The organism is Sedimentibacter saalensis (assembly GCF_007830175.1).
GTDB lineage: Bacteria > Bacillota > Clostridia > Tissierellales > Sedimentibacteraceae > Sedimentibacter > Sedimentibacter saalensis.
Genome location: NZ_VLKH01000007.1, coordinates 1 through 115,343 on the forward strand (window position 1 = coordinate 1; position 115,343 = coordinate 115,343).

The 115,343-nt window shown below is 37.2% G+C and carries 100 protein-coding genes, 1 tRNA gene, 1 pseudogene, 1 riboswitch and 2 other annotated features (1 of these 105 running past the window's edge); of the genes and pseudogenes, 85 read left to right on the forward strand and 17 right to left on the reverse strand.

Going from position 1 to position 115,343, the window contains the following annotated elements:
* Positions 1-89: 89 nt before the first annotated feature.
* A complete protein-coding gene (locus LY60_RS11930) occupies positions 90-983 on the reverse strand; it encodes a DUF2156 domain-containing protein (protein ID WP_145084023.1) in 894 nt (297 codons plus the stop codon).
* 217 nt (positions 984-1,200) lie between these two features.
* Here LY60_RS11930 and LY60_RS11935 point away from each other — a divergent pair, with 217 nt between their 5' ends.
* The 6 genes from LY60_RS11935 (at position 1,201) to LY60_RS11960 (ending at position 5,042) form a co-directional block, all read left to right on the forward strand.
* Positions 1,201-1,614: an arsenate reductase/protein-tyrosine-phosphatase family protein gene (locus LY60_RS11935; RefSeq protein WP_145084026.1), complete on the forward strand. Its 414-nt coding sequence runs from the start codon at positions 1,201-1,203 to the stop codon at positions 1,612-1,614.
* A gap of 122 nt (positions 1,615-1,736) precedes the next feature.
* Positions 1,737-2,093 carry an arsenite efflux transporter metallochaperone ArsD gene (arsD, locus tag LY60_RS11940; RefSeq protein ID WP_145084029.1) on the forward strand — a complete coding sequence of 119 codons (357 nt, stop codon included), beginning with the start codon at positions 1,737-1,739 and terminating at the stop codon, positions 2,091-2,093.
* A 31-nt stretch (positions 2,094-2,124) separates the two neighbouring features.
* On the forward strand, positions 2,125-2,472 hold the full coding sequence (locus tag LY60_RS11945) for an ArsR/SmtB family transcription factor (protein ID WP_145084032.1): 348 nt from the start codon (positions 2,125-2,127) through the stop codon (positions 2,470-2,472).
* Positions 2,473-2,487: 15 nt separating this feature from the next.
* Positions 2,488-3,543: an ACR3 family arsenite efflux transporter gene (gene arsB / locus LY60_RS11950; RefSeq protein WP_145084035.1), complete on the forward strand. Its 1,056-nt coding sequence runs from the start codon at positions 2,488-2,490 to the stop codon at positions 3,541-3,543.
* 139 nt (positions 3,544-3,682) lie between these two features.
* A complete protein-coding gene (locus LY60_RS11955) occupies positions 3,683-4,396 on the forward strand; it encodes a hypothetical protein (RefSeq protein WP_246145437.1) in 714 nt (237 codons plus the stop codon).
* Between the two features lie 85 nt (positions 4,397-4,481).
* Positions 4,482-5,042 (forward strand): DNA-3-methyladenine glycosylase I, encoded by a 561-nt coding sequence (locus LY60_RS11960; protein WP_145084040.1) that lies wholly within the window; start codon positions 4,482-4,484, stop codon positions 5,040-5,042.
* 58 nt (positions 5,043-5,100) lie between these two features.
* On the opposite strand, the gene LY60_RS11965 is transcribed toward LY60_RS11960, so the two are convergent.
* The 3 genes from LY60_RS11965 to LY60_RS18060 are packed head-to-tail and all read right to left on the reverse strand — an operon-like array spanning position 5,101 to position 5,882.
* Positions 5,101-5,388, reverse strand: coding sequence for a spore coat protein (locus tag LY60_RS11965; RefSeq protein WP_246145439.1), 288 nt, complete (start codon positions 5,386-5,388; stop codon positions 5,101-5,103).
* On the reverse strand, positions 5,385-5,615 hold the full coding sequence (locus LY60_RS11970) for a hypothetical protein (protein WP_212633483.1): 231 nt from the start codon (positions 5,613-5,615) through the stop codon (positions 5,385-5,387). Before LY60_RS11970 ends, LY60_RS11965 begins: the two co-directional genes overlap by 4 nt.
* Before the next feature lie 18 nt (positions 5,616-5,633).
* On the reverse strand, positions 5,634-5,882 hold the full coding sequence (locus LY60_RS18060) for a hypothetical protein (protein ID WP_170226204.1): 249 nt from the start codon (positions 5,880-5,882) through the stop codon (positions 5,634-5,636).
* 139 nt (positions 5,883-6,021) lie between these two features.
* Here LY60_RS18060 and LY60_RS11980 point away from each other — a divergent pair, with 139 nt between their 5' ends.
* The gene (locus LY60_RS11980) at positions 6,022-7,206 is read left to right on the forward strand and encodes an amidohydrolase (RefSeq protein ID WP_145084049.1); all 1,185 of its coding nucleotides are present in this window, start codon (positions 6,022-6,024) and stop codon (positions 7,204-7,206) included.
* Between the two features lie 12 nt (positions 7,207-7,218).
* Here the strand turns inward: LY60_RS11980 and LY60_RS11985 are convergent, their stop codons facing one another.
* The 4 genes from LY60_RS11985 to gdhA form a co-directional block, all read right to left on the reverse strand.
* Positions 7,219-7,446 (reverse strand): MoaD/ThiS family protein, encoded by a 228-nt coding sequence (locus LY60_RS11985; protein ID WP_145084053.1) that lies wholly within the window; start codon positions 7,444-7,446, stop codon positions 7,219-7,221.
* A 4-nt stretch (positions 7,447-7,450) separates the two neighbouring features.
* Complete coding sequence (locus tag LY60_RS11990; protein WP_145084056.1) at positions 7,451-9,265, reverse strand: aldehyde ferredoxin oxidoreductase family protein; 1,815 nt, start codon at positions 9,263-9,265, stop codon at positions 7,451-7,453.
* Positions 9,266-9,453: 188 nt separating this feature from the next.
* Positions 9,454-11,364, reverse strand: a complete 1,911-nt coding sequence (locus tag LY60_RS11995; protein ID WP_145084059.1) for a sigma-54-dependent Fis family transcriptional regulator — start codon at positions 11,362-11,364, stop codon at positions 9,454-9,456.
* 109 nt (positions 11,365-11,473) lie between these two features.
* Positions 11,474-12,808 (reverse strand): NADP-specific glutamate dehydrogenase, encoded by a 1,335-nt coding sequence (gene gdhA, locus LY60_RS12000; protein WP_145084062.1) that lies wholly within the window; start codon positions 12,806-12,808, stop codon positions 11,474-11,476.
* Positions 12,809-13,189: 381 nt separating this feature from the next.
* On the opposite strand from gdhA, the gene LY60_RS12005 reads away from it, so the two are divergent.
* The 8 genes from LY60_RS12005 (at position 13,190) to gatB (ending at position 23,216) form a co-directional block, all read left to right on the forward strand.
* The gene (locus LY60_RS12005; protein WP_145084065.1) at positions 13,190-13,660 is read left to right on the forward strand and encodes a CtsR family transcriptional regulator; all 471 of its coding nucleotides are present in this window, start codon (positions 13,190-13,192) and stop codon (positions 13,658-13,660) included.
* 13 nt (positions 13,661-13,673) lie between these two features.
* Positions 13,674-14,177, forward strand: coding sequence for a UvrB/UvrC motif-containing protein (locus tag LY60_RS12010; protein ID WP_145084068.1), 504 nt, complete (start codon positions 13,674-13,676; stop codon positions 14,175-14,177).
* Positions 14,170-15,174: a protein arginine kinase gene (locus LY60_RS12015; protein WP_145084071.1), complete on the forward strand. Its 1,005-nt coding sequence runs from the start codon at positions 14,170-14,172 to the stop codon at positions 15,172-15,174. The genes LY60_RS12010 and LY60_RS12015 overlap by 8 nt, the downstream gene beginning before the upstream one ends.
* A gap of 38 nt (positions 15,175-15,212) precedes the next feature.
* The gene (locus tag LY60_RS12020; RefSeq protein WP_145084074.1) at positions 15,213-17,657 is read left to right on the forward strand and encodes an ATP-dependent Clp protease ATP-binding subunit; all 2,445 of its coding nucleotides are present in this window, start codon (positions 15,213-15,215) and stop codon (positions 17,655-17,657) included.
* A 174-nt stretch (positions 17,658-17,831) separates the two neighbouring features.
* Positions 17,832-18,072: a binding site (T-box leader), on the forward strand.
* A gap of 227 nt (positions 18,073-18,299) precedes the next feature.
* Positions 18,300-20,045, forward strand: a complete 1,746-nt coding sequence (gene aspS / locus LY60_RS12025; RefSeq protein ID WP_170226205.1) for an aspartate--tRNA ligase — start codon at positions 18,300-18,302, stop codon at positions 20,043-20,045.
* 8 nt (positions 20,046-20,053) lie between these two features.
* Positions 20,054-20,344 (forward strand): Asp-tRNA(Asn)/Glu-tRNA(Gln) amidotransferase subunit GatC, encoded by a 291-nt coding sequence (locus LY60_RS12030; RefSeq protein WP_145084080.1) that lies wholly within the window; start codon positions 20,054-20,056, stop codon positions 20,342-20,344.
* On the forward strand, positions 20,341-21,801 hold the full coding sequence (gene gatA, locus LY60_RS12035) for an Asp-tRNA(Asn)/Glu-tRNA(Gln) amidotransferase subunit GatA (protein WP_145084083.1): 1,461 nt from the start codon (positions 20,341-20,343) through the stop codon (positions 21,799-21,801). The genes LY60_RS12030 and gatA overlap by 4 nt, the downstream gene beginning before the upstream one ends.
* Positions 21,798-23,216, forward strand: coding sequence for an Asp-tRNA(Asn)/Glu-tRNA(Gln) amidotransferase subunit GatB (gene gatB / locus LY60_RS12040; protein WP_145084086.1), 1,419 nt, complete (start codon positions 21,798-21,800; stop codon positions 23,214-23,216). The genes gatA and gatB overlap by 4 nt, the downstream gene beginning before the upstream one ends.
* Before the next feature lie 44 nt (positions 23,217-23,260).
* Here gatB and LY60_RS12045 read toward each other — a convergent pair whose 3' ends face one another.
* The 4 genes from LY60_RS12045 to LY60_RS12060 all read right to left on the reverse strand — a co-directional run bounded on the left by LY60_RS12045 (position 23,261) and on the right by LY60_RS12060 (position 26,942).
* Positions 23,261-24,169: an HD domain-containing phosphohydrolase gene (locus LY60_RS12045; protein WP_145084089.1), complete on the reverse strand. Its 909-nt coding sequence runs from the start codon at positions 24,167-24,169 to the stop codon at positions 23,261-23,263.
* Between the two features lie 144 nt (positions 24,170-24,313).
* The gene (locus tag LY60_RS12050) at positions 24,314-24,697 is read right to left on the reverse strand and encodes a hypothetical protein (RefSeq protein ID WP_145084092.1); all 384 of its coding nucleotides are present in this window, start codon (positions 24,695-24,697) and stop codon (positions 24,314-24,316) included.
* 57 nt (positions 24,698-24,754) lie between these two features.
* A riboswitch (cyclic di-GMP riboswitch) is annotated at positions 24,755-24,830 on the reverse strand.
* Between the two features lie 187 nt (positions 24,831-25,017).
* Positions 25,018-25,587 carry an ANTAR domain-containing response regulator gene (locus LY60_RS12055; protein WP_019227736.1) on the reverse strand — a complete coding sequence of 190 codons (570 nt, stop codon included), beginning with the start codon at positions 25,585-25,587 and terminating at the stop codon, positions 25,018-25,020.
* A 35-nt stretch (positions 25,588-25,622) separates the two neighbouring features.
* A complete protein-coding gene (locus LY60_RS12060) occupies positions 25,623-26,942 on the reverse strand; it encodes a glutamine synthetase family protein (protein WP_145084095.1) in 1,320 nt (439 codons plus the stop codon).
* A 295-nt stretch (positions 26,943-27,237) separates the two neighbouring features.
* Between LY60_RS12060 and LY60_RS12065 the strand changes: the two genes are divergently transcribed.
* The 21 genes from LY60_RS12065 to LY60_RS12165 all read left to right on the forward strand — a co-directional run bounded on the left by LY60_RS12065 (position 27,238) and on the right by LY60_RS12165 (position 51,311).
* Positions 27,238-29,328: a glutamine synthetase III family protein gene (locus LY60_RS12065; RefSeq protein ID WP_145084098.1), complete on the forward strand. Its 2,091-nt coding sequence runs from the start codon at positions 27,238-27,240 to the stop codon at positions 29,326-29,328.
* A 150-nt stretch (positions 29,329-29,478) separates the two neighbouring features.
* Positions 29,479-30,762 (forward strand): glycosyl hydrolase family 18 protein, encoded by a 1,284-nt coding sequence (locus tag LY60_RS12070; RefSeq protein WP_145084101.1) that lies wholly within the window; start codon positions 29,479-29,481, stop codon positions 30,760-30,762.
* 66 nt (positions 30,763-30,828) lie between these two features.
* Positions 30,829-31,941, forward strand: a complete 1,113-nt coding sequence (locus LY60_RS12075; RefSeq protein ID WP_145084102.1) for a hypothetical protein — start codon at positions 30,829-30,831, stop codon at positions 31,939-31,941.
* A 68-nt stretch (positions 31,942-32,009) separates the two neighbouring features.
* Positions 32,010-32,603, forward strand: coding sequence for a hypothetical protein (locus LY60_RS12080; protein ID WP_145084105.1), 594 nt, complete (start codon positions 32,010-32,012; stop codon positions 32,601-32,603).
* A 115-nt stretch (positions 32,604-32,718) separates the two neighbouring features.
* On the forward strand, positions 32,719-33,351 hold the full coding sequence (locus tag LY60_RS12085) for an HAD-IA family hydrolase (RefSeq protein ID WP_170226207.1): 633 nt from the start codon (positions 32,719-32,721) through the stop codon (positions 33,349-33,351).
* A gap of 136 nt (positions 33,352-33,487) precedes the next feature.
* Positions 33,488-35,386, forward strand: a complete 1,899-nt coding sequence (locus LY60_RS12090; RefSeq protein WP_145084110.1) for a type I glutamate--ammonia ligase — start codon at positions 33,488-33,490, stop codon at positions 35,384-35,386.
* Positions 35,387-35,721: 335 nt separating this feature from the next.
* Positions 35,722-37,212: a Na+/H+ antiporter NhaC gene (nhaC, locus tag LY60_RS12095; RefSeq protein WP_145084113.1), complete on the forward strand. Its 1,491-nt coding sequence runs from the start codon at positions 35,722-35,724 to the stop codon at positions 37,210-37,212.
* Between the two features lie 140 nt (positions 37,213-37,352).
* The gene (locus LY60_RS12100; protein WP_145084116.1) at positions 37,353-39,437 is read left to right on the forward strand and encodes a sensor domain-containing diguanylate cyclase; all 2,085 of its coding nucleotides are present in this window, start codon (positions 37,353-37,355) and stop codon (positions 39,435-39,437) included.
* A 151-nt stretch (positions 39,438-39,588) separates the two neighbouring features.
* Entirely contained in the window at positions 39,589-40,467 is an 879-nt protein-coding gene (locus tag LY60_RS12105; protein ID WP_145084118.1) for a substrate-binding domain-containing protein, read from the forward strand.
* The gene (gene pstC, locus LY60_RS12110; RefSeq protein WP_145084121.1) at positions 40,467-41,348 is read left to right on the forward strand and encodes a phosphate ABC transporter permease subunit PstC; all 882 of its coding nucleotides are present in this window, start codon (positions 40,467-40,469) and stop codon (positions 41,346-41,348) included. The genes LY60_RS12105 and pstC overlap by 1 nt, the downstream gene beginning before the upstream one ends.
* Before the next feature lie 9 nt (positions 41,349-41,357).
* Entirely contained in the window at positions 41,358-42,236 is an 879-nt protein-coding gene (pstA, locus tag LY60_RS12115) for a phosphate ABC transporter permease PstA (protein WP_019227748.1), read from the forward strand.
* Complete coding sequence (gene pstB, locus LY60_RS12120; RefSeq protein ID WP_145084124.1) at positions 42,226-42,984, forward strand: phosphate ABC transporter ATP-binding protein PstB; 759 nt, start codon at positions 42,226-42,228, stop codon at positions 42,982-42,984. The genes pstA and pstB overlap by 11 nt, the downstream gene beginning before the upstream one ends.
* Before the next feature lie 13 nt (positions 42,985-42,997).
* Positions 42,998-43,645, forward strand: a complete 648-nt coding sequence (gene phoU, locus LY60_RS12125) for a phosphate signaling complex protein PhoU (protein WP_019227750.1) — start codon at positions 42,998-43,000, stop codon at positions 43,643-43,645.
* A gap of 7 nt (positions 43,646-43,652) precedes the next feature.
* A complete protein-coding gene (locus tag LY60_RS12130; protein WP_145084127.1) occupies positions 43,653-44,348 on the forward strand; it encodes a response regulator transcription factor in 696 nt (231 codons plus the stop codon).
* On the forward strand, positions 44,348-46,075 hold the full coding sequence (locus LY60_RS12135; protein ID WP_145084130.1) for a sensor histidine kinase: 1,728 nt from the start codon (positions 44,348-44,350) through the stop codon (positions 46,073-46,075). Before LY60_RS12130 ends, LY60_RS12135 begins: the two co-directional genes overlap by 1 nt.
* 18 nt (positions 46,076-46,093) lie before the next feature.
* Positions 46,094-47,767, forward strand: coding sequence for an aldehyde ferredoxin oxidoreductase family protein (locus tag LY60_RS12140; RefSeq protein WP_145084133.1), 1,674 nt, complete (start codon positions 46,094-46,096; stop codon positions 47,765-47,767).
* Positions 47,764-47,973 (forward strand): hypothetical protein, encoded by a 210-nt coding sequence (locus LY60_RS12145; protein WP_145084136.1) that lies wholly within the window; start codon positions 47,764-47,766, stop codon positions 47,971-47,973. Before LY60_RS12140 ends, LY60_RS12145 begins: the two co-directional genes overlap by 4 nt.
* Before the next feature lie 173 nt (positions 47,974-48,146).
* The gene (locus tag LY60_RS12150; RefSeq protein ID WP_145084140.1) at positions 48,147-49,340 is read left to right on the forward strand and encodes a M20 metallopeptidase family protein; all 1,194 of its coding nucleotides are present in this window, start codon (positions 48,147-48,149) and stop codon (positions 49,338-49,340) included.
* A gap of 56 nt (positions 49,341-49,396) precedes the next feature.
* The gene (locus LY60_RS12155; RefSeq protein ID WP_145084143.1) at positions 49,397-50,218 is read left to right on the forward strand and encodes a DUF5685 family protein; all 822 of its coding nucleotides are present in this window, start codon (positions 49,397-49,399) and stop codon (positions 50,216-50,218) included.
* The gene (locus tag LY60_RS18350; RefSeq protein WP_145084146.1) at positions 50,215-50,817 is read left to right on the forward strand and encodes a DnaJ domain-containing protein; all 603 of its coding nucleotides are present in this window, start codon (positions 50,215-50,217) and stop codon (positions 50,815-50,817) included. Before LY60_RS12155 ends, LY60_RS18350 begins: the two co-directional genes overlap by 4 nt.
* A complete protein-coding gene (locus LY60_RS12165; RefSeq protein WP_145084149.1) occupies positions 50,808-51,311 on the forward strand; it encodes a hypothetical protein in 504 nt (167 codons plus the stop codon). Before LY60_RS18350 ends, LY60_RS12165 begins: the two co-directional genes overlap by 10 nt.
* A gap of 181 nt (positions 51,312-51,492) precedes the next feature.
* Here the strand turns inward: LY60_RS12165 and LY60_RS12170 are convergent, their stop codons facing one another.
* Positions 51,493-52,770: an adenylosuccinate synthase gene (locus LY60_RS12170; protein ID WP_145084152.1), complete on the reverse strand. Its 1,278-nt coding sequence runs from the start codon at positions 52,768-52,770 to the stop codon at positions 51,493-51,495.
* A gap of 231 nt (positions 52,771-53,001) precedes the next feature.
* Between LY60_RS12170 and LY60_RS12175 the strand changes: the two genes are divergently transcribed.
* The 5 genes from LY60_RS12175 (at position 53,002) to LY60_RS12195 (ending at position 58,364) form a co-directional block, all read left to right on the forward strand.
* Positions 53,002-54,780, forward strand: coding sequence for a putative glycoside hydrolase (locus LY60_RS12175; RefSeq protein ID WP_170226208.1), 1,779 nt, complete (start codon positions 53,002-53,004; stop codon positions 54,778-54,780).
* Between the two features lie 192 nt (positions 54,781-54,972).
* Entirely contained in the window at positions 54,973-55,986 is a 1,014-nt protein-coding gene (locus LY60_RS12180) for an aspartate-semialdehyde dehydrogenase (protein WP_145084158.1), read from the forward strand.
* A gap of 95 nt (positions 55,987-56,081) precedes the next feature.
* Positions 56,082-57,311 carry a DNA recombination protein RmuC gene (locus tag LY60_RS12185; protein ID WP_246145442.1) on the forward strand — a complete coding sequence of 410 codons (1,230 nt, stop codon included), beginning with the start codon at positions 56,082-56,084 and terminating at the stop codon, positions 57,309-57,311.
* A 1-nt stretch (position 57,312) separates the two neighbouring features.
* On the forward strand, positions 57,313-58,194 hold the full coding sequence (locus LY60_RS12190; RefSeq protein WP_170226209.1) for a GGDEF domain-containing protein: 882 nt from the start codon (positions 57,313-57,315) through the stop codon (positions 58,192-58,194).
* Between the two features lie 84 nt (positions 58,195-58,278).
* A tRNA-Leu gene (locus LY60_RS12195) sits at positions 58,279-58,364 on the forward strand.
* 479 nt (positions 58,365-58,843) lie between these two features.
* Here LY60_RS12195 and LY60_RS12200 read toward each other — a convergent pair.
* On the reverse strand, positions 58,844-60,208 hold the full coding sequence (locus tag LY60_RS12200; RefSeq protein ID WP_212633484.1) for an MATE family efflux transporter: 1,365 nt from the start codon (positions 60,206-60,208) through the stop codon (positions 58,844-58,846).
* A gap of 118 nt (positions 60,209-60,326) precedes the next feature.
* Here LY60_RS12200 and recQ point away from each other — a divergent pair, with 118 nt between their 5' ends.
* The 10 genes from recQ (at position 60,327) to truA (ending at position 72,902) form a co-directional block, all read left to right on the forward strand.
* Positions 60,327-62,510, forward strand: a complete 2,184-nt coding sequence (recQ, locus tag LY60_RS12205) for a DNA helicase RecQ (protein WP_145084167.1) — start codon at positions 60,327-60,329, stop codon at positions 62,508-62,510.
* Entirely contained in the window at positions 62,507-63,376 is an 870-nt protein-coding gene (gene rsmI, locus LY60_RS12210) for a 16S rRNA (cytidine(1402)-2'-O)-methyltransferase (protein ID WP_145084170.1), read from the forward strand. Before recQ ends, rsmI begins: the two co-directional genes overlap by 4 nt.
* An 8-nt stretch (positions 63,377-63,384) precedes the next feature.
* Complete coding sequence (locus LY60_RS12215; RefSeq protein ID WP_145084173.1) at positions 63,385-64,059, forward strand: DUF554 domain-containing protein; 675 nt, start codon at positions 63,385-63,387, stop codon at positions 64,057-64,059.
* Between the two features lie 18 nt (positions 64,060-64,077).
* Positions 64,078-65,463 carry a Na+/H+ antiporter NhaC family protein gene (locus tag LY60_RS12220; protein WP_145084175.1) on the forward strand — a complete coding sequence of 462 codons (1,386 nt, stop codon included), beginning with the start codon at positions 64,078-64,080 and terminating at the stop codon, positions 65,461-65,463.
* Between the two features lie 19 nt (positions 65,464-65,482).
* Complete coding sequence (locus tag LY60_RS12225) at positions 65,483-66,394, forward strand: malate dehydrogenase (RefSeq protein ID WP_170226210.1); 912 nt, start codon at positions 65,483-65,485, stop codon at positions 66,392-66,394.
* A gap of 242 nt (positions 66,395-66,636) precedes the next feature.
* Positions 66,637-68,430, forward strand: coding sequence for a phosphoenolpyruvate carboxykinase (GTP) (locus LY60_RS12230; protein WP_145084181.1), 1,794 nt, complete (start codon positions 66,637-66,639; stop codon positions 68,428-68,430).
* A 131-nt stretch (positions 68,431-68,561) separates the two neighbouring features.
* Positions 68,562-68,791 (forward strand) — a binding site (T-box leader).
* 493 nt (positions 68,792-69,284) lie between these two features.
* Positions 69,285-70,319 carry an ABC transporter substrate-binding protein gene (locus LY60_RS12235; RefSeq protein WP_170226211.1) on the forward strand — a complete coding sequence of 345 codons (1,035 nt, stop codon included), beginning with the start codon at positions 69,285-69,287 and terminating at the stop codon, positions 70,317-70,319.
* Between the two features lie 125 nt (positions 70,320-70,444).
* Complete coding sequence (locus LY60_RS12240; protein ID WP_145084187.1) at positions 70,445-71,311, forward strand: ABC transporter permease; 867 nt, start codon at positions 70,445-70,447, stop codon at positions 71,309-71,311.
* Positions 71,305-72,081, forward strand: a complete 777-nt coding sequence (locus tag LY60_RS12245; protein ID WP_145084189.1) for an ABC transporter ATP-binding protein — start codon at positions 71,305-71,307, stop codon at positions 72,079-72,081. The genes LY60_RS12240 and LY60_RS12245 overlap by 7 nt, the downstream gene beginning before the upstream one ends.
* A gap of 83 nt (positions 72,082-72,164) precedes the next feature.
* Positions 72,165-72,902 carry a tRNA pseudouridine(38-40) synthase TruA gene (truA, locus tag LY60_RS12250; RefSeq protein ID WP_212633485.1) on the forward strand — a complete coding sequence of 246 codons (738 nt, stop codon included), beginning with the start codon at positions 72,165-72,167 and terminating at the stop codon, positions 72,900-72,902.
* Between the two features lie 135 nt (positions 72,903-73,037).
* On the opposite strand, the gene LY60_RS12255 is transcribed toward truA, so the two are convergent.
* The gene (locus LY60_RS12255; RefSeq protein ID WP_145084192.1) at positions 73,038-73,760 is read right to left on the reverse strand and encodes an ATP-binding protein; all 723 of its coding nucleotides are present in this window, start codon (positions 73,758-73,760) and stop codon (positions 73,038-73,040) included.
* Positions 73,761-73,856: 96 nt separating this feature from the next.
* Between LY60_RS12255 and LY60_RS12260 the strand changes: the two genes are divergently transcribed.
* From LY60_RS12260 to LY60_RS12295, 8 genes are all read left to right on the forward strand, one after another.
* Positions 73,857-74,546 (forward strand): Crp/Fnr family transcriptional regulator, encoded by a 690-nt coding sequence (locus tag LY60_RS12260; protein ID WP_145084195.1) that lies wholly within the window; start codon positions 73,857-73,859, stop codon positions 74,544-74,546.
* 74 nt (positions 74,547-74,620) lie between these two features.
* Entirely contained in the window at positions 74,621-75,415 is a 795-nt protein-coding gene (locus LY60_RS12265; RefSeq protein WP_145084198.1) for a GNAT family N-acetyltransferase, read from the forward strand.
* A 26-nt stretch (positions 75,416-75,441) separates the two neighbouring features.
* Complete coding sequence (locus LY60_RS12270) at positions 75,442-76,530, forward strand: metallophosphoesterase family protein (RefSeq protein ID WP_145084201.1); 1,089 nt, start codon at positions 75,442-75,444, stop codon at positions 76,528-76,530.
* 1 nt (position 76,531) lies between these two features.
* Complete coding sequence (locus LY60_RS12275) at positions 76,532-79,225, forward strand: ATP-binding protein (protein WP_145084203.1); 2,694 nt, start codon at positions 76,532-76,534, stop codon at positions 79,223-79,225.
* Positions 79,226-79,233: 8 nt separating this feature from the next.
* On the forward strand, positions 79,234-79,923 hold the full coding sequence (locus LY60_RS12280) for a metallophosphoesterase (protein ID WP_145084206.1): 690 nt from the start codon (positions 79,234-79,236) through the stop codon (positions 79,921-79,923).
* Between the two features lie 235 nt (positions 79,924-80,158).
* The gene (gene tdh, locus LY60_RS12285) at positions 80,159-81,193 is read left to right on the forward strand and encodes an L-threonine 3-dehydrogenase (RefSeq protein WP_040584105.1); all 1,035 of its coding nucleotides are present in this window, start codon (positions 80,159-80,161) and stop codon (positions 81,191-81,193) included.
* Between the two features lie 31 nt (positions 81,194-81,224).
* Positions 81,225-82,415: a glycine C-acetyltransferase gene (locus LY60_RS12290; RefSeq protein WP_145084209.1), complete on the forward strand. Its 1,191-nt coding sequence runs from the start codon at positions 81,225-81,227 to the stop codon at positions 82,413-82,415.
* A gap of 275 nt (positions 82,416-82,690) precedes the next feature.
* On the forward strand, positions 82,691-83,713 hold the full coding sequence (locus tag LY60_RS12295) for a branched-chain amino acid aminotransferase (RefSeq protein ID WP_145084212.1): 1,023 nt from the start codon (positions 82,691-82,693) through the stop codon (positions 83,711-83,713).
* Positions 83,714-83,823: 110 nt separating this feature from the next.
* On the opposite strand, the gene LY60_RS12300 is transcribed toward LY60_RS12295, so the two are convergent.
* Complete coding sequence (locus tag LY60_RS12300; protein WP_145084454.1) at positions 83,824-86,520, reverse strand: calcium-translocating P-type ATPase, PMCA-type; 2,697 nt, start codon at positions 86,518-86,520, stop codon at positions 83,824-83,826.
* A 181-nt stretch (positions 86,521-86,701) separates the two neighbouring features.
* Here LY60_RS12300 and greA point away from each other — a divergent pair, with 181 nt between their 5' ends.
* The 13 genes from greA to LY60_RS12365 all read left to right on the forward strand — a co-directional run bounded on the left by greA (position 86,702) and on the right by LY60_RS12365 (position 99,609).
* On the forward strand, positions 86,702-87,178 hold the full coding sequence (gene greA, locus LY60_RS12305; protein ID WP_145084215.1) for a transcription elongation factor GreA: 477 nt from the start codon (positions 86,702-86,704) through the stop codon (positions 87,176-87,178).
* A gap of 116 nt (positions 87,179-87,294) precedes the next feature.
* Complete coding sequence (locus LY60_RS12310; protein ID WP_145084218.1) at positions 87,295-88,239, forward strand: DUF1385 domain-containing protein; 945 nt, start codon at positions 87,295-87,297, stop codon at positions 88,237-88,239.
* Positions 88,233-89,093, forward strand: a complete 861-nt coding sequence (prmC, locus tag LY60_RS12315; protein WP_145084221.1) for a peptide chain release factor N(5)-glutamine methyltransferase — start codon at positions 88,233-88,235, stop codon at positions 89,091-89,093. Before LY60_RS12310 ends, prmC begins: the two co-directional genes overlap by 7 nt.
* Before the next feature lie 141 nt (positions 89,094-89,234).
* Positions 89,235-90,305, forward strand: a complete 1,071-nt coding sequence (gene prfA / locus LY60_RS12320) for a peptide chain release factor 1 (RefSeq protein WP_145084224.1) — start codon at positions 89,235-89,237, stop codon at positions 90,303-90,305.
* A 29-nt stretch (positions 90,306-90,334) separates the two neighbouring features.
* Positions 90,335-90,580 carry an RNA-binding S4 domain-containing protein gene (locus tag LY60_RS12325; RefSeq protein WP_145084227.1) on the forward strand — a complete coding sequence of 82 codons (246 nt, stop codon included), beginning with the start codon at positions 90,335-90,337 and terminating at the stop codon, positions 90,578-90,580.
* Positions 90,581-90,725: 145 nt separating this feature from the next.
* Positions 90,726-91,262 carry a rubrerythrin gene (gene rbr, locus LY60_RS12330; RefSeq protein ID WP_145084230.1) on the forward strand — a complete coding sequence of 179 codons (537 nt, stop codon included), beginning with the start codon at positions 90,726-90,728 and terminating at the stop codon, positions 91,260-91,262.
* A 348-nt stretch (positions 91,263-91,610) separates the two neighbouring features.
* A complete protein-coding gene (gene argH / locus LY60_RS12335) occupies positions 91,611-93,002 on the forward strand; it encodes an argininosuccinate lyase (RefSeq protein ID WP_145084233.1) in 1,392 nt (463 codons plus the stop codon).
* Positions 92,992-94,158, forward strand: a complete 1,167-nt coding sequence (locus tag LY60_RS12340) for an NAD(P)-dependent malic enzyme (protein WP_145084236.1) — start codon at positions 92,992-92,994, stop codon at positions 94,156-94,158. The genes argH and LY60_RS12340 overlap by 11 nt, the downstream gene beginning before the upstream one ends.
* A gap of 43 nt (positions 94,159-94,201) precedes the next feature.
* On the forward strand, positions 94,202-95,569 hold the full coding sequence (locus LY60_RS12345; protein ID WP_145084238.1) for an N-acyl-D-amino-acid deacylase family protein: 1,368 nt from the start codon (positions 94,202-94,204) through the stop codon (positions 95,567-95,569).
* 192 nt (positions 95,570-95,761) lie between these two features.
* Positions 95,762-97,162 (forward strand): YfcC family protein, encoded by a 1,401-nt coding sequence (locus LY60_RS12350; RefSeq protein WP_145084241.1) that lies wholly within the window; start codon positions 95,762-95,764, stop codon positions 97,160-97,162.
* Between the two features lie 171 nt (positions 97,163-97,333).
* Positions 97,334-98,095: a MerR family transcriptional regulator gene (locus LY60_RS12355; RefSeq protein ID WP_145084244.1), complete on the forward strand. Its 762-nt coding sequence runs from the start codon at positions 97,334-97,336 to the stop codon at positions 98,093-98,095.
* A gap of 55 nt (positions 98,096-98,150) precedes the next feature.
* Entirely contained in the window at positions 98,151-98,879 is a 729-nt protein-coding gene (locus LY60_RS12360; protein ID WP_145084247.1) for an ABC transporter ATP-binding protein, read from the forward strand.
* Entirely contained in the window at positions 98,866-99,609 is a 744-nt protein-coding gene (locus LY60_RS12365; protein ID WP_145084249.1) for an ABC transporter permease, read from the forward strand. The genes LY60_RS12360 and LY60_RS12365 overlap by 14 nt, the downstream gene beginning before the upstream one ends.
* 92 nt (positions 99,610-99,701) lie before the next feature.
* On the opposite strand, the gene LY60_RS12370 is transcribed toward LY60_RS12365, so the two are convergent.
* Positions 99,702-100,868 (reverse strand): M20 family metallopeptidase, encoded by a 1,167-nt coding sequence (locus LY60_RS12370; protein ID WP_145084252.1) that lies wholly within the window; start codon positions 100,866-100,868, stop codon positions 99,702-99,704.
* A 219-nt stretch (positions 100,869-101,087) separates the two neighbouring features.
* Between LY60_RS12370 and murB the strand changes: the two genes are divergently transcribed.
* From murB to LY60_RS12435, 13 genes and pseudogenes are all read left to right on the forward strand, one after another.
* Entirely contained in the window at positions 101,088-102,020 is a 933-nt protein-coding gene (murB, locus tag LY60_RS12375) for a UDP-N-acetylmuramate dehydrogenase (RefSeq protein WP_145084255.1), read from the forward strand.
* A 112-nt stretch (positions 102,021-102,132) separates the two neighbouring features.
* Positions 102,133-102,870 (forward strand): PHP domain-containing protein, encoded by a 738-nt coding sequence (locus LY60_RS12380; RefSeq protein ID WP_145084258.1) that lies wholly within the window; start codon positions 102,133-102,135, stop codon positions 102,868-102,870.
* 14 nt (positions 102,871-102,884) lie between these two features.
* Positions 102,885-103,739, forward strand: coding sequence for an RNase adapter RapZ (gene rapZ / locus LY60_RS12385; protein WP_019230459.1), 855 nt, complete (start codon positions 102,885-102,887; stop codon positions 103,737-103,739).
* A gap of 11 nt (positions 103,740-103,750) precedes the next feature.
* Positions 103,751-104,719 (forward strand): gluconeogenesis factor YvcK family protein, encoded by a 969-nt coding sequence (locus tag LY60_RS12390; protein ID WP_145084261.1) that lies wholly within the window; start codon positions 103,751-103,753, stop codon positions 104,717-104,719.
* A gap of 16 nt (positions 104,720-104,735) precedes the next feature.
* A complete protein-coding gene (locus LY60_RS12395) occupies positions 104,736-105,824 on the forward strand; it encodes a PP2C family protein-serine/threonine phosphatase (RefSeq protein WP_145084264.1) in 1,089 nt (362 codons plus the stop codon).
* A 123-nt stretch (positions 105,825-105,947) separates the two neighbouring features.
* Positions 105,948-107,231, forward strand: coding sequence for a glucose-6-phosphate isomerase (locus tag LY60_RS12400; protein WP_145084267.1), 1,284 nt, complete (start codon positions 105,948-105,950; stop codon positions 107,229-107,231).
* A gap of 53 nt (positions 107,232-107,284) precedes the next feature.
* Positions 107,285-108,118 (forward strand): annotated as a pseudogene (locus LY60_RS12405) (CvfB family protein); the annotation flags it as partial.
* A 369-nt stretch (positions 108,119-108,487) separates the two neighbouring features.
* Positions 108,488-109,189, forward strand: coding sequence for a purine-nucleoside phosphorylase (gene deoD / locus LY60_RS12410; RefSeq protein ID WP_145084273.1), 702 nt, complete (start codon positions 108,488-108,490; stop codon positions 109,187-109,189).
* Positions 109,190-109,213: 24 nt separating this feature from the next.
* Positions 109,214-110,614, forward strand: a complete 1,401-nt coding sequence (locus tag LY60_RS12415; protein ID WP_145084276.1) for an ADP-ribosylglycohydrolase family protein — start codon at positions 109,214-109,216, stop codon at positions 110,612-110,614.
* 1 nt (position 110,615) lies between these two features.
* Positions 110,616-111,761, forward strand: a complete 1,146-nt coding sequence (locus tag LY60_RS12420; RefSeq protein ID WP_145084279.1) for a BMP family ABC transporter substrate-binding protein — start codon at positions 110,616-110,618, stop codon at positions 111,759-111,761.
* Between the two features lie 199 nt (positions 111,762-111,960).
* Positions 111,961-113,514, forward strand: a complete 1,554-nt coding sequence (locus LY60_RS12425) for an ABC transporter ATP-binding protein (RefSeq protein ID WP_145084282.1) — start codon at positions 111,961-111,963, stop codon at positions 113,512-113,514.
* Positions 113,504-114,574 (forward strand): ABC transporter permease, encoded by a 1,071-nt coding sequence (locus LY60_RS12430; RefSeq protein ID WP_145084285.1) that lies wholly within the window; start codon positions 113,504-113,506, stop codon positions 114,572-114,574. Before LY60_RS12425 ends, LY60_RS12430 begins: the two co-directional genes overlap by 11 nt.
* A 1-nt stretch (position 114,575) precedes the next feature.
* Positions 114,576-115,343: the 5' portion of an ABC transporter permease gene (locus tag LY60_RS12435; RefSeq protein WP_246145443.1), read on the forward strand. Its footprint extends 153 nt past the window's final position; the window shows 768 of its 921 coding nt (coding positions 1-768); it begins with the start codon at positions 114,576-114,578; its stop codon lies off the right edge, out of view.

Sequence of the window (115,343 nt, forward strand, 5' to 3'; positions counted from 1 at the left end):
GAGAACCTTGTGTTCTCCCGCAGATAATAAAATAATTGAATCAATAACAACGGGCGGACACGAGGTCCGCCCCTACGCACCGGTGAAGATTATTTTCTTACAACAATTCCTTTTTCAGCCATGAAAGCAGGGTAGTAGGATTCCTTTGCTTTCCTTAATCCTTCAACTCCCATGTCTTCTTCGCGGTTTACGTAAGTAAAGTTTCCTGCAAGTTCGTTTATGATGAACTGCTGATTTATCATCTGATATGCACCATCTATATGAGAAAATGCCTTTTCAAAATGTATTATAAACATGTCATCTCCGGATTGTTCGCCCAATGTTAAAGCTATAATTTTTCCTTCTAATCTGATTATGCCGCCAATCATGTTCAGTTCTTTTCTTAATTTAAGGCCTTTTATGAGCACACATATTTCATCTGCCTTGGATTTATCTTCGCAGCAGCCGTTCTGTGTACACCATTCTTTTACCATTTCAATGCATTCAGGGGTGTTTTCGTCAGTTATTTTTTCATAGGACCAGTCTATGTGCGTTTTCTTGAACTTGTTCACATGATTTTTCTTGCCGTGGTACTTCTTGCCTGAAAGATTTTTTAAATCTTCAACATTGTACACATAGTCTGCATTGTCCCTTTGATAAGAAATTTCAAACATTCCGGGATAAAGATTTTCTATTTCTTCAAACATGGAAGGGTCTACAACATTCAATTTGAACTCCTTGTCATGTTTTTTGCAGTAATCAAACAACCATTCAAATGATTGCTTTAAATCACCTTTTCCTGTAGGAAATGTGAAATATTCATTGTTGCCTTCGACAAACTTTATAAAAAGATTATCTCCTGCAACTGCAAACTGAGTGTTATATACATCTGACCATAATATGAGATTGCCTATGCTTAAGTCGCATGCTCTATACTTTCTTAAGCTCAGATGTTCAGTCAGTATATTTTTATCTTCTATAGTAATTTTCTTAAATTGTTCCATAAATACCTCTTTTGTTTTTTATTGCTCAAGCTATGTATATTATACCATCTTTTAAGAATAGCATTAAACATAGATTGTTGTCAATGTGATAAATAAAAATTTAATGATGATAAGTAGTATTTACAAAAAATTTACACTTTACTTACAAATTTCATATCGACATATGAGCATATGCTGATATAATATAATAAAAGAAGATAAAAATCAAGGAGGATATATGAACAATAAACCGAAAGTAGCATTTATCTGTGTGCACAACTCATGTAGAAGCCAAATGGCTGAAGCACTTGGAAAGCATTTTGCAGGAGATGTCTTTGAAAGCTATTCAGCAGGAACTGAAACTAAACCTCAAATAAATCAGGATGCAGTAAGACTGATTAAAAAGATTTACAATATAGATATGGAACAAACTCAATATTCTAAATTGATAACTGAGCTTCCTGAAATTGATATAACAATAAAAATGGGATGTAATGTAATATGTCCATTTGTTGACAGCAAGTACGAGGAAGACTGGGGCCTAGATGATCCAACCGGAAAAAGCGATGAGGAATTTGAAAAAATAATAGAAGAAATTGAAAAGAAGATTAAAGACCTTGCTCATAAAATTTCAAATGAAAAACTGTATTAATTGATGTTGGTTTTCATATTTATTATAGGATAATAATGTTGCCAGCATTACTAATGTTTTTTTAAAACCAGAGCGTATGAATATATACTCATATGCTAATTGATTAACATATAGGAGGAAAAATGAAGAAGATTCAGATATTTGAGCCAGCAATGTGCTGTCCTACTGGACTTTGCGGGGTGGGAATAGACCCGGAGCTCTTGAGAATGTCAACCATGCTGAACAATTTAAAAAAGAATGGTGTGGAAATAGAAAGATTTAATCTGACAAGTTCGCCCATGGAATTTATAAACAACAAGACTGTAAACAAATACATCAATGAAAATGGAGTCGATGTCCTGCCTGTTACAGTTGTGGACGGTGAAATTTCTGTTTCTGGAAGATATCCTACAAATGAGGAAATTGTAAGATATCTTGGGATTTCTGTAAGCACAATAGACTCACAGCCAAAAGTTGCAAAGGTAAGACGCGGCAGGTAAGGTGGAAACTAACAATGAAGGGGGCAATAAGTTGATAGAAATATTAAAAGCATTAGCAGATGAAACAAGGCTGCGAATTTTAGCTCAGATTATAAAAAACGAAATGTGTGTGTGTGAAATTGAAGAGTGCCTTCAGCTTACTCAGTCCAATGCTTCAAGGCATCTCACTGTTCTCAGGAGAGCAGGGATCCTGGAAAGCTACAAAAATGCACAGTGGACATATTACAAAATAAGCAAGGAATTTATAAGTGAAAACAAGGAATTATATGATTATATTATTAAAAAAATCAAACAACTTCCTTGTTATGAAACTGACTGCGCAAATTTTGACAGTTGCAGAAACCAGGACTTATGCATTCAAAATATAAATTTAAAATAAAATTGGAGGAGTATTATGGGTAGTGAAAATTCATCAGGAATAGGATTTTTCCAAAAATATTTATCGCTTTGGGTAGCGCTGTGCATGGTTGTTGGAGTTCTAATTGGCAGGTTTATGCCGGCTTTGCCTGCATTTTTAAACAAGTTTGAATATGCAAAAATATCAATACCAATGGCTGTGCTCATTTGGGTAATGATTTATCCAATGATGATGAAGGTTGATTTCCAGAGCCTGAAAAACATCAGAAACAATCCCAAGGGTTTGTATATAACATGGGCAACTAACTGGCTTATTAAACCATTCACCATGTATGCAATTGCATCATTTTTCTTTTATGTGGTTTTTAAAAATTTCATTGCTCCGGATTTAGCAAAGGAATATCTTGCAGGTGCAATACTTCTGGGTGCTGCTCCTTGTACAGCTATGGTATTTGTATGGAGTACACTGACAAAGGGTAACCCTGCATACACAGTGGTACAGGTTGCAACGAATGATCTTATTATTCTTGCAGCGTTTGTGCCCATTGTAAAGTTTTTGCTTGGAGTAAGCAATGTAAGAGTACCTCTTGAAACTTTGATATTGTCTGTTGTGTTGTTTGTTGTAATACCTCTTGCCGGAGGAATACTTACAAGAATTAATGTAATAAAGAAAAATGGCATTGAATACTTTGAAAATCAGTTCCTGTCCAAATTTGACAATGCAACAACTGTAGGACTGCTTCTTACATTAGTTCTGATATTCTCGTTCCAGAGTGAAGTAATACTTAACAATCCTCTGCACATTGCTTTAATAGCAGTGCCTTTGACGCTGCAGACATTTTTGATTTTCTTCATTGCATATCTGGCATGCAAATCATTTAAGCTCCCTTATGACATTGCTGCTCCTGCAGGAATGATAGGTGCATCGAACTTCTTCGAACTTGCAGTAGCTGTTGCAATTGCGCTCTTTGGTCCTACATCTCCGGCAGCTCTTGCAACAACCGTAGGAGTTTTAACAGAAGTTCCAACAATGTTGTTGCTTGTTAAGATAGCAAACAATACAAAAAGCTGGTTTCCGGCAAGTAAACTATAAACAAAGCCTTCCTGGAGACAGGAAGGTTTTATATTAGCTCCATAAAAGTTATGAAATAATTAATATATACGTATTTCTCCATTAAATCTACACATAAATAATATATATTGTGTTTAACTTAGTTTTAAAGGAGATAATGATGAAAATTAAAAAGATAATAATAATAGCTTCATTGGCAGCAATGGTTTTGGCAGCATCAGGATGCCAAAGATCAAAGACGGGAGATGAAACTTCTGACAATGCTTTGAAATCATTCAGTGCCATACTTAAAGCATATCCAAGCCAAAAGGGATATCATGAAGCATTAAATCACTGGGGATTTGCTCTTCCGACAGGTGAAAAGTTTGAATGGTCCAGCGACATGTCAGCAAACAAGGCGGATTTTGCAGTTGTAATGCTTGCGGATCCATTGGTTGAGGCAGGACTTGACATTGAAAAGCTTGACAAAAATGAGTGGCTGTATGAACCGGCAGGAAAAGATGATATGGGAGAAAATCTTCCAAATCGTTTAATAAAGCCGTACAATGTAAGCGACACCAAGGTTAAGACAGATGGTTCAGAAGATTCAATGATGAAAATTTTAAAAGAAGACACAAGTCTTATAAAATATCATGAAGACCAAAAACATTACAGACTTCTGTTGGGAGACGGCAATGAGGTTCAATGGACTGAAGAGCTTGGTATCAACGATGCAGACATGATATTTGTAATTAAAGCACAGCCTTTAATAGATGCAGGACTTGACATTAACAAACTTGAAGGAAGCGGATGGACATTCAGGGAAGCAAACAGCGACTCTGGCATGGGAGAAAATCCGGACCAGTTGGTTAAAATATTTGACATACAGGAATAAAAAGACGGAATATTTCCGCCTTTTTTGTTGCAAGTATGGAGACTTTGGTGTATTTTTTAATTACAAAGATAAAAGGGGTGTTAAGATGAACAGATGCGATTGGTGCGGCGACAATGAGCTGTATGTAAAATATCACGATGAAGAATGGGGAGTTCCTGTACATGATGACAGGAAACATTTTGAGTTTCTTGTGCTTGAATCGGCACAGGCAGGCCTTAACTGGCTCACCATATTGAAAAAAAGAGAAAATTACCGCAAGGCATATGACGGATTTGATTATATGAAAGTAGCACAATATGACGAAAACAAAATCGAAGAACTCATGCAGGACAAGGGAATAATAAGGAACAGGCTGAAAATTAATGCTTCTATTAACAATGCCAAATGTTTTATAGAAATTCAAAAGGAATTCGGAAGTTTTGACAATTACATATGGGGCTTTACAGGCAATAAGCCTTTGGTGAACCACTGGCAGGATATTTCTCAGGTTCCTGCATCCTCCAGCCTTTCGGATAAGGTAAGCCTGGATTTGAAAAAAAGGGGATTTAAGTTTCTCGGAACAATAATTGTGTATTCCCATTTACAGGCAACAGGTGTTATCAATGACCATATAACAACATGCTTCAGACATGGTAGCGTTCTTTGATAAATGCTCGAGAAAAGTAACAAAAGGGCATTCGCTGCTATAGCGAATGCCCTTAATGTTACATTATTGCAGTTCTTGCATCCTGCATATCAGTCTGCATTTGCTGCATTGGAGATGCATATGCCTGATACCAGCCTTTATTTAAAGCAATATCAGATAGTCTGTGATGGCTTACAACACAGTTGTTCAGCTGTGCCCCGAGCATTTGCCTAAGCTGAGGATTTGTGGTTTCGGCAAGAGCCATTGTGAGTCCTGTCAATCCGAACTTGGAATCCTTCAGCATGTCAAATGCTATGTCCTTGTCACTTAAGCTCATATTGTTTCCCATTAAATCCATTAAACTCATCTCATACCTCCGTTGTTCATAGCTGAGCCTGAAGCAATAAATTGCTGCAACTGCTCAATGCTTCTTTGTTTAGAATTCATTGCTTCATTCATAAACTGTTTTAGTTCATTGTCCTGAACAATGGACATATTGGCCTGTAGTTTTTTTAAACAAGTGAGTTCTGATCTTAATAGTTCATGAACTTCAAGAGTTTCATGAGGGGCTAGCGTATTGTTTTGTAAATTCATCATATCTCTCCTGCTTGATTATCTTCTGTTGTCATTGTTGTTGTTGTTGTTATTGTTATTGCTGTTGTTTCTTAAATCATTGTTTCTGTTGTTATCATTGTTTTTGTTGTTTCTCAAATCATTGTTATTGTTGATGTTTCTTAAATCATTGTTGTTGTTTTTGTTTCTTAAATCGTTGTTGTTCTTGTTTCTTAAGTCATTGTTATTGTTGTTTCTTTCGTTGTTTCTGTTGTTATTATTGTTGTTGTTGTTTCTGTTATTATCCATTCTGTTTCACCTCCTGAGAAAAGTATTTACAAAAATTTTTTAACTATGCAATATAAATAACAATATTGTTTCTAAAATTAAGGAATAAAATCATGTCTTTTCAAAATAATAAAAGCACGACAAAAATTTTGAGGTAAACATGCTGCTCATAAAAAACGGTACAGTTTTAACCATGGCCGGAGTGACTTATAAATCCGGCTGTGTATTGGTTAATGAACATAAAATATTAATTGTTGCAGAAAAAATTGATGAAAGTAAGTACAACATCACAAAGACTATAGATGCAGAAGGATTTTGGGTAATGCCTGGAATTATAGATGCCCACTGCCACATAGGAATAACAGAAGAAAAGAAAGGTTTTGAAGGAGATGACTGCAATGAAATGACAGAACCAATCACTCCATACATAAGAGCCATCGATGGCATAAATCCCATGGACTCAGCTTTTCACAATGCAGTGTGTTCCGGAATTACATCAGTGATGGTTGGACCGGGGAGTTCGAATGTTGTGGGCGGGCAGTTTGCATTCATAAAAACAAACGGAAGGTCAATTGATCAGATGATTGTGCTTGCACCGGCTGCAATGAAAATTGCCTTTGGTGAAAATCCAAAAACAAACTATAATGATATGGAAAAAATGCCGACAACAAGAATGTCCATAGCTGGAATGCTCAGGGAAGAAATATTTAAGGCTGTACAGTATAAAAAAGAAAAAGACAAAAAAGGTGAAGATTTTGAGCCTGATTTTAAAAAAGAGTGTTGGCTGCCTGTTCTAAAGGGAGAAATACCTCTTAAGGCACATGTTCACAGAACTGACGACATACTCACAGCCATAAGAATAGCGAAGGAGTTTAAATTGAAGCTTACACTGGACCACTGCACAGAAGGACATCTTATTGCAGATGAAATTAAACAATCAGGTTTTCCTGCAATAGTGGGACCTTCACTTGCATCAAGGAATAAAATTGAAGTACAGAACATGGATTTTAAAACGGCAGGAATTCTTAGCAAAAAAGGAATAAAGGTTGCTGTAACAACGGACCATCCTGTAACAAGGATTCAGTATCTTCCCGTGTGTGCAGGATTTGCAGCAAAGGAAGGACTCGGAATAGAAGAAGGGTTAAAGGCTATAACAATCAATGCAGCTGAAATATGCAACGTTTCTGACAGAGTGGGGAGCCTGAAGGAAGGAAAGGATGCTGACATAGCCATTTTTGACGGAAATCCCATGGAAACATTCACAAATACCATGTATACGCTCATAAATGGCGAAATTATATATGACCGCAAAAAAGATATGGAACAACAAAAAACGGAAGAATAATCTTCCGTTTTTTTAACCGCCTCCAACAGGGGGGAATATTGACAGATAATCCCCACATGAAGGCACTACATCCATTTTAGAACTTATGCCGTTTTTTAAAAGTATGGCGACTTCTTTTTCTTCAATTTTAAGGTCATGGAGAATTTCCCTTATTTTTTTTCCTTCCTTGCATTCCATTTCAATAATCTTGCCTCTTCCTTCACGAAGTGTTGCAAAAAGCTTTACTGTGATTTTTTTCATAAAGTTATTTAAATGCTTCCAACCCAAGAAGCGTTAATTTTTCTTCTGTTGGAATTCCTTTTTCAGTCCATCCTCTTGCTTTGTAATATTCAGGAAGAGTTACGCTTAATTTGTTTACATGGCCTGTGGATGGTCCTGATGAAATTGGCTCTTCCAGCAATCTCTTTGGAAGAGTGTCTTCGGAAGGATCGATGCCTGCCTTTAAGTTGTACAATCTTTCAAGGTTCCAGATTCTGTCTCCTATTTCAACAAAATCATTTCCGGTAAGTTTTGTTCCGCATATTGAATTGTACAAATCTGCATAGTCGTCTGCTCCCATGGCAAATGAAGTGAAGAGGCAAAGTCCCACAGCATCGATGCTTGCTGTAAAGTCCTGGAATATTTTGGTCCATTCAGCCTTTCCGTCAGTTGCAAATCTATCCAGTTCCTGAGGAAGATTCAAAATTTCTGGTGATATCATGTAGCCTCTTACGTGGCAGCCACCTCTGTTTGATGTAGCATAGTTAAGTCCTATTCCCTGGATACCTCTTGGGTCGTATGCAGGCATTTCCTGTTTCTTTACGCTCATGGATAATTCGGGAACACCATAGCTTTCACACAATCTGTAAGAACCTTCTGCCATTTTTGCACCAAGTCCTTTTGCCTGGCCCATAAGCTTTGTCCATTCCACAACAGCCTCGGCATTTCCCCATACTAACTCAGGAGCACCTTCAAGGTCTTCTTTCTTTATATATCCCTTTTGATATAGTTCCATTGCTGCAGCAATGGTTGTGGAAGCTGAAATTGTATCCAGCCCGTATTCATTGCACCAGTAATTTGCCTTTATTATTGCGCTAAGGTCTGATACTCCGCAGTTTGATCCAAAACCCCAGATAGTTTCATACTCAGGGCCTGAACCTTCAATTCCGTCTGTTTCGCAATATCTTCCGCAGCCAATAGGACATCTGAAACAAGGATCTTTTTTCTTCAGGAATTTTTCTGCAAGAGTTTCTCCGCTTATATCATCTGCCTTGTCAAAATAAGACTCCTGGAAATTATTTGTTGGCAAAACTCCGTTTTCATTTATGATGTTAACAAGAACTGCCGAACCGTATGTGGGAAGACCCTGGCCTGTTACACCGTTTTCCCTGATTTTAGCCATTGATTTTGAAAATGCTTCTTTCAGCATTGCAGCATCATTTACATTAACTTTGCCTGTTCCTCTCACTACAATGGCTTTGAGGTTTTTAGAACCCATTACAGCTCCTACACCTGATCTTCCGGCTGCACGGCCTCTGTCGTTTATTATGCCGGATATTTTTGAAAGATTTTCTCCTGCAGGACCTATTGTTGCAACACGTACTTTTTCGCCGTGAGCTTCTTCAAATGCTGCTGTTGTTTCTCCTGCGGTCTTGCCCCACACAAATGAAGCATCGTTTATTTCAACTGAATCGTCTGAAATGTTTAAGTATACCGGTTTTTCGGATTTTCCCTCTATGATGACAACATCATAGCCGGCAAATTTAAGTTCTGCTCCCCAATATCCGCCAGAGTTGGAACATGCTACTGTGCCTGTAAGGGGAGATTTTGTTATAACCATGTATCTTCCGCCTGTAGGAGTGCTTGTACCAGTCAATGGTCCTGTTGCAAATATCAATTTATTTTCTGAACTCAGTGCGTCTGTTTTCGGATCAACTTCATCCATTAAAATTTTAGTTCCTAAACCTCTTCCGCCTATAAACTTCAAAGCATCGTCAAGATTTAATTCTTCTTTTTTAATTGTCTTTTCTGTTAAATTTACTCTTAGGATTGTTCCTTGATAGCCAAAATAATTTTGCATATGGTACCTCCATAAATGTATTTCTTCTATATATGCAATTCTTGTTCCAATTATTAAGGCTTGGAAATCCATGGTTTTCCAACGTTTAAAAAGATAGATAATTTAATGTACTAATATGGCGCAAATTATGGCAAATTCTGTTGTTCCATAATGGAGCTGTGTTCCTAAGTGGAACACAGCTCCAAAAATTAACATTCAATTTCGAATTCTTTTAACTTCCTGTAGAGTGTATTTCTTCCTATTCCCAAGACTGAAGCTGCCTGGGTGATATTATGTCCGGTTGATTCCAGCACATTAACAATGTGTTCCTTTTCCATCTCTTTGAGGCTTAAGACACTTGAGACATTTGCTGCTGATTTAATTTTAATTGATTTATTTGAACTTTCTTCAAAATTCAGCACGTGTATGTCCGGTACCATCTCTGTGTTTACTGCAAGCTCAACATAGTTTTCCAGTTCTCTTACGTTTCCCGGCCAATTGTATTCCACAAGTTTTTCGATGTACTCAAGTGGTATATGAACTTTTTTCTTGTTGAGTTTTTTGCTTATTCTATCCATGAAGTAATCTAATAGAAGCTTTATGTCTCCCTTTCTTTCACAAAGGCTTGGGAGGCGCAGGGGAAGAACATTAAGCCTGTAGAACAGGTCTTTTCTGAATGTTCCGTTTTCAACTTCTTGTTTTAAATTTTTGTTTGTAGCTGCAATTACTCTTACGTCCACAACCCTTTCATGAGAGCTTCCGATTCTGGAGACAGTTCCTTCTTCTATTACTCTTAATAGTCTTGTCTGCAAATCCAGAGGCATTTCACCGATTTCATCAAGAAATATTGTTCCGCCATCTGCTATTTCAAATTTTCCGGGATTTCCGCCAGCCTTGGCGCCCGTAAATGATCCTTGTTCATATCCAAAGAGCTCGGATTCTATGAGGTTTCTTGGAATGGCACCGCAGTTTAAGGCCACAAAGCTTCCGTTTGACCTTTCAGAATAGTTGTGTATGGACTGTGCAAAAAGTTCCTTGCCGGTTCCGCTTTCTCCCATTATTAGTATGTTTGACCTGCTGTCTGAAATTTTCTTTGCAAAGTTTATTACCTGAAGGAAATTTGCATCCTTGCCTACTATTTTGTCAAATGTGTAAATAGCATGTCTTCCCATTATGCTGTCTATTGATTTTCTTTGCTTTTTAACTTCATCAAACACCAATATGACGTTTGTTGCTTCATTGTTTTGATTCTTAACCGGATATACAGTTAAGTTAAGCTGCAGGATATTTCTTTTGGAAATTACATCCACATCTTTTTTGAAAGGGGAGGAATCTTCTTTTATTGATTTATATACTGAGTTCCAGTCCTTAAGTATGTTACTTGTTTTCATATGAAGGAGTTCATCATTGCTGCAGCCGAAAAGCTCGCTGGCAAATGAATTGGCAGATAGTATGAAGCCCTGCATATCTGCAGTAATAAATCCCTTCAATATGGAATCCAGAATAAGTTTCTGCTGTTTTTTTTCTGTTAAAAGCTTACTTCTCAGTTTGTTGTTCATGAGCTGATTTTCAATTGCCCTAGCCCCGGCAACTACCATGCCGAGGGTGTGTGAATGCACCTGCTCGCTATAGCCAGTCAGGTCAAGCGTTCCGATTATTTTTCCTGACTCATCCTTTATAGGACATCCTGAGCATGTCCAGCGATGATATGCGCTTATGAAATGCTCCTCTGCTGATACCTGAATGGGATTGTTTTCTGTAATACAAGTTCCCATGGCATTTGTTCCGATATTTTCTTCATCCATGTATGCACCTGGTATCATTTTAAAGCGAAAGGCTTCTGACAATATTTCCTCATCACCAATTACATTGAGGATGCAGCCTTCTTTGTCTGTAAGAATTGAGAAGAAATTCGAACCCTTTACGAAATCATATATTTTATTCATTATAGGAGCTGCTGCAAGCACAAGTTCCCGGTTTTCTTCCATCTTTTCAAACAATTCTTTTTCATCAAGTATTTTGTTCGAATATATCTGATTGTAATTAATGTTGTACATTTTACATCTTTCATGAGATATTCTGATAAATTCCTTGTGTCGTACAGAACCTTTTTCGACCATAGTGCCTCCTTGAATAAAGTTATTATAATAAAAAACATTATACTATAAATTGCTTAACATTACATAAAAAAATAAAAAAACTGCCAAAAAGGCAGTTCCTTCTATATTATTATACAGCTCCAAATGCAATCATTGCATTTGCTACTTTTGTGAAGCCTGCAATATTTGCACCCATCACATAGTTTCCTGGCTGGCCGTATTCATTGGCAGCTTTGCTGCTTTCATCATATATATTTTTCATAATGTCTTTAAGAATGTTGTCGACTTTTTCAAATGTCCATGACATTCTTGAGCTGTTTTGAGCCATTTCCAGAGCTGAAGTAGCAACCCCTCCAGCATTGGCCGCCTTTGCAGGCGCAAGAAGAATATTTTTTGAAATCAAAAGATTTATTGCTTCATTTGTTGTTGGCATGTTTGCACCTTCACCAACAGCAATACATCCGTTTGATATAAGAGTTTCGGCTGTCTTTAAATCAATGTCGTTTTGCATAGCACAGGGAAGAGCAATGTCACACTGCAGATCCCAAATTCTTTTGTTTTCCACGTATTCTGCTTCAGGGTAGAAGTTTACATACTCGCTGATTCTTTTTCTTTCTATTTCTTTTATTCTATGGATTGTATCAAAATCAATTCCGTTTTTGTCATATACATATCCGTTGGAATCACTCATGGCTATTACTGTTGCACCAAGCTCAATAGCTTTTTTGCATGAATAAAGTGCAACATTTCCTGAACCGGATATAACAACTTTTTTTCCAACAATAGAGTGACCGTGATTTTTGAGCATTTCATTTACAAAATACAAGAGTCCGAAACCAGTTGCTTCTTTTCGTGCAAGAGAACCTCCGTAGCTTAATCCTTTGCCTGTGAGTGTTCCTGCTTCAAATGAATTAGATATTCTTTTGTACTGTCCGTAAAGGTATCCGATTTCTCTTTCTCCAACACCCAAGTCTCCTGCAGGGATGTCTATATGCTGTCCAATATGTCTGTAAAGTTCTGTCATAAAGCTCTGACAGAAACTCATGATTTCAAGGTCGGATTTTCCTTTTGGATTAAAATCGGAACCGCCTTTTGCTCCTCCAATTGATAATCCAGTAAGTGCATTTTTAAAAGTTTGTTCAAAGGCAAGAAACTTTACCACACTTAAGTTAACAGAAGGGTGGAATCGTAATCCTCCCTTGTATGGACCAATGGCACTGTTTAGCTGTACCCTGAAGCCTCTGTTTATTTGAAGTTCACCGGATGCATCTACCCATGGTACTCTGAACATAATTTGTCGTTCAGGTTCTACGAGACGTTCCACAACTTTTGCCTTGACAATTTGGGGGTTGCTTTTTAAAACTGGCTCAATGCTTGTAAGAATTTCCTCGATTGCCTGGTGAAATTCTGGTTCATTTGGATTTTTTTGCTTAACATCATCAATTATTTTCTGTAAATAAGTCATATTCTCTCCTAAATATTAATAATTTTTAATAAATAAATTAAAAGTTTAAATTTCTTAATAAATATTTTTTATAATATACAACGAAAAAAGAAGTTCGTCAATTTAATTTCTTAAATATTACGCAAAAGTAATAATTAAATAGTCAAAAGACAAGTCTTTAATAAGTAAAACAGAAAAATTTAAAATTAAAATAATGATAAAATGCGTTATTAATAGAAATAATGCGCGATTATAAAGTTTAAAATGAAAATATAATAATTATTAGCTAAATTAGCCAATAATAATAAAAAACAGCATTTGAGAAATAATATATTTTGATTTAATATTAGTGAAAGGTCAAAGAAAGTCAAAGTTAATATCAGATTTTAAGGAAGTGAGAAAATGTCTAATTTAAGCGATATTATTGAAGGCTTCATAAAGGAACTAATGGAAGCCAACAATCAAAGGGCAGTGGAAATACAAAGAAACATTTTGGCTCAACAGTTTGATTGTTCTCCTTCACAGATAAACTATGTGCTCACAACCCGGTTTAACAACGACAGGGGATATATTGTTGAAAGCAGAAGAGGCGGAGGCGGCTATATAAGAATTTTCAAGGTTCGCTCATCCATAGAAGAAGATCTTCAGAACCTACTGAATGAAAGCATAGGAGACAGCGTAACATTGAACAAGGCGCTGGATTTAATTTATGCATTGCTTGAAAGAGGTATAATAAACATCAGAGAACAAAAAATTATGCAAAGCACCATAAGTGACAGAGCTTTGAACAGTGTTTCATATGATGAAAGAAATAAATTGAGAGCTGATTTGCTGAAAGAAATGATTCTTGCATCAGCAGAAAATAACATATAACAGGAGGGGTAGTATGCTTTGCGATGAATGCGGCAAAAACGAAGCCAAGGTCCATGTGACCCATATATTAAATGGAAAAAAATCTGAAAATCATTTGTGCGAGGAATGTGCTAAAAAGAATCAGACAATTTTAAATTCAAATTTTTCGATGGAAAATTTATTTTCCGCAATGCTCAACAATGCCATGAACACTACGCCATATTTGCCTGCTAAGGGCTGCGACATGTGTGGCATGACGTATGAGGAATTCAAACAGACAGGAAAGTTCGGATGCAGCCACTGCATAGATACATTCAAGCCAAGGCTTATGCCAGTAGTAAAAAACATACAGGGTCATGAGCTGCACAGGGGCAAGATTCCAAGAAGAGCAGGGGGAATTTACAAGGTTCAAAAGGATATTGAGAAATTAAAAGATGAGCTGAAATCTGCAATTGAGCAGGAAGAATATGAAACAGCAGCAAAATTAAGAGATAAAATAAGAAGCATGGAATCAAACATGAAGAAGGGAGATGAGTAATTTGGAAAATAGCGGAATAGTCCTCACAAGTCGTATAAGACTTGCAAGAAATTTAAAAAATTACAAATTTCCTTTGAAAATGACTGGGGAAGAATCAAACAATGTAGTTGAAGAAGTAAAAAATGCAGTAGACAGACAAAATTTAAATTACAAGCTCACATACATGAGGGATTTGTCGGATGTTGAGAAAAGCGTGATGGTTGAAAAACATCTCATAAGTCCTGCTCTTGCGGAAAAGAAAGAAACAGGAGCATTTCTCTTAAGCAATGACGAAAAAGTATCAATAATGATCAATGAGGAAGACCACATAAGAATTCAGACGCTGGGAACAGGCATGTCTCTTAAGGAATGCTGGGAATTAAGCAACAAAATAGATGATGTTCTGGAAGAAGAAGTTGATTATGCATTTGACAGAGAGCTGGGATATGTGACAGCCTGCCCCACAAACATAGGCACTGGAATGAGAGCTTCTGTCATGGTTCATCTTCCTGCATTGTCCATTACAAATCAAATTGAAAAACTATTAATAGGTATTTCCCAGCTTGGGGTTGCTGTAAGAGGAGTTTACGGCGAAGGGACAAAATCCATGGGTCATCTTTACCAAATTTCCAACCAGGGAACATTGGGAGCAAGCGAAGAAACCTTGATAGATAAAATTTCTCAAATTGTTGCCCAGATAGTTGAAAAGGAAGAAAGAATGAGAGCTCATCTCAAGAAAAACAATTTGTACGAAATTGAAGACGATTGTTACAGAGCGTACGGACTCCTTACAAATGCAAGAAGAATGTCTACGGAGGAAGCCATGAAGCTTTTGTCACTGCTTAAGCTTGGTAAGGAAATGGAAATAATAGACAAGGCAAAAGACAAGGACATTTACAGATTAATGGTAAAAATTCAGCCAAACAATATTTTGTCTTCAACAGACACTGAACTTACAACAAAAGAAAGAGATAAAATGAGAGCTGAAATAATAAGAAATGAATTATTAGAAAATTAAGGTCAATAATAAATAATATCAGAAAAGGAGATACAATTATGATAAGCGGATTCAACAACTCTGCAAAGAATGCCATTGAACTTGCTCAGGAAGAAGTAAAGCGTTTCAAGCAAAATGTTCTTGGAACTGAACACATATTGCTTGGGCTCATGATGGAGCAGGAAGGAATTGCAGGGAAAATACTGAGAAATAAGCTTAATGTAGATAAAGTAAGAGACATAATAAAAAATACTACGGGTACAGGCGAAAGCACACCTGAATTCATAGCCATAAGCCCAAGAAGCAAGTACATCATAGAACTTTCAAGACAGTATTCATCACAAATGGGTGTTCCATATGTGGGAACAGAGCATATTCTTCTGGGACTCATTGACGAAGGCGAAGGAATTGCTGCCCAGATAATTAAATCTGTTGCAAATTTAAAAGAACTTAAATACGAGGTTATTGAAGCTGTTAAGCAAGGAAGCGGCGGCGGAGTTCCGGGAGACAAGGAATTTTCACCGGGACCTCAGCAAGCTTCAGCACCCGGCACAAAGACAATAGACAAATATGGTATAGACCTGAATCAGAAGGCAAAGGAAGGAAAGCTTGATCCTGTCATAGGAAGAGAAGATGTTATTGAAAGAGTAATTCAAATACTTTCAAGGAGAACAAAAAACAATCCGTGCCTCATAGGCGAGCCGGGAGTTGGAAAGACTGCCATAGCAGAAGGACTGGCTCAGGAAATAATAAAAGGAAATGTTCCTGAAACATTGAAGACAAAGAGAGTAATAACTCTTGATATGTCAGGAATGGTTGCAGGAGCCAAGTATAGAGGAGAATTTGAAGAAAGGCTTAAAAGTGCCATTGATGAAATAAAGAATGCAGGAAACATAATTCTATTCATTGATGAACTTCACACAATCATAGGAGCAGGGGCAGCAGAAGGTGCAATTGATGCATCAAACATACTTAAGCCCACGCTTGCAAGAGGAGAGCTTCAGATTGTGGGAGCTACAACACTTGATGAATACAAGAAGCACATTGAAAAAGATGCTGCTCTTGAAAGAAGGTTCCAGCCCATAACTGTTGAAGAACCAAGCGTTGAAGATACAATTAAAATTCTGAAAGGATTAAGAGACAAGTACGAAGCGCACCACAAGGTTTCAATAACCGATGAAGCAATTGATGCTGCAGCAAAATTGTCGCACAGATACATTTCAGACAGATTTTTGCCTGACAAAGCCATAGATCTTATTGATGAGGCTGCTTCAAGAACAAGGCTTAAATCTTCCACAGTCCCAAAAGGATTGAAAGAAATTGAAGATAAAATAAATGAACTTAAAAATGAAAAGAAAGCTGCAATAAACAATCAGGATTTTGAGAAGGCAGCATCTTTCAGAGATGAGGAAAAAAGGCTTACAGATGAGCTCGACAAGCAGAAGAAGCTTTGGGCAGCAAAAAATTCAAAGGATTCAAGCATTGGATACGAGGATATTTCAGAAGTTGTTTCCCAATGGACAGGGATTCCTGTTAAAAAGCTGCAGGGAGATGAAACAGACAGACTTCTGCACATGGAAGACATTCTTCACAACAGGGTAATCGGACAGGAGCCGGCAGTTGTAGCCTTGTCAAAAGCCATAAGAAGATCAAGGGTTGGACTTAAAGACCCTAAAAAGCCTATTGGTTCATTCATATTCCTGGGACCTACTGGAGTGGGCAAGACAGAGCTTTCAAAGGCACTGGCAGAATCCATGTTCGGAGATGAAAATGCAATGATAAGGGTTGATATGTCAGAATACATGGAAAAACATTCTGTTTCTAAACTTGTCGGTTCACCTCCGGGATATGTGGGATTTGATGACGGCGGACAGCTTACAGAAAAAATAAGAAGGAAGCCATACTCAGTTGTATTGTTTGATGAAATTGAAAAGGCACATCCTGATGTTTTCAACATACTGCTGCAGATCCTCGATGACGGAAGACTTACAGATGCCAAGGGAAGGACTGTGGACTTTAAGAACACGGTTATAATCATGACATCAAACGTTGGGGCAAGCACAATCAAGAAACAAAGAACGCTGGGCTTTGCATCAAACTCATCAAATGAAGAAAAAGATGAATATGAAAAAATGAAGGAAAATGTAATGGCTGAGCTTAAACAGACATTCAGACCGGAATTTTTAAACCGTATCGATGAAATAATTGTGTTCCACTCCTTGAGCAAGGACAACATCAAGCAGATTGTTTCACTTATGATTGACAATCTTTCTAAAAGGCTTGAACAGCTCAATATCAAAATCGAGCTAGATGAGAAAGCAAAGGAATTCTTGGCAGAAGCAGGCTTTGACCCGGTTTACGGAGCAAGACCTCTTCAAAGAGAAATAAGAAGAAAAATTGAAGACCGACTTTCAGAAGAACTTTTGAAAGGTTCTGTTCAAAAGTCTGACACAATTAAAATATCAGCTGAAAACAATGAATTGATTTTTTCAAATGAAAGATAATAAATACCGGTAATGGTGCTTAGGACATTGACAAATCTCGACGCTGTCATCCTGAACGATATTGAAGAATTTCATCGACCTCAGAATGACAACGTCAAAAGTAATTTTGTTAAATAAAAAAAATTCTAAATGCACTTGACAAACAAAATGAATTGTGTATAATAATAAAAAACATATTCAGCAATGACGGGAAGAGTAGTTTAAGATTTAGTCACAGAGAGATAGCGTTGGTGAAAGTCTATTACAATAATCTTAAAATGAAGAACATCCCTGAGCTTGTGACCCAAATTGCACTTAAAGAGTAGGCTCACACGCATCCGAGCGATAAAGCGGCAGAAACATGTCAGTGTTTTTAGAGTGAGCATCTTTGGATGCTAATTAGGGTGGTACCGCGGATTACTCCTTCGTCCCTTTCGGGATGAAGGAGTTTTTGTATGCCCTAACCCTGTTTTTCGACCGTAGGGAAGAAAAACAGCGGTAGGTCAACCGCAACGAGCACCAAATTTGTGCGACGCAAGGAGCAGACAAATTTGTGTTGCGAGACTGTGGTATGCCCGCTTACGACCAATTAATAATGTAGGTAAGGTTATGGCTCAGACAATCTCATTCCGAAGGAGTAAATAAAATTCGAAAGGGATTATTATGAGAAAAAATGAATATCGCACCCACACATGCGGGGAATTAAGAGAAAGCCACATAGGCATGGAAGTTAAAGTATCAGGATGGTTTGAAAATGTCAGAGACCACGGCGGAGTTAAATTTGCAGATATTAGAGATCAGCATGGAACAGTGCAGGTTGTGGTGGAAGATGAAACACTTCTTGATGGAATTTCAAAAGAAAGTACCGTATGCGTTTCAGGACGTGTAATAAAAAGAGATGCAGACACCATCAATGAAAAAATTGCAACAGGAACTGTTGAAATTGTTGCAGAAACATTTCAAGTTCTTGGAAAAAACAAGTGCTCTCTTCCTTTTGAAATATCTTCTTCTAAGGAAACAAAGGAAGACATTAGGCTTAAATACAGATTCCTTGACTTAAGAAACAAGGATGTTCAAAAAAACATCATCATGCGTTCAAAAATAATTTCATTTTTAAGAAGCCGCATGACTGACATGGGATTTTTGGAGATTCAGACACCCATACTCACATCATCTTCTCCGGAAGGTGCAAGAGATTACATTATACCAAGCAGAAAGCATCCTGGAAAATTTTATGCCCTTCCCCAGGCACCTCAGATGTTCAAACAGCTTTTGATGGTGTCCGGATTTGACAAATATTTTCAGATAGCACCATGCTTCAGAGATGAAGATGCCAGGGCTGACCGTTCGCCGGGAGAATTTTATCAGCTTGACTTTGAAATGAGCTTTGCAACACAGGATGATGTTTTAAATGTTGCAGAAGAAGTTCTTTACAGAACTTTTGTTAAGTTTTCCGATAAAAAGGTTTCTAAACCTCCATTTGTCAGAATTCCTTACAAAGAGTCCATGATTAAATACGGAACTGACAAACCTGATTTAAGAAATCCCCTTGAAATTATAGATATAAGTCAAATGTTTCTTGATACTGATTTTGCACCGTTTAGAAAAAAGACAGTAAGAGCCATAAATGTTCCGGATTGTGCAACCCAATCAAAAAGCTTTTTTGAGAACATGCTTGATTATGCCATGAAGATTGGAATGAAAGGGCTGGGATACATCAAAGTCGACGATGATATGAAGTACCACGGTCCAATAGACAAGTTCCTTTCTGAAGAAGACAAAAAAGAGCTTGCTGAAGTTGCAGGATTAAAACCGGGATGCGTATTGTTCTTCATTGCAGATGAAAAGGAATATGCTCCCAAGCTTGCAGGTCAAATAAGGACTGAACTGGGAAGAAGGCTTCATTTAATTGATGAGGACAAATTTGAAATGTGTTTCATAGTTGACTTCCCAATGTATGAAATCGACGAGAACACAGGAAATGTGGCTTTTACACACAACCCGTTTTCAATGCCTCAGGGAGGAATGGAAGCTCTCCTTACAAAAGACCCTCTTGACATTGTTGCGTATCAGTATGATATTGTATGTAATGGTATTGAATTATCCTCGGGAGCCGTTAGAAATCATGATGCAGACATCATGGTGAAGGCTTTTGAAATTGCAGGATACACTGAAGAGGATCTTGAGAGCAAGTTTTCAGCCCTTTACAATGCATTTAAATACGGAGCTCCTCCTCATGCAGGAATGGCTCCTGGTATTGACCGAATAGTAATGCTCTTGACAGGTGAAGAAAATATCAGAGAAGTAATAGCTTTCCCAATGAACAGCAGTGCTCAGGACCTTCTTACAAATTCTCCGTCAGAAGTTACGGAGCAGCAATTAAGAGAAGTTCATATTAAAATCAGGTAGGAGGAAGTATGGTTACCAGGGACGATATAATTAAAATTGCAAAACTTGCTAAATTGTCGGTGGAAGATGATGAAATAGAAGCATTGACTCACGACATGGCAGAAATAATCGGATTTGCGGATACAATAAGTTCAGCCGTTCAAGACGGATTTGAGGGTTTTGATGATATAAACAACATAACAAATGCATTTCATGAAGATGTAGTACAGGAATCCTTTGACAGAGAACTGATTCTTAAAAACAGGGATGGCGGTGAACAAGGCTGCTTCATGGTGAAAAAAAGGTCGGGGAGGATATGATGAGCAAAATAACTTATATAGGAAAACTCCTTAGAGATAAAGAAATATCATGCACAGAGCTAACGGAAAAATATATAAAGTCAATTGAAGCAGAAAACAAAAAACTGAATGCGTATGTGAACATTACGGCTGAAACAGCCATGAAGACAGCAAAGAATGTTGATGAGAAAATTTCAAGGGGAGAAATTCTCCTTCCTCTTGAAGGAATACCAATGACGCTGAAAGACAACATATCCACTAAAAATATTGAAACAACATGCTGCTCAAACATACTAAAGGGCTATGTGCCCATATATGATGCAACAGTGTGGGATATTTTGAAAAATCAAAATGCTGTCCTTCTTGGAAAAGCAAACATGGATGAGTTTGCCATGGGTTCATCATGCGAAACTTCCTGCTTTGGAGGTGCTCTTAATCCTTACAGCACAAATCATGTGGCCGGAGGAAGTTCGGGAGGAGCGGCAGCAGCTGTTGGTGGAAATATTGCAGTGTATGGTCTTGGTTCAGATACAGGTGGTTCAGTAAGGCAGCCGGCAAGTTTCTGCGGCCTTGTTGGGCTTAAGCCTACATACGGAACTGTTTCAAGATACGGTCTCATTGCATATGCTTCAAGCCTTGATCAGATAGGGCCCATAACTACATCAGTTGAAGATGCTGCCATTGTTTATGATGCAATATCCCTTTACGATAAAAATGATGCAACTTCACAGGGAAGCAAAACAAAGACTACCCATACATTAAAAAACAGCATCAAGGGTATGAAAATAGGAATAGCTAAGGAATATTTCGAAGGAATAAGAGATGACGTGAGAGAGTCAGTAGAAAGTGCAGTGAAAGTATATGAATCTCTTGGGGCAGAAGTAGTTTCAATAAGTATTCCTCAGTTAAAACATGCTCTTCCTGTTTACTATATACTTGCCTGTGCTGAAGCTTCCTCAAACCTTGGAAGGTATGACGGCATACGCTATGGTTACAAGACTCCAAGCTACAACGACATAAATGACATGATATGCAAGACAAGAAGCGAAGGGTTCGGCAAGGAAGTCAAAAGAAGAATCATGCTTGGAACATACGTCTTAAGTGCCGGTTACTACGATGCTTACTACAAGAAGGCTCAACAGCTTCGAGGGGCATTGGTGAATGCATTCAAGGATGCATTCAAAAAATGCGATGTCATTGTTTCGCCAACGGTTCCCATGACTGCTTTTGAACTTAACTTTACTCAAAAGGACCCTATTGAAACATACATGACAGACATACTGACTGTTCCTGTGAATATTGCAGGGCTTCCTGCAGTATCTGTACCATGCGGTTTTGATAACAAAGGGCTTCCAATAGGGATGCAGATAATTGGAAACAGCTTCGATGATGCCAAGATACTAAATGCAGCATATCAATATGAGCAGGCGGTTAAAAACCACACATTCAAAGAATTAGAAACAGGGGTGAGACTATGAGCTGGGAAATGGTAGCAGGACTTGAAACTCATGTGGAGCTTTCAACAAAGACAAAAATATTCTGCCAGTGCACAACAGAATTTGGCGGAGATCCTAACACACACTGCTGTCCTGTGTGCATAGGTCTTCCGGGTACACTTCCTAAATTAAACAAGGCAGTTGTTGAATATGCAGTGAAGGCAGGCCTTGCCACAAACTGCAAAATCAGAAACATTTCAAAAATGGACCGAAAAAACTACGTGTATCCTGACCTTCCAAAGGCGTACCAGATTTCACAATACGACAAACCACTGTGTGAAAATGGATTTATCACATTGTCTTCAGGCAAGAACATAAACATCACAAGAATTCATATTGAAGAAGATGCTGGAAAGCTCATTCATGAAAGAGGAGACACATACATCGACTACAACAGGGGAGGAGTTCCTCTTATTGAAATAGTTTCGGAGCCCGACATAAGAAGCATAGATGAAGCAGTTGAATACATTGAAAAACTAAGACTCATTATGAAATATATAGGAGTTTCTGACGTTAAGATGCAGGAAGGTTCCTTAAGATGCGATGTGAACATTTCTATCAGGAAACATGGAGAAGAAAAGTTTGGAACAAGGGCGGAAATCAAGAACATGAACTCCTTAAACTTCATTGCTAAGGCAATGGAATTCGAATTTAACAGACAGGTAGACATCCTTGAAAACGGCGGATGTGTGGAGCAGGAAACAAGAAGATACAATGCAGAGCAAAATATCACAGAAAGCATGCGCGGCAAGGAAGATGCCGATGACTACAGGTATTTCAGGGATCCTGACCTTGTTACAATTTCAATTTCAGATGATGAAATAAAAAACATCAAAAATTCTCTGCCGGAACTTCCGGGAGAAAAATTAAAGCGCTTTACGGAAGAATTTGCTCTTCCCATGGATGATGCAGAACTTTTGACAAAATACAAAAAAATAGCAGAGTATTTTGAAAGCTCATGCAAAAATGTAACAAACAAGAAGCTTGTTTCAAATTATATCCTGGGGCAGATATTCAGACGTCTTTCCACAGATACGGAAAAGGAAGAGTTTTTAATCAAAGTTTCTCCTGAACAATTAAACGAGCTTGTGCTGTTGACTGAAAACAAGAAGCTGAGCTCAAACATGGCAAGAAATGTGCTTGAGCAAATGCTTGATACGGGAAAAGGTGTCATGAGCTTTATTTCTGAAAGCGATATGGAAGGAATTGACGAAAGCGATTTAAGGGCTATATGTGAAAAAGCAGTGACAAACAATCAAAAGGCTGCAGAAGAATACAAAAGCGGCAAGGAAAAGGCAATAGGTTCTATAATAGGATTTATTATGAAGGAAACAAAGGGCAAGGCAGATGCGGCTAAGGCCACGGAAATAGTTAAACAATTAATAATTAAGAGTTAAGAATTAAGAATTAAAGGAAAGGAATTTGGGCATGCCCAAATTCCTTATTTGTTTAGAACTTTTTCTTCAATTAAAATCTGCTCTAAAGCAAGCACTATTTCTTTATCATAAAATGTTCCGATGCAAATCTTTAATTCACTCATGGCCTCTTCCGGAGACATGGCATTTCTATATGCTCTGTCTGATGTCATGGCATCATAGGAATCGGCTACGGCTATTATTTTTGCTTCTATTCGGATTTCATCACCCTTAAGACCCTTAGGATAACCTGATCCATCTAATCTTTCATGGTGTGCTTCAACAATTTTGGATATGTCCTCAATAAATTTACCATGCAATAATTCTGAGCTGTATGTGCTGTGCTTTTTAATATAGTTAAATTCCTCATCACTTAGTTTTGAGGCTTTATTTAATATTTCATCGGGAATAAAGTATTTACCCACATCATGGAAAAGTGATGCCAGAGCAATGGTATAATTGATTTCACCTGAAAGCCCCAACTTGCTGGCAATTTTTACTGAATAATCCTGTACCCTGTTGCTGTGATTATAAGTATATACATCCTTTTGTTCGGATTTATCCAGCAAGTTTCTTAATTCATCCGTATATGTATATAATAAATTGTAAACCGGCTGTGACGTTATATACAATATCTTTGTATCCGTAAGTGTTCTGAAAGGCACGGTTTCTTTTATATCATGCACGTAAAAGTAATCGCCTTTTTGCATTTTGACTGTCTTATTGCCGTCTTCAATTAATATTGATCCTTCCAAAATGTAATAAAACTCCATGAGATTAGCAGTATTTCCCGGAGTGATGCTGTTTGGCCTCTCAGCCGCGAATTCATATAACATGATCTCCATGTCATCATTTCTTGCTAGAAGGCTAAGTATTGAAGTCCCTCTAACCTGATCAATATATTTCTTGTCTTTATAAATAAATAACCCGTCCATTAATTCACTCCTTAAGAAATAATTATAGCATATTATTTGTTAGTAGAAATCTCAAATTATAATTAAATATTAAATTAAAAAAACATCTCCTGAGAGTATGTCAATAAAATAAAAGGAGAGATTGCTCCCTCCTTAACTTTTAAATTAATGTGCGTAGCACGGGTCTACCAGGATTGTTCTGTCATATATAACTACTTCAATATATGTCTTTGTGACTTCTATTCCTTCTGCGGCAGCATCTGTAATTAGCTTATCAACTTTTGACTCTGTCTTTTCAAGTAGTTTTTCAATGATTTTATCAACAATTAAATCCAAATCTTCGCTCTTGTTTTCTTTGAGAGCTTCAATTTCCGCCTGTTTTACGGCGACTTCCACAGCCTTAAAGACATACTCATTGGTTTTATCAACCCTTTTCATTATTATGTCGCTTGCTGTCACTTCGTCTGCAAATACCGAAGGTCCAAATAACGTTAACAAGCTGATCATAATCATTGTTACTGATACTACTCTTTTTAATCTTTTGTACATTTCCCTTTACCTCCATTATTCTTCAACCTACTCTTTGAAGGAAATAAAAAAACCCCTTTCGGTAGCTGGCTGCCATTTTAAAGGCCCTGTAGCTTTGCGTCGCTAACTTTCGTCAGCTTTGCCATTATCGGTTGAAGTTGAATTTTATTTACTATAATAATATCATATTATCAATAAATTATCAAACATTATTTGGAATATATGTATTTTTATTGCTATTCCACTAAATTTCTTACTGATAATATAAAATGAGACAATGCGCATTCAGTGAATTGTCTCATTTATATTCTTAATTCTTAACTCTTAATTATTCATTGTAATTACGTTTCGTATGTCTTCAGTATATTTTGTGCGATTTGATCTCTTGTTGTCCTCATGTCCATTGCCTGCTTTTCTATGTAGCGGTGGGCTTGGTTTTCAGTCATGTTGAGATATTGTATGAGAACACATTTTGCCCTTGTTACAAGCCTTATTTCTTCAATTTTTTGCTGCAGATGTATATTTTCGTTTTTTAGACCAAGTATTCTTTTTTTTGAAGCCAGAGCAAGCTTGAGAGACTGAAAGAAAACCTGTTTAATTATTGGTTTTGAAACCACCAATACGCCGCTGTCTTCAACCTTGGCTGATATGTCATCGGCAATTTCGCTTTTTACAACTATTATGACTCCCGAAGCGCTGATTTCGGTTACAGTAACTGCAAGATTATCTCCAAACTCGTCTTTTAAAGGAGCGTTGATTACTACAAGGTCATATTCAAAATTATTTAGCATTCTTCTTGCTTCGCCGCTGCTTGATGCCGTTGCGGTTGAGCAAACAGTATTCGTGTTCAATAGCTGGGACAAAAGCTCTATTCCTTTGTCGGAGCTTGACACCACAAGCACACTGTTCATGAAATCACCACCCCCTGTCAATGATAGGAAAAATATTATATTGTGTAAAAGTATGTGTTGTGCTCAAATTCTTCCTTGTTTCCAGACTTTTCACACAAAATGCATTCATCAGTCTTGAAAGACAAGTATTTTTTCAATGTATTTGAAGGTAGACAATTAGCCACAAATTCACTTTTTTCTGCAATTCTCACGGCTTCTTCAAGTGTATCTGGAATTGTGTCGTAATTTTTCAAAACATCTTCACTGGCCTGGTATAAATTTAAGTTTGAAGGCTTCTTCAGTTCAATATTGTTCTCAATTCCTTCAAGCCCGGCATAAATTAAAAGAGCAAATGCATAGTAAGGATTGCAGCTTGGATCTGAAGAACGAAGTTCCATTCTAGAGTATATTCCTTCTGCTGCAGGTATTCGCACAAGCTGGGAACGGTTCTGGTAAGACCATGTAACATATTTTGGAGCTGAATGGCTTCCAAAACGGTTGTAGGAATTTGTAAGAGGATTTAAAAAAACAGTTATTTCTTTAATTCTGTTTAATATTCCTGCAATAAAATTTTCAGCTTCTTTGGAACTGCTGTTTTTTATGTTGTCGAAAATATTCTCATTGTTTTTCAAAATAGATATATTGATGTGAAGTCCGCTTCCGCTGCAATCTTTTAAAGGTTTAGGCATAAAAGAAGCATAAAGACCATTTAAATGAGCAATGGTTTTTACGACGGATTTGAATGTGACCAGGTTGTCTGCAGCTGACATGGCATCACTGTATTTAAAGTCAATTTCATTTTGTCCGGGACCCTGTTCGTGGTGGGAACATTCTGGAAGAATTCCCATTTGCTCTAACGTGAGACTTATGTCTCTTCTTACGTTTTCTCCCTTGTCCAGAGGGGCTATGTCAAAGTATCCTGCATTGTCCTGAGGAATTTTAGTTGGATTTCCTTTTTCATCTTCTTCAAAAAGATAAAATTCACATTCTGAGCCTATTTCAATTTTGTAGCCCATTTCTTGGGCTTTATTTACTGCTTTTAAAAGTATAGCTCTGCCATCACCTTCAAAAGGTGTTTTGTCGGGATATTTTATGTCACAATAGAATCTTACAACTCTTCCCTGCTGAGGTCTCCATGGCAGAATTGCCAGTGTGGATGGGTCAGGATACAAAAAAAGGTCAGACTCCTCTATGTTTAAAAATCCCCGTATTGAAGATGCGTCAAAAGAAATGCCGTTTTTAAATGCTCTTGGAAGTTCCTCAGACAAAATTGAAATATTTTTTATGGTTCCAAATATGTCACAGAAAGACAGACGTACAAATTTTACGTCATTGTCGCTTATAAACTGCAAAACTTCATCAATGGTATATTTCATGTTACACCTCCGAAATTATAACTATAAAAAAAAGCGCACTGCAGCGCAATTGTCTACCAGTACAATAATGCTGCAATGAACGCCTTTGTTCTTGTTGAAAAAATTTTATTATATGAGATACCGTTTGTCAAGTTCTTTTTAAAATTTATGCATTTAAACTACAATTTATGAGTGAAAAATAAAAATAAAAAAAGTTCTTGACACAGGCCTATCCCATAATGTATCATTCATCTATAATAAGCAAAGGCGCTTAGGTTTTTAAACCTACGCGCCTTTTTTGTATACGGAGGTAATTATGAGCAATATTTCAGAGATTTTCGGAAGCATGGTATTTAACGATGACGTAATGAAAGAAAGACTGCCTAAAGACACATACAAGGCGTATAAAAAGACAATAATGGAAGGCAAAAGTCTGGACATCAATGTTGCCAACGTAGTGGCAAATGCAATGAAAGACTGGGCCATTGAAAAGGGAACAACTCATTTCACGCACTGGTTTCAGCCAATGACTGGAATTACAGCTGAAAAACATGACAGCTTCATATCAGCAACATCTGATGGAAAAGTTATTATGGAATTTTCAGGAAAAGAGCTGATAAAGGGAGAACCTGATGCATCAAGCTTTCCTTCAGGAGGACTGAGATCCACATTTGAAGCAAGAGGATATACAGCATGGGATCCGACTTCCTACGCTTTTATAAAAGATTCTGTTTTATGCATTCCAACGGCATTCTGTTCATACGGCGGAGAAGTGCTTGACAAAAAAACACCTCTTCTTCGTTCAATGGAAGCTCTAAACGAACAGGCACTGAGAGTATTGAAGCTTTTCGGTGACACAACAACTACAAGAGTTATTACAACAGTAGGACCTGAACAGGAATATTTCCTAATTGACAAAGAAGTTTACAAAAAAAGAAAAGACATAGTATTTACAGGAAGAACTCTTTTCGGAGCAAAGCCTCCAAAAGGACAGGAGCTTGAAGACCATTACTTTGGAGCAATAAAACCAAGAGTATCGGCTTTTATGAAAGAACTGAACAATGAACTCTGGAAACTTGGAATTCTAGCAAGAACAGAGCACAACGAAGTAGCACCTGCTCAGCATGAGCTTGCCCCTATATTTACAAATACAAACATTGCATGCGACCACAATCAGCTTACAATGGAAACATTAAAAAGAATTGCAGATAAACATGGAATGTTCTGTCTGCTGCACGAAAAACCATTTGCAGGAATTAACGGAAGCGGCAAGCACAACAACTGGTCTCTTTCAACAAATGACGGAGTAAACCTTCTGGAGCCGGGAACATCTCCTTATGACAATGCAAGATTTTTATTGTTCCTTTGTGCAGTTGTAAAAGCTGTTGATGAATATCAGGATTTATTGAAGGTTTCAGTTTCAACTGCAGGCAACGATCACAGACTTGGAGGCAACGAAGCTCCTCCTGCTATAATTTCAATATTCCTTGGAGATGAACTCACTTCTGTTCTTGAGTCTGTTGAAGGGGAAACTGCATACGACAAAGAATTCAAACGAGAAATGGCAGTAGGCGTTGATGCAATTCCTGTGTTTCCTAAAGACACCACCGACAGAAACAGAACATCACCTTTTGCATTCACAGGCAATAAATTTGAATTCAGAATGGTTGGCTCAAAGCTGTCCATTGCAGGTCCAAACATGGTGCTGAATACAATAGTGGCAGATGAACTTTCAAGATTCGCAGACATTTTGGAAAAAGCAGATGATTTCACTGCTGAATTAAATAAATTGCTTAAAGATACAATTAAAAATCATAAGAGAATAATTTTCAACGGAAACAACTACACTGATGAATGGGTTGTAGAAGCAGAAAAAAGAGGGTTGTTGAACCTCAAGTCTACTCCTGAATCAATTCCATACTTCAGCAGTGAAAAAAGTGTAACGTTGTTTGAAAAATTCAATGTACTTTCCAGAAAAGAAATTTATTCAAGAACTGAAATAGTACTTGAAGAATACTGCAAGGAAATAAACATTGAAGCCCTGACATTGATTGATATTGCAAAGAAGGATCTTATCCCTTCGGTTACAGCATACATCAAGGAACTGTCAGACACCGCAAACTCGAAAAAAGCTTTCATGATTGATATTGACTGTGAAACAGAAAAATCTCTCATATACAAACTGTCACTTCTTGCCAGTTCACTTTATTCAAAGACGGAGCTGTTAGAAAACAAGCTGCTTGAAGTAAAAAACTGCAATGGAGTTGAAGAAACCGCATATTTTTACAGAAACAGCATATTTGCTGCAATGCAAGAAATGAGAGCAGTTATAGATGAACTGGAAACAAATACAGCAAAAAAATACTGGCCTTTCCCAACTTACGGAGAAATATTGTTCAGTGTATAGTTTAAATTCCTCCCGAAATAATGAACTACACTGAACGATATAAGTTAATTCCGATGTTTATATAAAAGCACACTGCTATGCAGTGTGCTTTTTATGTAAGCAATTGGAAAAACAGTGCATATACTAATATGAAAAGAAAGGAGCGAAATTATGATAATTCATGTTGTACAGCCGGGAGATACTATTTATTCCATAGCAAAAAAATACAATGTATCTCCTCAAAAAATAATCATGGATAACGAACTGGCTACGCCAAATGTACTTGTGCCGGGGCAGACAATTGTTATTCTCATACCAAGTCAGGTACATGTAGTAAGGCCTCTTGACACACTTGCAGGCATTGCGCAGATGTATGACACAACAACAGTTGAACTGCTTCAAAAAAATCCATTCATTGAATATGCCGACGCAATTTATCCCGGTGACCAAATTACAATTGAAAACACTGAACCCAAATTAGGAACCATATTTGTTAACGGCTACGCTTATCCTAACATAGACAGAAATGTACTTATGAAGATTTTGCCGTATTTGACATATTTAAGTGTGTTCACATATGGGATAACAGAATCCGGAGAACTCATAGATATTGAAGATGAAGAGCTCATAAGAATGGCAAGGGATTTCGGCGTTGCACCGCTCATGGTTATTTCTACATTGACAGAAGAAGGATCATTCAGCAATGAACTGGCTCACAAGATTTTAAACAGCGTAGAAATACAAGAAAAACTTATAGAAAATGTGCTTCAAAACCTTAAAGAAAAACAATACCATGGTCTTGATATTGATTTTGAATACGTGCTGCCTGAAGACAGAGAAGCATTTGTCAACTTTGTTGAAAAAATTACAGAACGCCTCAATAATGAGGGATTTCAGGTGTTCACGGCTCTTGCACCAAAAATTTCCTCTGAACAAAAAGGCCTTTTGTATGAAGCTCATGATTATCCTGCCATAGGAGATGCATCAAACAGAGTGCTTCTCATGACTTACGAGTGGGGCTACACGTACGGGCCTGCCATGGCAGTTGCTCCCATTGATAAAGTCAGAGAAGTTCTTGACTATGCCATAACAGAAATCGACCCGGAAAAAATATATATGGGAATTCCAAACTACGGATACGATTTTATACAGCCATATGTTGCAGGAGAGTCAAGGGCAGATTCATTATCAAATGTGGAAGCTGTGGACTTGGCTGCAAAAGTTGGTGCGAACATTCAATATGATGTAAAATCACAATCTCCTTACTTCATTTATTATGACAATCAAGGGCGCCAGCATCAGGTATGGTTTGAAGATGCAAGAAGCATCCGTGAAAAGCTTGAGGCTTTTAATGAATATGGATTTGAAGGAGTGGGAATTTGGAATGTAATGAAGTACTTCCCTCAAAAATGGCTGGTTTTAAGTTCGCTGTATGACATAGCAAAGGTTATTTGAGTCATAAGAGTAATTATATGAAAAAATCAGCATATAAATAGATAACAGGTAATTTAGGAGGTTTCCATGAATAATAAAAATTATAGAGTGATGAAATTCTTTGAGCCGGTTAATAAAAAGGACATAGCAAGGGGTTACGTGCGCCTTGACATCAGAGGAATAAAGGGCAATGTTATTGTGTCAGTTGAAAATTTAGGAGATGCGAAGACAACAAGCGAAGTATATTTATATAAGGACAAAACGAACAAAATCAAGCTCGGAGACATCAACAACAAAAAAGGAATGCTTAAGAAAATTCTTACATTCGGAAGCAACAACGCAATAGAAGACTACAACACATGTGCCATAGTAAAAAACGGAAAGATTGCACTTTACTCCAATTTGTTCAATACAACCAGCATTGAAACTATCAATAAACTGGATGCAGGAGAAAAGGAATTAACAATTGTACCCGATTCTAAAGAACAAGATAAGAAGGAAGTGTCAGTTCCTCCAGAAGTGGTTGAGCAGCCGGAAAATGAAGAACCAAAATTGTCATCTCCTGTTCAGGATGTACCAAGAAGAATAGAAAAAATTGTTACCGTGGAAGAAAGACATGATGAGGAAGAAAACATTGAAGAATTTCAAGAATCAGAAAAACAAGAAATCGACGTCGATGTTACAAAGTCTTCCCAAGAATTTTCCCAGGAAGATGAAAACTCAGTGAAATCAGAATCAATCAGACATAAAAATAAATTCAACGAAAGTCTGTACAATGCTCTAAGGGATTATAAAAGAACAGAGCCGTTGTCGGTAAAAATCAAGAATTTCAGCTGGTGGTACATACCATATGACGAAATGGGAATAAAAAACGGCTTTCTGCCTTACTACAATCAAATAGTGAGCTCATATTACCCGTATCCCATGTCAAACCGTGTAACAACCTGCAACAGTCTCATGAAAAAATACGGACATTATATTTTTGGAATATATGAAGACAATGATGACATAATTAAATTCATTTACGGAATTCCCGGAGAATTTACTAAGGAAGAGCAGCCTTACAAGGGTATTACAGGATTCAAAAACTGGTCATACAGCAACAAGGATAATAATACAGAGCATGGCTACTGGCTGGCATTTGTAAATCCGAGGACAGGTGAGTCGACAGACCCTCCGCAAATTGTTTTGACTAAATAATACTGTACAAATTGTTATAAATTTGCTATAATTAGCAAGAACAACTTAAAAAGGAGTATAGTAAACAAATGCCACCCATAAGTACTAACATGCACTTTGGTAAAATTTTTATAGAAAATTCTGAGGATGAAATAGACATACCGAGTTTTATTATGGGTATTGTATCCCCGGAAACTATGGATGTAGATGATTTTGAAGAAATGCACACCCTTGATGAAGATGGAAACATCGATGTAAGGGAGTTTTATGAACAATTTAACTTCAAAAAGTTAGACATAACACAAAAATCATTTGTTTTGGGATACTATTGCCATTTGTGGTTTGACGAATATTACAAGTTCAATGCAAGCAAACTTACAATACACAATAATCTGGAATTAAGCGACGAAGAACTAAGAGCTGCAGTAAAAAGCACGCTCAGATATTACGACTATAAGGCAATAAACAACTTTTTCGAGAATTATGTTAAAGATATAAATACATTCGACATAAAAATCAATTTGAAAGAAACCAATTGGGTCAATATTAAAAAGTCCAAGGATAAAATATTGGAATTTTTAAAAGGCAATAAATCAGAAACCATATATCCTCAACTTATTGAAGAAGAAGAATATATGAGATTTATTAACAATGGCTTCAGCAAAATTAAGAAATCTTTGTAGAAAACTCCTTTACGGGAGTTTTTTTAAAAATTTTAAATTGACTGAAAAAGGAAAATATAATATAGTTTAATTGCGTTCAATTTGTTGATGGATATTAAGATAAGGATGGTAAATAGTGAGATATAAATATGTATTTTTTGACTTTGATGGAACTCTTGCAGACACTGAAGAGGTTAATTTTGTAATATATCAAAAGTTAGCTGAAAAATATAATTTAAGAAATATTACCATAGATGAACTTGGTCATATTAAAAAAATGAGTGCTAAGGAATTGATGGCTTATGTTGAGCTTAAAAAAAGATACCTTCCTTTTATGCTTAAAAGGGGAAAGAATCTTTTGAAACAGGACATGAAGAATATCAAACCTTGCAAGCCAGATATTTTGAGCACTGTAGCAGAACTTAAAAAAATGGGAATAAAGACTGCAATTATTACAACTAATTCAAAGACAAATGTTGAAATGTTTTTGGAAAAAAATGATGCATATATTTTTGATTTTATTGCAAGTGCCTCAATGTTTGGAAAAGAAACAAAGATGAGAAGAATAATGAAGAAAGAAAAACTCAGCAAGAATGAAGTTCTTTATGTAGGTGATGAAATCAGAGACATAAATGCTGCAAAGAATGCTGGAATTGATATTGCATCTGTGGGATGGGGTTACAACACAGTTGAAAGTCTTAAAAAAAACAATCCGGAATATTTAGTGATGGAACCTAACGAACTTATAGATATATGCAGCCAGAAATAAATACGAACATTTATAAAAAGTCGCTTTAAATATTTCGTCTTTTTGCGAAATATTATGAAAAAAGCGTACTTTTTTTTCTTGCAATGAATATTTCGATATGCTAGAATACTCATTATAAGAATTATAGGAGGAAGACATGGGTAAAATGATATATACCATTAAGCCTGAACACCACGGCATACAAGATATAACACGAATACTTGAAGAACATCCTGAAATCCAGTTTGTATCTTTCATGGGTGTTGATATCGGAGGAAACGGTACTGACGAAAAAATACCGGTTAAATTATTTGTTAAAGATATGGAAGATATGCTGAAATACGGCATACAAACAGACGGGTCAAGCGTTGAGCTTCAAGGAATCGCCGATTTGAACGATGCCAAGGTTGATATATTGCCGGACGTTGACTGTACATGGTTCGTTGATTACAATTATGAGTATTACAACGATGAAAACGGGCTGCCGGTTGGGACATTAAAAATTCCTTCTTTTATAATACACAGCGGCAAGCAGGTATGCTCAAGATCTATTCTAAAAAGAGCAGGACTCAATTTCCAGAATGAATTGATGGAAATATTCAAAAAACATCCGGAACTTACAAAAAACTATGGCTTTAACCATGATGATGTTGAAGAAATTGTATTAACAAGTGCCACAGAACTTGAAATGTGGGTTAAGACACCTGAACAAAGCGCTGATTTTGAAGAACTTCACACTTCTCAGGTATTAAAGGAACAATATTGGAAAAGAACAATGGGAACTGTCAGAACAGTTCTTGAAAAAATAATGGATCAGCTGGAATGCTACGACCTTAAACCTGAAATGGCACACAAGGAAGTTGGTGGAATTGCCAATAGAATTGATGCTAAAGGAAGAATCACTCATGTTATGGAACAGCTTGAAATAGACTGGAGATTTTCAACCACTCTACAGACAGCTGACAATGAAATTTTTATAAGAGAGTTAATAGAAGATCAGTTCAGACACCATGGATTGGAAGTTTTGTTTAAGGCAAAACCAATAGAAGGTGTTGCAGGAAACGGAGAGCATGTTCACTTGGGAGCTGCTGTTAAGCTGAAGAACGGAAAAAGAATCAATTTATTTGCTCCTGTCGACATGAAAAATCAATACTTGAGCGAAATAGGATACGGAGCCTTAATGGGAATACTTAAAAACTATGAAGTTATAAATCCTATTGTTACAGCTACCAATGATGCATTCAACCGTTTAAAACCAGGTTTTGAAGCTCCTATATGCACAGTTACATCACTTGGAGGAAGCAAGGAATCACCTTCAAGAAACCGTTCAGTTCTTGTGGGAGTAATAAGAGATTCTAACAGCCCTCTTGCTACAAGATTTGAGCTCAGATCTCCAAATCCATATTCTAACACTTATCTCGTGCTGGCAGCATCATATCAGGCGATGCTGGACGGAATAGAAAAAGTGACAGATGCAGGACGTTCAATGGATGAACTTGAAAAGGAAATATCCAAGAAATACGGAGAAGAAGGTTTCTACCTGGAGAAGTTCAGAGAATACAGAAGCGAAGAAGATGTTTTTGAACGCTTTACTGAAGAAGAAAGAAATAAACTTTATGGCAAAGCTCCTGCAACAGTATGGGAAAACTTAAGCGCGTTTGAATCCAATGAATTAAAACAGCAGGTATTGAAAAAAGGTGATGTTTTTAGCTGCGAACTCATAAATTCATTTAAAGAATCCACTGTTCAAAAATGGAAAAATGAGCTTAAAGGCAGGATCATCCACGATAACATAATGCTGTTAAAAACATTTGTAAAACTTCATGATGAACAAAACCACGCTACAGATCTTGATGTGGTTAATTGGGAAAAAATAGTATACCTTAAAACTAAGCTTATGAAGGACAGCATGACTAAGAAATGTATATTTACAAAAATCAAGAATGCTCTTGCAGAAGGTGATTTTGATACGGCATCAGAACTTCAAAAGCAAATGAATGAGAAGATGACTGAAATAAGAGGACTGTATATACAGTATAAGAACAATATATTTTAAAAAATAAAAATCAGAATTGTAAAATTCTGATTTTTATTTTGTCGATTAAAGTAATATATCAATATGAGAATTTATAAGTTGTATGTTTAAATATTAACTTGTTAATAAATTACTGTTTACAAATCAACATATATATGATAGAATTACATTGCAAGTAAAACGTATTCTTTTCATTTGGGCGATGAAAATAACGTTTTATTAAAATCATTCTGCACAGTGGAATTTTATGAATAAAGGGATAACGTTATTATTGGGTTTTTTTTATGTATTGGGTGAATAGTCCTTTTGTGAATATATTCAACATGTGCATACCAAATTTTTTATGGAGGAGTATTATGAGTAAAGATCCAAAACAAAAGAAGGTACCGTCATTAGGAGTTTCAATTATTCCGGTAGCAGTAACAGTTGGTCTATTAGCCTTTTCTATAATAGTATACGGAGCAGATGTTCATATACCTATTATAATTGGAGCAATTGTTGCAGCAGCAATAGCAATATTTACATTAGGTTTTACATGGAAAGAAATTGAAGAAGGTATTGTTGAATCAATAGGAAGCACAATGCAGGCAATTTTAATTCTTGCAATAATTGGCGTGTTAATTGGTACTTGGATTTCAGGCGGCATTGTTCCTACATTAATTTATTACGGTTTGCAAGTATTGTCACCAACATTCTTCCTTGCTGCATCTGTTATACTATGCAGTATAGTATCTCTGGCAACCGGAAGTTCGTGGACAACTGCAGGTACTGTTGGGGTTGCTCTTATAGGAGTTGGCCAAGGTCTTGGAATATCGCTTCCATTGGCAGCAGGAGCCATAATTTCAGGAGCTTATTTCGGAGATAAAATTTCTCCGTTGTCTGACACAACAAACCTTGCACCTGCAATGGCAGGAGCATCATTGTTTGATCACATCAAACACATGCTTTACACAACAAGCGTATCATACGGAATAACTTTTGTTATATTCCTTGTTATAGGATTGCAGTACAGAGGAAAACAACTGGATGTTACTGAAATTAACGGAATTTTGGCAGCAATTGAAAGTATTTATACTATCAATCCGATTTTATTGTTGATACCGGTTATAGTAATTGTAATGGTAGCAATGAAAGTTCCTGCAATTCCAGGTCTTATAATAGGTTGTATACTTGGAGGTATTGCAACTGTATATCAAGGCGGAGACTTTGGTTATATACTGGATGTTGCTAACTATGGTACAGTAGCTGAATCAGGCCATGCAATGGTTGATGAACTGTTGACAAACGGCGGTCTCCAGAACATGATGTGGACAATTTCTTTGATTATGTGTGCTTTGACATTTGGCGGCGTTCTGGAAAAAACAGGTATGATGGCTGTAATAGCTAACAAACTTTTAGGATTTGCTAAGAGCACAGGTTCATTGGTTCTTATAACAGCACTTACTTGCTTGTTTGTAAACATTCTTTGCGGAGATCAATATCTTGCATTGGCATTGCCAGGAAAAATGTACAAAGATACTTACCATGAAAGAGGATTGGCACCTAGAAACTTATCACGTACTCTTGAAGACTCAGGTACTGTAACTTCAGCACTTGTTCCTTGGAACACTTGCGGTGCTACAATGTCTACATTCCTGGGAGTACCGACATTGTCATATATGTTCTATGCATTCTTCAATATTTTGAGCCCAATAGTAACAGTTGTATTTGCTTTCCTTGGAATTTCTATAATGACATTGGAAGAAGATCCGGCTGCTCCTGAATATGTTCGTCCTATGAAATTGAAGAAATCTCCAAAAGAGCTTATGGAAATTCAGGAAAGATATTTGAAAATGAACAATATTTAATCTTTCCCTGACAAAAAATTAAATAAATAAAAAAACCTCATTTTAAATGAGGTTTTTTTACAGTATAATTGACAATACAACTTTTTATGTTTATTATGAATATCAATAATCTATGAAAAAATGTTACCAGGAGTGAAGATATGGATTTTCAGCTCAAGTATGTCAAAGAACTTGCAAGTCTTAAAGAAAACGAAGATAATATTGAAATTTTCAGGAAAGAAGCAATGAAATATCTGTCGAGCAACCTGGAAGAATTCAAAAAAATAAGTGATGGCTTAATGATTTTTTCTGAAGAAAATAAACTCTATAAGGTAAATGCATGGGCTTACTACTACCAGGGCTGGTATAATTTCGATACTACTCATTACGATAAGGCTGTCACAAGTTTTTTGAAATCATATGAAATATTTAACAACATTGTAGATAAAGAAGGTATTGTATATGCATGCAACGGATTGACCAATGTCTACTGTCAGATAGGGCAGTTAAATCTAGCCAATGAATGGGGACTGAAGGGAATAACAATTGCAGAAGAAATAAACAACAAAAGTGCACTCATAACACTACTGTTAAACACAGGAATAAATTACATTCAAATGCAGCATTTTGATAAGGCAAAGGAAATATTCAACTCTATGGAACTCATGTATGACCTTTCTGATCAGCAGCGGGTGGCATGTCTTTTGGCCATGGCTGAAATAGAAATACATATTGGAGATTCTATGAAATCTCTATCATATATTGAAGAAGCATCAAAGGCTGAAGAAAAATCACATTTAATTACTGATATGAGCGAAATTCATAAGCTTAAAGGAATGGCTTATAAAAAGCTTATGGAATATGATATAGCAGAAAATGAATTTGTGATGGCCTGTAATTATGCAGAACAGCAAAATCTTACTTATGAAAGATGCAGCGCCATGGTTGAATGGGCCAACCTTTGCGTAAATGTGGGAAGAAAGCAGGAAGCCATTGAAAAACTAAACGAAGTTGCTTACATATGTTCTTCAAAAGATATAAATGTTCTTCTTAAGGAAATTTATTTTAAATTATATAAAATATACAAAGAACTTAAATTGATAGAAAATGCTCTTGAGTTCTTAGAGAAATACAAGCTTATAGATGACGAAATGTACAATTATGAACAAAACCAGCTGATTGCAAAAGTGAGTATCAAGAATGCAAGAAGAGAAGTCGAACAATACAAGTCACTTTATGACAGGACTGAACTCCTGTCAACCATTGGTCAGAAAATAATTTCAAATTTAAATATAAATTCAATTATAGATATAATAAATGATGAGATAAACAAGCTTATTGAAACAGATTATTTCGGAATTGCAGTATATGACAAGGAAAAAGATCAGATAAGCTACCACTTTGCAGGGATGGATGAGAAGCTGTTTGAAACTGTGCAGTTCTCAAAGGTAGATTATTCAACATTTGCAGGATACTGCATTAAAACAAAACGTGATATCATTTTAGGAAATGTAAGCAAGGAATACAAAAAATTCACCAGCGTCTTTCCAAGAAGCCTTGATGGGATTGATGAGTCAAAGCTTAAATCCATGATATACACACCCATGATTATTAATGACAAAGTTGTAGGAGCAATGACCGTTCAAAGCATGAAAGAAAACTCCTATGATAAAAACGACCTTAACATGTTGAAAATTCTTGCCAATTATACAGCCATAGCCATTGAAAATGCTATTTCTTACAAGAAGGTTGAAGAAATAGCCACATATGACCAGCTGACAAGATTTTTGAGCAAGCATGAAATTGTTAAGCTTGGCAAACTTATTTATGATAAATGTAAAGATAATAAAATTAAATTCAGTGCTGTAATGATTGATGTGGATAATTTCAAGATTATAAATGATACATACGGTCATATATATGGTGACAAGGCAATAAGCCTGTTATCGGAAACAATTACAAAAAGTATCAGAAATACTGACTACATAGGACGTTATGGAGGAGACGAGTTTTTGCTCATATGTCCTGATGCAGGAGAACATGAAGCGTTTGAAGTTGCTGAACGCATAAGGAAAAACGTAGAAAACAGTATTTTTTCAATTGGAGAAGGTATTAATATGTCTCTTACCATAAGCCTTGGTGTGCATCAGTGCTCAGACTGCGACTCATCATTTGACGATGTTATAAACAGGGCGGACAAGAATCTTTATTATGCCAAAGGAAGCAACAAGAACAAGGTGGTATAAGCAATTAAAAAGTTATGTTCCGGCAAACAGCCGGAATTTTTTTTGCAATAAATAGTCTGTAATTTTACATAGTTTTTACATTGTTGCGGTTTTTTTTTTACTCTGTGGGTATATATTAAGCACAGGTAAAAATTGAGTAAAGGAGTATGCAATGAAAAGAAGAAAAACTCTAGGTTTTTTAGTTTCAATTTCTGTTTTATCAATTGCTGCTGCAGGGTGTTCAAAAGGACAATCTATGGAAGAGTTCAACTTCGATAAAGAAATTACGGTTGTTGCAAGAGATGCCGCATCCGGAACAAGGGGAGCTTTTCATGAAATAATGAAAATAAAAGTGAAAGCGGACGGAACAGAAACAGATAATCTGGCTGTTGGTGCTCTTGAATTTGACGGCACAGATAAGGTGGTGACTGCCGTAGAAGGAGACAAACATGCCATAGGCTACATTTCTGTTGGATCTTTGAGCGATAGAGTTAAGACTGCCAGAATAAACGGAGCTGATCCAACAGAAGAAAATATTAAAAACGGGTCCTATGTAGTGTCAAGACCATTTTTGCTGGTGACAAAAGAAAATAAAACTGAGCTGGTGGATGATTTTATAAAGTTTGTATCTTCATCAAGAGGTCAGACAATTGCAAAAGAGATGAAATACATTCCGGGAGCTGAAGCTGAAGAGGAATATACTGCATCTGGACTTAAGGGAACAATCAAGGTTGCCGGGTCAACATCCGTGACTCCTCTGATGGAAAAACTCCAGGAAGATTACAAATCTTTGAACCCAGATGTTACGTTTGAAATGCAGTCAAATGGTTCATCACAGGGAATCAAGGCAGCAATTGACGGTTCCTACGACATAGGAATGAGCTCAAGGGAGCTTAAGGAAGATGAAGCTATAAGTTTAAAAAGGCATGTGCTGGCAATTGACGGAATTGCTGTAATACTTAACAAGAATAATCCCATAAGTGATTTGTCATCGGAAGAAATCACAGAAATTTACACAGGAAAAATAACATCCTGGAGGCAGGTGAAATAATGGAAAATGCAAAAAAATCAAAATTTAACGACACTGTTATGCAGTCAGTTTTCTTCATGTCTGCTTTTGTGTCAGTGCTGGCTGTAATTGCCATCAGTTTGTTTCTGTTTTTAAGGGGAATACCGGCAATAGCAGAAATAGGATTCATGGATTTTGTTTTCAGCGAAAAATGGGGACCTGTAAATACACCGGCATCCTATGGAATTTTATCCATGATAGTGGGAAGTATTTATGTAACAGCAGGTGCAATTGTAATAGGTGTTCCTGTAGGATTAATGTGTGCTGTTTTTCTGGCAGAGTTTTGCCCGGAGAGTATTTATAAAATTGTAAAGCCTGCTGTCAATCTGCTTGCAGGAATTCCATCAATCATTTATGGTTTTTTCGGAATGCAGATTGTTGTTCCCTTTGTAAGAGACAACATAGGAGGTAACGGCTACAGCATATTGTCTGCTGCCATTATTCTTGGGATAATGATTTTGCCTACAATAATATCAATAAGCGAATCTTCCATAAGAGCAGTACCGGAAAGCTACAAGGAAGGATCTTTCGGCCTTGGAGCCACAAAAGAAGAAACAATATTTAAGGTTGTGGTACCTGCAGCAAAATCAGGTGTTCTTACAGCAATTATATTGGGAATAGGTAGAGCGGTTGGTGAAACAATGGCTGTTGTAATGGTTGCAGGAAACGCAGTAATGCCTCTAGATAAAATAGCAATTTTAAAACCTATCAGAACACTTACAACAAATATTGTTACGGAAATGAGTTATGCTTCGGGACTTCATGAATCATCACTTATAGCAACTGGCGTGGTTTTGTTCGTGTTCATAGTAATACTAAATGCCTCCCTAAGTTTAATAAAATCCAGATCATCGAGAAATTAAGGAGGAATCATGGAAAATACAGCTCTGGAAAAAAGCGTTCTAAATAAAAGAAAAACAAAGTCTCTGATTCTAAGGTCTCTTGTTTGGCTTTGCGGAATATTGACAGTGGGAATTCTTGCATATATACTGTTGTTTATACTAGTTAGAGGAATTCCAAACATAAACATGGAATTTCTTTTCGGAGAATACAATTCTGAATCGCTGTCAGCATTCTCTTCAATTGTGACAACTGTGGAAATGATAGTGATTTCCCTTGTCATTGCAGTTCCTGTTGGAGTATTTTGTGCAATATATTTACATGAGTACTCAAAGAGAGGAAATAAGGCAGTTAAGGTTATCAGACTTGCTGTAGACACTCTGGCAGGAATACCGTCCATTGTGTACGGATTGTTTGGAATGATATTCTTCGTGAACATTCTCGGTCTAAGAGCATCAGTATTGTCAGGGGTGCTTACTATATCAATAATGATACTTCCTGTAATCATAAGCTCATCAGAGGAAGCCATAAAGTCTGTTCCGGACATGTATCGTGAAGGAAGTCTGGGCCTTGGAGCAACAAGGCTTAGGACTGTGTTTTCAATAGTTCTTCCCACAGCAATGCCTGGAATTTTATCAGGGGTTATCCTGGCAATAGGAAGAATTGTGGGTGAAACTGCTGCGCTAATATTTACAAGCGGAACAAATGTACTTGAAAATCCTACTCTGGATGTTATGGCATCTCAAAGAACACTTGCAATTCATATGTACATGCTGGCAAGTGAAGGTCTGCCGCATTCAAAGGACATGGCATTTGCAACAGGAGCAATACTTATCATAATTGTATTTTTAGTAAATTTTGCCGCAACAAAGCTTGCAGGCAGAATAGGGAGGCTGAACAATGGAAAATAAAGAAAAAATGAAAATAGAAAATATAAATTTATATTACGGAGAATTTCAGGCTCTGAAAAATATAAACATGAATATTAATGAAAATGAAATTACTGCTTTCATAGGTCCTTCTGGCTGTGGCAAGTCAACTCTTTTAAAATCCTTAAACCGCATGAATGACCTGGTTGAAGGAGTGAAAATAGAAGGAAAAATTCTGCTGGACAATGTGGACATATACAAGGACATGGATGCAACAGTTCTCAGAAAAAGAGTTGGGATGGTTTTTCAAAAGCCTAATCCATTCCCCATGAGTATTTACGACAATGTGGCATATGGGCCAAGGACACACGGCATCAAACAAAAGTCAAGGCTGGATGAAATTGTTGAACAAAGCCTTCGTTCAGCAGCTATGTGGGATGAAGTGAAAGACAGACTTAAAAAAAGTGCGCTGGGAATGTCCGGAGGACAGCAGCAGAGGCTTTGCATAGCCAGAGCATTTTCCGTGAACCCGGAGGTGATTCTTCTTGATGAACCAACATCTGCATTAGATCCGATTTCTACAATGAAAATAGAAGATTTACTTGTTGAAATCAAGAATAATTACACAATCATCATTGTAACTCACAACATGCAGCAGGCAACAAGAGTTTCAGACAAGACTGCATTTTTCCTGCACGGGGAAGTTGTTGAGTTCAATGAAACAGAAAAACTGTTCTCAATGCCTAAAAACAAAAAAACAGAAGATTATATAACCGGAAGATTCGGCTAATAGGAGGTATAATATGAGAAATAAATTTGATCATGAGCTTGAAAATTTGAACCTGGAACTGATTAAAATGGGAAGCCTCATTGAAAATGCAATTGAACTTAGCACCAGATCTCTTTTGGAGCAAGATTTGGAGCTTGTTGGCAAGGTTAATGAGCTTGAAATTGAAATTGATGAAATGGAAAAAACAATTGAAAGTCATTGTCTTAAACTTTTGCTCCAGCAGCAGCCTGTGGCTTCTGACCTTAGGATAATCAGCACTGCTCTAAAAATGATTACGGACATGGAACGCATAGGGGACAACGCTGAAGACATTGCAGAAATAGCAAGATTTATGGTTAACCAGAAGTTTATAAAGGATCTTGTTCATATACCTCAGATGGCTGAAGCCACCATCAGCATGGTGACAAGAAGCGTTGATGCCTTTGTAAACAAAGACAGAAAGCTTGCTGAAGAAGTGTGTGCATATGATGACATAGTTGACAATTTGTTTCAGGTTGTAAAAAAGGAACTCATAGAAAAAATTCAGGAAAATACAGAAAACGGAGAACAAGCAATTGACCTCCTCATGATTGCAAAATATTTTGAAAGAATAGGCGATCATGCTGAAAATATAGCTGAATGGGTTATATTTTCAATTACAGGAGAACATAAACCAAAGTAGGTGAGTTATGAAGACTATTTATTGTGTTGAAGATGACGCGGGAATAAGAGAGCTCATAACACTGGCTCTTTCAGCAGCTGATTTTGAGGTGTACGGTTTTGAAGATGCAAAAGGATTTTATGATGAAATTAAAAAGAAAATTCCAGACTTGGTATTGCTTGATTTGATGCTTCCTAAAGTTGACGGCATGACGATTCTAAGAGACATGAAAAAAGAAATGGACTACAAAGACATACCTGTGATAATTCTTACAGCAAAATCAATGGAACTTGACAAGGTCAGGGGACTTGAATCAGGAGCAGATGATTTTATAACGAAACCTTTTGGTGTTCTTGAACTGCTGGCAAGGGTGAAGGCAGTATTGAGGCGTTACGGAAAAAACGGTCAAAACGGCAGTGAAACTGATATCACGGAATACAACGGGCTCATACTTGATTACCAGAAGAGAAATTTAAGCTACAACGGTACTTCAATATCATTGACATTCAAGGAATTTGAACTGTTGCATTTCTTAATGCTCAACAAGGGAATTGTTCTTTCAAGAGATAAAATCCTCCAGGAAATATGGGGATATGATTATGAGGGCGAAACACGGACTGTGGATATGCACATAAAAACCATCAGGCAGAAACTTGAAAGTGCAGGGTGCATTAATTTCATATCCACCGTTAGGAGTGCAGGATATAAATTGGAGGAACAGTGATGAAAAAGCGAATGTTCCTCATGATCACACTTATTTCAGTTGCTGCCTCTCTTTTAGCCTGCATATTGACATCATTTGTATACTATGGGTTTTATTCAGAAGATGCCAAAAATCAAATTAAGACTATAACTGAACTTTCAAGGGAGCCTGAAAAGTGGGGTGATGAAGAATCAGTGAAGTCATCTGTCAACAATATTTTAAAATCTGTTGATTACACCATGCGCTTTACCATAGTCGACAAAAGCGGAGTTGTTGTATATGACAATTGGGCAAGTGGTGAAACCCTGGATAACCATGGAAACAGGCCTGAAATAAAAAATGCATTTGCATACGGCTATGGAGATGATACAAGGTATTCAAACACAATATCGTCAGATATGTATTATTTTGCTGTAAAATTAAATGATAATAGAGTACTTCGCATATCGAGGGAAATAAAAAGCATCAATTCAGTATTCGCAGGTGTAATTCCATTGCTTGCGGTACTTTTTGTTATGCTTTTTGCTGTTGTATATGCATGTGCCAATGAATTTACAAAAAAAATTCTCAAACCTGTCAATGAGATGACATCAGCTCTGGACGATATGCTGGAAGGAAACAACGTTCAAGAAATAAAAATATATGATGAGTTCAGGCCTCTTTCTCATAAAATTAAAGACCAGAAAATAAAAATCAGCGAATATGTTGATGAATTAAGACATGAAAGGGACACAATAGGGATTATAACTGAAAATATGAAGGAAGGCTTCATACTCATAAACCGCCATAAAAACATACTATCCATAAATCAAAGCGGAAAAAACATGATGAGAAACTACAATTTCAACCTGCAGGGAAGCAGGAACATACTTGAGCTTACAAGAAACGCAGAAATCATTGAAAATATTGATACAGCCATCAGGGAAAACACGCATTTGACATTTGACATGGATACGGGAAAAAACTTTTACAGGTATTATTTCAGTCCTGTTAAGGAACAGTCAGAAAGTATGGTTACAGGTCTATTAATACTCATTGAAGATGTAACATTTCAGAAGAAGGCAGAAATCATGCGCAGTGAATTTTCAGCAAATGTATCTCATGAACTGAAAACCCCTCTCACAACAATGATTGGCTTTGCTGAAATGATAAAGGAAGGGTTAATAACCGATTCAGACAGCATTAAAAAATATTGCGGTATGATACACAAGGAAGGGCTGAGGCTTATTTCCCTCATAGAGGATATTATAAGGCTTTCAAAAATTGAAGAAGGAATAGACGGGTACGAATACAATGAGGTAAATCTCAAGGAAACAGCTGAGGAAGTGGTGAACTTATTAAGGCACAAGGCAGAAGACAACAATGTCACTTTGACATTGAAGTCCGAAAAAGTGATTATGGAAGCCAACAAAAATTATATAAGCGAGCTTTTGTACAATCTTGTGGACAACGGAATAAAGTATAACAAAAAAGGTGGAAAAGTTGATGTGGAAATATTTAAAAGAGGTGTTTTCATAAACATAGTGGTTAAAGACACGGGAACAGGAATTCCTGAAGAACACCAGCTACGTGTATTTGAACGTTTTTACAGGGTTGATAAAAGCAGGTCCAAAGAAACCGGAGGAACAGGTCTTGGATTGTCCATTGTGAAGCATATAGCTGAGCTTTATGACGGAGCAATTGATTTGAAGAGCTGGGAAAATGTGGGAACTCAAATCACTGTGCAATTTCCCTCAAAAGAGGTATAATATAGATGAGGTGAATATATGAATAAAATACTTAGAATAAATATGAAGACCAAGGAAATCGTGTATGAATCCCCAAAAGATGAATATTTGAAAACCGGAGGCAGAGGACTCATTGCAAAAATAATGCTTGCTGAAGTGAATCCCACATGTGATCCCTTGGGAAGTGAAAACAAGCTGATTATTGCCAATGGAATGCTTACAGGAACAAATGTGTCAAGCGCCAACAGAATAAGCATAGGAGCAAAGAGCCCCCTTACAGGCGGCATCAAGGAAAGCAACGGCGGAGGAATAACAGCCATGTGGCTTGCCCAGCTGGGTTTAAAGGCCTTGATAGTTGAAGACATGCCTGAAGATGACAATTGGTACTATATCAAAATAGACAAAAATGGATGTACTCTGGAACCTGCAAATGAATATGCAGGAATGGGCACGTTTGAATACTGCGAAAAAATGATTGAAAAATATCCCGACTGTGCTGTGACATGCATTGGACCTGCAGGAGAAAATTTGTATCATTCTGCCGGAATAGCAACCATGGACAAGGAAAAGAAGCCAAACAGATACAGCGGCCGAGGCGGACTGGGAGCTGTAATGGGTTCTAAAAAAATCAAGGGAATAGTTGCTGCAGAAAAGGGTTCTGTAACAATCGCGGACAAAGAGAAATTTTCAGAGGCATTTAAAGCATATACTAAAATTATCATGGATGCTCCAAGTTCTGCAAACTACAGGACATTGGGTACTGCATCAACAGTGAGGGTTACAAACGACCTCACAGGTCTTCCTACAAGAAACTTCAGGGGAGAAAAATTTGAACATGCTGACAAAATTTCAGGAGAAAGCCTCTATGAGTTTATAAAGCAGCGAGGAGGAGAAGGCAAAACAACTCATGCCTGCATGCCAGGATGTGTTATTCAGTGCTCAAATGTTGTTCCGGACAAGGACGGCAAGACAATTGTTTCTCCACTTGAATACGAAACAATAGGTTTAATGGGATCAAACCTTGGTATTGGAGATTTTGATGCAATAGCAAAATTAAATGCAATGTGCAATGATTTCGGTATAGATACCATCGAAGTTGGTGCCGCCATGGGAGTAGCCATGGAAGCCGGTGAAGGACAATTCGGCGATGCTTCTTCTGCATTTAAGATGATGGATGAAATAATAAATGGAACAGTATTTGGAAAGGTTTTAGCCTGTGGGGCAACTATAACCGGAAAAGTTCTCGGAGTATCACATGTTCCGGCAGTTAACGGCCAGGCCATGCCTGCATATGATCCAAGAGCAATAAAGGGCATGGGTGCCACATTTGCCACATCTCCAATGGGTGCAGACCACACATATGGCCCGGTTATAAAGACTGACAAGGGATGGGCTGAAGCCAGCAAGGGCTCACAAATGTTCATGGCCATTTTAGACAGCCTCGGAATATGCATGTTCACAAGAGCAGCAATAGCCAATGAAAAGCAGCTTCTTGTGGATCTGGTAAACGGATTTACAGGATATGATCTTGATGTTGACTGGCTGGAAAAGGTCAGCACGGAAACAATCAAAGACGAGTTAAGGTTCAACGAACTTGCAGGTTTCACAAAAGAAAATTACCGCATGCCTGAATCATTCATGAAGACAGAAATAAAAAGCACAGGCGATGTGTTTGATTTGACTGAAGAAGAGCTTGATGAATTAAGATTATGATTAAAGTTATTATTGCTGTTGATGAAAATCAAAAAACATTCCAGACTAATTTTAAAGACATGACAATTCTTGAGCTTGCAGATGAACTTGGAATTCACAAAAACACTATAGGGGCAGTCCTTGTGGATGGAGTTCCTAAAAAACTTCATGAAAAGATAAGAGATAACACTGAAATATATGTATTGCCGATCCTAAGCGGAGGCTAAGTTAATAAACCAATTTTCCAAAATTGTAGGGGCGGATCTTGTGTCCGCCCGTTTTGTTTAATCAATTATTTTGATATATTCAGGGGGACATAGGTCCCCCTAGCGGAGTTGCGGAGCAACTTTTTTATTGTATTTAACCTAAAAATAAAATATAATTAATGTAATTTTAATAAATGAGGGTTAAAATTATGTGTGATATGGAAAATATAAGTGAAGAACTAATCAACATAAGAAGAGAATTTCATAAAGATCCCGAGCTGGGCGGATATGAATTTAAAACAATGGATAGAATATGCAGTTACCTTGATTCGTGGGGAATCGAATACAAAAAAGGCATTGCACAAACCGGAGTGTGTGCCATAGTACGAGGAAAAAATCGTTCAGGAGAAAAAAATATATGTGTTGGAGTAAGGGCTGACATAGATGCTCTTCCCTTAAAAGAAGAAGCAGACGTGGATTTTAAATCATTGAATGATGGAGCAATGCATGCATGCGGACACGATGCGCACACTGCAATAGCCCTTGGAACAGCAAAAGTGATAAAATCAATGGAAGACACGCTAAAGGGAGATGTGAAGTTTTTCTTTCAGCCAGCGGAAGAAACTACCGGCGGAGCCGAAAGGATGATCAGTGAAGGTGTCTTGAAAAATCCTGATGTTGATTATGTGCTTGGACTACATGTGGATACTGGAATAAATACAGGCACTGTGAAACTGAAATACGGAAAAATGATGGCTTCTTCAGATGAAATAACAATAAGGGTAAGTGGAAAATCAACTCACGGAGCTCATCCTGACAAAGGTGTTGATCCTCTTGTGATTGCTGCAAATCTTATTATGTCGCTGCAGTCTCTTGTAAGCAGGAACATTTCACCGCTGAACCAAGCTGTGTTTACCCTTGGAACCATCCATGGAGGAACAAGAGGAAATATAATTCCCGATGAGGTGGAAATGACCGGAATATTAAGAACTCTTGATCCGGAAACAAGAAGCTTCATGAAAAAACGAATAGGTGAAATGGTTGAAAATGTGCCAAAGGCTTACGGCGGAGAAGGAAAATTGTTCATAAGGGAAAGCTACATGGCTCTCATTAACAGCGATGAGGCAGTTGACAGTGTAAGGAGCGTTGCAGAAAAAATTCTTGGCGAAAACAATATTTTAATAAGCCATGAGCCTGACATGGGAACAGAGGACTTTTCATATTTTGCAGCAAACGTGAAATCATGTTTCTTCAACTTAGGCTGCAGGAATGAAGAAATAGGTGCTGTGTACCCAATCCATTCAAACAGGTTTAAGATTGATGAAAATTGCCTTGCAACAGGAGTGCAGCTCCAGGTTGAAAATGTACTGAAGCTTCTGGAAAGTTAAATTTATATTGATTAAACCAATCAGTGTTGTTACAATAAAAAAGAAATGAGTAGATTATGTTTGGATACGTTACAATAAACAAAATGGAGCTTAAGTTCAAGGAATATTACAGCTACAGAGGCTATTACTGCGGACTGTGCAAGTGCCTTAAGACAGAGTACAGCAATTTGTCAAGGTTCACACTGAATTATGACATGACATTCCTGATACTTCTTCTAAGCTCATTGTATGAGCCGGAAAACAAGTCGTACAATGAAAGGTGCATGGTTCATCCCACAAAGAAACAACTGGTAATACAAAATGAAATAACAGAATATGCTGCTTCCATGAACATTATGCTTTCGTATTACAACATGATTGACAACTGGAACGATGAACGCGACGTGAAAAGTCTTGCTGTATGCAAAGCACTTGAAAAAGATTTCAGGAAAGCTTCCTTAAAATACAGTGAGAAGGCAGAAAAAATCAAAGAAAGGCTTCAGAATATTTCTAAGCTTGAAAAGGAAAATACACGTGATGTTGATGCTGTGTCCAATGAATTCGGACATCTAATGGAAGAAATTTTTTTGTATAAACGTGATGAATGGGAAAAGATATTAAGAAAAGTAGGCTTTTATGCAGGCAAGTATATTTATTTCCTGGATGCTTACGAAGACATGGAAAAAGATGAAAAAAGTGGATCCTACAATCCCTTTAACAACCTTGAAATTGAAGACAAAAAAGATTATGCAAGAGAACTTTCCATGCTGAACTTGTCATTTTTGAGCAATGAAATAGAAAAACTGCCCTTGGAACAAGACAAGGGAATAATAGACAATATAATATATTCAGGAATATTGAACAAAATCAATAATGTTGATAAGGAGAAAATTAAATGAAAGACCCATATGAAGTGCTTGGTTTGAGCCGAGGCGCATCAAAGGATGAAGTAAAAAGCGCCTATAGGAAGCTTGCAAAAAAGTACCACCCGGACATGAACGAAAACAACCCTCTTAAGGATCTGGCAGAGGAAAAGTTCAAGGAAATACAATGGGCGTATGATGAAATAATGAACGGCACAGCTTCAAGCACAAATTACAGCTCAGGTTCAAGTTATTCAAGCGGTTCTTACGGAAGCGGAAACTTGTTCAGTGTAAGACAGCAGATACAGACAGGAAGGTTTCAGGAGGCTTTAAGAGCACTCAACAGCATGACAGACAGAAATGCTGAATGGAACTACCTCATGGGAGTTTGTTATGTTAATATAGGTTCTATGGGACAGGGAATGCAGTTTGTGCAAAGAGCAGCAAACATGGATCCTGCCAACACGGAGTACAGAAACTTTTTAAATCAGATATTAAATATGCAGCGTTCATACCAGCAAAGAGCATATAGCTATGGAGGAAGAGGATCAAGTTCTGCCGACTGCTGTACACAGCTTATATGTGCTGATTGTTTGTGTGAATGTTTGGGAGGAGACTTGATCTCATGCTGCTAAAAAGCAAAGATACGGCCTATTTAGGAGTTCTTTTGGGATTAAATCAGATTTTTGTAATACTTTCATCAGTGATAGAAACAAATACAATAATTCTTTTTGCAGCTGCAGCCTTGGTTGTGGGAATTGTTGTTGTTGAGTTCGGAGGCAAAAGCGCCTTTGTTTTTTACGCTGCTTCATGTATGCTGGGATTTTTTCTGACCTTCAACAAGGTTGAAATAATAACTTATATAATGTTTTTCGGACTTTACAGCATTGCTAAGCATATATTTGAAGCATTTATAAAAAACAAGAAAATTCAGTACGCGGCAAAGCTGGTGTTCTTCAATATTTCACTTGCTGCCATGTATTTTACAGTACGACTGTTCATATCATTCAACTTGTACTGGTGGATGCTAGCAGCAGCACAGGCGGCGTTCTTAATTTACGACTATGCATTTACCGTTTTTATCAACCAGTACATCGAAAAGGTTAAACCTAAAATCAAAAGAAATTGATATAATTAAGAATTAAGAACTAATGCAATGAAGCGTTAAGAATTAAGAATGAAGAATTCAGGAAGGCATTGTGCAGAGCACAATGCCTGTTTTATTATATAAAAATAAGGATTTGTGCACGCACAAATCCTTTCATTTAATTCTTCACTCTTCACTCTTAATTCTTAATTCTTAATTATAATTACTTGCTCATTACAAGGTAATCTTCTCTTTCAGCGCCTACAGAAACATATTTAATATAGCAGCCTACCTCTTTTTCAAGATATTTAATGTAATCATAAGCTTCCTTAGGAAGATCTGATTCTTTTCTGCACTTGCTTATGTCGCATTTCCAACCTTCTTTATATTCAATGACAGGTTTTGCAACTGCAAGTTCTTCTCCTGTTGGGAAGTCTTTTGTTATTTTGCCGTTTACGTCGTATGCAACAACAACAGGAACTTTATCCATGTAGGACATAACGTCGAGTTTTGTGAGTGCAAGTTCGTCAGCACCCTGAACGCTTACGCCGTACTTAGAAGCAACAATGTCAAATGGGCCCACTCTTCTTGGTCTTCCTGTGGCAGCGCCGTATTCACCGCCTGCTTCTCTTAAATCTTCAGCTTCTTTGCCGAACATTTCGCAAGTGAAAGGTCCTTCGCCAACACATGAAGAATAAGCTTTCATTATTCCAAGAGTGTTGTCTAATTTTTTTCCCGGTATTCCAGAGCCTATAGGGGCATATGCTGCAATTGTTGATGATGAAGATGTGTATGGATATATACCGAAGTCTATGTCTCGAAGTGCTCCAAGCTGTGCTTCAAACATTATTTTTTTGTTTTGTTTTACAGCTTCATTCAGGAACAATCCAACATCACATATGTAATCTTTCAGTTCTTCAGAATATTTTATGAGCCAGTCATACATGTCCTGAGGGTCAAATTCAACTGATTTGTATCCTCCGGCAATAAGCAGGTTTTTCCATTCAACAATGTGCTCAAGTCTTTCTTTTAAAGCTTCCTTGTTTGAAAGGTCTCCCATTCGTATTCCCTTTTTAAGGTATTTATCTCCGTATACAGGAGCTATGCCTCTTCTTGTGGAGCCAAATTTCATGTCTTTAAGTCTTTCTTCTTCAAGTACATCCTGTTTAACATGGTATGGCAGACAAATAATGGCTTTGTCGCTTATTTTTAAGTTTTCAGGCGTTATTTTAATGCCTGCTTTTCTCAAACTAGATAATTCTTTATGAAGATGTTCTATGTCAATGACCATTCCATTGCCCATTACATTTACTACATCAGATCTCAATATGCCTGAAGGGAGCAGGTTCAAAATAAATTTGCCGGATTCGTTAATAACAGTGTGGCCTGCATTGTTTCCGCCTTGATAGCGGCATACAACATCATAATCTGCGGCCATTAAATCAACCATTCTTCCTTTTCCTTCGTCTCCCCAATTAATTCCAACTATAGCAGTTAGCATAATTGCCTCCTTATGTTTTGATAAAAGAATTATATATTTTGTAAATATTAAAGTCAAGGAATAATTTATATGCTGTAAAATCTGTTAAAAATTACATGCAGGTAAAAGTGTGATTGACTTCAATGATTGTTGATTAAGGTTGAATTGTATGTTAAAATTAGACATGCATTATAGAATGTAACAAGCATTAATTGGGGTGTATAACCTCCAATGCAAAAATTAGGAGGCTTTATGTTTAAAAGTGTAAGACATGCAATTTTATTATTTATTTTAACAGCTGTTCTCACAGCATGTGCCAATCCGGCAAGTGCAAATTCTCCCATTCCCGGCGAAGTCAATGAACCTGGAAGCGAAACTCCGGCAGCGGAAGAACCTTCACAGCCTGAATTGACTGAAGAAGAAAAGGCTGCGCAAGAACTTGAGAAGAAAATTGCCGAGAGAGAAGAACTTGAAAAATCAAGAAAAGAAGAGTACAAAGAATTTTATGTGCCCCTTGTTCCCGTATCTGAACAAAGAGAAAAAGAATATGTTGAGGTGAGGGCGCTTTATGCTACAGGGCACACAGCAGGAAATGAATTGAACAAAGAAAACATAGATGCATATTCTGAATATGTGAAAGCTCTTCAGTCAAATGACAAGGCTCTTGCATCATCACTTTATGCTGCTGCTGACAAGGCGAACAAATTTGAACGAATTGTAGGTATTGCCGACGCTACGGAAATCAATGGCCTGGTAATTAACGTCAAAGATGACAACGGATTCATAACATATGAAAGCGATGTTGAAATAGTTCAAAAAATGAATCAGAATACTCCGATACCAATCAAAGATGTAAAGAAGATGCTTGAAGTTTTAAAGGATTACGATATTTATACCATAGGAAGAATTGTTGCCTTCAAGGATAAGAATTTTGCAGTCCTCAGTCCTGACCATTCCATTCAGTTAAAAACCGGAGGTACATGGCTTGACCCTAACAGCGGCAACATTCCATGGATTAACCCATTTGATAAGTATGTTTGGAACTACAATATTGCTATAGCAAAGGAAGCTTCGCTTCTTGGATTTGATGAAATCCAATTTGATTATGTGCGTTTTCCGGATGGTGCAAAAAAATATAATCCTATAACTGAATTTCCTGGAAGAAATGGCAGGGACAAAGATGTAGCAATTGCCGAATTCCTGCAGTATGCTAAAAAAGAACTTGCTCCATACAGCGTTAATCTCGGTGCAGATGTATTTGGTATAATCACCAGGACATGGGATGATTTTCCTGAGGACATAGGACAGACGTGGATATTAATGGGTGAGCATGTTGACAACCTGGCACCAATGGTTTATCCAAGCCACTATTCAACAGGCTGGTACAATTTAGAAAATCCGAACGCCAATCCTTACCTGGTAGTTAAGGGAGCAATGGAAGAAGCAATTGAGAAAAATTCATCCATGGAAAATCCTCCGCACATTAGACCGTGGATTCAGGACTTTGACTGGCAGGGAATCGAATATGGTCCGGATAAGGTGAGAGCTCAGATTATTGCAGCCAAGGAACTTGGTGTGACTGAATACATGATTTGGAATCCCGGCAACGTATATGATCCCTATGCTTTCATGCTCACAGAAACAGAAAAGAAAACAACATATCCACTTGATAAGGGAGAGCTTGATTACAGGGAAAAAACACCTGGAGACAGCGCCGATAAATATTTATCGGGTATGCTTAATGAGAGATTCAGCTACATGTATCTTATGACTCCGGTTGCTGACAGAGAAAAAGACTTTGACAGCTACCTTAAGGCAATGGAATCAACAAATGTAAGTCTCTTGCGCTACAAGGTTACAGGCTATGAAATGGATCCTTCAGACAAGGATAAGGCAACAGTTTACTTGAACTACAAAATAGAGATAAAAAACGGCGACGTTTCTCAGATTGTTGAAAAAGACAACGCTCAATGGCAGTCAGTGAGAGAAAACAACATATGGAAAATCAAAGCTGTATTTGATGCACAATAGAAAAAGGGGCGGGCAACCGCTCTTTTTGTATAAGAGGATTACTTTTTCCTTGAATAATTAGCTCATGTACGCAAAGACGAAACCTATGTAATTAAAATAAAAACAAAAAGCTTGACAAGAAAAAATTTATTGTTATAATAAATTTTATATTTAAAAGTAGTTGTTTATATATTTCGGATTTGGAGGAGAGAAATGAAAAAGTACAATGTGGCAATATTAGGTGCAACAGGAGCAGTAGGACAAGAAATGCTCAAGGTTTTAGGCGAAAGGAATTTTCCGTACGGAGAGTTGAAACTTTTGGCAAGCAAAAGAAGTGCTGGTGAAGAAGTTGAATTTCAAGGCAAGAAATTTGTTATAGAAGAAGCAACAGAAAATTCTTTTGAAAATATTAACGTAGTCTTGTGTGCTGCTGAAAATTATATAAGTGAAGCACTTTCTCCGGCAGCTGTAAAGGCTGGAGCAGTTGTAATAGACAACAGTTCTGCTTTCAGACTTAATGATGATGTTCCTTTGGTGGTTCCTGAGGTTAATCCGGAAGATGTTAAAAATCACAAAGGAATAATTGCAAATCCAAACTGCTCAACAATAATTGCATTGACTGCACTGAATGAACTCAATAAATATGCAAAAATAAACAGAATGGTAGTATCGACATTCCAGGCTGTTTCAGGAGCAGGCGTAAATGGAATAAAGGAATTGGATCAGCAGATTTCTGATATAAATAGTGGCAAGACAGTTGAAATAAAAACATTCGCCCACCAGATTGCTTATAATGTGATCCCACAGATAGGCGATTTTGATGAAATGGGATACTCACAGGAAGAAATGAAAATGCAGAATGAAGGAAGAAAAATATTCCACAATCCTGATTTGAAGGTAAACTGCACATGCGTAAGAGTTCCTGTTTACAGAAGCCACTCGGAATCAATTACCATAGAAACAGAAAAGGAAATTACTCCTGAAAAAGCAAGAGAGCTTCTTGCAAATGCTGATGGAGTGAAGCTGGTAGACGATCCTGCAAGCAAGAAATACCCAATGCCTCTTGATACATCTAACCAGGATTTAATTTATGTTGGAAGAGTGAGAAAAGACATAAGCCAGGACAATTCACTTGTATTATGGTGCTGCGGAGACCAGGTAAGAAAAGGTGCTGCAACAAATGCAGTGCAGATTGCAGAAGTGCTGGTAAAAGAAAACTTAATATAATGATGTAAGAAACGGCTTTGCCGTTTCTTTTTTTAGAAAAATATGGACAAATGTTCGAAAATATTATAAAGTATAGGTATTCAGGAGGTGTCAAATTGGATGCAGCAATAATCGCAATGCTTATACTATCAATAATATTAAATGTAATCCTTTTGTGGAAGACATCAAAACGAGACATGGAAGAACATATAATATCTGAAATAAAAATTAATTTAAGTCAGAACAACATGAATCTCATAGATTCAGTGAACAGGAAAATATCCGATTCAGAACAAAAACAGCTCAGGGAAATATTGACCAACAAGCTTGAAACAGTGGAGAGGATGGAAAAAAATACTACTCGTATGACTGAATCTTTCATGAATTTTTCTCAGACTACATCAAAATCCTTAAATGAAAATTTCCAATCTCTTACTGAACGAGTGGGAACAAATCTTGATAAAATAAATATGCGTGTTGAGGAAAGGCTTAGCGAAGGATTTGAAAAAACAAACAAAACTTTTGCCAACATTCTTGAAAGACTTTCTAAAATCGATGAGGCTCAAAAGAAAATAGACAGCCTTTCAACAAATATAGTATCATTACAGGATGTGTTGACAGACAAGAAGAGCAGGGGAACATTTGGAGAGGTTCAGTTAAACCATATTTTGTCCGTTGTGTTCGGGGAGAAAAATGACAAAATATATGAACTTCAAAAAAAACTTTCTAATGGAACAATTGCCGATGCAGTGCTTAATATTCCAGAACCTGTGGGGATGCTTTGCATTGATTCGAAATTCCCACTTGAAAATTACCAGCGTATGATTGACACAAACATCAATGAAGCAGAAAGAAAGATTTATTCAAGGGATTTTAAGACAAATGTAAAGAAGCACATAAACGATATTTCCTCAAAATATATAATCAATGGACAAACATCAGAACAGGCCATAATGTTTATACCTGCAGAAGCAATATTTGCTGAAATAAATGCTTACCACCAGGACATAATTGATTATGCAGGTGAAAAGCGGGTTTGGATGGCATCACCCACAACAATGATGTCTGTTTTATCAACTGTGCAGGTTGTGCTCAGGAACATGGAAAGAGAGAAATATGCTGTTATTATACACGAAGAATTGAACAAGCTTGGAAGAGAATTCAAGCTGTACAAGGACAGATGGGATTCTTTGGCAAAAGACATAAAAAGGGTTTCAGATGATGTGGATAAAATCAATATTACATCAAATAAAATCGAGAAAAAGTTTGACAAAATATCAAAAGTAGAAATAGGCATGGATCAGAGTGAAGATGTTATTGGGGAAGCTGTTATTACGGAGGAATAAAATGATTTTTTCAAGCAAGCAGGACGTTTTAGATTCTATTTCTAAATTTGAAGGATTGTATGATGTTGTCAGAATTGTAGATCCCATTAAAAAAAGCGTAGAAGACAAGGATGGAACGGCTGTACATACCCACTGTTACGATTTTTGGGATAAAGGAGTGCCATGTGAAAATTGCGTAACTTCAAGGGCATTGAATGAAAACAATACATTTCACAAAATAGAGTTTAAAAAGGGAATTATTTATTTGATCACTTCATGTCCCGTTAAGGTAAAAGAAGATACTTATGCATTGGAATTGCTCAAAGACATTACAAACACAGGAATAATTGAAAACGAAAGCATTAGAAGTGAAGAAGAACTGGAAAAATCAATTGAAAATTTAAATAAGAAACTTGTAATTGACGATCTGACAGGTACATATAACCGAAGATTTATCAATGAAAGACTTCCTGCAGAAATATTTTTTGCATTAATGAACAAAACAAGACTGTCGTTGATAATGATGGATGTGGATGATTTCAAAAATATAAATGACAGCTACAGCCACATGGCAGGAGATTTAATATTAAAAGAAGTAAGTGAAATAATGAAATCAAGCATCAGAATGAACATAGACTGGGTTGCAAGATTCGGGGGAGATGAGTTTTTGATTTGTCTTAATGGTGCAAATGAAGAAGCAGCATTAAGAATTGCAGAAGCCATAAGACAAAGGGCAGAAAAAACAGCAGTAGAGTATAATGGAAATAAGATAAATACTTCATTGAGCATAGGCATCTACACATTGGACAAAGAAGACATAACATCTGAAGAGCTTTTAAGACGGGTTGACATGAACATGTACGAAGCGAAGAAAATGGGTAAAAATGCCATTTTTTCAAGATAAAATGAACCACTAAATTTAATAAAAAAAGTTAAAAAAAACTCTTGCATTTTGTTTGACGGTATGCTAATATATAAAAGTGGTTCCGCCGTAGTGATGGAATGGCAGACGTGACGGACTCAAAATCCGTTGGTGGCAACACCGTGGGGGTTCAAGTCCCTTCTACGGCACCAAATTTTAAATAAAAAAAGAGACTTTTATAGGTCTCTTTTTTTATGTCTATTAAGATAATAGCAGCGTGGCTTAGCTAAATGCTTATTAAATTCACCCCTCAAACTGGTTAATTCGGCAATAAGCGGTGAGTCTGGATTCCAATACGTAGGGGAGGGCCTCGTGCCCTCCCGAAGATAAAAATATTGAAATAACGACAACGGGCGGACACAAGATCCGCCCCTACATCTTGATAACTCAACACTTTGCAATGATTCGGTTATTTTTTCATTCCAGTATGTAAGGGAGGATTGCTGTTATCCCGAAAAAAATATCGAAATAACGACAACGGGCGGATACAAGATCCGCCTCTACATCTTGATAATTCAACACTTTGCAATTATTCGGTTATTTTTTCATTCCGGTTGAAACAATGGTCATCATTCCAAGTGAGGCTATTAATATATGTGATTAAATAAAAAACTGGCAGCTGCCAGTTTTTTTATTTCATTATTTCATTGTCGTCAAGTATTTTATTGATTTGAAGCATGAATGTGGTGAATGTAACTGTTGCTGCAATAAAATCTGACACCGGTTCTGCCAGGAACACTGCAAATACCTTGTTCTCAAAGAAGTGAGGAAGTATGTAAATCAGTGGAATCAAAAGTATAATTTTTCTTAAGAGAGCCAGAAACATTGATACACGGGATTGTCCCAAAGCAACAAATGTCTGCTGGCATGAATTTTGTGCAGCCATGACAAATGCAGTTGCCATGTAAATTCTTGCTGCCCACACGGAGTATTCCTTTAAGGCTGGGGCATTGGTAAACATGGAAACAAAAGTGCCCGGGAATATCATCATCATGAGCCATGCGGTTGTGGTGTAAAGAAAGGCACATTTTATAAGCAGTTTGAATGTTGCCTTTACCCTTTCGTTATTTTTAGCTCCGTAGTTGTAGCTTGTGATTGGCTGAGCTCCTTGAGTAAGTCCCACCAGAGGAAGATGAATCATCTGCATGAGGCTTGACAGTATTGTCATTGAACCAACAGCCAGATCACCACCATATTTTTGCAGCGATGAATTAAAGGCAATGTTAAGCAGGCTTTCCGTGCTCTGCATTATGAAAGGAGATACTCCAAGCAGCAACACAGGAATTATGATGGATTTATTTATTTTCAAGTTGCATTTTCTTATTTTAAGGCTTGACTTTGGTCCTGTAAGGAATTTCATTACCCAAAGTGATGACAACGCCTGGGAAAGAACTGTTGCTAATGCTGCTCCCTTCACGCCCATGTTAAATCCAAATATGAATATGGGGTCCAGTACTATGTTTGTGACTGCTCCTATTATTACAGTGAGCATGCTGTACTTTGCATAGCCCTGTGTTGATATGAAACTGTTCAGTCCAAGGGTGAGCTGAACAAATATTGTACCTATGAGGTATACATTGAGGTATTCAAGCCCAAATGATATAGTATCTTTGCTTGCACCGAACATCCATAGAAGTTTTTCACCGGATGCCAGGAATACGGCTGTAAGTGTTATTGAAATTATAAGAAGCATGGAAAAACAGTTTCCAAGTATTCTTTCTGCCTCATCATGATTTTTTTCTCCCATTTTAATTGCGGCCCTTGGGGCTCCTCCCATGCCCACAAGGCTGCTGAAGGCTGTTATGGTCATGATGACGGGCATTGTTATTCCCACTCCTGTCAGAGCTGCAGGCCCTGTTTCTGCCATGTGTCCAATGTAAATTCTGTCCACTATGTTGTAGAGCATGTTCACTATCTGAGCGGTTATTGAAGGTATGGCAAGGCTTAATAAAAGCTTACCTATTTTTTCTGTACCTAGCTTGTTTGTATTGTTCATTTTTATCCGTCCTGTTTGTTTTAGTCCATAGTATTATATAGCCAAAAAAATTTTTTGGCAACTTTATATTGTTTTCTATTCATGATATAATAACTTATTAAAAACAAAAGAGGTATATATGTTGGAAAAGGCATTGGAGCTTTTGAAAAAATATTATGGATATGAATCATTTCGCGAAGGACAGGAAGAAATAATCAATAACATATTGTCCAAAAGGGACGTGCTTGCAATCATGCCAACAGGCGGAGGAAAATCCCTGTGCTACCAGCTTCCTGCACTCATGCTTGATGGTACGGCAATAGTTATATCGCCGCTTATTTCCTTAATGAAGGACCAGGTTGACACTCTCAGGCAAATGGGAATGGAAGCTGCATTTATAAACAGCACATTGTCTGTTGCTGAGCTTAGAAACATAATTTATGAAGCAGAAAGAGAAAAATACAAGCTTCTGTACGTTGCACCTGAAAGACTTGAGTCTGAAGGATTCACTGAAATGCTTAAAAACATTAAAATATCCATGATAGCCGTTGATGAAGCTCACTGTGTTTCTCAGTGGGGACACGACTTCAGAACAAGCTATTTAAAAATAAAAGAAATTCGGCACATGACGGGCCAAAATCCTGTAGTGTCTGCATTTACAGCAACTGCAACTGCCCAGGTCAAAGAAGACATTATAAATTTAATAGAGCTTAAAAATCATTTTGAACTTATAACCGGTTTTGACAGAGAAAATCTAAAATTTGAAGTCATTAGAATAAATAAGAAGTTTCCTTTTGTTTTAAAATATGTTGAGGAAAACAAGGGAAAACCAGGAATAATATATTGCATTACAAGGAAAATTACGGATGAGGTGTGCGCAAGGCTTATAGCTGCCGGGCATAAAGCAGTGAAATACCACGCCGGATTAAACGACAGGGAAAGAGCTTCTAACCAGGATGATTTCCTTTATGATAACGCCGATGTTATGGTTGCTACAAATGCCTTCGGCATGGGAATTGACAAATCAAACATCAGATACGTCATACATTACAACATGCCCAAGAACATAGAAAGCTATTATCAGGAAGCAGGAAGAGCCGGACGTGACGGAGAATCTTCAGATTGCATACTCTTGTTCAGTCCATCAGACATTGTTATGAACAATTTTCTCATTGAAAGCAGCTTCAATTTTTCGAGCAAGTCCAAGGAATATGAAAAGTTAAGGGACATGACAAATTATTGCAACACGGATAAATGTCTGAGGAAATTTCTCATAAGCTATTTTGACGAGAAATATGAAAAAGAAATCTGCGGAAACTGCAGCAGCTGCTTAAGCACTGTAGAAAAAAACGACATAACACTTGAAGCTCAAAAAATCCTCTCATGCATATACAGAATGGGTGAAAGATTCGGAAGCAACTCAGTAATTGATGTTTTAAAGGGTTCATCAAACCAGAAAATAAAAGCAATGAAGTTTCACGAGCTTACAACATACGGCCTCATGAAGGAATATGACAAGGACACATTGAAGGAAATCATATCTGTACTTGTTTCAGAAGGCTTTTTATCCGTAAGCGGAGGAAAATATCCTGTGCTGAAAATTACACAGAGCGGAAATATGGTTCTCCGCGGAAAATGCAGTGTGGAAATCAAAAAAGTATTTGCAAAGAGCAAGAGTGCAGCTGAAACACTGCCTTTTGAAAAAGATTTGTTTGATATTCTTAAATCATTGCGAAAGGAAATTGCAGATAAACTAAAAGTTCCTCCATTTGTAGTTTTTTCAGATGCATCTTTAAAAGACATGTGCATTAAGTACCCTCTCACAGATGAAGAGTTTCTCAATGTTTCAGGTGTAGGTGATGTGAAGGCTGAAAGATATGGCAAAGAATTCATACGGGCTATAACAGACTACACCAAGAAAAACAATATTGATGTACAATCAGTAAAAAATGCTGAACATAAAAATAATATTGAAACAAAAAGCGTGGGCAATCATAGAGCAAGTACAAAAAAATCATTAAAGGAAGACACTTACCTTACTACCTACAATCATTATAAACAAGGAAAAAGTGTGAAAGAAATTGCAGCTGAAAGAAGTCTCACTGAAAATACAGTGGAAAATCACCTTGCTCACTGTGCAGAAACAGGATATGAAATAAATTTCAGTGAGTTCATAAAAGCCGAACACGAAGAAATGATAATGAAAGCAATTGAAAAACAAGGAACAGATAAACTTAAACCAATTAAAGAATGTTTGCCTGATGAAGTAACATATACAGAAATCAAATTTGCAATATGCAAATTTAAGAGGAGATTAACATGAGCAGATTATACATTGTTCCCACACCCATAGGGAATTTAAAGGATATGACGGAAAGAGCCGTTGAAACATTAAAGGAATGTGATCTTATTCTGGCAGAGGATACAAGACATACACAAAAGCTCTTAAATCATTTTGATATAAAAACAAAACTTGTTTCATATCACAAGTTCAATGAAAAAACAAGAAGTGAAGAAATAGTAAATGAAATTTTAACAGAGGAAAAAAACGTGGCACTTGTTACAGATGCAGGAACGCCATGCATTTCTGATCCCGGTTATGAGCTTGTAAAAAGAGCCAGAGAAGAAGAAATTGAAATTATAGCACTGGCAGGCGCATCGGCAGTAACCATTGCACTTTCTGCCGCAGGAATAGACACTTACGAATTTGCTTTTTACGGGTTCTTACCCAGAAAGAAAAGTGAGCTTGAAGAAGCCCTTGAAAAAATCAAGAAAAATTCCATAAAAACATTTATTATATATGAATCACCAAAAAGAATAATTAATCTTATGGAAATAATAAGTACAATTATGCCAAACTCAACAATTTGTGTAATGAAGGAACTTACAAAGCTTCATGAAAATTCATTTTACGGAAACGCTGAGCAGGTACTTGAAAAACTAAAGAATCATGAAGATGTTGAAAGAGGAGAATACGTGCTGGTGGGCTATAACAACGACTGGGAAGAAAATCTCTCTACAGGCCCAGCTGTGAGCCTGCAGGCGATTTTGTTTGACAAACTTATACAAAAATATTATTCTTTAAAGGAGGCTGTCAATGAAGTCGTAGAGGAAGGCATTGCATCAAAAAACGATGCATACAAGGCTTCGCTTGAAGTGAAAAAATTCATAGAAAATTACAACAAATAGGGGGAAGCATGTTAGGCACAATAGTAAACGCATTGGCAATTGTAGTCGGAGGAATAATAGGAATCATCTTTAAAAACATAATTCCAGATAAGCTGTCTGAATCTCTTCTGAAAGCAACAGGTTTGGCTGTTGTGACTGTAGGAATAAGACTTAGTCTTGCTGGTGAAAATCTCACACTGTTAATAATTTCTGTCATAGCTGGAACTTTAATTGGAGAATTGCTTGATATAGAAGGAAGGCTTGACAGGTTGGGTCAGAATATAGAAGGACGACTTAAAAACAAGGATAGCAACATCACTGCAGGCTTCGTATCCTGTACTCTTGTGTACTGCGTTGGATCAATGTCTATTATGGGTGCCATTCAAAGCGGTCTTACAGGAAACCATGAAATATTGTTTTCCAAGGCACTGATTGACGGTATAGTTTCAATTTCAATGGCTGTTTCAATGGGTGTGGGCGTAATATTCTCGAGCATAAGCGTATTGCTTTATCAGGGACTGTTGACAATACTCGCACAATTTGTACAGTCTTTGTTGAGCCCGGAAGTTATAAGTGAAATGACTGCCGTAGGTGGAACTGTAATTATGGCCATAGGACTTAATTTCCTGGAAATTAAACGAGTTAAGGTTGGAAATATGCTTCCTGCTATTTTCCTGCCAATATTGTATTTTATATTTTTTTAATGTAAAAGAGGTGCTAAATTGAGTAAAGTAAAATTGGTGATAAATCCAGCTATCATAATGGCAGTGAGCTTGTTTTTCATAATAGGCTCCATAGTTTTTTCTGTACCTCTGTACTATGGATTTATTGCAGGCATTGTTTTTACAGTAATTGTCCTTAAGAAAAGCGGATATGCACTTAAGGAACTTCTTGAAACAATTGTTTCAGCAGTTTTTGAAGTGAAGAATCTCATAATAGTCATTTTGTTTATAGGGGCTACAACTTCCATATGGCTTGCATCAGGAGTTGTTCCCACAATTATGTACTACGGCTTCACATACATGGAAGGCGTGAATTTTTTAATGGCAGCATTTTTAATAATGACTGCTGTGTCTTATTTTATGGGAACAGCAATTGGGACCATGAGCACCGTGGGCATTTCACTGTCAGGTATAGGGCTTGGACTGGGGATACCCCTTAATCTCATGGTGGGTGTTCTTGTTTCAGGAGCATTCATTGCCGACAAAATATCACCCCTGTCAGGACTTGTAAACCTGACAATGACAGCTATTAACAGAAACTACAAAGACATTTTAAAATCTACTCTCGTGACATTGCTGCCAACTATAGCAATAACAGCAGCAATTTATTACATAATGGGACTTAATTATATGTCAGGAGATTACAGTAAGCTTATATTGTACAAAAATGCAATTGCAGAAGGCTTCAACACTTCAAAAATTCTATTGCTGCTGCCTGTGGTTATTCTTGTACTGTCTGTTTCGGGTCTTAAATCAATTTACACTCTTTGTGTGGGAATAGGTGTGGGAGCTGTATTAAGCATTGTTTTTCAAGGAATGACAATGGCTGAAGTCATTAATTCTATTTTGTTTGGCTTTCACGGGAAAACTCCCTCAGAAGAACTCAACAAACTTCTGGTAAGCGGAGGAATGGTTGCAATGATTGAAGCAATATTTATTGTAATAAGCGCCATATCATTGGTTAAAATATTTGAAAAGGGAAATATTCTTATGCCTCTTATGGATAGGCTGGTATCAGGCATAAACACAAAAATAAATCTGGTTCTCAGGACGGGATTCATAAGCACAATTCTTACAATTGCCACTTGCGATCAGACAGCAGGTATTATACTTCCTGCAAGAATACTTAATGACAAGTACAAGGAACTTGAACTTGACAATGCTGTGCTGGCAAGAACAATCTCTGATACGGGAGTAATTGTAGCACCATTAATGCCCTGGAACATTAATTCATTTCTCATTAAGCCAATTATGGGCATAACAGCAGCCCAGTATGCCCCTTATGCAGCATTGTGCTATGTGTGCCCGCTTGTAAGTGTTGCAGCAGCATTTTTGTTATACAGGAGCAAAAATCATAAGAATATACAAAAATCAAATGATGTTTAGACATAATTCAGGAGGAAAATTGAAGCTAGCTATTATTGGAGGAAACGGAGCAATAGGCTCCACAACAGCCTTTTTGACTGCTCAAAAAGGAATATATGATGAAATAAAACTTTTGGGAAGAAAAACAAATGTACTTAAAAATCATGCCATGGACATGGAGCATGCACTCATGCCTTTCTCAAAGACAGTGGTTTCTTTTGCAGAATATGAAGATATAAGTGATTGCCAGGTTATTTTCATAGCAGTAGGAGCACCGGAAAGGAAGGTAGAATCAAGGGAAGAGTATTTGAAGGACAATATAAGGGTTATTGATGAAGTGTTGGAGAATTCCTGCTATTTCAACAAAGATGCAGTCATTCTCACTGCAACAAACCCAATCGATGTGTTCAACTATTATCTGTACAAGAAACTAAAAAGAGACAGGATGAAAATGCTTGGCTTTTCAGCAAATGACAGCTTGAGACTCAGGTGGGCTGTTGCTGAAAAATTCAACATTGATTTTAACAAAATAGAAGCTTATTGCATAGGTGAGCACGGAGAAGACCAGGTACCTTTAATGAACTGTGTAAAATACGACGGGAAGAAATTTGACGTAGAAGATGAAACAAAATCTGAAATCAAAAATATTCTTGTGGACTGGTTTTTGAAATTTCAAAATCTTGATGCCAAAAGAACAAGCGGATGGACTTCTTCTGTGACTGCTTCGGAGGTTCTTGAAGCCATAGCATGTGACAGCGGGAAAATCATTGAGTGCTCTGTCCCGTTGGAAGGGGAGCTGGGATTTAGAGATGTATCCCTTGGCATGATGGTGAAGCTTGGGAAAGAAGGGGCAAAGGAAATAATAGTTCCAGAGCTTAATGATGGGGAAAAAAGTGCAATTAACAAAGCTGTAGCCAAAATAAAGCAACAAATAACACATTTAAATATATAATTTTTGAGAAGCTGGGTTTTTAATAAAAACCGTAACAAGCAGCTTCTCTTTCTTTTTGCAAAAAAATATTTAGTTAACATTTTTAATTTAAGAAAATACAAAAAAAAGCTTAGTTTATAAGAAAGTTATTTTAAGGGTTGCAACCGGTAATGTGGCGTAATATAATACAAATAGCTATTAAATAATATAACACATATATTAAAAATAAAGATATAATATAACACATATATTAGGAGCGTATCATGCATAATTTAACTTCAAACCAAAATGTTTTAACTTGGATAGATGATATCGTCAAAATGACAAAACCAGCAAATGTCATGTGGATTGATGGAAGTGAAGAACAGCTGAACATTCTCCGCCAGGAAGCATGTTCAACAGGAGAAATCAAATCATTGAATCAGGAAAAGTATCCGGGATGTTACTATCACCGTTCACGCAAAGATGACGTTGCAAGAATGGAAGATAAAACATTTATTTGTTCAAGAGATAAGAATAATGCAGGAGCAACAAACAACTGGAAAAGCCCTGAAGAAGCATACAGCATGGGAAGAGAAATCTACAACGGCTGCATGGAAGGAAGAACAATGTACATAATCCCTTATTCAATGGGGCCTGTTGGTTCAGAATTTTCCAAAATAGGATTTGAAGTGACGGATTCAATTTATGTAGTACTGAGCATGAACATCATGACAAGAATAGGACAAAAGGTTTTGGATGTTCTTGGAGATTCAAATGATTTTGTGAGAGGGCTCCACGCAAAATGCAGTCTGGATATAGACAAAAGGTACATATTCCATTTTCCTGAAGACAACACCATTTGGTCCTGCAATTCTGCTTATGGCGGAAATGTTCTTTTGGGGAAAAAATGCTTTGCTTTAAGAATTGCTTCCTACCAGGGATGGAAGGAAGGGTGGATGGCTGAGCACATGTTGATTTTAGGAATTGAAAATCCAGAAGGAGAAGTTAAGTATGTGGCAGCAGCTTTCCCATCAGCATGCGGGAAAACAAATCTTGCAATGCTTATTCCTCCGGAGCTATACAGGAAAAAAGGCTACAAGGTATGGACTGTTGGGGACGATATAGCATGGCTTCGCATCAAGGAAGACGGAAGACTCTGGGCTATTAATCCTGAAGCAGGTTTTTTTGGAGTTGCACCTGGAACAAACGAAAAATCAAACTACAATGCGCTCATGTCAACTAAGAAAAATGCAATATTTACCAATGTTGTTTACAATTTGGATGATGATACTGTATGGTGGGAAAAATTTGATGAAAATCCTCCGGAAAACGGTCTGGATTGGCAAGGAAATCCATGGAATGGGAAAAAATCCAAGGAAAAAGGGGCACATCCTAATTCAAGATTTACTGCTCCTGCTAAAAACTGCCCATGCATTTCATCAGAGTTCGAATCTCCTGAAGGAGTTCCGCTGTCAGCAATAATATTCGGCGGAAGACGAGCAAAGACTGCTCCTCTTGTATATCAGTCAAGAAACTGGCAGCACGGAGTATTTGTGGGTTCAACACTCGCATCTGAAACTACAGCTGCAGCATCAGGCAAAGTTGGAGTAGTTAGAAGAGATCCTATGGCAATGCTTCCTTTCTGCGGATACAACATGGGAGATTATTTTGCACACTGGTTGGAAATGGGAGAAAAAATGAGCAATGCCCCAAAAATATTCCATGTAAACTGGTTCAGGACAAATGACAGAGGAGAATTCATTTGGCCGGGCTTCGGCGACAATTTCAGAGTTCTTGAATGGATTTTGAAAAGATGTGAAAATGAAGTCGATGCTGTAGAAACACCTATAGGAAATCTTCCATATGCTGAAGACATAAACTTCGAACAGATGAACATAACAGAAGAAACTGTTGATAATTTGCTTAAAATTGATGTTAATTCATGGCTGGAAGATGAAAAAGGAATAGAAGAATTTTATGCGAAAATCGGAAACACTGTTCCTCAGCAGCTGAAAGAAGAACTTAACAATCTGAAGAAGAATTTAAACATGTCTGTTGCAGACATAGTAGCTTAAAAAGATAGGCGGAACGGCATAACTGTTCCGCTTTTTGAATATTAGAATTTTTGAGATGAAAAAGTACAGAAAATATTTTTCAAAAAAAGTGTTGACAATGTTAGATGTTTCGTTTAAGATGTGGATTAATAGTTAATGCGTTGAAGCAGAGAAAAGTATTTTGGAAGTCTACAGAGAATTGGTGGTGCTGAGAGCCAATGACAGAGAAATATAATATACACTGCTGAGCTGGTTTGTTCAACGGTAATTCAAGTAGACAAACACGTATACCTACGTTACAGGGTTAGAGGTTGTTAGACCTCGAAGAGTGATGATTTTTTAATCATAATTAGGGTGGTACCGCGGATCTTTCGTCCCTATAAGCACATTTAAAAAAGTGTGTTTATAGGAATGAAAGATTTTTTTTTATGACCTAACCCAATATGTTCAAGCGATAGCGAAGAACATATTGTTGGTAGGTCAAACGCAATGAGAACCAAATTTTCGCGACCGTAGGGAGCAGGAAAATTTGTGTTCGAAACTGCGAATGACCAGCGACAGCCTCAGGAAGTCAATGGTAGGTCAAACGCAATGAGTTCCAATTTTGTGCGACCGGAGGAAGCTGACAAAATTGTGAACGAAACTGCGAATGACCAGCGACAACCACAGGAAGTCAAAGGTAGGTCAAACGCAACGAAATCCAATTTTACGCGACCGGAGGAAGCTGACAAAATTGTGAACGAAACTGCGAATGACCAGCGACAACCACAGGAAGTCAAAGGTAGGTCATACAAATACATTCCAAAAGATTAAATATTAAACTTTGCGCAGAGTTGAAATATGAACAATTAGAATAGAAAATTATGGAGGATATTATGAAATTCGGAAAAATTAATAAGATTATAGCAATAGCAATGTGCGTGCCCATGATTTTAGCTGGCTGCGCAAAAAGTGACGCTGCAGACAAATCAGAGGCAGCTCAACCAAAACAAACTACAGAAGAAGCAACATCAGTAAAGGAAGAACAATTTACCATAGGAATAGCAGAACTTGTACAGCATCCGGCACTTGATGCTTCAAGACAGGGATTTATAGATGAACTTGCAAATCAAGGCGTTAATGCAGTCCTTATAGACCAAAACGCTCAAGGTGAAATTTCAAATGCACAGATGATAGCAGAAAAATTTGTTAAAGATGATGTTGATTTAATATTTACAATAGCAACTATTACATCTCAGGCTGCGAAGCAGGCTATTGAGGGAACAGATATACCTTTAGTTTTCACAGCCGTTACAGATCCTGTTTTTTCACAGCTTGTTACTGCAATGGACGTTACGGACAACAACATTACAGGAGTTGTGGATGCAGCTCCAATAAAAGAAAACCTGGAACTTTTCAAGGAACTAAAAAAAGATATAAAAACAATAGGAATTATTTATAATATAGGTGAATCAAATTCAGAGGTTCAAGTCAACCAGACAAAAGAAATTGCAAAGAGTTTAGGACTTACAATTGAAACAGTGGGAATTTCAACTGTAAATGACATACCTCAAGCTGTTAACACCGTTTCTAAAAATGCAGAAGGACTGTACATTATAACAGACAACATGGTTGCATCATCAATTTCACTGGTGGCTAAGCTTGCTCAGGAAAACAAACTTTTAACAGTATCTGCAGACGGTACACATGTTGATGAAGGGATAATGGTTTCCAAAGGAATAAGCTTCTACGGAATAGGAAAGCAATCAGCAGTAATAGCAAAAAAGATTCTTGTGGACAAGGTTCCTGTTTCTGAAATACCGGTTCAGACAGCTCCTGAATTTGAAAAGAAAGTAAATGTGAAGACAATGGAAGCACTTGGTTTCACAAAAGACAATTCTGCATTCGAAGGGGCAGAGTTTGTCAATTAAGAATGAAGAATGAAAAGTGAAGAATTATTAGATTAATCAAGGATTTGTGCTTTGCACAAATCCTAACCACAATTCTTAATTCTTAACTATTAATTCTTAATTAATTAACGGAAGGGATGACATAAATGAACACATTAATGATTGCATCAATTGAACAAGGCCTCATATTTGCAGTGCTTGCAATAGGAGTTACCATAACATTTAAAATACTTGACTTTGCTGACATGAGCGTTGAAGGGACGTTCCCAATGGGAGCATTCATATTTTCAAAATTCATTATAGCAGGAGCAACACCATTAACAAGTACTATGATGGCATTTTTCCTTGGTACTCTAGCAGGTCTCATAACTTATACACTTAACATAAAACTGAAAATCAAGTCTCTGCTTTCTGGAATTCTCACAATGACCATTTTGTATTCAGTAAATTTAAGACTTAACGGAAAATCAAACATAGGACTTTTTAACTACTCTTCCATATTTGACGGCAGGGAAGCAGTGATAGTGTTAATTATAATAATAGCAGCCGTCAAAATACTGATGGACATGTTTTTGAAAACAGAAGTTGGATATCTTTTGATAGCAACAGGAGACAATGAAACCCTTGTAAAATCTCTTGGGGAAAATTCAAACAGGTATAAAATGATAGGACTCATGATATCAAACGGGCTTGTGGGATTAAGCGGAGCCATGATGGCACAGTACCAGGGATTTGCAGATATAAACATGGGTATGTCAATAATAGTTACAGCCATAGCTTCAATAATAGTGGGAGATACCATACTAAAAAAATCAAGGAAGCTAAAAAATACAACAAGAGCAATAATGGGAGCGTTGGTTTACAAATTCATAGGGGCGGTAGCCATTGACCTGGGCCTGGCACCTACGGATCTGAAGGCAATAAATGCAATAATAGTGATTTTGTTTTTAAGCTACAATACATTTGCACCGGAAATAAAAAATAAGAGATCAACGGAGGCAGCACAATGCTAGATATAAAGAACATGTCAAAGAGCTTCAACATAGGAACGGACAATGAAACAAACATATTCACAAGCTTTGACTTCCATATAAACAAGGGAGAATGCACAGGGATTCTCGGAGCAAACGGCTGCGGAAAGAGTACGTTGTTTAACATAATTAGCGGAGCAATAATACAGGAAGAAGGAGACATAATATTAAACGGTGAAAACATAAACCGCCTTAAGGAAAATGAAAGGGCAAAATTCATAGGAAGAGTGCACCAGAACCCTTCTGCAGGAGTGTCTCCATCTCTCACAATACTTGAAAACATAAGCCTCTCAGACAAAAAATGCCAGAAGTTCGGTTTGAGAAAGCTCATAAACAAAAATAAAATAAGCCAGTATAGGGAAATGCTAAGCACACTGGACTTAGGCCTGGAAAACAAGCTTGACACGGAAGTGAAATTTCTTTCGGGGGGGCAGAGGCAGTCTTTGTCACTTTTGATGGCAACAATGAACAAGCCGGAGCTTCTTCTGCTTGATGAACACACGGCAGCACTTGACCCAAAGACATCAAGGCTCATAATGGAAAAAACAAAGGAGCTCATAAATACCCACAGCATTACAACAATGATGATATCCCACAACGTGAGGGATGCCATAAAATATTCGGACAGAATAGTGATGCTTGACAAAGGACGTGTCATACTTGATGTGAAAAACGGATGTATCACAGAAAAGGAACTGCTTAATATTTACAACTCAAGGAATTCAGGAATGATGTTTCAGGAAGCTGTATAAGAACAAACTTGTGCCATGATGTTTTTTAATATATAATGTCAATATAGCAAATAGTACAATAAATAATTGTTAACGGAGATACTATGAGAAATATAAAGATGATAATTCAATATGATGGCACAAGGTACAAAGGCTGGCAGAAGCAGACTGAAGACATAAACACTGTACAGGGAAAACTTGAGAGTATATTGGGCAATATGACAGGTGAGGAAATACAGCTTGTAGGCTGTGGAAGGACTGATACAGGAGTTCATGCCATAAATTACACTGCAAACTTTCATACAAATTCAACCATGAACACGGATGATATGCACAAATATCTGAATGATAAGCTGCCTGATGACATTGCTGTAAAATCAATAAAAAATGCAAGCGAAAGATTTCATGCAAGATACAACATTTTGTCAAAGACATACATGTACAGAATAAACAACAGCGGAATTAAAAATGTTTTTGACAGAAAATACATTCATAGCATAGATGAGAAGCTTAATATTGAGAAAATGAGAGAATGTGCAGCTGTGCTTGTAGGCACACATGATTTTCAAAGCTTTACAACTCTTAAGTCAAAAACAAAATCAACTGTAAGGACTATAAATTTCATCAACATTGAAGATAATGACGGCATAATTGAAATAGATGTTAATGGCAACGGTTTTTTGTGGAACATGGTAAGAATAATACTTGGAACATTAATTGAAGCAGGTAAGGAAAAGTTAAACCCTGAAGATGTGAAAAACATTCTTGAAGCAAAAAAAAGAGCCGAAGCAGGCCCAATGGTACCTGCAAAAGCGCTTTTCCTGAAAGACGTAGAATACTAGTAAAAACAATGAAGAGTTAAGAGTTAAGAATTAAATGAAGAGAACGGCCAGCCGTTCTCTGTTTTTAAAATAATGTGTAAATCCTGAATTAACAAACTGTAGGGGCGGACCTTGTGTCCGCCCGCTGGATAATTCTTAATTTTGAAGAATTCTTCCGTCTGTTGAAACTATTTTGAAGTCCCACGGAATCATTTTTCCTGAGTTTAATAAAGCAGTCTTTACTGCATTTACAATTCCTGTGCAGCAAGGAACTTCCATTCTTAAAACAGTGATGCTTTTTACATTGTTGTTTTTCAGAATTTCTGTGAGCTTTTCTGAATAATCAACACTGTCAAGTTTAGGACATCCTATGAGTGTTACCTTTCCCTTCATGAATTCCTGATGAATGTTGGCATATGCATAGGCAGTACAGTCAGCTGCCACAAGAATGTGAGAATTGTCAAAGTATGGAGCATTTGGCGATACAAGTTTAATCTGTACAGGCCATTGTCTCAACTGACTTGTTAGTTCTGACATTTCTGCTTTCACTGCCTTTGATACTGCAGGGGCTGTATTTACTTTGATTTCTTTTGCTGCATGTCCAGGACATCCGCATGGAAGAGGCTCCTGCTTGTTTTTTCTTTCTGCCATTCTTTTTTCAACCAGTTCCTTGTCGAACTCTTCAGCGTCTCTTTCAATAATTTCAATTGCATCAACCGGACATTGAGGGAGGCAGTCACCAAGACCATCACAGTATACGTCTGACAACAGAACAGCTTTTCCGTTAATTAATTCCAAAGCTCCTTCATGGCACGCATTTACGCACAAACCGCAGCCGTTACATTTTTCTTCATGTATTTTAACTATTTTTCTTTTCATATTTATCCCCTTTAAATTTTACTTTACTTATTAATTATAGTATATTAAAATGAAAAAGTAAAGTATGTAACATATGTTACTTAATTTGAGGGGAATATGGAAGATATAATAAAGTTAATAAAAGATAATCAATTGTTTGAAAATATAAACGAAAATGAAATCAGTGCAATTCTTAAATGCAGCAAGGCAACAGTTGAAAGTTACCAGGAAAATCAAATAGTCTTTGAAAAAGAAGACACCATTCAAAAAATGGGAATAGTTCTTGAAGGCGAATTCAACCTGGTTTCGCAAAAATACAGCGGAACCAGAGTTATAGTAACTTCTCTTGAAAAAGGTGATTTGTTTGGAGAAGCTTTGATTTTTTCTTCTATTAAAAAATCGCCATACGACCTGGTGAGCTCAGGAAACAGCAAGGTCCTTCTCATTCCATACGGAATATTTGTCAACATGTGTCAGGAAGTGTGCAACTTCCACAAGCAGCTTATAAGCAACATGCTTACAATTTTGTCAGATAAAATTGTTATGCTCAACAACAAGATGACAATTCTCAATGCAGAAACGCTGAAAGGGAGAATTGCCCTTTATCTGTTGTCCATAAACAAAAAAACCAAGACAATGACATTCAACATGCCCATGAACAGGCAGGAACTGGCAGAATTTCTAAATGTAACAAGGCCATCCTTGTCAAGAGAACTTTCAAACATGCAAAAGGACGGTTTAATTGAAATTTACCGTTCATCGGTCAAAATAAAAGACATTGAAAGGCTTAAGGAACTGGCTGACTGACAAATAGTACTTGTTAATACTCATTGAAGATAGACGTTTTTTATGTTACAATATTGTAAAATGGACGGTAGAAAATGATTAGAAAATTATATGAAAAAGACAAAGACAATTTAATGAATTTTCTCATGGAAGAAGCTTCTCTTAATCTTTTTATCATTGGTGATGTACTTAACACCGGATTCGAACAGGATTACATGGAGTTATGGGGAGAATTTATAGGCGATGAAATTATCGCAGTCCTTCTCAGATACTACAATAACTTCATACCATATTACAAAGATGGAAGCAATGTAGATGTTGAACAGTTCAAGAAAATAATTGCTTCTCATAAAAAGAAGAAGCTTGTTTCAGGGAAATATGAAATTGTAATGAAATTTACAGATGCATTACAAGATGTTCAGGGAAGCCGTAAGTTTTTCTGTGAACTGAAGGACAAGACAAAACTACTTAAGGAAAATGATAAGTTCAATATAAAAAAAGCAACAGTTGAAGATGCTAATAGGCTTTCTGTTTTTCTGGAATCCATTGAAGAATTCAACAATACAGGCGAAGACAGGGACATGCTTGAAAACAGCATCAGGACAAAAACCGGACGTTTTTATTTCATTGAAGACGAAGAAGGGAAAATAGTATGCACAGCAGGAACCTCGGCAGAAACAAAGCATGCAGCCATGATAGTGGACGTTGCAACAAGTCCCCAATACAGGAATAAAGGCCTGGCTGTAAACTGCCTTTCAAAACTCTGCATTGACACACTCAAGGACTGCCAAGGCATCTGCTTGTTTTACAGCAATGAAAAGGCAGGAAAAATATATCACGGAATAGGGTTTGAAACAACCGGCAATTGGATGATTGCAGCTGAAAAATAAGCATCTCTAAAAAGAAGGAGCAGGCTATGAAACTTAAATTTATACATACATCTGACTTGCATTTAGGAAAAAAATTCAATATAAAAAATTTCAGTTTAAAAGAGCGGGAAAAAAGAAGACAGGAAATATGGGATGCCTTTGATGAAATTATAAAAACAGCAAGAAACGAAAAAACAGAATACCTGTTCATTGCAGGCGACATGACAGAAGGAGAATACATCAATTTCAAAGGCCTCAATAAAATTGCCAGAAAGTTCAAATCAATAGAAGATACAAATGTTGTAATAGTCTGCGGAAAAAGCGATCCATACGGCATTGACAGCCTTTACGAGTATATTGACTGGTCTGACAACGTATATTTCATAAAAAGCACCGATACAGTGGAAAAATTATATTTTCCTAAGGACAATCTGTGCATACACGGGCTGAGCTGGGACAATTTGAATAACAGCGAAAGACCACAGCTTATTTATGACATATCTGTTGACGAAAACAAAATAAATGTTCTTCTTTTAAACTGTGAGCTTGAAGGAGAAACTGAATTTACAATCAATGTTGATATGGTTAAAAATAAGTTTGACTACTGTGCATTAGGAGGAAAACACAATTTTCACATGTATAGAAACAACGTTGTATACGCCGGTACACCTGAACCCTTAAACTTTGAGGAAAATGGCGACCATGGATTTATTGTGGGCACCATTGAAAAAGGAAATGTGGAATACAAACTTGTGCCCATTGCAAAGAGAAAATTTACAACAAGAGACATCAATCTTGATGTGTCATACAGTTTCAATAAAATTCTCGACCTGATTAAATTTTCAGGAGATACTTTTTCCAACATCAAGGATTATGTGAAAATAAACCTCACCGGTACAGTCAGTACGGATATATCCATGGAAGAAGTGGAAAACGAAGCAAAACAATTTTTTTACTACATTGAGTTTGAGGAAAATTACTCATATAAAAATGCTGAAGATAAAATATACGACAGTAATGACTACAACATAATCGAATCTTTCAAGCTTCAGTTTGAAAATCATCAGGACAAAATGGAGCAACAGGCTTTTAAGCTTGGTCTTGAGGTTCTCAGAAAAGAAAAGGTGGTAAAATAAAATGTACATCAATAAATTGCACTTGAGAGCTTTTGGCAAATTCTCATCTAAAAGAATGTACTTTGGAAGCAAATTCAATATAGTATACGGTGAAAATGAGGCAGGAAAAAGTACTATTCACAACTTCATCGAGGCAATTCTTTACGGCTTCGGAGATGATGAGAACGGGATTTTAAAATATAATAAGTACAAGCCTTGGGACAACAGTCTATTTAGAGGAACTCTTGGCATGAGCATGAGAAACGGCGAAAAATATGTTGTTTCTAAAGATTTTTTATTGGGCACAACACAGGTTTTTAAAAAGGAGTCAAGCGACAGGAGTGATCCGGAAATGGTTGAAGAAGATATTCCAAGTCCGGGGGACTTTTTCTTCAACATGAACAGGACATCCTTCAGAAACACAGTAAGTGTAAGGCAGCTTGGAAACAAGACTGAACAGGAGCTAGCTAACGAACTGAAGAGCAAAATAATTAATTTAAGCAGCACAAGAGACCAGAACATATCAATAGAGAGAATACTTTCAACACTGAACAGAATTAAGGATGAGGCAGGAAGCGAAGATAACGGAAAAACACTTTTAGGACAATATTCTCTTCGCTTGTCAGAACTTAAATCTGCAAGAGAAAATTCAGTCAATGCAAATAGACAAGTGATGTTTCTGGCAATGGAAAAAAAGAAACTTAAAAACAAAATAAGAGAGCTTGACATGAGGATGGCTGAACTAAAAAAACAGCTTTCAGATTATGAACTTTCTGTTGCAAAAGATAAATTCCTTAAATGTGAACCGGTCAAGAAGGAACTTGATGAAATAAATGAAAATCTTCAAAAATTTAATCATTCTTTGAAATATTCACAGGAAGATTTTAAAGAAGCCTTAAATATTGAAAAAATACTTGCAGACATGGTTGGGCAAAGAGATTCTCTGCTTCAGGAAAAGGAAAAAATAGATTCAAGGCTTGAAGAATTAGGACGGGACATATCAAATTTAATGGACAGCAGTTTTTCAATTGAAAAGCTCAATGAAGATTACAGCAATTATAAGTTGACCAGAGATAAAGTTCGTGACATGAAGTCCAAAATTCAAACGGGATATGAAAGCATTAAAAGTATAGACATGGATGAAATAAACAGATTTTCAGACAGCTATGCAACTGTTGAGGAAATAAGCAGGAAAATTGAAATTGCAAATGTGTTTCTCGATGAAAAAGATTATGCAACAATGAAGAAATTTGGAAAGTCACAGGGAGTACAAAGTTTATTTGCAGGATTGTTTGGTATTGCTTTTCTGGGTGCAGGAGCGTATTCCTGTTATTTAGGATACACAATGAACGTTCTGGAATACTATTATGGAGCCGGAGCTGTTGTTCCAGCAGTAATTTTATTTGTTCTGTCTTCAAGAAAATCATCTAGAGCCAAAAGTGCAAAAAAAGAAATAGAGAGCATTGAATGCAGCCATGCTGACTACAAACTGACAGTTGATCAGCTTCAAAACCAGAAAAATGAAATTATCAAAAATTCCGGCTGTGAAAACATTGATGTCATGTCGGATATGTATAAGAAAAAATGTACTGAAAAGAACATTGTTGAAGAAAAGTTAAATCTTCTAAAATTCGATGAAGAGGAACTCAAACAAACAGAAGAAGAAAATAACGGCTTGTCAAGGGCGCTTCATGAAACCCTTAAAAAATTTGCTTTTGATGAAATAAGCCAGGAAAACATTAAGGAAATCAATGAAGCATATGAAAGAAAAAGCCAGGTGAGAGAGGAAACATCAAATCTTAAGATAAGCTCTGAACAAAATGCTCAGATATTGTCCAAAGTTGAAAAAGAACTGTCATTTGAACAAAAGCGCCTTGAGATGATTCTTTCTGCAAATGGCGTTGATGACTTAGAAAACTTCAAGGAAACAGCTGCAAAATATGAGCAATATGAAGAGTGTGTTAAAAGAAAAGAATATCTTGATAACATTTTGACTTCTATTATAGGAAACGAAGACTTTGATTCACTTAAGGAAAAAACCAGGAATGTGATGTTTTATGAAACAAAGGTAATTGATGAACAGAAGTGCCAGTTGGATATTTTAATAATGAATGATGAAAAATCAAAAATTGCTGAAAATATCGAAAGCATTCACAAAGAAATCGAGGACATAGAAGCAGGCACAAGAAATCTTGCTGAAATAGAAGAAGAAATTGATTTTTACGAAGACAAAATCAACATGTTCAAGAGTAAAATTAAAATTGCCGAAATGGCAGCTGAAAAAATCACAAAGATTGCAGATTCAATAAAAGGAGACTTCATGCCTCTTTTGAAGAAATCCATAAGCGACAACTTTTATTACCTGACGGGAGGAAAATACAGCGAGGTTTCCTTTGATGAAAACATGAATATAACCGTAATAGAAGAGGATAATAAAAACAGGAACGTAGAGCTTGAAAGTTTGAGCGGCGGAACATTGGACCAGCTTTATCTGTCGCTTAGGGTGGGACTCAGCAACATATTAAGCGGAAATCAAGATATACCTCTCATATTCGATGACAGTTTTGTTCAATATGATTCAAGAAGACTTAAAAAGTCAATTGAGATGCTTTCCAGAGAAAGCGAGAGAAGACAGGTTATTTTGTTCACATGCCAGGAAAGAGAAGCTGAAACAGCAAAACAGCTGAACGTTAAATTTAACTATATAAAATTATAAGGATTAATATGAAAATATTTGCTATTGCAGATTTGCATTTTGATTATAAAAAAGAAAAGCCCATGAATGTATTCGGTGACAACTGGATAAATCATGAGGAAAAAATAATTGAGAACTGGAAGAGTGTTGTAAAAGAAGATGACCTTGTTCTTATTCCGGGGGACATATCATGGGCAGCAAAGCTTGAAGAAGCTCTGGGAGATTTGTCAAGGATTGATGAATTGCCAGGCATCAAGGTAATAGGCAAGGGCAACCACGACTATTGGTGGGCTACATCCAGCAAATTGGACAGACTTGAATTAAAAACAATCAGATTCTTGAAAAACAACAGCTATGAATTCGAAGACATAGTAATTTGCGGTACAAGAGGCTGGGACACAATGGAGGAACACTCTGAAGATGAAACAAACAAGAAAATATTCTTAAGAGAGTTGAACAGGTTTAAAATATCTCTTGACTCAGCAAGAAAAGCAAAAAAGCCAATAATAGTTATGCTGCATTTTCCGCCATTTGACAGCAACGGTCTTCCAAATGAATTTTTTTCTGTTCTCAAGGAATACGAGACTGAAACATGTATTTACGGACACCTTCACGGAGAAGAGGGTCACAAGAATGTCAGGGAAGGTTTAATTGACAGTGTTAATGTTCACTGCGTTTCAAGCGATTATATGGATTTTAATTTAAAAAGGATAAAGTAAGACGGCAAATTAATTTGCCGTTTTTTTCTTGAATATAAAAGGAAAAAACAGATATCATAATTATGATATGTTTAGACAAATTATTTCGAGAATTATCAGAAAAACAAAACGTGTATATGATTTGTAAACAAAAAAGATATTAGGCTCTTGACATGAATACAGATTTGGAGTATATTAATTATGAAAAAACGTTATCAAATATTATTGAGTATAGAGGATGGTGTTTATGGAAAAGATGGATGCATTGGTGAAAAAATACAAAGAACCAGGATTGTGGCTTGAGCAGGTTGAAAGGCCGGTTCCGGAAGAAGGAGAGGTTCTTGTAAAAATTCACAAGACTGCAATATGCGGAACTGATGTTCACATATATGAATGGAACAAATGGGCTCAGGAAACAATCCCTGTACCAATGACAATTGGGCATGAATTTGTTGGTGAAATAGTTGAGCTTGGAAAAGGCGTTAAAGATTTGAATGTTGGAGACCTGGTTTCCGGTGAAGGACACATTGTATGCGGAAAATGCAGAAACTGTCTTGCCGGAAGAAGACATCTCTGCAAGGACACAAAGGGCGTTGGAGTAAACCGCACAGGAATATTCTCTGAATATGTGGCTTTGCCTGCTTCAAACATCTGGCTGTGCGACAATTCTCTTCCTGAAGAAATTTACAGTATTTTTGATCCATTTGGAAATGCTGCACACACTGCATTGTCATTTGAAGTTCTTGGAGAAGATGTGCTTGTTACAGGAGCAGGTCCTATAGGAATTATGGCAGCTGCCATTGCAAAACATGCAGGTGCAAGGTTTGTTGTGCTCACAGACATAAACAACGACAGACTTGAACTTGCTAAAAAGATGGGAAAATTCAGAACCGTAAACACCAAAGAAGAAAATCTTGAAGATGTAATGAAGGAACTTGGAATGAAGGAGGGTTTTGACGTTGGACTTGAAATGTCAGGAAACGGCAGAGCTCTGAATCAAATGATAGACCACATGACTCACGGTGGTAAAATTGCAATGCTTGGAATTCAGGATTCTGATACAACTGTTGACTGGAACAAGGTTGTATTCAACGGACTCCATATTAAGGGAATTTACGGCAGAGAAATGTATGAAACATGGTACAAGATGCAGTCAATGCTTAAGTCAGGACTGGATATATCTCCAATCATAACCCACAGATATCATTATACTGAATTTGAAAAAGGCTTTGAAGCCATGTTAAGCGGTAAATCAGGAAAAGTAATACTGGATTGGACGGAGAAAAAATAAATTATTTAAAATCTAATAAGGAGTTGATAAAATGTACGAGAACAATAAACAATATTATGCAGACATTTTAAAGGATATCAAGGAAAGCGGACTCTGGAAAGAAGAAAGAATAATTACAACACCTCAAAGCAGCAGAATAAGCACAACCAAGGCCGACAAGGTTTTGAACATGTGTGCCAACAACTACCTCGGACTTGCAGACAACAAAGAAGTTATTGCTGCTGCCAAGGAAGCATATGACACATGGGGCTATGGATTGTCTTCTGTAAGATTCATATGCGGAACTCAGGGAATTCATAAGCAGCTTGAACAAAAATTAAGCGAGTTTCTCATGACTGAAGATACTATTTTATATTCATCTGCATTTGATGCTAACGGAGGGTTGTTTGAAACAATCACAACAGAAAATGATGCCATAATAAGCGATGAGCTTAACCATGCAAGCATCATTGACGGAGTAAGGCTGGCTAAGGCGAAAAAATACAGATATAAGAACAATGACATGGCTTCACTGGAAGAACAGCTCATACAGGCTGACAAGGACGGAGCAAAGTTAAAACTAATTGCAACAGACGGCGTTTTTTCCATGGATGGAATAATAGCCAATCTCAAGGGAATATGCGACTTGGCAGACAAGTACAATGCCATGGTTATGGTTGATGACAGCCATGCAGTGGGATTTGTGGGCAAGACAGGAAGAGGAACTCACGAATACAGGGATGTTGTTGGAAGAGTTGACATTATAACAGGAACACTGGGCAAAGCCCTTGGCGGAGCCAGCGGCGGCTACACAAGCGGAAGAAAAGAAATCATAGACCTGTTGAGACAGCGTTCAAGACCATATCTTTTTTCAAACACTCTGGCTCCTGCCATTGCCGGAGCTTCACTGAAGGTTCTTGAAATGCTTATGGAAAGCACAAAGTACAGAGATAAGCTTGATGAAAACACAAAGTACTTCCGTGAACAAATTAAGAAAATCGGACTAACAATAATAGAAAGCGAACACCCTATAGTTCCAATAATGTTAGGAGATGCAGTGTTGTCTCAGAAAATGTCTGAAAAACTCCTGGAAAAGGGAGTTTATGCAGTAGGTTTTTATTATCCTGTTGTTCCAAAAGGAAAAGCAAGAATAAGAACTCAGATTTCAGCCGGTCATTCAAAGGAAGATCTTGATTTTGCAATCAATGCATTCAAGGAAGTAAAAGAAGAGCTTGGCATATAATTGCCCGGGAAATATTTTGGCGAAAAACATAAAAACGAAAATTATCGTGTAATAATGGCGTAAAATGATGTATCCATGGACACAAAATTGTCGTTACGAAAAGATACAAAAATATAAAAAGAGTTGAATAAAAAAAGACTGTAAACATCATTACTTTGACGGAACAGTCTTTTTTGCTGCCAATAATTATTTTTACAGACAAAGTAATTGAAAAAAATTGTGAAAAGGTTTATACTATAATATAACAATTAAATATTTTATAAGGAGGCATTGCAATGCAGAAAAAGGACATAAAATGGTCTGAACTTGGTTTTAGCTATATCAAGACTGACAAAAGGTACATATCTTATTGGAAAGATGGAAAATGGGATGACGGTCAGCTTGTGGAAGACAATAAAATAAGTATCAGTGAAGGTTCAACTTGTCTTCATTATGGACAAGAATGTTTTGAAGGATTAAAAGCTTACAGCACTAAAGACGGTGGAATTCAACTTTTCAGACCAGATGAAAATGCTAAACGTATGCAAAACAGCTGTGAAAAGGTAATGATGCCTAAGGTTCCAGTTGAAAAATTCATAGATGCCTGCATGCAGGTTGTTAAAGCAAATGAAGCATGGGTACCTCCATACGGATCAGGCGCTACTTTTTATTTAAGACCATATGTTATAGGAATAGGCGACAACATAGGAGTTAAACCGGCACCTGAGTATATTTTTGGAGTGTTTGGAATGCCTGTAGGTCCATATTTCAAAGGCGGCATGAATCCAGTAAACTTCGTTACAACTGACGAAGACAGAGCTGCACCTCATGGAACAGGAAAGAACAAAGTAGGCGGAAACTACGCAGCAAGTTTGCATTCACATCATGATGCTGTTGCAAGAGGATTTGCTGATTGTATTTATCTTGATCCGGCAACTCACTCAAAAATTGATGAAGTTGGAGCAGCAAACTTCTTTGGAATCACAAAAGACAACAAATTCATAACACCTCATTCAACATCCATACTTCCAAGTATTACAAGAATTTCCCTCATGCAGGTTGCAAAGGACTACTTGGGAATGGAAGCAATTGAAGCAGATGTTTTCATTGATGAAATAGACCAGTTCGCAGAAGCAGGAGCTTGCGGTACAGCAGCTGTTATAACTCCTATAGGAGGAATTGAACACAAAGGAAAAATGCACGTGTTCCACAGCGAAACAGAAGTTGGCCCTGTGACTAAAAAATTATACAACACATTGTACGGAATTCAGATGGGCGATGTTGAAGCTCCTGAAGGATGGATTTACAAAGTACAATAACCACCGTTTCTAATTAAGAATTAAGAGTTAAGAATTAAGAATTATAAGTTAAAATAAAAAGCAATTGGTGATTTCGGTTCATCAATTGCTTTTTGTATTTACTTTTGATGTTAAAGGAACTTAGCAACTTCTTCTTTTGTGTGGCACAACCTAAGGAATGATTTGCGCATGAGGTCAAGGGGGATAACCGTAAATGAAATTGATAAAACTGTCAACAGTTCCCCTGTTGTAAGGCCATAGGTTCTGAACACTCTTCCGCCAAAGTAAAGAATCAGTATCTGAATTATACAAACCAAGGACATTATTGTTACAAAAGATTTGTTTTTTATGATGTTAGACATGATATTTATTCTTTGAGTTCTTGCATTCAGGCTGTTAAAAATAGCGCAGAACATGAAAAGGGCAAAGAAGCCGGTCATCATGTATTCACTTCCTGCAGAATATCTGAACCTGGAACCTATCCCCGGAAATTTCAAGAACAAGATGCACAGGAAAGTTGTATAAACGGCAGATATGACAATTTGATTTTCCATGTAATCATTGATGATTTTTTCTCCCTTTTTCTTAGGAAGCTCTTCCATGTATTCAGGCAACGGTGCTTCACCGGCAAAAGCAAGTCCTGCCAGCGTATCCATGACCATGTTTATCCAAAGCATCTGTGTCACGGTTATAGGTGTTTCAATTCCAAGGAACTGGCTTATTAGAGTAATGCTCATGGCGCATATGTTTATAGTAAGCTGAAAAACTATGAATTTTCGAATGCTCTTGAAAATTGTCCTGCCATAAAGAATTGCTTTAACAATTGACGAAAAATTATCGTCAAGAATCACTATGTCGCTTGCTTCTTTGGCAACCTCAGTGCCGCTTCCAAGTGAAAAACCTACATCCGCTCTTTTTAAAGCTGGTGCGTCATTGACACCGTCGCCGGTCATTCCGGCAACAAGATTCATTTCCTGTGAGAGCCTCACAAGTCTGCTCTTATCAGAAGGCAAAGCTCTGGCAACAACCCTGATCTTTGGCAGTGCTTTTTTTAACTGATCATCAGTCATGTTTTTCATTTCATCAGATGTGAGAACTATATCCCCACGTGCATAATCAAGAAGATTTGATTCCTTTCCAATGGAAACTGCTGTTTCTTTTCCGTCTCCGGTAATCATTACAACCTGGACGCCTGCATTTGTTACTTCTTCAATGCTTTTTGCGGCGTCTTCTCTTAATTCGTCCTTAATGCACGCTATTCCCACAAGAGTGAGATTTGAAAATCCTTTAAGCAGTTTGTCCGTGGCTGCATCAGAAGTAGCAAGAGCTAACAGCCTGTTTCCTGCCGAAGACATGTCTTTTGTCAATTTGTTAATTTGAAAAATGTTGTTAAGTTCAGATTTTGTGCCGTCTTCGCAATAATAATGTGTGCAGAAGGGCAGTATCTTATCTGGAGCACCCTTGAGCAATGTAACATTTAAATCACCTGTTACGGATGATGCTGAAAACTTATTTTTGCTGTCGAAGCTTATTTCAGAAAGTTTCCTGACATCAGCATTTATTACAGGGTAGGACATAGCAAAGCCAAGCATTGCCCTGTCTGTTGAATTTCCACCAACAGGAGACTGTTTTTTGCCGTCATGGCCTATTGTTGAACCGTTGTTGTAGACAGACGAAATGTAGATTATTTTCCACAAATTTTTTTCTTCTTTCAAGTTGTGCATGTTTTCATAAATTTTACCGTTTCCGGTTATGAACTTTGAAACCTGCATTTTTCCAACAGTCAAAGTGCCTGTTTTGTCTGTAAACAATATGTTTAAACTTCCAGCAGTTTCAATTCCAACCAGTTTTCTCACCAGCACGTTGTCCTTGATCATTCGCTTCATGTTTGATGAAAGCACAACGGTTATCATAACCGGCAAACCTTCTGGTACAGCAACAACTATGATGGTAACTGCAAGAGTCAGTGCCCTTATTACATCCTGTGCCAGCGTGTACGGGTTCGACATGTACATGATAATTTCAGCCATGTTGAAATGGTTGTCCATTGCTATTGACTTGAAAAGGGATGAAACAAGAATTAAAAATGCGCCAAGATATCCAATGCGGCTTATGAAAGCTGCAAGATCTTTAAGTCTTTCTTTTAACGGACTGTCAGATTTGTCGTGCTGAAGTTCTCTGGCAAGACTTCCGTAATAAGTTTTCTCGCCCACAGCAGTGACAAGCATTGTGGCTGATCCTTGGCAGACTGTGCTTGAGTTGAAAACCAGGTGTGGATTTGAAAAGTTCAGATCATCTGTTTTGTCATAATCCACTATGGCCGCCGAAACTTTGTGTGCTTCCTTTGTTTCACCGTTTAAGGGTGACTGATCTACGTCTACTTGCCCGTCAATTAAAATTCCATCAGCAGGAATTCTGTCTCCTTGTTCAAGCTTTACAAAATCTCCTTTTACAACTTCTGAAGTCGGAACTTCAGTCAGACTTCCATCTCTGTACACCTTGCATTTTATTTTTTGAGCATCCTCCACAAGCTTTTCAAAGGCCAGCTGGCTTCCGTATTCAGATATGCTTGAAACCATGGTAGCCAATATAATGGATACAGCAATGCCAATGGATTCATACCAGTTGAAATTTTCTATAAACAGCAAAATGTTCAAACCAAGCGCTACAAGAAGTATTTTAATAGTTGGGTCAGCAAAACTCGCAGCATAATGGCTAAGGAATGTCTTTCTTTTTCCGGGCTCAATTATGTTGGCACCGAATGTTTTTCTTGATTTTGCAGCCTCATCGCTGCTTAATCCTCTGTAAATTTTGTTGTAGTTTTTCATTGCATGCATTTTTCACCTCTATATGCTTTTGTATATTGCTTTTATTCAATATATGAGGACAAGTTAAGCAATAGAACATAATATTCTATTTTAAAAAAGACGTTATTTCTAAAAATTATTGAAATTTATAAATTATCGGTTATAATATAGTATAGAATGTCACAACAAGCAGGTGGAAAGAATGGACAATAACAAAGAAATTTTAGTAACTGAAGAAGGCTATAAGGAAATTGTTGACGAAATAGAATACAGAAAGACTACATTCAGAAAAGAAATAGCCGAAAGAATAAAAGGAGCCTTGAAAGAAGGCGATTTGAGTGAAAACTGTGAATATCAAGAATCAAAAGAAGAACAAAATAAAAATGAATCCAGAATAATCGTGCTTGAACACACACTGAAGCACGCTAAAATAGTTAAACACAATGCAGATGAAAAAGATACAGTGCAGATAGGAAGCAAAGTGGTAATAAAAGACATAGAGTTTGATGAAATTCTTAACTATTCATTGGTTGGGGCTACAGAAGCAGACCCGGTGGCAGGCAAAATATCAAACTTGTCTCCTCTTGGAGCAGAGCTTTTAGGTAAGAAAAAGGGAGCAATCATCAATGTTTCATCTCCCGGAGGAATAGTGAAGTACGAAATCATGGAAGTAAGTTAAAGAAAGATTAAGCTTTGTGATGTATAATTGCAAAGCTTATATTATTTTAAATAAAATCTTGAAGTAATTGTGCAATAATTGTATAATAGCTTGAATGTAATAGAAAAGGGGACAAAATGAGCGATATAGTTTTAAAAGAGGTTAAAAAGACCAGTATCGGCGGTCAGGCGCTGATTGAAGGCATCATGATGAAGGGCCCTGATAAAATTGCAACTGCAGTAAGAAAGCCTGACGGTGGTATAGAAGTAAAAGAAAGCACCATAAACCAGATATTCAAAAATAAATTTTTTAAACTTCCATTAATAAGAGGAAGCTTTGTTCTCATAGATTCACTTGTAACCGGTGTGAAGGAGCTTATGTATTCAGCTGAATTTTATGGCGATGATTATGAAGAAGATGCATTTGACAAGTTTTTAAAAAAAGTGTTCAAAGACAAGGCTGATACTGCCATAATATATGCATCTGTAATAATAGCTCTCATATTTTCAGTGGGAGTATTCATCTTAGGACCGACGCTTCTTACAAACCTTGCAAAGAATGTGATACATAACACGTTTTTGCTTAATCTTACGGAAGGTGTAATAAGGGTTTCATTGTTTGTTGGTTATGTGTATCTTGTTTCAAAGCTTGAAGACATAAAGAGAGTATTCATGTATCATGGTGCAGAGCACAAAACAATCCACTGCTATGAACATAAGGAAGATTTGACTGTTGAAAATGTGAGAAAATATTCAACACTTCATCCAAGATGCGGAACAAGCTTCATGATCAATGTAATGTTAATAAGCATAATAGTTTTCTCGTTTTTCGGATGGCCCAATCCTTTTATGAGACTTGTCATAAGGCTTGCAATGCTGCCGCTTATTGCAGGCTTATCATACGAGCTTAACAAGTATGTTGGAAGATGCGAAAAAGAAAATATACTCACCAGAATAATATCATATCCCGGATTTTTAATTCAGAAAATTACTACTAAAGAGCCTGATGACTCTATGATTGAAGTGGCTATTGAGGCTATGAAAAGAGTTATACCTGCAAATGGAGAAGATGATACATGGTAACAATTGAAAAATTGTTGAAAGACGGAATAGAAATAATACGACAAAGGGATTATAACAATCCCTATCTTGATGTGCAGCTGATTTTGTGCCATCTGCTCAAGAAGGACAGGGTATATGTACACCTTAACAGAAAAGAAGAAGTGGATGATGAAATTAAAAACAAATTTTTAGATATGGTCCACAAAAGAAATCAGGGCTATCCTCTTCAATATATGACAAATGTTCAGGAATTCATGGGACTGGAGTTTTTCGTGCAGGAAGGAATACTTGTTCCAAGGCCTGATACGGAAATACTTGTTGAGAAAATCATAAACCTTGTAAATAATTCAGATTTCAAGGACAGGACGCTGAAAATACTGGATATTGGTACAGGAAGCGGTGCAATTGCAGTAAGCCTAGCATATTACGTGAAAAATTCATTTGTCACTGCTATTGATGTGAGTGAAACTGCCATTAGTACAGCAGAAATAAATATTAAAAAACACAATTTGAAAAATGTAAGGACTGTGAAGGCTGATATTTTTGAAGACATGTTTTCAGATGAAAAATTTGACATCGTAGTGTCAAATCCTCCATATATTAGAAGGGATATCATAAAGGACCTTCCTGTTGAAGTGTCAGAATATGAGCCGAAGCTTGCTCTTGACGGAGGAGAAGACGGCCTTTTGTATTACAGGAGAATTGCAGAAGTTTTTAGTGAAATTCACGGCGAAAAAGCTGTGCTATGTGTTGAGATAGGCCACGACCAGAAGCAGGATGTTCAAAGGATTTTTGAAAATTTAAATATTTTCAAGATAATTGAGACAGACAAGGACTTAGGCGGCAACGACCGTGTAGTGACAGGATTCTTGTAACGCAGCTTGGGCTAACAATTGATATAAATATTAAATTGAATAAATAAAGATAGGAAAATGCCATAAATAACAATGAATCCTGAGAAAAATGCAGCGGTTGCTCAAATCTTATCCAGTTCATGGTTATAAAGAGAGGATAATATGATAAATAAATTAGAAGTTTTAAATGAAAAATATATAGAATTAAGCGAAAAAATATCTGACCCTGAAACACTGTCTGATTCACAGAAGCTTCAAAAGCTCATGAAGGAACAGTCACAGCTTGAGCCCATTGTAACTAAGTACAATGAATACAAGGATGTTGTAGACCAGCTTGAAGAATCAAAGACAATGCTCAATGAAAAGCTTGATGATGATTTCAAGGAAATGGTAAAAGAAGAAGTAAAAGAACTTTCAGCAAAAAAAGAAGAATTAGAGCAGGAAATAAGAATACTCTTGCTTCCAAAGGACCCAAATGACGATAAGGACGTAATAGTTGAAGTAAGAGCAGGCGTTGGAGGAGACGAAGCAGGATTGTTTGCAGGTGATCTTCTGAGAATGTATTTAAGATATGCTGAAAGACAGGGATGGAGAACAGAATTTATTTCTGTAAACGAACAGGGAATAGGCGGCTACAAAGAAGTGATATTCTCCATAAAAGGAAAAGGCGCATATTCTAAACTTAAATATGAAAGCGGTGTTCACCGTGTTCAGCGTGTGCCTGATACAGAATCAAGCGGACGTATTCACACATCTTCAGCAACAGTTGCTGTGCTGCCGGAAGTAGATGATATTGAAATTGAAATCAACCCAAATGATGTAAGAGTTGACGTGTTCCGTTCATCAGGAAACGGCGGACAGTGCGTAAACACAACTGACTCTGCCGTTAGACTCACACACATTCCAACAGGCATTGTAATTTCATGCCAGGATGAAAAATCACAGCTTAAGAACAAAGACAAGGCGTTCAAGGTTCTTAAGGCGAGACTTTACGACAAATATCAGCAGGAGCAAAATGATGAACAGGCGCAGTCAAGAAAAAGCCAGGTAGGTTCAGGTGACAGAAGCGAAAGAATTAGGACGTACAACTTCCCACAGGGAAGGGTGAGTGACCACAGAATAGGGCTTACATTGTATAAGCTGGATTCATTCATTGATGGAGACATCACAGAAATGCTGGATGCTCTTCTCACTTCAGATCAAGCAGAAAAATTGAAAAATGTATCAGAATAATATTCCGCCTCAGGCAGATTGGAGTTATTATGAGAATTGATAAGTATTTGAAAAATGCCCGTGTCATCAAAAGGAGGACTATTGCAAAGGAAGCATGCGAACAAGGAAGAGTACTTGTAAACGGCAAGACTGCAAAGCCCGGAACTGAAGTTGACACCGGGGATGAAATAGAAATCATATTCGGCACAAAGCCAATGAAAATAAAGGTTGAACAAGTGCTGGAGCATGTTATGAAAGACGACTATAAAGAAATGTATACAATAATTAATGATTAAGGTGTAAAATATTGGGTATATTTAAATTGTTGGACTAATGAAAAAATTTTTAAAGTTGAACTAATCAATAAAAAAACGAGAAAATTTACCATTGTCTATGTCCTAGGCTAAGTCCAAAGGATAAATATATTTAATGAGGTGCATTATGGAATTAAAAGGAAGCAAGACTGAACAAAATTTAATGACTGCATTTGCAGGGGAATCTCAGGCACATGTGAAGTATTCATACTACCAAAGCAAAGCTAAGAACGATGGATATGTTCAAATCAGTAAATTTTTTGAAGAAACAGCAAGAAATGAAAAAGAACATGCAAAAATATGGTTTAAATTACTTCATGATGGTATGCCAGAAACACCTTCTAATTTAAAAGATGCAGCTGCCGGCGAACACTATGAGTGGACTGATATGTATGCTAACTTTGCCAAAGTTGCAAGAGAAGAAGGATTCAACAAAATAGCATACTTGTTTGACGGAGTTGCTGCAATAGAAAAAGGCCATGAAGAAAGATATCTGGCACTTCTTGAAAATATTGAAACAGGCAAAGTTTTCAAACGTGAGGGAGAAGTTGTATGGCAGTGCGATAACTGCGGACACATTCATGTTGGAAAAGATGCTCCAAAAGTATGTCCTGTTTGCGACCATCCACAAGCACATTTCCAGTTGTACACAAAACCATACTAAAATCAATTAATAATTAAGAATTAGATGTAAATTGCCGGAATTATCCGGCAACCATCATATTGTAGGGGAGGACCTCGTGTCCTCCCGTAATATTTTAAAATTAATAAACGGGCGGATACAAGATCCGCCCCTACGAATGTAGGAAATTAGGTTTGTTAATAGTCTATTGCCGGAATTATCCGGCAATTTTTTATTTTTGCTTGAAGATTGTAATAAGTATGTTATAATAAACAATAAAAATGATAATTAATAATGAATGTTGAATAAATACAATTATGTATGACGAATCAATTTGTGACTCTAAATTCTTAACTCTTCATTCTTAATTAATAAACGAAGGGAGAAACAATGGCAAATCTATGGAGTGGAAGATTTGAAAAGGGAATGGATAAAATCGTTGAAGAATTCAACGCATCCATATTTTTTGATAAAAGGCTTTACGACTGCGACATTGCAGGAAGCATTGCACATGTCACAATGCTATGTGAGCAGGGAATAGTAAGCAAAGCAGATAAGGAAAAAATAGTTGAAACTTTAAAGGAAATAAAAACAGAAATACAAAACGGAACAATTACTTTCGATGTTCATGATGAAGACATTCACATGGCTGTTGAAGGAATACTCATAAAAAGACTTGGTGAAACAGGCAAGAGGCTTCACACTGCAAGAAGCAGAAACGACCAGGTGGCTGTTGACACTCGCCTTTACGCAAAACGAGAAATAGTTGAAATAATAGAAGTTTTAAAATATATGGAACATGTGCTTCTTGAAAAAGCAGAAAAATACAACAATCAAATAATGGTGGGTTTCACTCACATGCAGCATGCCCAGCCTGTAACTGTGGGTTTCCACCTCATGGCATATTTCCAGATGTTTAAAAGGGATATTGAAAGGTTTATCCAGTGCTATGAAAGAACAGACTACAATCCACTTGGGTCTTGTGCTCTGGCTGGAACTACAATTCCCATAGACCGTCATAGGACTGCAGAGCTTCTAGGGTTTAAAAATGTTACAGAAAATGCTATGGATTCTGTAAGCGACAGGGATTATGTCCTTGAAATCCTCAGCAACGCTTCCATATGCATGATGCACATAAGCCGTTTTGCAGAAGAGTTTGTTTATTGGAATTCTCAGGAATTTTCTTACATATCAATAGATGATAGCTTTTGTACAGGAAGCAGCATCATGCCTCAAAAGAAAAATCCTGACATGGCGGAACTTTTAAGGGGTAAGACAGGGAGAATTTATGGCAATCTGATGCAGCTTCTTACAGTGATGAAGGGAACTCCTCTGGCATACAACAAGGATTTCCAGGAAGACAAGGAGTCATTGTTCGATACTGTTGACACTTTGAAGAAAAGCATTGTAATATTTGCAAAAATGATTGAAAAAACTGAATTCAGAATGGAAATTATCAAGAAACATCTGGACAAGGGATTTTTAAATGCAACTGACATTGCAGAACACTTTGTAAAAAATGGCATGCCGTTTAGAGAAGCACATGAAATAGTGGGAAAAATGGTCAAGTACTGCGAAACAACAAACAAAGATTTCATTGACTTGACAGATGAAGATTTACAAAAGATTGATTCAAGAGTGAACAATACGCTTCTTCCTGATCTTACAATGGAAGGATGCGTCAACGGAAGAGTTTCTTACGGAGGAACAGCACCAAAAGAAGTATTGAGACAAATAGAAGCAGGGAAGACCTGGCTTGGAGGAGTAGAAAATGAACTATAATGAAGAAGCACTGAAAATGCATGAAGCATTCAAGGGAAAAATAGAAATAAAAAGCAAGGTACGTCTTGAAAACAGAGATGATTTAAGCACGGCATACACGCCGGGAGTTGCAGAGCCATGCAGAAAAATCCACGAAAATACTGAAGATGTATACAGATACACAGCCAAAGGAAATCTTGTGGCTGTGCTGTCAGATGGGTCAGCAGTACTTGGCCTTGGTAACATAGGAGCAGAAGCAGCAATTCCTGTAATGGAAGGAAAGGCTGTATTGTTTAAAAGTTTTGCAGGTGTTGATGCATTTCCCATATGTGTGAAATCCCAGGATATTGAAGAAATAATCAATACTGCAGTAAATATTGCTCCTGTGTTCGGAGGAATAAACCTAGAAGACATACAGGCTCCAAAATGTTTTGAAATTGAAGAAAGACTCAAGAAAATTCTGGACATTCCTGTGTTCCACGACGACCAGCACGGAACTGCCATAGTTGTTTCAGCTGCCCTCATTAATGCACTGAAGCTTACAAAAAAGAATATGGAAGAAGTAAAAATTGTATTGAACGGTCCGGGAGCTGCAGGAACAGCAATAATCAAGATGCTCATATCACTTGGGGCAAAAAACATTGTTGCCTGCGACAGCAAGGGAATTGTTGTTGAAGGAAGAGATGGGGGACTCAATGCTCACAAGACTGAACTTTCTAAAATCACAAACAGCCAGAAGCTAAAAGGTACACTGAAGGATGCTATGGTTGGTGCTGATGTATTCATTGGAGTGTCGGCACCAAATTCAGTGACCGAAGAAATGGTAAAAAACATGAATTCTGACTCAATAATTTTTGCCATGGCAAATCCAACTCCTGAAATAATGCCGGATATTGCTAAAAAAGCAGGTGCCAGGGTAGTTGGAACTGGAAGATCAGATTTCCCAAATCAGATAAACAATGTACTTGCATTTCCCGGAGTTTTCAGAGGTGCATTGGACTGCAGGGCAAAACAAATAACTGAAGAGATGAAAAAAGCAGCAGCATATGCCATAGCAAATCTTGTAACAGATGAGCAGCTTGCTGAAGATTTCATAATACCCGGACCATTTAACAACAGAGTAGCAATGGCAGTTGCTGCAGCTGTGGCTGAAGCATGGGAAAAAGAGAGTAAATAAACCAATAGCAGAAGAAATCTGCAAGTGCAATATGGAGGGTGAAATGCTTGATATTAAAATAGTAAACGGAATTATTATTGATGCAGAAAATAAAAAGTCATCAGCGGGCGACATAGGAATCAAGGACGGAAAAATAACAGCCGTTGGCAATGTTTTAGAAGAAGCAAAAACAACAATTGATGCTCAGGGCAAATATGTTTCTCCTGGTTTTATCGACATACACATGCACGAAGAGGATCTTAGCCTTACAAAAAAAATGGAGTACGACATTGCAGACACTATGCTGAACATGGGTGTTACAACATGCATAGTTGGCAACTGCGGCAACAACAGGCAGAGCATCGAGGAACTTTGCCAGTTCATTCAGGAAAAAGGAAATCCTGTTAACTATATGTCCTTCATAGGGCACAATTTTTTAAGAAGCCAGGTTGGAAGCACGGACATATACAATAAATCATCAAAAGAGCAAATCGAAAAAATGCAGATTATGGTTAAAAACGCTGTTGATTTCGGTGCAGTCGGAGTATCATACGGACTTGAATACTGCCCTGGCATAGACACTGAAGAAGCAATCCTAATCACAAAGGAAATTCAGGGAAGGGACGACTTGCTTCTTGCAGCCCACTATAGAAAGGATGCAATTTATGCTCTGGATGCAATAAAAGAAATGGCTCAAATCGGAAAAGAAAGCCGCATACCATTTCAAATTTCCCACTTGTCAAGCTGCAGCGCATACGGCAACATGACTGAGGCTCTAAAACTCATTGATGATATTGCAAACAGCGGTATTGACCTGCAGGTTGATGCATATCCTTATGCTGCATTCAGCACTTATATAGGCTCAGCAGTATTTGACGACGGCTGCCTTGAAATATGGAACAAGGATTATGATTCAATAATGCTTACTGAAGAACCATTCAAAGGAATGTTCTGTGACAAGGAATTGTTTGAAAAAGCACGAAAAGAATATCCGAATATGCTTGCCGTTGCATACGTAATGAATGAAAATGAAATTGTACAGGCTCTCAACCATCCTCTTGTAATGATTGCAAGCGACGGAATTTACAGAAATCATTCAGGACATCCAAGAGGTGCCGGAACATTCCCTAGAGTCATAGGACACTATGTGAGGGATGAAAAGAAAATGGAATTTTATGATGCTATTTACAAGATGACATACATGCCTGCAAAGCGCTTACAGTTTAAAAACAAGGGACTTATAAAGGAAGGCTATGATGCAGATATCACAATTTTTGACTACAGCACCATCTTGGACAAGGCTACATTTCAGGACCCTCAAGTAAGACCTGAAGGCATAGAATATGTAATTGTAAACGGAAAAATAGCAGTTGAAGAAGGCAGGACAATCAATAACACATCAGGGAAATTTTTTAAGAGAGGCGAAGCATAATTAGAATTATAACGCATAAAAATTAAAATGAAAATAAATGTGAAAAACCGCTTGCATCTATGAAAATTATGTGTTAATATGGTTTAAATTTTATGTCGAAAATTAATAAATAACCCAGTGATGATTATATTTATTAATTTGACATTAAATAATTTTAATTCTATATTATATTTTAATTAATAAGGAGGAGCTATGGAAGAAAAGAAAAAAAAGGGCAAGGTACCCCATACCTACGTAATATTGTTTGCAATGATAATTATAATCGCAATTTTGACTTATGTAATCCCAGCCGGACAGTATCAGAAAGTTGAATCATCAACAGGAAGAATGATCGTTGATCCGGCATCTTATCAGCAAATTGAATCTGCTCCTGCAAAACTTTTTGATGTGCTTAAGGCATTTCCTAAAGGGCTTGCAGCTGCACAAAGTATTGTATTCTTCATATTTATAGTTGGAGGATCATTTAATGTTATTAATCAGACAGGTGCAATAGAGGCTGGAATCAGCAAGGTTGCACTTAGCCTCAAGGGTAAGGAGAAACTTCTCATACCGATTATTGTACTCATCTTTTCACTGGGTGGTGCTACAATAGGTATGGCAGAAGAAGCCATAGTATTTGTTCCAATAGGAATAGCATTGTCAAGAGCTCTTGGATATGATGCAATAGTAGGTATGTCAATTGTGGCATTGGGAGCTGCTGCAGGATTTACAGCAGGATTCATGAATCCTTTCACTGTAGGTGTTGCACAGAGCATTGCCGAGCTGCCTATGTTCTCAGGTATTGCTTTGAGACTTGTTGTATGGGTTTGCACATTGGTACTTGTAATTGTTTATATTTCAAGATATGCAAACAAAGTTAAGGCAGATCCTACAAAGAGCCTTGTTTATGAGCTTGAGCTTGAAGAAAAAGATCATGCAATTGACTTAAACAATGTAAAACAAATGACATCAAGACACATAGGAGTACTATTGGTATTTTTAATAGGAATGGGCATTTTGATTTTCGGAGTGTTTAAGTTTGGATGGTATATAACAGAAATTGCTGCAATATTCCTTGCAATAGGTATTGTAGGCGGTTTAGTTGGCGGTATGAATCTTGATGATATTGCTAAGGATTTTATTACAGGAGCTAAAGATATGACAACAGGAGCATTGGTTGTTGGTCTTGCAAGAGGAATTCTTGTAATAATGGAAGGCAGCATGATAATTGATACAATAGTATTCGGCATGGCATCTGTTGTTTCTTCTCTTCCAAAGTCAGTAAGTGCTGTTGGAATGCTTTTGGTTCAGTCATTCCTGAACTTCTTTATTCCTTCAGGTTCAGGTCAGGCAGCAACTACTATGCCTATAATGGCGCCTCTTTCTGAAGTAATAGGACTCACAAGACAGACTGCTGTTCTTGCATATCAGTTTGGTGATGGAATTTCAAACTCAATAATTCCTACTTCAGGTGTATTGCTGGCAAACTTATCAGTTGCAAAGATTAAGTATGAAGTTTGGGTTAAATATGTTGCTCCATTAATGGGTCTTTGGACTCTCTTGGCAGCAGTATTCATGGTAATTTCGGTTCTTATTAATTACGGACCATTCTAAAAATATAATTTTTTAAAACAAGCGTTGTTCAAATGGACATACGCTTGTTTTTATTTTCGGTAAATGGATTCGAAGGCTTGAACTTTTTATTTCTTTTAGTTAAAATTAAACCATCCATTATAACACCAGACTTTCATATGGTGATATTGTAGTAAATAACGGTGGTGATATATGAATACTTACAAAACATCAGAAGTTGCACATATAATTGGGATACATCCGAACACAGTGAGACTTTATGAAAAGCTTGAACTTATTCCAAAACCGGAACGAATGGCAAATGGCTATCGTGTTTTTACAGATTTTCATGTGGAGCAGATTAAATTTGTCAGAACAGCATTAAAGGTTGAAGTTTTACAAAATGGCCTTAGAAAACAAGCAATAGATATTATTAAAATCTCAGCTTCCGGGAATTTTAGTAAGGCTATTCATATGACTGAAAGTTATTTGCTGCAAATTAGAAATGAACAAAGAAATGCTGAAGAAGCCATAGAAATTGCTGAAAAACTGCTATCAGGCAGCAATGAAGCAATAGAAACTGCTTTTTTGACCAGAAAAGAAACAGCTGATTATTTACATATTTCTATGGACGCTTTAAGAAATTGGGAAATGAATGGTCTTTTGACCATAAAACGAAGGCAGAATGGTTACCGCGTTTATAGGGATGAAGATATAAGAAGGCTTAAAATCATTCGTTCTTTGCGCTGTGCCAATTACTCCCTTTCGGCAATATTGCGGATGTTGAACACATTATCAAAAAACCCTTCAGCAGATATACGGCAAGCCATTGACACACCAAAAGAAAACGAAGATATTATTTCCGTATGTGATAAGCTGATTACATCATTGCGTTTAGCCGAACAAAATGCAGAGGCAATGCTTACGCACCTTGAGAAGATGAAAAAACAAATTATATTAAACCCTACACTTTAACACCAGACTTCCTGCTGGTGTTATTCTTTTATAAAGAATAACAGGAGGATATTGAATGGAAACAATCATTGAAGTTAAAAAACTATGTAAATCCTACAACAACATTAAAGCAGTAGAGAATATAAATTTCTCAATTTGCCGCAAAGAAGTGTTTGGATTGCTGGGCGCAAACGGTGCCGGTAAAAGCACGACTATTGAGTGCATTTTAGGAACAAAAAAGCAAGATAGCGGAACGGTATCAATTTTGGGAATGAATCCGCAAAAAGAACGGAAAAAAATGTTTGAAAAGGTTGGTGTTCAATTTCAAGAAGGGTACTACCAGGACAAAATCAAGGTATCTGAACTCTGTGAAGTTACAGCATCTCTTTACAAGAAACCTTCGGATTATGTGGCTTTGCTAAAACAATTCTGCCTTCAAGACAAGTTAAAAAGCATGGTCAGTGAACTCTCGGGAGGTCAGAAGCAACGGCTGTTTATTGTGCTTGCTCTGATTCCAAACCCTGAAGTTGTTTTTTTAGATGAGCTTACCACAGGTTTGGATGTCAAGGCACGGCGGGATGTTTGGAATAGCCTTTCTGAATTAAAGGCAAAAGGTTTGACTATTCTGTTGACTTCGCATTTTATGGATGAGGTGGAAGCACTTTGCGATAAAATCATGATATTAAAAAATGGGAAAGACATTTTTTATGGTACAGTGAAAGAAGCAATTGAGGCAAGTCCTTATGATAAATTTGAAGATGCGTATCTTTGGTATACAGAGGAGGAAGAAAATGAAAGCATTTAAAACATTGCTTAAAACTGAAGGCAGATTGTCACTTCGCGGAATGGATATGTTTATTTTTGCCATATGTATGCCGGTCATTGTTGTTGTTATACTTGGCGCAGTTTTCGGAAACAGATCTGCTTTTGACGGAGCTGGGTATACATTCCTGGAACAATCATTTGGTGCAGTATCAACCATTGCAATTTGTGCAGGAGGTGTAATGGGACTGCCCCTTGTAGTATCCGATTATCGAGATAAAAAAATATTAAAGAGGTTCAAGGTAACGCCAACCAGTCCGGCACTTATACTGGCAGTACAGGTATGTATTTACACAGTGTATTCTATTGCCTCACTTATTCTTATTTATGTTACAGCAGCTGTATTTTTCAACTATGAACTAAATGGGTCGTGGATAGAGTTCCTGGGCGGCTACTTTCTTGTAATGTTGTCCATGTTCAGCATTGGGCTTTTGGTTGGGGGAATATCACCAAACACGAAAATAGCTAGTGTTATAGCAAGTCTGTTATACTTTCCCATGCTTATTTTTTCAGGCGCTACTCTTCCTTATGAGGTTATGCCATTTGCACTTCAAAAAATAGCTGATATACTCCCGTTGACACAAGGAATTAAACTTCTGAAAGCTGCTTCCCTTGGCTTACCAATGGATAGTGTTATTGTTCCTGTCACTGTGATGATTGTAATCGCAACAATATGCACAATCATTTCCCTTAGGTTTTTTAAGTGGGAATAACATAACTTGAAATACAATTCTTTAAAAAAAGCCTTCAATTGCAAAATACAATAGAAGGCTTAAGCTTTTTACAGCAAATTTAATTTGTATATTTATTTTTCAACGCTGTCAAATTCAAGCTTTATTTTTTCATACAAATCTTTGTTTTCTATTACTTCAGCAGCAGTGAGCACCAAAGCAGCAATTGTGTTTTTCATCTGCTCCTTGGCGTAATCTGTTAATGTGGCACTTGCCATTTCTCTGGTGTGAGCAACAATTGATTTATCATTTGTTATGTCAAAGTATGGATGTATTGCAGGGCACACCTGGCTTACCTGTCCGGCGTCTATGCTGCCTGTGCTTTTTGAAGGCTCCTGCATTTTAATTCCAGCTACTTCATAAATTTTATTATTGAACACATCAGACAATGATTGGTTTGTGACCATGTTGTCGTAGTTGTATTCGAATTTGGTCATTTTAAGCTCGCATCCCGTTGCAAGGGCAGCACCTCTTGCACAGTTTTTAACCTTTTCAAGAAGTTCCATATTGTATGTCTTTGATGTGGAACGAACATAAAACTGAGATTTTGAATAATCAGGAACAATATTAGCTGCCTTTCCGCCGTCAAGGATTACACCGTGAATTCTTGAATCACTTTTTACATGCTCTCTTAAGGCATTTATGCTGTTGAATGTTTGAATTGCTGCATCAAGTGCGTTTACTCCTTTTTCGGGAGCAGCTGCTGCATGGGCTGTCTTTCCGAAAAATTCAAACTGTATTGGTTCAAGAGCAAGAGAAGAACCGCTTTTTGTATATTCACTTCCCGGATGGGCCATCATTGCAATATCCACATTGTCGAATTCATGATTTTCAACATAGGCAACCTTTGCTCCGCTTGTTTCTTCAGCAGGAGTTCCAAACACCACAACTGTTCCTCCGATTTCATCTATGATCTCTTTAAGAACAATTCCTGCTCCTGTGCTTACTGTTCCAAGAATGTTGTGTCCACAGCCATGTCCTATGCCGGGAAGAGCGTCATATTCAGACATGTATGCAACTGTTATTCCTTCCTTGCTGCTTTTGTATTCTGCTTTAAATCCTGTTTCAATGCCTGAAAAGTTTTCTTCTACCTTAAAGCCGTATTTGCGCAGAATATCACAGTGGAGTCTGCATGAGTTGAATTCCTCATATCCCAATTCAGGATTGTTGTATATTTCCAGGCTAAGTTCATCCAGCTCCGGAGCAAGCTTATTGATTATATCCATAACTTTGTTTTTCATTTTAAACTCCCACAATTAAATTTTATTTTGTCAATTACTATTAGAACAATATTATATTTATTCACCATCAATATTATCATCATTAATAAACGTTGTCAATTTTAATTGTAAAAAATACAGGCTTTAATAGCTTCTCTCAGAAGAATAATAAAAATATTTCTTTTAAAAATATGAAAGAAATGTTAAAATGTAACTAGTAAGATTAGAAAGGGTGAAGTAATGGAATATCAGTCAAAAATTAATGAACTTTACGAGGATATGACTTCAAATGTCAAAGGAAGAGTCCTTAAGGATGAGCCATTAAAAAATCACACTTATTTTAAAATAGGAGGCCCTGCAGGCATACTTGCAGAGCCTGAAAATACAGAAGATTTAAAAACAGTTTTAAAGCTGATAAAAAAACATGATGTAGATTGTTTTATAATAGGAAATGGAACAAATTTGTTGGTTTCAGATGATGGCTACAATGGAGCAATTGTAAAAATAGGTGAAAATTTCGACTATTTTTCAAAGGTTGAAAACAAAGTGACAGTGGGTGCAGGAACATTATTGTCAGTACTTGCTAAATATCTTGCAAGGGAAAGCCTTGCAGGCTTTGAATTCGCCAGCGGAATTCCGGGATATATTGGCGGAGCCGTATACATGAATGCAGGAGCTTACGGCGGTGAAATGAAGGATGTTGTGAAAAAAGTTCGCTGCATTGATCTTGATGGAAATATGCATGAATTCACAAATGAGGAAATGGAGTTTTCATACAGACACACAAAACTAACGGATTCAGACCTCATAGTTCTTGAAGCAGAGCTTGAACTTACATACGGCAACAAAGATGAAATTATGGATATTATCAGGGATTTAAATGAAAAGAGAATCACAAAACAGCCTCTTAACCTCCCTAGTGCCGGAAGCACTTTTAAAAGACCTGCAAACGGATATGCTTCAAAGCTCATTGAAGATGCCGGACTTAAAGGGCTTAGATACAAAGGTGCAATGGTATCCGACAAGCACAGCGGCTTTGTTGTGAACTACGATAATGCAACGTGTGATGATGTTCTCGGACTCATGAGAATAGTTATCAGCACTGTAAATGATAAATTCGGCATAATTTTAGAACCTGAGATAAAAATAGTAGGAACTACATTAAACAATTAAGAATGAAGAATGAAGAGTTAAGAATTAAATGAAAGAAAAAGTGCTCTGCACTTTTTTAACCATAATTTTTAATTCTTAACTATTAATTCTTAATTAATACAACGGAGGGTTTATGAAATTAAGAGCTGATTATCATATGCATTCAACATATTCAAGGCGCAATCACGGCAAATCTACAATTGAGGAAATTGCTGAGGAAGCTGTACGAAAAGGTCTTGAAGAAATTGCCATAACTGATCACGGTCCCAAACACTACATGTTTGGAGTTCAAGAGCACAGGATGGCAGAAGCCAAAGCAATTGTTGAGAAAATGCGAATAAAATATCCGCAGCTTAAAATACTTTACGGAGTCGAGGCAAATGTGCTTGACTATGAAGGACATACGGACATAAGCAGCGAGGTATTAAAGCAGTGCGACATTATTCTTTGCGGTTTTCATTTAGGAGCATTGTTCACTACGGCGGGTGATTTCTGGAATTTCATCGTTATGAACAAGTTGGGGAAAAACAATAAATCCTTAAGAGAAAAAATGATACAAAAAAATACGGAAGCATTCATCAAGGCCATGGACAAATATAAAATTGACATTTTGACCCATCCAGGGGACAAAATACCACTGGATATTGATAAAATTGCAGCCATGGCTGAAAAAAAGGGAGTAATTCTTGAAATAAACAACAGCCACGGACATTTGAACGCAGAAGAAATAAAAATTGCTTCAAGGTACAACGTTAAGTTTGCAATAAATTCTGATGCCCATGTAAAAGAAAGAGTGGGAAGCTTTGAGGAAGCGCTGAAAGAAGCAAAAAAAGCAAATCTCGATTTGAAAAGAATCATAAATCTGGTGTAGAAAAAGGTAATGATATGGAGTTTGTAATAATAACGGGAATGTCAGGCGCCGGAAAGAGCCAGGCAATTAAAATATTGGAAGACATAAACTATTACTGCATGGATAACTTGCCTCCGGCACTGCTTCCAAATTTTGCAGAGCTTTGTTCAAGTTCTTCAAAGGACGTAAACAAGGTTGCTGTGGTTGCAGACATAAGGGGAGGCATATTTTTCAAGGATCTGTTCAACAGCCTTGATGAATTGAAAAACAAGGGCATTAAGTACCACATATTGTTCCTGGACGCTTCAGACGAAGAGCTTGTGAAAAGATATAAGGAACAAAGACGCCCTCATCCATTAAGTTCAACAGGAACAATAGTGGACGGAATTCATGAAGAAAGACTTAGCCTTGAAGAGGTTAAAAAAAGATCAGATTACATCATTGACACAACCAGCATGAAAATGGGACGGCTTAAAGAAGAACTTTTAAGTATTTTCGTGCAGGGCAATATTTCATACAACATAAATATTACGGTCATGTCCTTTGGCTACAAGTATGGACTGCCGCAAGATTCGGATTTGGTTTTTGATGTGAGATTCCTGCCTAATCCGTTTTACATAGAGGAGCTTAAATCTTTTACGGGAAACGACAAGAATGTTCAGGATTATGTCATGGGATTTGATACTACATCAACATTTATCGAAAAATTAAAAGACATGCTCTTTTTTCTTTTGCCTCACTACATCAAGGAAGGTAAATCCAATCTTGTTATTTCCATAGGATGTACCGGGGGCAAGCACCGCTCTGTTACAATTTCAAATCACATTGCTTCAATACTCAGCAATGAAAACTACAGGGTGCTTTTAAATCACAGGGATGTTGAAAAATAAGAGGGGTATTTATGAAGATAGTGGTATTCGGAGGCGGAACAGGCCTTTCCATATTGCTCAGAGGACTTAAAAAATATACTAAAGACATATCTGCAATTGTAACGGTGGCTGACAACGGAGGAGGCTCCGGAGTGCTCCGTGAAGACCTTGGAATGCTGCCGCCCGGTGACATGAGAAACTGCATCATAGCACTTTCCGATATAGAGCCCATAATGGTGAGCCTCATGCAACACAGGTTCAACGATGGGTATTTAAAAGGACAGAGTTTTGGTAATCTTTTAATTGCAGCAATGTATGAAATATTTGGAGATTACGAGCATGCTCTTAAAGAAATAGGAAGCATATTCAGACTTTCAGGAAAAGTTCTTCCCATGACGCTGCAGGATGCCCAGCTTAAGGCACACCTTGACAATGGAGAATGTATACTGGGAGAAAAGGATATACCTGATTATGTGAGCAAATCAAGCTGCAAAATTGACAGGGTTTCCCTTGTTCCTGAAATATGCACACCTTTGGAAGAAACTCTCAAGGACATAAAGGAAGCAGACATTGTGCTTCTTGGACCGGGCAGCCTTTATACAAGCGTCATACCAAACATTTTGGTCAGCAATATTACTGAAGCCATAGTTGATTCAAAGGCTAAGGTTTTTTACATATGCAATCTCATGACTCAGCCCGGAGAAACAGACAATTACAACGTATATGACCATGTGAATGCAATAATCAAACACAGCAGCAGGTATCTTATTGACTATGTGATTGCAAATGATGAACTTATTTCAGATAATCAGATACAAAATTACAAGTTCAAGGGAGCAAAGCAGGTTCTTGTGGATGATGACCAGATTAAAAAACTTGAAGAAATGAACATAAAGGTAATAAGCAGCGACTTTACTGAAATAAAGAAAAATTATATAAGACATAACTCGGAAAAAATCGGACAATTGTTGTTTAATTACATTTCGGAAAAAAATAAATGATCAAGGATGTGATCCTATGGCAGAATATAAAAAAATAAACGAAAATCAGCTTGTTATTGTTGACGGCATGATAGACTGGGTCAGAGTAGTTGACAAAAACAACATGGTCATGTATGCCAACAAGAAAATGAAGGAAGATTTTGGGGAAGAAATCGTAGGAAAAAGATGCTACGATGTTTTCTGTCAGAAGAGCAAATGCGATTACTGCATATCAAGCATCACAATGGAACACGGCTCTATAATGAAAAAACAGTCAACAATTGGAGACAACACATACATGGTTGTATCTTCTCCTCTTGTTGATGAAGATGGAGAAATAATGGGCTCCGTGGAAGTTTTCAGGGACATAACAACAGAAATAGAGCTTACAAAAAAAATAAGTGAAAAAAATAAAAAAATGAGCGATGACATAAATTTTGCCAAAAACATGCAGATTCGTATGCTCCCGCCCAAGGGAATGTACAACGGAGTGAATATTGACTATTTGTATGAATCTTCAGAAGGTTTAAGCGGCGATTTTTTTGATGTGTTTAAAATAGACGATGACAATACGGGAATATACATATGCGATGTTGTTGGGCACGGCGTTTCTGCCTCTCTGCTCACTGTCTTTGTCAGACAGTCATTAAGAACCATAGCCAAGGGACACACCCTTATAAACAGTATAATGAAGGAGCTGCACAAAACATTTCTTTCATTGAATTTGGATTATGACAAATATTTTTCTGTGTTTTTCGGAATATACAATAAAAAAACATGTGAGTTTCAATATGTTAACGCAGGGCACAATTCAGAACCCATTTTATTGGAGAAGGATGGAAGTGTTGCAAAACTCATGGCTAAGGGTTATCCGATTGCAAATATATTCGACAACGTGCAATATGATGTGAATACTTTAAAACTTCATGTGGGAGACAGGATTTTCTTTTACACAGACGGCATTACTGAAGCTGCAAATGAAGAAGGACTGCAGTATGGAGCTGAAAGAATAATAAACATAATAAAGAACGACAAAAATATTCTGGAAAACTTAAAATCATCTCTGGATGATTACTGCAAGGATCACAAGGACGACTATGCGCTATTGATGGTAGAAATATTATAAAAACAATTAAAAATTAAGAATGAAGAGTGAAGAATTAAACGAAGTAATTGCGCTAGGGCGCAATTCCAACTATCAATTCTTAATTCTTAACTCTTAATTATTCATTAAATGACGGGGGTTGGAATGGAAGATATTGTACTTGATTTAAATGGAAGTTTTGTTGCTTTGGATGAGATGAACAGTATTAAGACGGAAATAATGAATGCTCAGGAAACACTGCTTGATAAAAAAGGCATAAGCAGCGAAATGACAGGCTGGATTGACTTCATGGATACAATGGACAAAAAAGAATATGAAGAGATTAAGAAATGCGGAAAGTTTATAAATGAAAACTGCGATGCTTTTATAATTCTTGGAATAGGAGGGTCTTATCTGGGAGCAAAGGCTGCTATTGAAGCTGTGAGAGGTGATTTTCACAATGAGCTTAAAAGTCCTCAAGTTTATTATGCGGGACAGAACCTTAGCGGAGCATATTTAAAAAAGTTAGTAGAAGCAATAAAAAATAAGGAAGTTTGCGTAATTGTAATTTCAAAATCAGGAACAACCCTTGAAACAGCACTATCATTCAGAATAATAAGAAATCTCATGGAAGAAAAATACAAGGATGAAGCAAAAAACCGAATTTTTGCAGTGACAGACAAAAATAAAGGCGCATTGAAAACAATGGCTGATCTTAACGGATATAAAACATTTGTGATTCCGGATGACATAGGAGGAAGGTATTCAGTCATTACACCGGTAGGGCTTCTTCCAATGGCTGCAGCAGGAATAAACACGGACGAATTTATAAGAGGACTTAAATCCGGAAGAAATGAATACACAAAAAGAGATTTCCATGATAACATATGCTGTCTTTATGCAGCTGCAAGAAATATACTGAGTAGAAGAGGAAAAGAAATTGAAATTCTTGTAAACTATGAACCATGCTGCATATCCATAGCAGAATGGTGGAAGCAGCTGTTTGGAGAAAGTGAAGGAAAGGACGGAAAGGGAATATTTCCGGCAAGTCTTAATTTCACTACTGATCTGCACTCCATGGGGCAGTTTGTTCAGGATGGCAGAAAAATAATTTTTGAAACAACTATTTTTGTTGAAAATGCAGGAGATGACATGGAAGTTCCCTATGAAGGGGATGATTTTGACAAGTTAAACTACATAGCAGGCAAAAAATTAAATTACATAAACCAAAAGGCATTTGAAGGAACATTCATGGCACACTCTGAAGGTGATGTTCCGGGAATTATAATAAGAATTCCTGCCATGAACGAGTTTTACCTGGGAAAGCTTTTTTACTTTTTCATGATGACTTGCGGTATAAGTGGGTATACTAACGGTATAGACCCGTTTACACAGCCCGGAGTTGAAGCATACAAGAAAAACATGTTCAGACTACTTGGTCGCCAATAAAGTATATGCTACACAACCAGCATGCAACACAAAAACGAAAACAAGGAGAACATATGATAAAATTAGGAGAAATGCAAGAGCTAGTAATAGCTAAGAAAGTTGAATTCGGAGTATACCTGGTAAGCCCCGACGACGTTAGAGGAGAGGACAAAATTCTGCTGCCGCAAAAACAGGTGCCGGAAGATGCACAATCAGGAGATAGAATAACAGTATTTGTGTACAGAGATTCAAGCGACAGAAAAATAGCAACAACAAAGAGACCAAAAATTGTGATGGGTGAAATTGCATATTTGAAGGTTGCAGAAATGTCAAGAATAGGAGCATTCATGAACTGGGGGCTTGAAAAGGACTTGTTCCTTCCTTTCAAAGAACAGGTGGGAGACATAAAGCTTAACGGCGAATACTTAGTAGGGCTTTATATAGACAAGTCAGACAGACTTTGTGCAACTATGAACCTGTTCAAGGTTTTGAAAACCGATTCTCCATACAAAGTAAACGACATGGTTAAAGGAACAGTGTTCAGCCTCAAGAGAGGACTTGGTGCAATGGTTGCTGTTGACGGAAAATATCTTGGACTCATCCATGAAGGCGAAATATTAAAACCCATGAGACCCGGGGATGAAGTAGAATTAAGAGTGAGCAATGTTAAGGAAGACGGCAAACTTGATTTGAGCCTAAAGGATGCCCCAAGACTTCAAATTGACAAGGACGGCGAAAAGGTATTAAGCGTATTGATGAAAAACAAAGGCCAGTTAAAGCTCAATGACGAAAGCAGTCCTGAAGCAATCTATGAATCACTGAACATGAGCAAGGGTTCATTTAAAAAAGCAATAGGAAGGCTCATGAAAAAAGGTATAATTGACATTACAAGGGAAGGCATACGCCTTGCAGAAAAAAAATCCGGGTATGAAAACAAAAATCATGGGCCAAAGACAGACTACAAAAATGTTGACAGAAATAATAAAAGAACAAGCAGGAGCAATGACAGCAGAAACTCCGGCTATAAAACAAGTGACAACAGAAACATGAACAAAGACGGAGAAAGAAAAAGTTACAGCAATTTCAAAAACAATGAAGTGAGACAATCATACAACGACAAAAATAAAGAAAGAAATAGTACAACAAACAAAAGAAAATAAGCTCAGTATTGACAAAAATACTTTAAAGAAGTACTATTTATAGTGCATATGCATAGGAAGCAAGCATATTTATAATTTATTCCAATGAAAAAATACATACGCAAAAGGAGAAATAATATGTCTACACCTCACAATAATGCTGTCCAAGGTCAAATAGCTGAAACAGTGCTTTTACCTGGAGACCCTTTAAGAGCAAAATTTATCGCTGAAAATTTTTTAAGCGATGTTGAACAGTTTAATGCAGTAAGAAACATGTTTGGATATACAGGAACCTACAACGGAAAGAAAGTGTCAGTAATGGGCACAGGAATGGGTTGCCCATCCATAGGTATTTATTCTTATGAATTGATACACATGTATGGTGTTAAAAACTTAATAAGAATCGGCTCATGCGGAGCATATGACCCTAATTTGGAGCTGTTTGACATAGTAATTGCAATTGGAGCAAGCACTGATTCAAATTACGCTTCTCAGTACAATTTACCGGGAACATATTCAGCAACTGCATCATGGGATCTGCTTTCAAAAGCAAAACAAGTTGCTGATGAAAACAGCATAAAGGCAACTGTAGGAAACATAGTTACTTCAGATATATTCTACCACGATGAACCTGAATCATGGAAAAGATGGGCTAAAATGGGCTGCATTGCAGCAGAAATGGAAACATATGCATTGTACTGCAACGCAAACAGAGCTGGAGTGAATGCACTTACCATACTTACAGTATCAGACTCAATAGCAAGAGAATCAGAAACTACAGCTGAACAAAGAGAAAAAGGATTCAAGGACATGATGAAAATTGCCTTGGAACTGGCATAACAAACGTATCAGAAAGGAAGTTGTATGAAGAAAGCTTGGGAATTAGCGTACGATATATATTCAAATGCAAAGCCTTCGGTATTAAGTTCTGAAGAGCAGGGCTGGGGCGCATTGAAGGAAGTTTCAAATTTCTATGACAATTTGTTGAGCCTTGACTGGTCAAGCAATGTTCCAGGTTCAGGAGCTCCGGAAAAAATCATGGTTGCATCCATACAAGCGTTGGAAAACAGAGGTTATAAGGTTGACAGAGCTTATGGGCTCCTGGAAGAAGGAATGAAAGCTCATGCTGATGGCGACAAAGTACGACTGCAGAAAATTTCAGCAGAAATAAAAAATGAATTCATGAATGCCAAGAAAGACGAAGCGTCTCCTTATTGGCAATATAAATTTTACAACACATTCGAAGAGTATGAAAAATCTGTAGAATTTAAAGGCGAAGTTGATGTTGACATAAATAGTGAAACGTTTAAAGACAGCATCAGGGCAGCATGGATGTCCCAGCTCATAGGGGCTGCCATGGGAACCATGGTTGAAGGATACACATCTGAAAACCTTTATAAAGCTTTCGGGGACGTAAAGGATTACATTAGAGAACCAAACACTTACAATGATGATATAACATTTGAATTAGCATTTCTTGATGCTTTCAAAGATAAGGGATATGATGTAACAAGCAAGGATATTGCTCTTTCTTGGATTGGGCTCATACCGTGCGGATGGTCTGCTGAAGAAATTGCTTTAAGAAACATAAGAGCAGGATTTATGCCTCCGGAAAGCGCAAGCTTCAACAATCCGTTCAATGAATGGATTGGTGCTCAAATGAGAGGAGCTATTTGCGGAATGGTTGCACCTGGAAATCCAAGGCTTGCTGCAAAACTTGCATGGACAGACGGAGAAGTATCCCACATAAACAACGGAATACTTGGTGAAGTATTCAATGCAGTGATGATTTCATTATCTTTTGTAATGAGTGATGAGAAGGAAATAGTGAAAACAGCAATTTCGTGCATACCAAAAGACAGTGAATATTATTCTGTTGTTAAATTTGCTTACGATAGCTGCCTGAAACACAGCGACTGGCATGATGCACTTAGGGACTGCCAGGAAAAATACATAAAATATAACTGGATTCACGCTTATCCAAATGCGTGCTGTGAAATAATCGCTCTCATGTACGGCGACGGCGATTTCGACAAAACACTGAACATTGTAACCATGTGTGGAATCGATGCAGACTGCAATGCAGGCATGATTATGCCTGTTTTGGGAATTCAAAAGGGAATGCGTATCATTCCAAAAAGACTAATCGTTCCGGCATTTGACAAACTTGTGACCTATATGCGCAGTTACGAAGAAATCATGCTTGATGATTTAGTCAATGATACTTTAAATTATATTACAAAAGCAAAAAGTAGGAGGAACTAAAATGAAAAAAGCACTATCTTTGTTACTTGTAGTCATGATGATTTTCTCTTTGGCCGCATGTGCAAAACAAGAAACACCGGCACCAGCACCTTCAGGTGATAAACCGGCTACAGAAACACCAGCAAAGCCATACAAAGCTGCTTTGTTGTTAAACGGAACTTTAGGAGATAAATCATTCTTTGATTCAGCTAATGAAGGACTTCAGAAATTGAAGGATGAAGTTGGCGCAGATGTTTTTGATTTTAAAGTTGAACAAATGGGAGCAACTGCTGCTGATGAGCCAAAATGGACACCAACATTGCTTGATTACTGCGAAAGCGGAGAATATGATGTTATAATCATAGGAACATGGCAAATGATCGAAGGTTTGGCTGATGCAGCTGAACAATTCCCTGATCAGAAATTCATGTTCTTCGATGAAACATTTGATTTCACTTCAGGAGATTACAAAAACATTTATAACGTTCTTTACAAACAAAACGAAGTTTCTTTCTTGGTTGGAGCTGCTGCAGCTATGATGACAACTGATGAAAGCCTTCCTATGGTAAATCCTGCAGATAAAACAATCGGATTCCTCGGCGGAATGGAAAACCCAATTATCAACGACTTCCTTCTTGGATATATTCAAGGAGCAAAATATGTTGAGCCAGATGTAAAAGTTGCTATAGCATATGTAGGAAACTTCTACGATTCAGCTGTTGGTAAAGACCTTGCATTGGTTCAGTACCAAAACGGCGCTGACGTAGGATACAACGTTGCCGGAGCAGCAGGATTAGGACAAATCGACGCAGCTGCTGATGCTAAAAAATATGCATTCGGCGTTGACTCTGACCAGGCTGCATTGTTGCCTGAAAAAGCAGAATTCATACCTACATCAGCTCTTAAAAATGTAGGAAACTCTCTGTACAGAGCAATTAAGCTTGACATGGAAGGAAAACTTACATACGGCGTTGCAGAATCTTTAGGTTTTGCTGAAGGCGGAGTTAACCTTGTAAAAGATGCTCACTATGAAGAAATGCTTTCTGAAGAAATCAGAACTAAAATCGATGAATTAGAAGCAAAAATCGTAAGCGGAGAAATAGTTGTTGATTCAGCTTTAGGAAAAACTACTGAAGAAATCGAAGCTATTAAAGCATCTGTAAAATAATTTATATCCAGTTTAAATTAATCAGTAACAAGTAATACTGATTTAAATATTGGTAAAATTAACAGTCAGGCTCAGCCTGACTGTTAATATAATTAGTGACAAACAAATCCGGCGAGGGCCAGATTATTAATAATTAACAAATGCTGACTATAACTAGCTGTCAATTGTTAGTTATTAATCATATAAAACGGAGGTAACAATGAGCGAAAAAGTGCTGCAAATGAACAATATTATGAAAATATATCCAAATGGGGTAGTTGCAGTTGAAGACGTGACATTTGAATTGGAAAAGGGAGAAATCCATGCTTTGCTGGGAGAAAACGGAGCAGGCAAAAGCACACTTATGAAGGTCTTGTTCGGAATAGAAGCTCCGGAGCAAGGAAAAATAATTTTAAACGGCACTGAAACTACAATTAAGTCGCCTCAGGATGCTATAAAAAAAGGTATAGGAATGGTACATCAGCATTTTATGCTTGTTCCTTCGTTGACTGTTGCTGAAAATATTGTTCTTGGAACAGAACCTAAAAAAAGCGGAACGTTTATAGATATGGATAAAGCTGTTGAACTTTCCCAGCAGATTGCCGAGAAATATAATTTTGAAGTGGATGTCAGAGAAAAGGTAGAGGAACTTCCTGTAGGAATCAAGCAAAAGGTTGAAATACTCAAGGCTCTTTACAGAGGTGCCGACATATTGATACTTGATGAGCCTACAGCTGTTCTTACTCCTCAGGAAACTGACGAGCTGTTCGTTCAGCTTAAAAAACTTAGAGAAGCAGGCCACACAATTATTTTTATTTCTCATAAACTTGATGAAATCAAGGAAATATGCGATAGAGCCACAATCATGCGAAACGGCAAGAGCAAGGGAACTTATTTTGTAAAAGACATTTCAACTAAAGAGATGTCAAGGCTCATGGTTGGAAGAGACGTTGTGCTCACTTTTGACAAGAAGCCTCTGGACCTTAAAGAAACCGTGCTGAGAGTAAGAAATCTGTGTGTTTCCGGTTCTACGGGAGTAAAAAGAGTGAACAACTTATCATTTGACCTTAAGGCCGGTGAAATTTTCGGAATTGCCGGGGTTGAGGGAAATGGTCAAGGACATCTGGTTGAAGTTCTCACAGGTCTTTCTAAAAAATACATGGGAGAAATATCTGTTTTTGGAATGGAAGCTAAAAAACATTCAATAAAAGAAATAAGAGAACTTGGCATGGCTCATATTCCTGAAGACCGTATGACACTGGGCTGCGCAAAAAACATGAACATAATGGATAACATGTTTTCAAATCAATATGACAGTCCTGAATATTCAGGTAAAGTTATGCTAAAGGGCAATAAAATTGAAAAAAGAGTCAATGAACTTATAAAGGAATATCTTGTGAAGTGCAAATCTTACAAGCAACATGTGGGAATGCTTTCAGGAGGAAACATTCAAAAGGTTGTTGTTGCAAGAGAATTTTCTACAAATCCTAAAATTATTATAGCAAACCAGCCTACACGCGGTATTGACGTTGGAGCTGCAGCATTTATAAGACAAAGAATAATTGAATTCCGTGAAGCAGGCAGTGCAATAATACTTATTTCTGCAGACCTTAATGAAATTTTGGAACTAAGCGACAGACTTGCTGTTATATATAAAGGACAATTTGCAGGCGTGTTCAATGACGTCAAAAATGTTACAGAAGGCGAACTGGGCGAATACATGCTTGGTATTAAAAAAGACGACAAATTGGAGGGAATAATATATGAACAGTAACACAAAGTTTAATGTGCTCAGGACTGTACTGTCAGTAGGCATTGCACTTTTAATATCATTCGGCATAATATTCTTGACCAGCAAGGAACCGGTCAATGCAATAGTACAGCTTTTAACAGGGCCGCTGCAGAGCCAGAGACGTTTCGGCAATGTAATTGAGGCCATGATTCCGCTCATATTTACAGGTGTAGGCGTGAGCATCATGTTTGCAGCAAATGAAATAAACCTGGCCGGTGAAGGCGCTTTTCATTTAGGAGGACTCGTTGCAACTTACGTTGCCCTAAATACAACTTTTCCTTCAGGAATAAGTTCTCTTGCATGTATTTTGGCTGCAGGATTTTTCGGAGCAATGGTTACTACAGTTCCGGCGGTTTTGAAAATCAAGACTGAATCAGACGTATTGGTGTCATCTCTCATGATGAACTATTTGATATTATATTTTGCAAACTATGTGCTGAGCAATTTCTTAAGGGATCCAAATGCAGGAGCAGTTGTTTCATTTGCTGTTCCCCAAGCAGCACAGCTAAACACAATATTCACTGGTACAAGAATTCACATAGGACTGTTTATTGCTCTTGCAGTGGCAGTGTTCGGATACATTTTCATGTTCAAAACAAAAATAGGCTACGAGCTTCGCCTCACCGGTGAAAACAGATCCTTTGCCAGATACTCAGGTATCAATGTTATCAAAATAACATTGATTTCACAGCTTATTGGAGGATTCATATTCGGTATAGGCGGAGGAGTTGAACTCCTTGGAATGTACAACCGCTTCACATGGACTTCACTGCTCGGCTATGGATGGGATGCCATCATCATAACAACTCTGGCTAAAAAGAATCCTCTTTATGTGCCATTTGCAGCGTTCTTCCTGGCTTACTTAAGAACAGGAGCTTCAATTATGGCCCGTTCGACAGATGTCGTTACAGAAATAGTTACAATCACTCAGGGAATAATTATTCTTCTGGTTGTTGCGGAGCAATTCCTGAGCAAGTACAAACATAAAATGATAGCAAAAGAAGCTAAGGCTACATTAACTAACGAAACGGAGGGTGAATAACATGATATTTGAAGCTATTATATCTCCTGAATTTTTAAATGCAACCCTCAGAGCAACAACGCCAATATTGTTTGCAGCACTGGCATCAGCCGTGGCTTCAAAATCAGGCATTACAAACATGGCTCTTGAAGGAATTATGCTGTTTTCGGCACTTTTCGGTGTTATATTCAGTGCAGCATTTCAAAGTGCATGGATGGGACTTTTAGTTACAATGATTATAGGCGGTTTCATAGGATTTTTTCTCGCATTTTTCGTATTGAGGCTTAAGACTGATGAAATACTTGCAGCAATTGCCATAAACCTTATAGCAAACGGAGCTACAATACTAATTCTCTTGGCTGTGTCCGGGGACAGAGGAGTATCATCTTCCATACAAAGTTTGCAGATTCCAAGAATTCCCATACCTGTAATAGAAAACATTCCGTTTTTGGGAAGGGTTATTTCAAACCAGAACATTTTGACATATATTTCTCTCATAATGGTTGTGGTGGTTCACATGTTTCTGTATAAAACTCCATTGGGATTAAGAATAAGGGCCGTTGGAGAAAATAAAGACGCTGCAGAATCTGTTGGTATAAGCTCAAAGAAAGTTAAGTACATTTCACTTATTATAAGCGGAGTTCTTGCTTCCATAGGAGGTTTCTTCCTTTCAGGCGGATACCTTACATATTTCACAACAGGAATGAGTGCCGGCAGAGGTTTTATAGCTCTTGCTGCTGCTTCAATGGGTGGAAACACTCCAATAGGAGCCTTCCTTGTTTCAATTTTA

Excerpts from the sequence above, each read along its gene's own strand:
- LY60_RS12275 (WP_145084203.1), top strand. The coding sequence starts at position 76,532 with ATGTACATCAATAAATTGCACTTGAGAGCTTTTGGCAAATTCTCATCT.
- LY60_RS12345 (WP_145084238.1), top strand. The coding sequence starts at position 94,202 with ATGCTTGATATTAAAATAGTAAACGGAATTATTATTGATGCAGAAAAT.
- LY60_RS12300 (WP_145084454.1), bottom strand. The coding sequence starts at position 86,520 with ATGAAAAACTACAACAAAATTTACAGAGGATTAAGCAGCGATGAGGCT.
- LY60_RS12265 (WP_145084198.1), top strand. The coding sequence starts at position 74,621 with ATGATTAGAAAATTATATGAAAAAGACAAAGACAATTTAATGAATTTT.
- LY60_RS12090 (WP_145084110.1), top strand. The coding sequence starts at position 33,488 with ATGGGTAAAATGATATATACCATTAAGCCTGAACACCACGGCATACAA.
- pstB (WP_145084124.1), top strand. The coding sequence starts at position 42,226 with ATGGAAAATAAAGAAAAAATGAAAATAGAAAATATAAATTTATATTAC.
- rapZ (WP_019230459.1), top strand. The coding sequence starts at position 102,885 with ATGGAGTTTGTAATAATAACGGGAATGTCAGGCGCCGGAAAGAGCCAG.
- LY60_RS12245 (WP_145084189.1), top strand. The coding sequence starts at position 71,305 with ATGCTAGATATAAAGAACATGTCAAAGAGCTTCAACATAGGAACGGAC.
- LY60_RS12155 (WP_145084143.1), top strand. The coding sequence starts at position 49,397 with ATGTTTGGATACGTTACAATAAACAAAATGGAGCTTAAGTTCAAGGAA.
- arsD (WP_145084029.1), top strand. The coding sequence starts at position 1,737 with ATGAAGAAGATTCAGATATTTGAGCCAGCAATGTGCTGTCCTACTGGA.
- LY60_RS12295 (WP_145084212.1), top strand. The coding sequence starts at position 82,691 with ATGCAGAAAAAGGACATAAAATGGTCTGAACTTGGTTTTAGCTATATC.
- LY60_RS12420 (WP_145084279.1), top strand. The coding sequence starts at position 110,616 with ATGAAAAAAGCACTATCTTTGTTACTTGTAGTCATGATGATTTTCTCT.
- LY60_RS12350 (WP_145084241.1), top strand. The coding sequence starts at position 95,762 with ATGGAAGAAAAGAAAAAAAAGGGCAAGGTACCCCATACCTACGTAATA.
- argH (WP_145084233.1), top strand. The coding sequence starts at position 91,611 with ATGGCAAATCTATGGAGTGGAAGATTTGAAAAGGGAATGGATAAAATC.
- LY60_RS18060 (WP_170226204.1), bottom strand. The coding sequence starts at position 5,882 with ATGGATAATAACAGAAACAACAACAACAATAATAACAACAGAAACAAC.
- LY60_RS11980 (WP_145084049.1), top strand. The coding sequence starts at position 6,022 with ATGCTGCTCATAAAAAACGGTACAGTTTTAACCATGGCCGGAGTGACT.
- LY60_RS11995 (WP_145084059.1), bottom strand. The coding sequence starts at position 11,364 with ATGGTCGAAAAAGGTTCTGTACGACACAAGGAATTTATCAGAATATCT.
- LY60_RS12100 (WP_145084116.1), top strand. The coding sequence starts at position 37,353 with ATGGATTTTCAGCTCAAGTATGTCAAAGAACTTGCAAGTCTTAAAGAA.
- LY60_RS12430 (WP_145084285.1), top strand. The coding sequence starts at position 113,504 with ATGAACAGTAACACAAAGTTTAATGTGCTCAGGACTGTACTGTCAGTA.
- LY60_RS11985 (WP_145084053.1), bottom strand. The coding sequence starts at position 7,446 with ATGAAAAAAATCACAGTAAAGCTTTTTGCAACACTTCGTGAAGGAAGA.
- LY60_RS12370 (WP_145084252.1), bottom strand. The coding sequence starts at position 100,868 with ATGAAAAACAAAGTTATGGATATAATCAATAAGCTTGCTCCGGAGCTG.
- gdhA (WP_145084062.1), bottom strand. The coding sequence starts at position 12,808 with ATGACTTATTTACAGAAAATAATTGATGATGTTAAGCAAAAAAATCCA.
- LY60_RS12145 (WP_145084136.1), top strand. The coding sequence starts at position 47,764 with ATGATTAAAGTTATTATTGCTGTTGATGAAAATCAAAAAACATTCCAG.
- LY60_RS12150 (WP_145084140.1), top strand. The coding sequence starts at position 48,147 with ATGAGGGTTAAAATTATGTGTGATATGGAAAATATAAGTGAAGAACTA.
- LY60_RS12400 (WP_145084267.1), top strand. The coding sequence starts at position 105,948 with ATGGAAGATATTGTACTTGATTTAAATGGAAGTTTTGTTGCTTTGGAT.
- LY60_RS11990 (WP_145084056.1), bottom strand. The coding sequence starts at position 9,265 with ATGCAAAATTATTTTGGCTATCAAGGAACAATCCTAAGAGTAAATTTA.
- LY60_RS12105 (WP_145084118.1), top strand. The coding sequence starts at position 39,589 with ATGAAAAGAAGAAAAACTCTAGGTTTTTTAGTTTCAATTTCTGTTTTA.
- LY60_RS12175 (WP_170226208.1), top strand. The coding sequence starts at position 53,002 with ATGTTTAAAAGTGTAAGACATGCAATTTTATTATTTATTTTAACAGCT.
- LY60_RS11965 (WP_246145439.1), bottom strand. The coding sequence starts at position 5,388 with ATGAGTTTAATGGATTTAATGGGAAACAATATGAGCTTAAGTGACAAG.
- LY60_RS12190 (WP_170226209.1), top strand. The coding sequence starts at position 57,313 with ATGATTTTTTCAAGCAAGCAGGACGTTTTAGATTCTATTTCTAAATTT.
- LY60_RS12415 (WP_145084276.1), top strand. The coding sequence starts at position 109,214 with ATGAAGAAAGCTTGGGAATTAGCGTACGATATATATTCAAATGCAAAG.
- LY60_RS12165 (WP_145084149.1), top strand. The coding sequence starts at position 50,808 with ATGCTGCTAAAAAGCAAAGATACGGCCTATTTAGGAGTTCTTTTGGGA.
- LY60_RS12050 (WP_145084092.1), bottom strand. The coding sequence starts at position 24,697 with ATGTACAAAAGATTAAAAAGAGTAGTATCAGTAACAATGATTATGATC.
- phoU (WP_019227750.1), top strand. The coding sequence starts at position 42,998 with ATGAGAAATAAATTTGATCATGAGCTTGAAAATTTGAACCTGGAACTG.
- LY60_RS12060 (WP_145084095.1), bottom strand. The coding sequence starts at position 26,942 with ATGAAATATACCATTGATGAAGTTTTGCAGTTTATAAGCGACAATGAC.
- LY60_RS12235 (WP_170226211.1), top strand. The coding sequence starts at position 69,285 with ATGAAATTCGGAAAAATTAATAAGATTATAGCAATAGCAATGTGCGTG.
- rbr (WP_145084230.1), top strand. The coding sequence starts at position 90,726 with ATGGAATTAAAAGGAAGCAAGACTGAACAAAATTTAATGACTGCATTT.
- LY60_RS12360 (WP_145084247.1), top strand. The coding sequence starts at position 98,151 with ATGGAAACAATCATTGAAGTTAAAAAACTATGTAAATCCTACAACAAC.
- LY60_RS12200 (WP_212633484.1), bottom strand. The coding sequence starts at position 60,208 with ATGAACAATACAAACAAGCTAGGTACAGAAAAAATAGGTAAGCTTTTA.
- LY60_RS12020 (WP_145084074.1), top strand. The coding sequence starts at position 15,213 with ATGATAAGCGGATTCAACAACTCTGCAAAGAATGCCATTGAACTTGCT.
- LY60_RS12215 (WP_145084173.1), top strand. The coding sequence starts at position 63,385 with ATGTTAGGCACAATAGTAAACGCATTGGCAATTGTAGTCGGAGGAATA.
- LY60_RS11960 (WP_145084040.1), top strand. The coding sequence starts at position 4,482 with ATGAACAGATGCGATTGGTGCGGCGACAATGAGCTGTATGTAAAATAT.
- LY60_RS12010 (WP_145084068.1), top strand. The coding sequence starts at position 13,674 with ATGCTTTGCGATGAATGCGGCAAAAACGAAGCCAAGGTCCATGTGACC.
- recQ (WP_145084167.1), top strand. The coding sequence starts at position 60,327 with ATGTTGGAAAAGGCATTGGAGCTTTTGAAAAAATATTATGGATATGAA.
- LY60_RS12260 (WP_145084195.1), top strand. The coding sequence starts at position 73,857 with ATGGAAGATATAATAAAGTTAATAAAAGATAATCAATTGTTTGAAAAT.
- pstA (WP_019227748.1), top strand. The coding sequence starts at position 41,358 with ATGGAAAATACAGCTCTGGAAAAAAGCGTTCTAAATAAAAGAAAAACA.
- LY60_RS12230 (WP_145084181.1), top strand. The coding sequence starts at position 66,637 with ATGCATAATTTAACTTCAAACCAAAATGTTTTAACTTGGATAGATGAT.
- LY60_RS12340 (WP_145084236.1), top strand. The coding sequence starts at position 92,992 with ATGAACTATAATGAAGAAGCACTGAAAATGCATGAAGCATTCAAGGGA.
- LY60_RS11930 (WP_145084023.1), bottom strand. The coding sequence starts at position 983 with ATGGAACAATTTAAGAAAATTACTATAGAAGATAAAAATATACTGACT.
- tdh (WP_040584105.1), top strand. The coding sequence starts at position 80,159 with ATGGATGCATTGGTGAAAAAATACAAAGAACCAGGATTGTGGCTTGAG.
- LY60_RS12240 (WP_145084187.1), top strand. The coding sequence starts at position 70,445 with ATGAACACATTAATGATTGCATCAATTGAACAAGGCCTCATATTTGCA.
- truA (WP_212633485.1), top strand. The coding sequence starts at position 72,165 with ATGAGAAATATAAAGATGATAATTCAATATGATGGCACAAGGTACAAA.
- nhaC (WP_145084113.1), top strand. The coding sequence starts at position 35,722 with ATGAGTAAAGATCCAAAACAAAAGAAGGTACCGTCATTAGGAGTTTCA.
- LY60_RS12425 (WP_145084282.1), top strand. The coding sequence starts at position 111,961 with ATGAGCGAAAAAGTGCTGCAAATGAACAATATTATGAAAATATATCCA.
- LY60_RS12290 (WP_145084209.1), top strand. The coding sequence starts at position 81,225 with ATGTACGAGAACAATAAACAATATTATGCAGACATTTTAAAGGATATC.
- LY60_RS12325 (WP_145084227.1), top strand. The coding sequence starts at position 90,335 with ATGAGAATTGATAAGTATTTGAAAAATGCCCGTGTCATCAAAAGGAGG.
- LY60_RS12130 (WP_145084127.1), top strand. The coding sequence starts at position 43,653 with ATGAAGACTATTTATTGTGTTGAAGATGACGCGGGAATAAGAGAGCTC.
- gatA (WP_145084083.1), top strand. The coding sequence starts at position 20,341 with ATGATGAGCAAAATAACTTATATAGGAAAACTCCTTAGAGATAAAGAA.
- LY60_RS12005 (WP_145084065.1), top strand. The coding sequence starts at position 13,190 with ATGTCTAATTTAAGCGATATTATTGAAGGCTTCATAAAGGAACTAATG.
- murB (WP_145084255.1), top strand. The coding sequence starts at position 101,088 with ATGGAATATCAGTCAAAAATTAATGAACTTTACGAGGATATGACTTCA.
- pstC (WP_145084121.1), top strand. The coding sequence starts at position 40,467 with ATGGAAAATGCAAAAAAATCAAAATTTAACGACACTGTTATGCAGTCA.
- prfA (WP_145084224.1), top strand. The coding sequence starts at position 89,235 with ATGATAAATAAATTAGAAGTTTTAAATGAAAAATATATAGAATTAAGC.
- LY60_RS18350 (WP_145084146.1), top strand. The coding sequence starts at position 50,215 with ATGAAAGACCCATATGAAGTGCTTGGTTTGAGCCGAGGCGCATCAAAG.
- LY60_RS12080 (WP_145084105.1), top strand. The coding sequence starts at position 32,010 with ATGCCACCCATAAGTACTAACATGCACTTTGGTAAAATTTTTATAGAA.
- LY60_RS12015 (WP_145084071.1), top strand. The coding sequence starts at position 14,170 with ATGAGTAATTTGGAAAATAGCGGAATAGTCCTCACAAGTCGTATAAGA.
- LY60_RS12075 (WP_145084102.1), top strand. The coding sequence starts at position 30,829 with ATGAATAATAAAAATTATAGAGTGATGAAATTCTTTGAGCCGGTTAAT.
- LY60_RS12355 (WP_145084244.1), top strand. The coding sequence starts at position 97,334 with ATGAATACTTACAAAACATCAGAAGTTGCACATATAATTGGGATACAT.
- LY60_RS12140 (WP_145084133.1), top strand. The coding sequence starts at position 46,094 with ATGAATAAAATACTTAGAATAAATATGAAGACCAAGGAAATCGTGTAT.
- LY60_RS12395 (WP_145084264.1), top strand. The coding sequence starts at position 104,736 with ATGGCAGAATATAAAAAAATAAACGAAAATCAGCTTGTTATTGTTGAC.
- LY60_RS12390 (WP_145084261.1), top strand. The coding sequence starts at position 103,751 with ATGAAGATAGTGGTATTCGGAGGCGGAACAGGCCTTTCCATATTGCTC.
- LY60_RS12055 (WP_019227736.1), bottom strand. The coding sequence starts at position 25,587 with ATGAACAGTGTGCTTGTGGTGTCAAGCTCCGACAAAGGAATAGAGCTT.
- LY60_RS12180 (WP_145084158.1), top strand. The coding sequence starts at position 54,973 with ATGAAAAAGTACAATGTGGCAATATTAGGTGCAACAGGAGCAGTAGGA.
- gatB (WP_145084086.1), top strand. The coding sequence starts at position 21,798 with ATGAGCTGGGAAATGGTAGCAGGACTTGAAACTCATGTGGAGCTTTCA.
- LY60_RS12170 (WP_145084152.1), bottom strand. The coding sequence starts at position 52,770 with ATGCTAACTGCTATAGTTGGAATTAATTGGGGAGACGAAGGAAAAGGA.
- prmC (WP_145084221.1), top strand. The coding sequence starts at position 88,233 with ATGGTAACAATTGAAAAATTGTTGAAAGACGGAATAGAAATAATACGA.
- LY60_RS12310 (WP_145084218.1), top strand. The coding sequence starts at position 87,295 with ATGAGCGATATAGTTTTAAAAGAGGTTAAAAAGACCAGTATCGGCGGT.
- LY60_RS12270 (WP_145084201.1), top strand. The coding sequence starts at position 75,442 with ATGAAACTTAAATTTATACATACATCTGACTTGCATTTAGGAAAAAAA.
- LY60_RS12045 (WP_145084089.1), bottom strand. The coding sequence starts at position 24,169 with ATGGACGGGTTATTTATTTATAAAGACAAGAAATATATTGATCAGGTT.
- LY60_RS12135 (WP_145084130.1), top strand. The coding sequence starts at position 44,348 with ATGAAAAAGCGAATGTTCCTCATGATCACACTTATTTCAGTTGCTGCC.
- LY60_RS11935 (WP_145084026.1), top strand. The coding sequence starts at position 1,201 with ATGAACAATAAACCGAAAGTAGCATTTATCTGTGTGCACAACTCATGT.
- arsB (WP_145084035.1), top strand. The coding sequence starts at position 2,488 with ATGGGTAGTGAAAATTCATCAGGAATAGGATTTTTCCAAAAATATTTA.
- LY60_RS12070 (WP_145084101.1), top strand. The coding sequence starts at position 29,479 with ATGATAATTCATGTTGTACAGCCGGGAGATACTATTTATTCCATAGCA.
- aspS (WP_170226205.1), top strand. The coding sequence starts at position 18,300 with ATGAGAAAAAATGAATATCGCACCCACACATGCGGGGAATTAAGAGAA.
- LY60_RS11970 (WP_212633483.1), bottom strand. The coding sequence starts at position 5,615 with ATGAATTTACAAAACAATACGCTAGCCCCTCATGAAACTCTTGAAGTT.
- LY60_RS12380 (WP_145084258.1), top strand. The coding sequence starts at position 102,133 with ATGAAATTAAGAGCTGATTATCATATGCATTCAACATATTCAAGGCGC.
- LY60_RS12365 (WP_145084249.1), top strand. The coding sequence starts at position 98,866 with ATGAAAGCATTTAAAACATTGCTTAAAACTGAAGGCAGATTGTCACTT.
- LY60_RS11955 (WP_246145437.1), top strand. The coding sequence starts at position 3,683 with ATGAAAATTAAAAAGATAATAATAATAGCTTCATTGGCAGCAATGGTT.
- LY60_RS12065 (WP_145084098.1), top strand. The coding sequence starts at position 27,238 with ATGAGCAATATTTCAGAGATTTTCGGAAGCATGGTATTTAACGATGAC.
- greA (WP_145084215.1), top strand. The coding sequence starts at position 86,702 with ATGGACAATAACAAAGAAATTTTAGTAACTGAAGAAGGCTATAAGGAA.
- LY60_RS12280 (WP_145084206.1), top strand. The coding sequence starts at position 79,234 with ATGAAAATATTTGCTATTGCAGATTTGCATTTTGATTATAAAAAAGAA.
- LY60_RS12255 (WP_145084192.1), bottom strand. The coding sequence starts at position 73,760 with ATGAAAAGAAAAATAGTTAAAATACATGAAGAAAAATGTAACGGCTGC.
- LY60_RS12030 (WP_145084080.1), top strand. The coding sequence starts at position 20,054 with ATGGTTACCAGGGACGATATAATTAAAATTGCAAAACTTGCTAAATTG.
- rsmI (WP_145084170.1), top strand. The coding sequence starts at position 62,507 with ATGAGCAGATTATACATTGTTCCCACACCCATAGGGAATTTAAAGGAT.
- deoD (WP_145084273.1), top strand. The coding sequence starts at position 108,488 with ATGTCTACACCTCACAATAATGCTGTCCAAGGTCAAATAGCTGAAACA.